Below are 111,094 nucleotides of genomic sequence, written 5' to 3'. Positions count from 1 at the left end.
GCCGCATGGGATCACCGCCTGCCAGATCGACATCGGGAACGCGGCGACCGCGATGACCGAGCGGATGGAGCAAGGTGCGCTCCAGCCGGACGGGTCGATCGCGGTCGAGCCGACGTTCGATCCGAAGATCGTCGCGGACTTCGTGGTGCAGGTGTCCAAGCTGCCGACGTCGGTCGCCGTACCGCACCTGATGGTGATGGCGGCGGGGATGCCGTACGCCGGTCGAGGCTAAGGCCGGAACTCGAGGTCCACGTCGGTCAGCGGGTACCACTGGCCGGAGGGCGGCTGGTCGAGCATCGGGTCCTTCCAGTGCAGCCGCACGCGGTCGGGCTGCGCTTCGATGATGGTCACCTCCTGCCAGTCGCCGTCGGTCCGGGCCCACCACGTCTCGATCAGGCTGGACAGTCCGATCTGCTCGAGTGTCTCGACGGCGGTGTCCCGATCGGTGACCGGACCGAGGGCGGCGCCGAAGACGGTGGTTGGAAGCGAGCCGCCAGTCACCGGTACGACGCGGCCGAGCAGCTCGCCGTCTTCGCGGTACACGTCCTCAGGCCCCGGGAAGCCGGGCCACATCTCCTCCAGCGCCGTGAGAATCCGGTGCGTGGTCTCGCCGATGAAGTGGATCCCGGCCAGCTCGGTTTCGCTGCCCGCATAGTCCGCCGGTACGACGGCCTCGCCGGCCACCCAGGTACGCCGTACCTGCTGACTGGCGGTGATGTCGGTGAGCGGGTCGCCGTCCACCAGCAGCAGGTCCGCGCGGGCGCCGACGGTCAGGCGGCCTCGGTCAGGCAGTCCGAACACCTCGGCGGGTGCGGAGGTCGCTGCGATGAGCGCCTCGGACGGTGCGAGGCCAGCCCGGACTAGGTGCCGGAGCTCTCGGTGCAGGGACGCTCCGAAGATCAGGCCGGGGTTGGGTGCGTCGGTACCGGCCAGCACTGGGGCACCCGCGCGGAGCAGTGCGAGGGTGTTGGCACGGGCCATGGAGTTGTCGGGTGCCTCGGGCGGCATCCAGCGGCGTGACTGGTTGTCCACGAGGCGCCGCCAGCGAGCCGGCATCCGCACGGCGAGCTCGGCCTCGCGCAGCAACGGCAAGCGGCCGTCGTCGTCGCCGGAGCGATCGCCGGACGCCTGGTCGGGCGTGAAGCCGTCGACGATGTCCAGGGTGGCGATCACCGCGACGCCTGCGGACGCGACCGTTGCTACCTGCGCTGGGGTCATCGCGTCCGATGGGGCGTGCGCGAGGACGTCTACGCCGCAACCGACCACCGTGACGGCGCCTGCGGCTGTGGAGACGTGGGCTACTACCTTCAGGTCGTTGGCGTGTGCACCTTCGACCAGTGCGCGGACTGTTGGCTCGTCCAGGGACGGGATGCTCATCCCCGCGCTGGCGCCGTCGTCGTAGATCAGCTTGAGGTGGTCGGCGCCCTCGGCGATCCGGTCTGCCACGAACTGCTTGGCCTCGGCGGGGTTGGCGACGTACGGGAAGGGAGCGAAGGCGAGTGTGGGGTGGCCGCCGGGGGCAGTAGCGCCGATGGAGGAGGTGCGGAAGTCGGCACCTGCGGCGCGTTCGGCAGCGATCAGGTCAGGTTGGCTGAACTGGTCGATGAGTGTGGTGACGCCGTACGTGGTGGCCAGGCGGGTGGCGCCGGGGACCAGATGGACGTGTGCGTCGATGAGGCCGGGGAGCAGGGTGCCCTCGTGAATGAGCTCGTCGCCCGGCTGAGCGATGTCGGGGCCGCCGATGGCGGTGATGCGGCCGTCCTCGACCCGCAAGCAGTCGGCGGGCAGGACGGCACCACGGTCGACAAGCCGGGTGCGCAGGAAGGTGATTGCCATGCTGTGGACGCTAAAGGCTGACGTAACGTCACCCTCCAGCGCTTTAAAATCGCAGTATGGAGCGCACGGTCAGTGAGGTCGCACGGCTCGCCGGAGTCTCGGTCCGGACGCTGCGGCACTACGACGCGATCGGACTGCTGCCGCCTGGGCACGTTGCGCCCAACGGATACCGGTACTACGGCCGCCAGGAGCTGCTGCGGTTGCAGCGCATCCTGCTGCTGCGGGAGCTCGACGTACCGCTGCCGTCGATCGGCCGGATCCTGGCCGAGCAGGACGACGAGCTGGCCGCACTGCGGGAGCACCGGGAGCAGCTGCTCGAGGAACGCCAGCGCCTCGACACTGTGATCGGTTCGGTCGACCGGACGCTCCAGGGGCTGTCCGGTGACGCGAGCGTTGGCGACGAGGAGTTCTTCGCCGGGCTGTCGGTCAAGCGGTCGGAGCTGCAGGACGATCTGACCGAGCGGTTCGGTCCAGGGGTCGGTGCCGCGTTCGAGAGCGCCGTCCGGGCGACGGACGGTTGGGATCGCGAGGACTACGAGCGGATGGGGGACGAGGGACGGCGGTTGCTGCTGCGGATGGCCGCGGCCCGCGCGCGTGGCGTCGTACCGGACTCTCCTGAGGCGATGGAGCTGACCGAGCTGCATTACCAGGGTGTGCTGGAGCTGTGGCCGGCGGATGCGACCGGGTACTACAACCTGGGGTGGGTGCTGCTGGACAACGAGGACCAGCGGGCGTTGATCGCTACGGTCGACCCCGAACTGCCGCCTTGGCTGTCGGCCGCCGTACAGGCTTACGCGATCCGCAGGCTTGGGTACCAAAAGGACGCTGCTCAAATCGACAAGAAAACTGTCGACGGCTCGGTCTAGGGTCAGTTCCGTGGATGAGCAGCGGGAGTCCTTGGTTCATGTGCGCGGGCTGAAGAAGTCGTACGGCGACTTCGAGGCGGTGCGCGGGATCGACCTGGACGTGTGGCGGGGCGAGGCCTTCGGCTTCCTGGGGCCGAACGGCGCCGGCAAGTCGTCGACGATGCGGATGATCGGCGCCGTCTCGCCGACCAGCGGCGGCACGCTGCGGATCCTCGGGATGGACCCGGCCACCGAGGGGCCGGCGATCCGCGCGCGGCTCGGCGTCTGCCCGCAGGACGACACCCTCGACACCGAGCTGTCCGTCCGGGAGAACCTGACGATCTACGGGCGGTACTTCGGGCTCAGCCGGGCCGAGTGCCGCGAGCGGGCCGACGAGCTGCTCGAGTTCGTCGCGCTGACCGAGAAGGCCAAGGTCAAGGTCGACGAGCTGTCCGGCGGGATGAAGCGGCGGCTGACGATCGCCCGGTCGCTGGTCAGCAAACCCGACCTGCTGCTGCTCGACGAGCCGACCACCGGCCTCGACCCGCAGGCCCGGCATCTGTTGTGGGACAAGCTGTTCCGGCTCAAGCAGGCCGGCGTCACGCTGATCATCACCACGCACTACATGGACGAGGCCGAGCAGTTGTGTGACCGGCTCGTCGTGATGGACGGTGGGCTGATCGCGGCCGAGGGTTCGCCGGCCGAGCTGATCCGGGACTACTCGACGCGTGAGGTGACCGAGCTGCGGTTCGGTCCCGAGGTGATGATGTCCGATCACGACGCGCTCGCCGGGAAGGTGTCCGACCTCGCGCAGCGGATCGAGGTGCTGCCGGATCGGCTCCTGCTCTACACCGACGACGGCGAGCGCGCGGTCGCCGCCGTACACGAGCGTGGGTTGAGCCCGGCCGCGGTGCTGGTACGGCGTTCGACGCTCGAGGACGTGTTCCTGCGCCTGACCGGCCGGACGTTGGTGGACTGATGTCGATCGCGCTGGAGAACGGCCGCCGTCAGTACGACTACTGGCTGACGGTCTACAAGCGGACCTGGAAGGGCACGCTGATCAGCAGCTTCCTGCTGCCGATGCTCTATCTGGCCGCGATGGGGATCGGGCTCGGCTCGTTCGTCGACAGCAAGGGCACGGATGCGCTCGGTGGCGTGAGCTATCTGCAGTTCATCGCGCCAGGTCTGCTGGCGTCGACCGCGTTGCAGATCGCGGTCGGCGAATCGACGTACCCGGTGCTGAGCGGTTTGAAGTGGCAGAAGTTCTACCACTCGATGATCGCGACCCCGCTGCGTCCGGCTGATGTGGTCTACGGGCAGCTGACGTTCATCGCCTTCCGGGTGGCGAGCACGTGTGTGGTGTTCCTGGGCGTGATCGCGGCGTTCGGTGGGCTGCACTCGCCGCTCGGCGTGCTCGCGCTGCCGGTCGTGGTGCTGGTCGGGATGGCGGCCGCGGGGCCGGTCGTCGCGTTCGCGAGCACGCTGGAGAACGACTCCGGGCTGGCGATGGTCTTCCGCTTCGGTGTCGTGCCGGCGTTCCTGTTCTCGGGTGCGTTCTTCCCGGTCTCGCAGTTGCCCAACTGGATCGAGTGGCTGGCCTATCTGAGCCCGCTGTGGCACGGCGTCCAGCTGTCGCGCGACCTCAGCCTCGGCACGATCCATCCGTGGCTCGTGGTGCTCAATCTCGCGTATCTGCTGGCCTGGTTCGGGGTCGGCACCTGGCTCGCCGTCCGCGGCTTCACGAGGAAGTTGATCGGCTGATGACGACCTTGACCGTCCGGGTCGTTCCGATCCCGCTCCGGCTCGGCGGCCGGCACATCGTCGAGCGGAACTTCCTGCTCTACAAGCGATCCTGGATCGTCTTCCTGTCCGGCTTCACCGAGCCCGTCTTCTACCTGCTGTCGATCGGCATCGGTGTCGCCCAGCTGGTCGGCGACTTCACGCTGGCCGACGGCACCAAGATCGGGTACGCCGCTTTCGTGGCGCCGGCGATGCTCGCCAGTTCCGCGATGAACGGGGCGATCTTCGACTCGACGTACAACATCTTCTTCCGGATGAAATACGCCAAGCTGTACGACTCGATGCTGGCCACGCCGATGCGGCCGTGGGACATCGCCACCGGTGAGGTGACCTGGGCGCTGCTGCGCGGTGCCTGCTACTCGGCGATGTTCGTGCTGGTCATGCTCGCGCTCGGCCTGGTCACGTCGTGGTGGGCGCTCGTCGCGCTGCCCGCGTCGATCCTGATCGGGTTCGCGTTCGCCGGTGCCGGGATGGCGCTGACCACGTTCATGCGCAGCTGGCAGGACTTCGAGTTCGTCCAGCTGGCGACGATCCCGATGTTCCTGTTCTCCGCCACCTTCTACCCGATCGAGACCTACCCCGGCGCCATCCGCTGGCTGGTCGAGATCACCCCGCTCTACCAAGGCGTCCACCTCGAACGAGCCCTCACCACCGGCACCGTCAGCTGGACCCTCCTCCTCAACGCCGCCTACCTCACCGCCATGGGCGCCGCCGGCATGTACATAGCCTCGCGCCGCCTTGGCCTCCTCCTGCTGAAGTAATGCAGTTGCCGCGGGTCGGACCACATGGTGTGGTTCGGCCATGGACTGGGCGAAGGACTTCTATTCCGAGACCGGTAGATGGTGGGCCAAAGCCGAGGCCCGGATCGGCGACCGCGACCATCACCGGGTGGCACACCTGCACGAGTACGCCGGGACGCAGGCGCAGCGCGTTCTCGAGCTCGGTCCTGGCTACGGCACGACCGCTGCGGTGACGGCCAATGCCGGTCACACGGTCACGGCTGTCGAGATCAGTGACCGTGCGGCCGTCGCGTCGACCTTCGCCGCCGAGGTGACCGGCGGGACGTTGACCGTCATCAACGACGACTTCTACGCCGTACAGCTGGAAGGTCAGTTCGATGTCGTCTCCTACTGGAACGGGTTCGGGATCGGCACGGACGCCGATCAGCGGCGCTTACTCACCCGGATCGCCGCGGAGTGGTTGCGTCCAGGGGGCGTTGCGTTGATCGACGTGAGCAACCCCTTCGTCTGGGCGAGCTGGCACGGCGACGAAGAGCACCTGATGCCCAACCCGGAGCAGGGCTACGAGCACGAGCTGTACGAGACCACGACCTTCGACCCGATCACCTCGATCGCGACCGACACCTGGTGGCGAGCCGACCAGCCGGAGACGAAGCACAGCCAGCAGTTGCGCTGCTACACGCCTGCAGACCTCTCGTTGCTGGTGGCCGGCACCGGTCTGAGCCTGACCACGGTCGTAGGCGACCCCGCCGACCTACTCAAGGACCAGCACGAGTACCTGGCCGTCCTCCACCACGAGGTCAGCGGCGCCAGTGACGGCCTGAGCTAGGAACCAACGGCCAGTTGCCGGGGGTGTGGACATCGGGTGGAGGGCTTGAACAAGTTATGACCTGTCCAAGGCCACCGGTTCCTGTTCAAGCCCTCGGGGAGGGTCGCGGTGGCTGAGGGCTTTGGCTGGCCAGGAACCCCGCCTTCCCGGATGTGCTCGTCCCATCCCGCCGCTCGGATTCGGCCGGCGGCGTGGGCGGTGGCTGGTCGCCGCTGCGGCCGGTTTGACTGAGACGGGTGGCTGGGGCGGTCTACGGCTGAGCCGGATGGTTCGGTTGGTTACCGCAGTTCCCCGTTGCCTGTGGCTGACGGGCTGTGGTTCCGCCGACGATCAGGAGGCTTGGTAGCTGACCCGTCGCGGTGGTTGCTGCCGGCAAAAGCAGTTGGCCGGGGGATGTCGTCGGCGAGTGGACCCTCTGTGCTGCCCGCGAGCGAAGCCACCGTGCTGTCGACGAGTGAACCCGTCCCGTGCTGCCCGAGCGAAGCCTCCGTGCCGGCCGCGAGTGAAGCCACCGTGCGAGTGTGAGGAGTGGGACGTCGAGTGCGAGGAGTAGGTCGCCGGAAATCGAGATCCGGCGGCACGGTCCTCACACTCGGGTGCTGATTGCACGGTGGCCCCACTCGCGGGGGCGGTGATTGGCGGACTGGGGAACCTGACCCCCCGAAAACGACCAGCAGAATTCCCCAGTCCCGATGCCCCGCGCCACCAGTGGTGGCCGGAGACAAGAAGTCGTGGCCGGAGACCTATGGCAACAGGTCCCCAGCCGTCACAAGGTGTCTCGCGCCACCACTGGTGGCGCGAGACCGACCACCCCCGCTTCGCTGGCCGGTACTTTTCTGGGGATAGCAACCGGAACTTACCGACTACCGTCACCGCCGGCCTCAGCCGTAGCCCGGAACCTCAGGCAACCGGAACCTCGGTCACCGGCCTCGCCATCCCCCTCAGTCAGGCACCTGCTCAGCCACCCGTCGCAGTAATACCGGCCGCAGCGGCGACCAGCCACCGCCGAACGCCGCCGGCCGAAACCGAGCGGTCGGATGGGACGAGCACATTCGGGAAGGCGGGGTCCTTGACCGGCCCCAGCGGAGATCCACAGGACCTACTGTCACCGGAGAGACAGCAGATCCCCGCAAACCAGCTCAACGTCAGCCAAACAGAAAGGCGCTCACGGGACGTCAGGGGATTGCTACGGAACGGAACGATCGGGTTTGGGGTGGCGTCGAACAGGGATGATGCGCCAGGTGAGGAATCCGATCGGGGCGTTGCGGCGTGGGCAGCAACTCAGGGCGCGGCTGAAGTTGCCGCGGGAGCGGTTGGTGGGTGGGCGGCGGCGGTGGATCCGGTCGTCGATGGATTGGTTGCTGGGGGAGTTCGGCGACGAGGTGATTCGCCGGCCGATCGTGTTGCCGGGTGACGTCATACCGGTCGGGTACGACGGGTCCGTGGCGGCTGCGGAGGATGTGTGTGGGCGGGTTGCGGAGCGGATGGGGTTGGCTTCGGGGCAGTGTGTGTTGAGTTTTGGGTTGGGGGAGGGGGCCCATCGGCATCGGATCGGGACCGTACGGGAGCCGGCCGGGCGATGGGTTCGGGCGACCACCGGCAACGAGATTCATCTGGCACCGAGCCTGGCGGCCGATCCGGTCGCGCTCACCGCGATTTACGCGCATGAGGTCGGTCATGAGTTGCTGCTCGGAACCGGGCGGATCAGTTTCGCGCACCGGCCTGATCATGAGTCGCTGACCGACCTGCTGACCGTGTTCCACGGACTCGGCATCTTCACGGCCAACGCGGCGTACGAGCGTCGCCCGCGTCCGAACGGCCGCGGGACGCAGCCGCTCGCGCGCGGCTACCTGCGCGAGACGGCGCTGGCCGAGGCGCTCGCGTACTACGCCTGGCTACGCGACGAACGCCATCCGGAGTGGGACCGGCATCTCGACCCGCCGGTCCGCCGCGTGATGCGCAATCACCTCAACGTGCTGTGCCGTTGACGACCTGCCGGAGCCACCACGTGGCACCACGCAGCATGGACTCCCGGTCCGGCCCGCTCAGGTTGGCCGCCAGATGCAAGGAGGTCGCTACCTGGTGCAGTGCACCGATCTGCTCGGCGAGCGCGAGCGCCCGGCTTAGGTCGGTCATCGGGGCGTAGTCCGTCCACTCCGCCAGATAGGCGTCCCGGACCTGCGGATCATGCGACAGTGGCGACTTTTCGTGGATGAACGTGACCATGTCGAGGAACGGATGCGAGACCGCCGCGTCTGTCCAGTCGAACGCCAGCACCTGGCCCTCGCGCACCGCGAGATTGCCCGGATGCAGATCGCCGTGCAGCAACGTCTCCGGGATGCCGATCGCGGCCAGTTCGGCGATCGCCGCCCGCAGTTCCGCACGCCGCGTCGGCAGCCCAGCCCGCTCGTCGGGTTCGAGCAGGGTGGTTGCCGGGTTGTCGCCGAGCAGATCGTCGAGCTCGGCAGCCAGTACGGCGAGTCGCCGGTCGACGCAGCTGATCTCGAGCAGGTGGTCGACGCGACCGACGTACGAGCGCTGCAGCCGAGCATGGCTCTGCACGGCATCGATCCAGGTGGCGATCTCCGGTTCGGCTTCCAGCGACGAGCCGAGGTCCGGCAGGAGCATCCAGACGCGGTTCTCGTCGATCGCGAGTGGGCGAGGGACAGGGCCTTCGAGCGAGGTGAGGAGCAGCGGCTCGTGGGCGAAGAGCAACGGCAGCTTCGCGGGCGGCAACGTGCTGGAGTGGGCGTGCGCCTTGAAGTACACGAGACCGTCCGCGGTCGGAACACGGAGGACGTTCGAGAGGCCCCAGACGCGGACCTGTACCGGGGGCCCGGTCCGCGAGATGTGCTCATCGATCCACGGCAGCGCCTCGGCGTACCAACCCGCCTCCGTCCACTCCGACGCAGGCGGGGCTGCCGGAGCGTCGGTTGGCATCACCACGTATGTCGTGTTGTCCGGATCGGCCCGCTGACAGCTGAGCACATAGGCGGCGACGCCGTGTTGTTCCTGCAAGGCTTGCAGGAACGGTTCGACGTCCGGGAACCAGAACTCCTCCGGGACATCGATTTCGAGCTGTACGAGCGCGGTGACCTTCATCGATGCAGAGTAGCCGTAGGGTGAGGTCGTGATCGATGCCAAGGACATCGCGCGGGCCGCGGATCTGTTGCACGACGTGGTCGCGCCGACGCCGTTGGAGTACTCGCGGTGGCTCAGTGAACTGGTCGGTGGGGACGTTTTCCTCAAATGCGAGAACCTGCAGCGCACCGGGTCCTTCAAGCTGCGCGGCGCCTACGTGCGGATGGCGCGGCTGTCGAAGGCCGAGCGGGCGCGTGGTGTGGTCGCCGCGAGCGCCGGCAACCATGCGCAGGGCGTCGCGCTGGCCGCGCAGCTGCTCGGGATCAAGGCGACCGTTTTCATGCCCCATGGGGCACCGATCCCGAAGGAGAAGGCGACCCGCGCGTACGGCGCGGAGATCCGGTTCACCGGGACGTCGATCGACGACTGCCTGCGCGAGGCGCTGAAGTTCGAGGCGGAGACCGGCGCGGTGCTGATCCATCCGTTCGATCACCTGGACATCGTCGCCGGTCAGGCGACCGCCGGGCTGGAGATCGTCGAGCAGTGCCCGCAGGTGCGGACAGTCGTCGTACCGACTGGTGGTGGCGGTTTGCTCGCCGGGATCGCGACCGCGATGCAGCGCGACGGCATGCCGATCTCGGTCGTCGGCGTGCAGGCGGCGGGCGCAGCGGCGTACCCGGCCTCGCTCGAAGCCGGCCTGCCGGTCCAGCTCGCGGGGATGAGCACGATGGCCGACGGCATCGCGGTCGGGCTGCCGGGCAAGGTGCCGTTCGAGGCAGTCCAGCAGTACGTCGGTGATGTCCGGACAGTCACCGAGAGCTCGTTGTCGAAGGCCCTGCTGCTGGTGCTGGAGCGGGCCAAACTCGTGGTTGAACCAGCCGGCGCCGCGGCGGTGGCCGCCATCCTCGACGACCCGAAGTCGTTCAAGCCGCCGGTCGTCGCGGTGCTGTCCGGTGGAAACATCGACCCGCTGCTGCTGATGCGGGTGATCCGCAACGGCATGGCCGCTGCCGGTCGATACCTGTCACTCCGGGTGCGCATCCCGGACACGCCCGGCGGCCTCGCCACGCTGCTGACCCAGCTCGCCCAGCTGGACGCGAACCTGATCGAGGTCGTGCACGAGCGGATCTCCGAGTCCCTGAGCCTGGACGAGGTCGAGGTCGCGCTGCAGCTCGAGCTGCGGGGTGAGGACCACCGCGAGCGGGTATTGGCCGGACTGACCGGCAACGGCTACACGTACACGCTGAACTGAGGGAGCCGAACGTGAAGAAGACCATCATCGCGGCGGTCGCGCTGGCACTCACCGCGACCGCTTGTACGCCGGGATCGAATGCCCCGAGTGGTGGCGCCAGCGCGCCGAGCTCGGTGCAGACGGACGCGGCCGCCCTCGGTCAGGTCGAGCTGACGGTCTGGGACCAGGAGGTCCGCGGCGGGCAGGCGGCCCAGATGGCCGCGCAGATCAAGGGGTTCGAGGCGAAGTACCCGAACATCAAGATCAAGCGGGTCTCCCGGTCGTTCGACGATCTGAAGACGACCCTGCGGCTGGCCCTGTCGGGCAACGACGCGCCCGACGTCGTACAGGCGAACAACGGCCGGTCGGACATGGGCGAGTTCGTGAAGGCCGGTCAGCTGGTGCCGCTCGACAAGTGGGCGGACGCTTACAAGTGGGGCGATCGCTACCCGGCTTCGGTGCTCCAGTACTCGCGGTACTCGGCGGACGGCAAGACGTTCGGCGAGGGGAACCTGTACGGCCTGCCGCAGGTCGGCGAGGTTGTCGGGCTCTACTACAACAAGACCAAGGTCCCGACGCCACCGGCAAACTGGGACGAGTTCGAGGCGGCGCTCGCCAAGGCGAAGGCGGCCGGTGACGTGCCGCTGCAGTTCGGCAATCTGGACAAGTGGCCGGCCATCCACGTGTTCGGCACCGTGCAGGATCAGTTCGTGCCGAAGGACCAGATCACCAAGCTGGCGTTCGGCCGGCCGGGTGCCTCGTGGAAGTCGCCGGAGAACCAGAAGGCCGCCGAGACGCTGGTGTCCTGGGTGGACAAGGGTTACTTCAACACCGGCTTCAACGGGCAGGGCTATGACCCGGCCTGGCAGGACTTCGGCAAGGGCAAGGGCACGTTCCTGATCGCCGGGACCTGGCTGCAGGCCGATCTGCAGAAGGCGCTCGGTGACAAGGTCGGGTTCATGCTCCCGCCGGGCCAGCCGGTCGTCACCGGTGGCACCGGGCTGCCGTTCGCGATCACGAACAAGGCCAAGAACCCGGACGCGGCCGCGGCGTACATCAACTACATCAGCAGCCCGGACGCGATGAAGGTGCTGACCTCGACCGGCAACCTGCCGATCGCCGACACCGCCACGCAGCAGGCGCCGGCCGGGCTCGCGGGTGACATCTTCAAGAGCTTCGGTACGGCGGTCTCCTCCGACGAGCTGGTTCCGTACCTGGACTACGCGACCCCGACCATGTACGACACGCTCGGCGCCTCGCTGCAGGACCTGCTGGCGAAGAAGGCGACCCCGGCGCAGTTCGCCGACAAGCTCGAAACCGACTACAGCAAGTTCGCGGGCAAGTGAGTTCACCACCTGGCGAGCCGCGCCGGATCGGGTATCTGTACATCCTGCCGGCGCTGCTCGTGTACGGCGCGTTCCTGCTCTACCCGTTGCTTCGCGCGGTCCACCTGTCGTTGTTCCAGTGGGACGGGATCACGCTCGGCAAGTTCGTTGGCCTGAGCAACTATGCCGAAGTGGTCCGGGATGCCGGACTGCGGGCGGCGTTCGGGCACGCGCTGGTGCTGATCGTCTTCTATTCCGTGCTTCCGGTGGTGATCGGGCTGGCGCTGGCGTCGGTGCTGCAGCGGGCGAAGGTTCGCGGGCTCGGGTTCTTCCGGACGATCGTGTTCCTGCCGCAGGTGATCGCGATGGTGGTGGTAGCGGTTGCCTGGCGCAACATCTACTCGCCTGACGGCCCACTGAACGACGTACTGGGTGGTTCGCGAGGTTGGTTGGGTGACTACACGTTCGCGTTGCCTGCGGTCGGTGTGATCGGGACGTGGTTCGAGACCGGGCTGGTGACAGTCCTGCTGCTGGCCGGGATGGCCCGGATCCCGGCCGAACGGTATGAGGCCGCCCGGCTGGACGGTGCGGGACCGGTTGCGGAGTTCTTCGCGGTCGTGCTGCCCGCGGTCCGCGGTGAGATCGCGGTCGCGGTGACGTTGACCGTGATCGCGGCGCTGCGCACGTTCGACCTGGTGTACGTGACCACGAGCGGAGGGCCTGGTACGTCGACCAGCGTGCCGTCGTACGAGGTGTATCACCGGGCCTTCGAGCTCGGGCAAGTCGGCTCGGCGGCGGCCATCGGAGTGTGTCTGACGGTGCTGATCTTCGTGATCACGCTCGGGGTCAACCGGATTGCGGAGCGGGCATGAGGGCGTCGCTGCCGGAGCGGATCGGCAACTACACGCTGCTGATCGTGTTCGGGCTGTTCGCGCTCGGGCCGATCGTCACGATCCTCGGCGCCGCGCTCGGCCCGGACGACGCGGGTGGTGGGACGAGCGGCTTCGCGAACTTCGGCAAGGCCTGGGAGATCGGCCACTTCGGCACCTACCTGCGGATGAGCGTCGCGGTGTCGGTGACCGTCGTGGTGGTCAGTGTGCTGTTCTCGATCCTGTCCGGCTACGCCTTCGGGACGATGCGGTTCCGGGGTGCGTCCGCGCTGTTCTACCTGTTCCTGATCGGGATCATGATGCCGACCGAGGCGATCGTCGTCCCGCTGTACTTCGATCTCCGCACGCTCGGCCTGACCGACACCTTCTGGGCGGTCGCGCTGCCTCAGATCGCGCAATCCGTTGCCTTCGGCACCTTCTGGATGCGGGCCTACTTCCGGTCCTCGTCGCGTTCGCTGGTCGAGGCCGCGCGCCTCGACGGCGCCGGCCACTGGCAGACGCTCTGGCTGATCCTCGTGCCACCGGCCAGGCCCGCGCTGGTCACACTGATCGTGCTGGTCTTCATGTGGACCTGGAACGAGTTCCTGATCCCGCTGGTGATGGTGACGAGCGAGTCTCTGCGGACGGCGCCGCTCGGGCTCGCCTTCTTCTCCGGCCAGTACACCTCAGGTTTCACCCTGCTCGCGGCCGGAGCAGTCATCGTCGGCACCCCCGTCGTACTGGTGTATGCGTTCCTGCAGCGGCACTTCATCGCCGGCATGCTTGAGGGTGCGGTCAGGGAGTGACCAGCGGGCGGACGTAGGTGAGCAGGCTGACCAAGGTCTTGCCGGGCTCCTCCCAGGGCGCGAGATGGGCGGAGTTCTCGAACCAGACAGCCTGCTTGTACGGCGCCTCGACCGTCGCCAGCCACTTCTCAACCGGCGCGGTCGGCGTGGTGTAGTCGTGCCGCCCGAAGAACATCACCAGCGGAATCGGGAAGTCGGTGATCGTCGTCAGATCGGTCGCGAGCATCTCGTCGATCACCCGGCCGAGCGTGAAGAGGTTGCCTGCTTCGAGGGTCTCGATGTCCTCGGCCGTGTACCTCCGGCGACAGCAACGGCGCATCGAAGAAGTAGCCGGTCTCGTGCCGGAAGGCGCTCAGCCCACCCCGGTACTGCGCCCACTGGCGAGCGATGATGATCCGCTCCCGGGTGAGCGGCTGATCGCCCGGGTACGGCGCGATTGACGCGAGCTGCTCGAGCGCCTCGGTGTGATTGTGCAGCTCGGCCTGGGCGACGGCGTACTCGTAGCAGTGCGTCTCGTTGGCCCGGGCGTCGATCACCTGGCCGATGCCGACGTACGCGTGGAAGAGATCAGGACGACGAACAGCAGCCTGTACGCCGATCAGCGTGCCCCAGCTGTGTCCGATCAGCACGAGTTTCTCGACGCCGTACCGGTCGCGGATCTGCTCGGCGAGCTCGATCGCGTCCTCGACGTACCGGGCGATCGTGAGGGTGTCGGAGATGGTCGCCGGGTCGACCGAGCGGAGCGTCCGGCCGGCGGCGCGCTGGTCGTAGGTGACGACCGTGAAGTACTCCTCGATCGGTCGCTGGAACTGCCAGGAGACCGGCGCGAGTGGCGTGGCCGGACCGCCGTGGATGAAGAGGATCACCGGATTCGACCGGTCCTGGCCGCGGGTGTAGACCCAGTGGTCGATGCCGCCGGCGGGCAGCTGGAAGTTCTCCTGGATGCCGTCCGGCGCAACGATGTGCTGCAGGTCGGCGATGATCTCGCGAGCTTCGTCGGTCACTCGCCGATGGTGTCAGTCCGAGGGGTCGCAGCTCTTGACGAGCGGGGCGTGCAGCCGGTCGGCGAGGACCTGACGCTGGGTCGGGAGCGCCTCGGCCTGGCGGCGGAGACCCTCCTTGGTCAGGCAGACGATCACGGCCCGGCGATCCGCCGTACAGACGTCGCGGGTGACGAGGCCGTCGTTCTCCAGGCGGGCGATCACGCGGGACAGCGCGCTCTGGCTGAGGTGCACCGACTTCGCGATGGTGGCGATCTTGGACGAGTGGTCCGGCAGCTCGGCGAGCCGCTCGAGCACCTCGTACTCACTCATCCCCAGCGAGTGACCGGCCTGCAGGGCCCGGTCGAGGGCGCAGGTGAGGTCGGCATGGCGGGCCAGCAGCTCGCGCCAAGCCCTGACATCGGCAGTGACATCGGCGCTGAGCTCACCAGTGTCAGCGCTGACCTTCGTGGGGGCCATGAGGCAGACCATAACATGCATGTGCAATCTATGCAAAGGAATTTAATGCCTAGACATTAGATGCATGTGCATGGAATAGTCTCCTCTCGTGACACAGACAACGCACACCACAACGCCAGAACGCATGACCTGGGACGCGCGCCTTTGGGGAGCGCTCCTCGTGGTCTGCGGCGTGATCTTCCTCGACGGCCTCGATGTGTCCATGGTCGGCATGTCCCTGCCGGCCATCCGCGCAGACCTGGGCGTCAGCCTCTCCTCGCTCCAGTGGGTCGTGACCGGCTACGTGCTCGGGTACGGCGGCCTGCTGCTTCTCGGCGGCCGGACCGCCGATCTGCTGGGCCGGCGCCGGGTCTTCCTGGTCGCCCTGGCCGTCTTCGCCGTGGTCTCGATGCTCAGCTCGCTGGCCACCAACCCGGACCTGCTCATCGCCGCGCGGTTCGTCAAGGGAGTCGCCGCCGCGTTCACCGCGCCGGCCGCGCTCTCCATCATCACCACCACTTTCCACGAGGGACCGGATCGCAACCGGGCCCTCTCGATCTTCACCACCTGCGCCGCCAGCGGCTTCTCGATGGGCCTCATCCTGGGGGGCGCGCTGACCGAGATCGGCTGGCGCTGGACCTTCCTGATGCCTGGCCCGGTCGCCCTGATCGTCCTGCTGTTCGCCATCAAGCTGATCCCGAACAGCCCGCGTGACAAGGTCGCCGGCGGGTACGACATCCCCGGCGCGGTCACCGTCACCGGCGGCATGCTGTCCCTGGTCTACGCCGTCGTCGGCGCCGAGCACGCCGGTTGGGCCTCGTTCCAGACGATCGGGACGTTCGTGCTGTCGGCTGTCCTGCTGGCTGCCTTCATCGTGATCGAGCTGCGCACCCGGAACCCGCTGGTCCGGCTCGGCATCCTGCGCGACGGTGCCCTCCGCCGCGCGAACCTGGCCGGTCTGACGGTCTTCGGCGCGTACGTCGCGTTCCAGTTCATCGGGACCTTGTACCTGCAGAACCTGCTCGGCTGGTCGTCGCTGCAGACCGCCCTGGCGTTCCTCCCGGCCGGCCTGCTGGTTGTGGGGCTGTCGCCGAACGCGGGCAAGATCGCGGACCGGATCGGTACCGACAAGATGATCATCGGAGCGATGATCCTGTTCGTCGCCGGTTACGCGCTCTCGCTGCGGATCGGGACCGAGTCGGCGTACTTCTCGACCGTGTTCCCGAGCATCATGCTGATCGGCGCCGGCTTCGCGATCGGGTTCCCGGCGCTGAACATCCAGGCTGTGTCCGGGGTGGAGGACGAGGAGCAGGGGCTCGCGTCCGGCATGTTCAACACGGCCAACCAGGTCGGTGGGGCCGTGGTCCTGGCCGCTGTGACCGCCGTGATCGGCAGCCAGGCGGCAGGCATGACCACGCCGGCCGGGGTGCTCGCGGCGTACAAGCCTGGTCTTGGGGTTGTCACCGGGGTGGCGGCTCTTGGTCTGCTGATCGCACTGACGGGGCTGCCGGACATGCGGCGGCGCCAGGCCCGGGACGCGGCCGAGGCCGCGGAACTGGCCGCCGTACAGAAGGAACTGGCGGAAGAGCAGATGACTCCGGCCGCCTGAGTCACATATGAGATCTGCGGGTCCCGGGCTACTCCGCCGGGACCCGCAGTCATTGTTCAGGGCCTGCCGCGGCGGCTCGGGGCTGGTCCGGGGCGATCCCTTATTGGTTTGCACTCGTCGGAGTGGTCGACTGGGCACATGAGCAATCAGAGCGGGTACGACGGGCGCGTCAAGGACATCCTGGATCGAGTGGCCAAGGGGCACCTGACGCCGGATGAGGCCACGACCTTGATCGCTGCGCTGCGGGCCGATGCGCCGGTTGCTGATGACACTCCGTCCGAGTCTGCCTGGTCCGACGCGGTGACAGCCCCGGTGCCTCCGGTCGCTCCGGTACCTCCGGTGTCTTCGGTGCAGGACTCGGTGGTGGACGAGGCGCCGGTCGAGGAAGAGATCGAGCACAGCACGGTGCCGATGCCTTCCGGTGTGCAGCGGGTGACGATCCGGGCGATCGGGCGGCGCGTCCGGCTGATCGGTGAGCCGGCGGTGAACGGCGTCGCGGTCGACGGTCCGCACGTGATCAAGAAGGACGGCGACACCCTCGCGATCAACAGCGAGGGCGACATGGGTGTCTCGATCGACGGGTTCAGCATGCTGCGCAACCCGACCGACCTGAAGGCGCACGTGAACGGTCTCGCCAAGGAGCTGCAGATCCGGGTCAACCCCAACCTGCAGGTCGAGGTCGAGGTGACCGGCGGCAGCGTCAACGCCGAGCGCGTGCCCGGTCTGACCCGCGTCCGCGTCACCGCCGGTACGGCGAAGGTGACCGACGTCGACGGGCCGATCGACGTACTGGTCCAGGCTGGCTCGGTCACCCTGGACGCACAGCTCACCAAGGGCCGCTCGCGGGTCCGCGTCGAGTCCGGCATGGCCACGGTCAACCTGCGCCGCGGCTCTGATGTCCACGTCCACACCGAAGCCCAGCTCGGCCGCGTCAACTGGACCGGCGCCGTCTCCGGCCAGTCCAAGGACGTAGAGATCGGCCGCGGCCGCGCCGGCCTCGATGTCGAGGTTCTAGTCGGCAGCGCCCAGATCAGCGCCGAGTAGCGCTCGCTGGGTCCGGAGCGGCGAGAGATAGAGGAATGCCGTTCCGGCCAGCGAAGCCAGGCCGGCGATCCACAGGGTGGGGCGGAGGCCGAAGGCTGTGCCTAGTACGCCGCCGAGCAGGCTGCCGATGGGGGCCGCGCCCCAGCTGAGGAAGCTCATGGTGGCGCTGACGCGGCCTTGGAGGTCGGGTGGGCAGACGCGCTGGCGGATGCTGCTGGCCAGGATGTAGCTGATGATGATGCTGAATCCGGCCAGCAGAGTGGCGCCGACGAACCACACCAAGCGCAGGCCCGGTCCGGTGAGGGCCTGCAGGGTGAAGGCGACGCCGATGCCGGTGGCTGACAGCAGCAGCATGCGGACATCGCCGTACCGGTTGCTGAGGCGTTCGGTGACCACAGAGGCGACGATGGCGCCGCCCAGACCGAGCATGCTGAGGACGCCGATCGTGCTGGGGCTCAGGTGCACCTCGCGGACCAGGAAGACGATCATCACCGCGTTGGCGGCGGACTGGAACAGCATGGTGTTGGCCGTGTTGAGAGCGATCGGCCGGAGCAGTTGGTGCTGGAAGACGTAGCGGAGGCCGTCGGCGATCTCGCGGCGCAGATTCGGGGTGTCTGCCGGGGCTGGGCGGGTTTCCGGCGTACGGATCGAGCGGAGCCAGAGGGCTGACCACAGGAAGCTCAGTGCGTCGATTCCGAGGGTCACGGCGGCGGACAGCCACTGCACGAGCACTCCACCTGCTCCGGCACCCACTACTGCGGCCACTGAGTGGTTGGCCGCGAGTTTGGCGTTCCCGGGGAGCAGCTGCTCCGGTGTGAGTAGCCGTGGCGGGTAGGACGTGTGTGCGACGTCGAAGAGCACGGTGAGTACGCCGGCCAGCCCGAGTACGACGTACAGCTGGGTGAGTGTCAGTACGCCGAACCACGCGGCGATCGGGATGGACGCGAACAGCACGGCCCGCCCCAGGTCAGCGGCCACGAGCACGGGTAGGCAGCGGACCCGGTCGACCCACGCTCCGGCGAACAGGCCGAGCAGGAGCCACGCTGCGGTCTCGCACGTGCGCAGGAGCGAGACCTGCAGGGTGGAGGCGTTCAGGGTGAGTACGGCGAGCAGTGGGATCGCGATCATGCTCAGCCGGGAACCCAGCTGGCTGAGCAGGTCCGCGGCCCAGAGCCGGCGGAAGTCGGGGTGGCTGAGGATGCTCCGATCGGCCTTCACGGGGCGACCGTAAACCCCGAGTTGAGCCATGTCGACTCAACTGTCAACAAAGTTGAGCCTGCTCGACTCAAGTTTGCGCTGAAGTGAAAAGATCGGCGCTATGCGACTTGCGTTTCGGGAGTACGGGCGGCCTGATGCTCCGGCCATGGTGTTGCTGCACGGGCTGACGTCGGACGGGTCTTCGTTCGACGGGGTGGCTGATGTGCTGGCCGAGCGGTGGCGGGTCCTGGTGCCGGATCAACGCGGGCATGGCGAGACGGGCCCAGCGGCCGAGTACTCGTTCGAGCTGCTGGCGGCTGACCTAGGGGAGTTCCTGGATGAGCAGGGGCTGACGGCACCGGTGCTGGTCGGCCACTCGATGGGCGCGGTCGCGGCGTACCTGCATGCGGCTCGACAGCCGGCGCGGGTCGGCGTACTGGTGCTGGCTGAGTCGCCACCGCCGTTTCCGCAGCAGCGTCCGATCCCGGAACGGCCGGGCGAGGTTCTGGGGTACGACTGGCGGGCGCGAGTGGACCTGATCGGACAGGTGAACTCGCCGGGAGCGGGGTGGTTCGGTGAGCTGGCGGTGGTGCGAGCGCCGACGCTGGTGATTGGGGGCGGGCCGACCAGTCCGTTCCCGCAGGAGCAGATGCGTGCCATGGCTGAGCAGGTGCCCAACGGTCGCTTCCACGAGCTCCCCGTCGGTCACGGCGTACACCGGGAGGCGCCGGAGGAATTTGTGGCGCTACTGACCGAGTTCGCTGGTGGCTTCGTTGCTGGCTTCGGTGGTGGCTTCGGTGGTGGCGAGGACGGTCAGGTCGCCGGTCGTGGTGATGTTGCTCGGGGCGAAGCCGGCTAGCTGGAGCATCCAGAGCAGTTCGTTGCGGAAGTACCAGCGCCCCTGGCCGGCCCGCACCTCGGTCCGGAGCAGTCGCGCATCCTCGTCGTACAGGTCGTAGCGTCGTTCTTCATGCCACGTCTGCTCGACGCGGTCCAGCGCCGTCCATCGCGCGGAGACCTCCAGATGGTTGCCGTCGGCAAGCTCACTCCGCGGACCGGTCTGCCAAGGAGTCGGGAAGTCGTCGGCGGGCGGTTCGGTGTAGTTGATCGGCACCGGGAACACGTTGGAGACAAGCACCCCGCCGGGCTCGAGCTGCGCGCGACACCGCCGCAAGGTTTCGAGCGCCTGCTGCCGATCCATCACCAGTACGAAGCTCCCGCACGGAATGTAGATCGTGCGGAACTTCCCCGGTACGGCGAGATCCTGCATCGCCTGCTCGTACAACGTCGGCTCGAGCCCGCGGTGTACCCCTTCACGCCGGCACATCGCCAGCATGTCGGCCGAGATGTCACACCCCTCGACCGCCAACCCCTCACCCAAGAACGTCAGCAACAACCGCCCGGCCCCGCACCCCAACTCCAACGCGCGCCCACCCTGCCCCCGGATCACGTCCCGGTAGAACGGCGCATCCCCCCGGGCATCCGTCACCGAACTAGCAGCCCACTGCTCCGCCGCCAGCCCCCGAAACAACTCACCCTCGTCATACCCACCCACCCCCGAAGTCTCCCCGCGCCCATCCCCACCCGCACCCCATTTACCCAATCGCGCACCCCACCTCGTGGGTCCACCCACCACCTCGTGGGTTCCCCCGCCGCATGCGATGGGGGAACCCATCAAATGCACCACGTCAGACCCCGGTACGGCGGGCGCGGCGACCCGGTTTGGTGGGCTGACCCATCCCATGGCGGGTGGGCCAACCCGCCCACGCCGCTAGCCCACCCACAACCCGATGGGCGGACCCATCAAATGGCGCTCGTCCGGCGCATGCTCGCGCAGTATTGAGTCGGCGCCGACGGGACGGCGTACTTCATGAACGGCGGATCCAGGCAGGCCGGCCACAAGTTGGGGGTGAGCACACCCGACGATGGGCGTGAACAGGTCATACCTTGTGCACGCCCACCGGTTCCTGTTCGGCATCCGCCCCGAGACCGGCGACCGGCGACCGGCTGGGTTCACCCACAACCTCATGGGTGAACCCACCAAACGCACCACGGCAGAGCCCGGTACGACGCCGCGCGGCGATCCCCTTTGCTGGGCGAGCCAGGCAAATGGTGGGTTGGCCAACCGCATGCGGTTGGCCCTCCCGCAACCCGATGGGTGGACCCCCCAAAGGGGGGAACCCATGAGATGGAGCTGGGCCAGACGGGGCGGGCGGGCTTTGGCTGGGGCGCGTTTGGTGACTCACGCGTCCGTACGGTTGTTCGAGGGGGAATGCGAAGCGCCCCGGTGGTTGTCCACCGGGGCGCTTCGGAAGTGGTGGGGTCAGCCGGTGAAGGGCTCGGCGGCGACGATCTGGACGGTGACGGGCTTGCCGTTGGGGGCCTCGTAGGTGGCCTTGTCGCCCTTCTTCTTGCCGAGGATGGCGGCGCCGAGGGGGGACTGCGGCGAGTAGACGTCGATGTCGACGGAGGCGTCCAGGGCGAGCAGTTCACGGGAGCCGAGCAGGAAGGTCTCGACCTCGTCGTCACCGGCGAAGGTGATGGAGACCTTCATGCCGGGCTCGACCTTGCCGCCCTTCTTCGGGGTCTCGCCGACCTGGGCGCGGCGGAGCATGTCCTCGAGCTGCCGGATCCGGGCCTCGATCTTGCCCTGCTCGTCCTTGGCGGCGTGGTAGCCGCCGTTCTCCTTCAGGTCGCCCTCGTCGCGGGCGTCGCTGATCCGCTGCGTGATCTCCGCGCGGGCCGGGCCCTTCAGCTGCTCGAGCTCGGCCTTCAGCTGGTCGTAGCCCTCCTGCGTCAGCCAGACAACGCTCGCCTCTTCGATTCTCTGCGTCATGGGCTGCTCCTTGAGGGTTGGATAGGTGGGCAGGAAATGCTGCTGGCCGCCGTCGACGACGGCGACCAATCCACCCAGCCTAGCAAGATCCGCCCCAGAACCCCACCGTTCCAACAGCTCCCAACCGCCAGGAGAGCGCTTTCCCGACGGTTTTCGACCACCGGATCCGCAAAGACCGGCAATCGGTTGCCGATTCAGGTTCCGCGTCAACCACAAACCGGCTCTGACCTGCGTTTTCGCCGATCAGTGCGGGCGGTGCGAATCGGCGGTCGTGCAGCCGACCAGGACCACCGAGGTGGCGCTTCGCTGGGTGGTCAGGGTGGCCGGCAGCGACTGGTTCCGGGGGGCGTCCGCGGGGACGGTCAGCGTCAGCTCGCCGACGATGGAGAAGTCGGCCGCCTTGGCCTGGACCCGGCAGGTGGCCTCGACGGACTTGGTGCGGTCGACCTGCACGGTGGCGGTCGCCTGGGTCTCCGAGACGATCTTGAACGCGAGGAGCCGCGAGGTCACCGGCGGGTTCGACCCGATCACGGCGGCCCACAGCAACCACCCCAGCCCGGCGACGGCGATGACTGCGACCAGGCCGATGATCAGCGGTCGCCGGGACCGTCCGTCGCGGCCGTAACGGGAGTCGAGGGCACTGCTGGCTGGCTCTGTCAACGGGGGTCCAGGGGGTTGGTTGTGGGTTTTGGGGTCCGGTGGAGGACCATTGTGTCTTGTGAGTGGAGAGTTGCGGTTGTTGCATGTGCATGCCCACCCGGACGACGAGTCGAGCAAGGGGGCCGCTTCGACGGCCAAGTACGTCGCCGAGGGCGTCGAGGTGCTGGTGGCCACGTGTACCGGTGGCGAGCGGGGTTCCATTCTGAACCCCAAGATGGATCGCCCCGAGGTGCTGGCGAACATCAGCGAGATCCGTCGCAAGGAGATGGACAGCGCGCGCGAGATCCTCGGCATCCGGCAGGAGTGGCTCGGCTGGGTCGACTCCGGCTATCCCGAGGGTGATCCGTTGCCGCCGCTGCCGGAAGGCTGCTTCGCGGCGCTGAAGGTCGAGGATGCGGCCGCACCGCTCGTGAAGCTGATCCGCGAGTTCCGTCCGCAGGTCGTCACGACGTACGACGAGAACGGCGGCTACCCGCATCCCGATCACGTCATGTGTCACCAGATCACCGTGGCCGCCTTCGAGGCCGCCGGTGACGACAACGCCTACCCGGAGCTCGGTGAGCCCTGGCAGCCGCTGAAGCTGTACTACCACCACACGTTCCACCGCGAGCGGATGAAGGCCCTGCACGACGCGATGATCGCGCGCGGGCTGAAGTCGCCGTACGAGGAGCGTCTGAAGGACTGGAAGGCGGACCCGGAGAACGAGCGCCGGATCACCACCCGGGTGGAGTGCGCCGAGTACTTCGAGACCCGGGACCGCGCGCTGCTGGCGCACGCGACGCAGATCGACCCCGAGGGCGCCTGGTTCGCCGTACCGCTCGAGGTTCACCAGGCGGCCTGGCCGACCGAGGACTACGAGTTGGCGCGGAGTCTGGTCGAGTCGGAGATCCCGGAGCACGACCTCTTCGCGGGGCTCCGCTGAGGGCGGGCGCGACCAATGAGAGAATGGTGGCGTGATAGCGATGACCTCCCTTGCGCCGGTCGAGATCGACCCGAACTCGGTGCGTCCCGGCTGGGTCGCGCTGCTGATCGTGCTCGCCATCGGTGCAGCCACGGTCCTGTTGTGGCGCAACATGGGCAAGCAGCTGAAGAAGATCGACTTCGTGGAAGAAGGCGCGGACGCCCCAGCAGCGTCTTCCGCCCCAGCGAGTCCCGCCAGTTCTGCGGACCCGGCCGCTGCCGAGCCGATCCCTACGGCGGGTACGACGCCGTCGACCCCGACGCAGAGTGAGCCCAAGTAACGCCAACAGCACGATTTGACCAGTACGGCGGCACCGTGATCACGAGATGGTGTCGGACTGGGCTGCCCACCAATGCGTGACCCTATAGTGGCGGCGTGCCCACCATTGCCGGGCGCGGGTCCCTGTGATGAGCACGACCCGTGCCACTCGCGCCGCCCGGCATCGCATGCCCGGACGCCTGGTCGTCGGCGGGCTGGCGGCCGTCGTGGTCGCCTCGATCGCCCTCGTGATCGCCCTGTTCGCCGCCGGCAGCGAGCCGCATGACACCGGCGGTATCGGCGGCCCGAGCCTGTTCGTCGCCTGGCTCCTCCCGCTGCTCCGGCTGATCGCGACCCTGGCCACCGTCGGCTGCGCCGGCGCGTTGCTCGCCGCGGTCGTCCTGCTCCGGATCGAAGGCGGCCTGCTCGGCACCCAGGGCCGCCGCGCGGTCCATGACGCCAGCAACTCGGCCGTCATCTGGGCCGCCTGTTCGTTCGCGGGCGCGGTCGTCACCGCCGCGGTCCTTCTCGACACCCCGGTCGACCTGCTGCGCCTCCGCCTCGACGACGCCCTCGCCGTACCCGAGGTCAAGGCACTCCTGATCACCGGCATCCTGGTCGTCGCCCTGGCCATCGGCATCCGCCGCGTGCAGACCTCCCAAGCCGCACTCCTCGGCGTCCTGGTCGCCATCGGCGCCCTGATCCCGAACGCCCTCACCGCCTTCCCGCGCAACGAGTCGTACGTCGTCCTCGCCGGCGCGGCCCTGGTCGTCCACGTCATCGCCGCCACCACCTGGATCGGCGGCCTGGCCGGCCTCGTCCGCTACGGCCGAGCCAGCCGCGGCGGCCTCCCCGTCGTCCTCGAGCGCTACAACGAGGTCGCCTACGTCTCCTCGATCGCCCTCGTCCTCAGCGGCCTGATCAGCGCCGCCGGCCGCCTGGCCGCCAAAGGCGGCGGCTGGGGCGGCGCCCTCGACGTCCTCACCTCCGACGCGTACGGCGTCCTCCTGATCGTCAAGGTCCTCGCCTTCGCCGTCCTGATCGCCGCCGCCCGCCTCAGCCGCCAACGAGCCACCGGCAACCTCCTCGACCGCAACATCCCCTTCTGGCAACTCGTCGGCTTCGAACTGGTCATCATGGCCCTGGCCCTAGGCCTCTCCGTAGCCCTCAGCCAGACCGCCTAACGTTGGGGGCATGAGCCCCGTCAATGAGCTTGGTCGGAGTACTAGTCCTTATCTGCGGCAGCATGCGGATAATCCGGTGGCTTGGCGGGAGTGGTCCGAGGGGGCGTTCGCGGAGGCTCGGGAGCGGGATGTGCCGGTGTTCTTGTCGGTGGGGTATTCGGCTTGTCACTGGTGTCATGTGATGGCTCATGAGTCGTTCGAGGATGCTGGTACGGCGGCGTACCTGAACGAGCATTTCGTGAGTATCAAGGTGGATCGCGAAGAGCGGCCGGATGTGGATGCGATCTACATGGCGGCGACGGTGGCGATGACGGGGCATGGTGGGTGGCCGATGTCGGTCTTTCTCACGCCGGAGGCGGAGCCGTTCTTCTGTGGGACGTATTTTCCGAAGGACGCGCGGCACGGGATGGCGTCGTTCCGGCAGGTGCTGGAGTCGCTGGTCGAGGCCTGGGAGTCGAAGCGGGACCAGATCGACGGGATCGGGCGCCGGGTGGTCGAGCAGTTGGGCGCGCGACAGCAGCCGGCCGGGGGAGAGCTCGACCTGGATAGGGCGGCGCAACTCCTGGCGACCGATTTCGATCCGGTGGATGCCGGGTTCGGGGGAGCGCCGAAGTTTCCGCCGTCGATGGTGCTCGACTTCCTGCTCAGGCACCACCGGCGGACCGGGTCGGCGGATGCGCTCAAGATGGCGGCCCAGACCTGTGAGCGGATGGCTCGGGGTGGGATGTACGACCAACTCGCCGGTGGATTCGCCCGGTACTCCGTCGATGGGCAGTGGGTCGTTCCGCATTTCGAGAAGATGTTGTACGACAACGCGTTGCTGCTCGATGTCTATACCCAGTGGTGGGCAATCACGGGGGAGGCGCTGGCGCGCCGGGTCGCCGAGGAGACGGCCGAGTTCCTCCTCACGGAACTCCGGACTCCGGAAGGCGGGTTCGCGTCGGCGCTCGACGCCGATACCGAGGGCGAAGAAGGCCGGTTCTATGTCTGGACCCCGGCCGAAATCCAGCAGGTACTGGACCCGGACGACGCCGCCTGGACCATCGACCTCTGCGACGTGACGGGCACTTTCGAGCATGGATCCTCGGTCCTGCAGCTCCGCCAGGACCCCGACGACGCCGAGCGCTGGCAGCGGATCCGCACCCAACTCCGGCAGGCCCGGAGCACCCGCACGTACCCGGGCCGTGACGACAAGGTGGTCGCCGCATGGAACGGCCTGGCGATCACCGCGCTCGTCCGGGCCGGCATCGTCTTCGACCAGCCCCAGTACGTCGATGCAGCCGCGGAAGCCGCCGAATTGATCCGGAAGGTTCACATCGACCAGGCCACCGGGCGCCTGCACCGGACCTCGCGGGACGGCACGGCCGGTACGGCGCATGGCGTGCTGGAGGACTACGCGGCGTACGCGCAGGGTTGTCTCACGTTGTTCGGTGTCAGCGGCAACATCGAGTGGTTCGAGACCGCGCAGGCCTTGCTGGACCGGGCTCTCGACCAGTTCGTTGCCGATGGCTCCTATTTTGACACGGCGGCGGATGCCGAGGAGCTGGTCTGGCGGCCGCAGGACCCGACGGACAACGCGAGTCCGTCCGGGGTGAGCCTGGCGGCGGAGGCGTTCACGACGCTGGCGAGCCTGACCGGATCAGTCCGGTATGAGACCGCGGCCGAGCAGGCACTGAGCGCCTCGGCAACTATCGCAGCGAGGGCGCCACGCTTCGCCGGCCGGGCCCTCGCGGTGGCCGAGACGATCGCAGCCGGACCGCTCGAGATCGCGATCGCGGGCCGTTCGCCGGAGCTGCTGAGGACCGCGTTCACGCACGCACCCTGGGGTACGGCGATCGTCCAGGGCGAGCCGGGTCTCGCCGTACCGCTGATGGCCGAGCGCTCGTTGGTTGATGACCGGCCGGTGGCATATGTGTGTCAGAAATTCACGTGTCAATTGCCCGTTTCAGACTCGGAAGTCTTGCGCGGGCAGCTGATCTGACCATCGTGGGCAATGCGGGTTTTCCCTGTCATTTCGGCACTATCGCTTGACTCCGGGCCTCCCGCAGACGAGAGTCCTCCCTCAGTCGGATGTAACAGAACTCGCATGTCCTGACACATAGTGTCACAAGTAGGCAGTGGCACTGATGCGCCAGAATCCGGCGTCCCCAACTGAATTTGGTCGTTGCGCCCAAACAGCGACCACACCGTGAGGAGATGTTGTCTTGAAACGACTGACATCAGCAGGGGCGGTGGCCATCGTCGCAGCAGCTGGACTGGCTGCAGGCTTCACCGGCACGCCCGCCGGTGCGGCAGGCCGTACGACACCGCTCCCGGCATCCGGCTTCGATCAGCCGGCCGCCGTACAGGCCGAGAACGCGCTGACCGCGCAGACGGCCGCAGCTCTTGGCCTGGCCAGTGGTGAGCAGCTCCAGGTGCGCGACGTGGTCAAGGACCCCGACGGCACCGAGTTCGTCCGCTACGACCGCACCTTCAACGGCCTCAAGGTCGTCGGCGGTGACCTGATCGTGAAGCGCAACGGCGAGTCCGTCGGGTCGGTGAAGTACAACTACAACGCCAAGGCCGTCGGTGTCGCGACCAAGCCGGCTCTGTCCCAGTCGGCCGCGCTCGCCAAGGGTGCCGAGGCAGCCAAGTTCAAGGCCACCGGCAACAAGGGGACGTTGGTCGTCTTCGTTACTCCGGGAAAGCCTGTGCTCGCCTACGAGGTCGTCACCACCGGCGTCAAGGCCGACCAGACCCCGTCCGTGCTGCACTCGTTCATCGACGCCAAGTCCGGAGCGGTGCTCGCTCAGGACGACGAGATCAAGACCGGCACCGGCAACTCGATGTACGCCGGCCAGGTCTCGATCGGCACCTCGGGCAGCGCGCCCAGCTTCTCGCTGACCGACACCAGCCGCGGCGGCAACTGGACCACGGACCTCAACGGTTCGACCTCCGGTAACGGCACCACGTTCACCGACGCCGACGACACCTGGGGTTCCGGTGCGGCGTCCGACCGCCAGACCGCCGGCGTCGACGCGCACTACGGTTCGCAGCTGACGTGGGACTACTACAAGAACGTCCACGGCCGCAACGGCATCTTCAACAACGGCCAGGGCGCTCGCTCCCGCGTGCACTACGGCAACGCGTACGTGAACGCGTTCTGGGACGGCACCCAGATGACGTACGGCGACGGCCAGGGCAACACCAAGCCGCTGACCGCCATCGACGTGGCCGGCCACGAGATGAGCCACGGTGTCACCGAGGCCACCGCGAACCTGAACTACTCCGGTGACGCGGGCGGCCTGAACGAGTCGACCTCGGACATCTTCGGCACGCTGGTCGAGTTCAACGCGAACAACTCCACCGATGTCGGCGACTACCTCATCGGCGAGAAGATCAACATCAACGGCAACGGTACGCCGCTGCGCTACATGGACAAGCCGAACAAGGACGGTCGTTCCTACGACTGCTGGAGCGGCTCGGTCGGCGGCGCTGACCCGCACTACTCCTCCGGCCCGCTGAACCACTGGTTCTACCTGGCCTCCGAGGGCACCGGCACCAAGACCATCAACGGTGTCACCTACACCAGCACCGCGTGTGACGGCGCCACCTTCGCCGGTGTCGGCCGCGACATCGTCGGCAAGGTCTGGTACCGCACGCTGAGCACCAAGCTCAGCTCGGGCAGCACCTACCTCGACGCCCGGGAAGGCGCCATCACCTCCGCCAAGGAGCTGTACGGCAACGACTCGGTCGAGTGCAAGGGCATCCAGGCCGCGTTCAGCGGTATCTCGGTCCCGGCCGGTTCCGCCGCCTGTGGCGGTACCACCGAGCCGCCGACCGGCGACAACCTGCTGAAGAACCCGGGCTTCGAGTCCGGTGCGGTCAACTGGACCGGTACGTCGGGTGTCGTCACCAACAGCACCTCTAAGCCGGCTCGCACCGGTAGCTACAAGGCGTGGCTGCAGGGCAACGGCAACACCAGCACCGAGAACACCGGCCAGTCGATCGCCATCCCGGCAACCGCCACCGCCGCTTCGCTCTCGTTCTGGCTGCGCATCGACACCGCGGAGACCACCTCTTCGACGGTGTACGACACGCTCAAGGTGCAGATCGTCGACGGCAGCACGACCACCACGCTGGCGACGTACTCGAACCTGAACAAGAACACGACGTACACCCAGAAGACGTTCAACGTCTCGGCGTACAAGGGCAAGACCGTCACGGTGAAGTTCGTCGGCGCGGAGGACTCCTCCCTGCAGACCAGCTTCGTCGTCGACGACACCTCCCTGGTCGCGGGTAGCTGAACTTAGCTACCTGGCGGGTCCGGCGGCCCTGAAAGGTCGCCGGACCCACCCTCCCCTGTGTCAAGGACGCGCAATTCCACCGCCCTGGTCGCTGCGCCCATTCAGCGACCACAATGTGAGGAGAGCTGTCTTGAAACGAGCAACTTCTGTCGGCGCCATCGCCGTCATCGCCGCGGCCGCCATGGTCGCCGCACCGGCCGGCGCGAATCTGGCCTCTGCCCCGCTGCCCGCGTCCGGCTTCAACCAGCCGGCCGCTGTCCAGGCCGAGCAGGCGCTCGCTGCGAACACCGCGGCCGCGCTCGGGCTGGGCAAGGGCGAGGTCCTGAAGGTCAAGGACGTCGTGAAGGATGCCGACGGCACCGAGTTCGTCCGCTACGACCGGACGTTCAACGGCCTGAAGGTTGTCGGCGGTGACCTGATCGTCAAGCGCGACAGCGCCGGTACGGTCAGCCAGATCACCTACAACCGCAACGCGAAGGCCGTCGGCCTGACCTCCACCAAGCCGACGCTGTCGCAGGCGGCCGCGCTGGCGAAGGGCGCCAAGACCGCCGGGTTCAAGGCCACCGCGAACAAGGGTGACCTGGTCATCTACGTGGCCGAGAGCAAGCCGGTGCTGGCCTACGAGGTCGTCACCAGCGGTGTGAAGGCCGACCAGACGCCGTCCGTGCTGCACTCGTTCTTCGACGCGAAGACCGGTGCGCTGCTGGACTCCGACGACGAGGTCAAGACCGGTACCGGTAACTCGATGTACGCCGGCCAGGTCTCGATCGGCACCGCTGCCGGCTTCCAGCTGAAGGACAACGCCCGCGGTGGCAACAACACCACCGACCTCAACGGCGGAACGTCCGGCACCGGAACGCTGTTCACGGATGCAGACGATGTCTGGGGCAACGGTCTGGCCTCCAACCGGCAGACCGCCGGTGTCGACGCCCACTACGGTGGCCAGCTGACGTGGGACTACTACAAGAACGTCCACGGCCGTAACGGCATCTTCAACAACGGAACCGGTGCTCGCTCGCGCGTCCACTACGGCAACGCGTACGTGAACGCGTTCTGGGACGGCTCGCAGATGACGTACGGCGACGGCCAGGGCAACACCAAGCCGCTGACCGCCATCGACGTCGCGGGTCACGAGATGAGCCACGGTGTCACCCAGGCCACGGCCGGGCTGGCGTACTCCGGCGACGCGGGCGGCCTGAACGAGGCCACCTCGGACATCTTCGGGACCATGGTCGAGTTCTACGCGAACAACGCCACCGACAAGGGTGACTACCTGATCGGCGAGAAGATCAACATCAACGGCAACGGCACGCCGCTGCGCTACATGGACAAGCCGTCGAAGGACGGACGCGGCAGCCAGGACTGCTGGACCACCGGCACCAAGAACCTGGACCCGCACTACTCGTCGGGCCCGCTGAACCACTGGTTCTACCTGGCCTCCGAGGGCACCGGCACCAAGACCATCAACGGTGTCAGCTACACCAGCACCTCCTGCAACGGTACGACGTTCGTCGGTGCGGGTCGTGACGTGGCTGCCAAGGTCTGGTACCGGACGCTGACCACCAAGCTCAGCTCGAACTCCAACTACGCGGCGGCCCGTAACGGTGCCATCACCTCCGCCAAGGAGCTGTACGGCGCGGGCTCGGCCCAGTGCCTCGCGGTGCAGCGCGCCTTCGCCGGCATCAACGCGCCGGCCGGTACCGCTGCTTGCTAGTAGCAACCAGTCCTGCGTTTAACTGATTCAGGCTGACACTCGAGGTCCGGGGGCGGGCCATGCCCGTGGCTCGCCCCCGGACCTTCTCTTGTAAGCAAGGAGAAAGTCCCCATGCGTAGATCCTTGTCTGCAGCAGCTCTCGGCGTCGCACTCGCCGCCGGAGCTCTTGTCGTCCCGTCCGCCACCGCCTCCGTGACAGTCGACTCGCCGGACATCTCGGTGACCAACACCAAGGCGCACCTGGACCAGTTCCAGACCATCGCCAACAACAACGGCGGCAACCGGTACACCGGTCGCACCGGCTACAAGGCCTCCGCCGACTGGGTGAAGGCCAAGCTCGACGCCGCCGGTTTCACCACCACCTTGCAGCAGTTCTCCACCTCGGCCGGTACGTCGTACAACGTGATCGCCGAATGGCCGTTCGGCGACGCCAACCACGTCGTGATGACCGGTTCGCACCTGGACAGCGTCAGCGCCGGTCCGGGCATCAACGACAACGGCTCGGGCAGTGCGGGTGTCCTGGAGACCGCGCTCACCTATGCCGCCAGCGGCCAGACTCCCAAGAACCGTCTGCGCTTCGGTTTTTGGGGTGCCGAGGAGCTCGGGCTTCTCGGGTCCAAGTACTACGTGAACAACCTCCCGGCCGCCGAGCGGGACAAGATCGAGCTGTACATGAACTTCGACATGATCGCGTCGCCCAACCCGGGCTACTTCATCTACGACGACAACGCGGCCGGCAACGGCGCGCGGGACGACCTGAAGGCGTACTTCACCAGCAAGAACGTGCAGACGGAGTACATCGACGTCCAGGGCCGGTCCGACCACGCGGCCTTCCGGTCGCTCGGCCTCCCGACCGCCGGCACCTTCTCCGGCGCCGAGGAGATCAAGTCGTCGGCCCAGGCCACCAAGTGGGGCGGCTCGGCGAATGTTGCCTTCGACAAGTGCTACCACCGCGCCTGTGACACCAACACGAACCTGGACCTGACGTCGCTCGACCGGCAGATCGATGCCATCGGCCACATGGTCTGGAACTACGCGCAGAAGGACTACGGCAGCGGACCGCCTCCGGGTGGGTCGAACCTGCTCGCCAACCCGGGCTTCGAGTCCGGTGCGGTGAACTGGACCGGTACGTCGGGGGTTGTCACCAACAGCACCTCGAAGCCGGCCCGGACCGGTAGCTGGAAGGCGTGGTTGCAGGGCAACGGCAACACCAGCACCGAGAACACCGGCCAGTCGGTGGCGATCCCGGCCGCGGCGACAGCGGCGACGCTGTCGTTCTGGATCCGGATCGACACCGCCGAGACCACCACGTCGACCGTGTACGACACGGTGAAGGTTCAGGTCGTCGACGGTGGCACGACCACCACGCTGGCGACGTACTCGAACCTGAACAAGAACACGACGTACACGGAGAAGACCTTCAACCTCCTTGCCTACAAGGGGAAGACGGTCACTGTGAAGTTCCTCGGCGCCGAGGACTCGTCACTGCAGACGAGCTTCGTGGTCGACGACGCCGCGGTCACCGTCCCCTAGAGCGGCTTGCAGAGATCCCCTGGCGGGGTCTTGGCCTCGGTGAGCAGCTTGCCCACCGGGGCCACCAGGGGCTTGAGCTTCGGGTCCTCGAGCCGGGCGACCTTGCCGTTGGCGGTCACCGCGATGATCATGTCGTCGGGGTGCCGCACGGACGGCTTGACCATCGTCAGGCTTGCCCAGTCGACCTGCTGCGCCGCTGCGGCCAGTGGCGTCAGCAGCGTCGGGTCGAGCTTGCACCGCACGGTTTCCTTGCCACGGGAACTCACCGTGGCAACACCGTCGGCCGCGACGAGGATCTGGTCGTCGAACCCGGCGAAACCGCCGGTCCGGCTCACCGTCATCGGCAAACCGACCCCGACCGGCGTCGACTCGGTCACCGTCGGCACGCTGGGTGTAGGTGTTGCCGATGGCTGACCACCGGCACTGGACTCGTCACCGCACCCGCTCAGAACCAGTCCAGCGAGGGCGGCGAGCGCTGTGTATCTCCCTAGGTTCTTCACACAACAGGGATACCCGATCGCACCCGATTCGTTGCAGCCGAGACAGGACTGAGATCAAATCCCACCTGTACCGCCGGCTGTGCTGCAGGAGGTTGGGCCCATCCGTGCGGCTCCGCTGTGGTGCGGGTGGCGTCGCCCGCCCGGCGTCGTGGGATGGCTCGCCGCGGGTGGCTGGCCTGCGGAATTTCGGGGGATATCCGTTCAGGGTGACCCTTCTCTGCCCGAATTTTGAGGGGAGAAGGGGCAACTTGCAGGGAGATCCCCTCGTTTTCTGCACCGCAACCGAAGCGCGGAAGCTCAGGTGGCGGGCACCCGGGGTGTCGACCTCGCCATCACCTCAGCCACGGGATTGGCCAGCCACCTGCCTGTTGGCGCCGGTTGTGGCGGCGGGCAACCGCTGCGTGCGCTGCCGGCCGCATCCGAGCGCTGCGGTTGCGTGGGTTTGCGGAGACGTACTGCCTCTGGGTGGCAGTAAGTCACCGCAAAGCTCGCGGTTGGACGGTTTTGGGCCGGAATGTCCGAATGCCGAGCCTCTTCAGTCCGGTCGCTGGACTGTCGGCGTACTTGCCCGCCGAGCACGTCCACCGGCAGGTCATGCGTCACTCGCCCGAGCCCGTCCCCGGGGCAGGCCACGGCACGCCCGCCCGGAGCCGCACCACACTGCCCCGAACTGCGTTCACGGGTGGGGCTTATACGACGGGGGAGACCAGGTCTACGAGGGCGCGGGTCAGCTGTACGCGCTGCTCGAAGAGTGCCGCTGTGATGGGGTCGGTCGGTTTGGTGATCTCCTCCAGCGGTAGCGCGGTGAACGTCGCTCTGGCGCACAGGGAGCCCAGGTAGCCGTAGAGCACCTGCTCCTCGGTCACCTGCATGCCCTCTTCGGCCAGGCCGCTCAGGAACGCCTTCAGGATCACCTTGTGGACCGCGGGCAGTGCGTCCGGCGAGAGCTCACCAGCGTGCGCCAGGCCGACTAACAGTTGCCCCAGGTCGAAGCCGACCGCTTGCGGGCAGTCAAAGCCCCAGTCGATCACCACGAACTCATCCGGCGACCCCTGCGGCACCAGGAGGTTCTGCGGACTCGCATCCCCATGCTGGTAGCACTGCGGCAACGCGTCGAGTGCATCGAGCACTGCAGGCAGCCGCGCGCTCAGTGCCAGCAGATCGTCCCGCAGTTTGTGATCGCCCAGGTTGCTGACCGCCTCCGCGAGCAGCGGGTGTTTCCAGGTCTCAGGATTGGCAAGAGCCGGTACGGCGCTCATCAGCACCCGTCCACCGGTGTAGTACCGCAGTGCGATGCCCGGCGTGGTCACCGTGCCGCGGGGGAGTAGCGGTTCGACCAGATGCGGCTGCCGGCGCGCTGACAGTCGACCGAGCAGGTACGCCGCTCGCTCGAACCGGCTGATCGGCCACGGGCCTGGCTCCGGGATGACGTTCTCCATCCACAGGGTGCCGCGGTCGTCGTCGTACAGGTCGACGCGGTAGAGCTTGGGAAGACGCATACCGTCCGGGAGCAACTTCGCCATGCCACTGCGGTGGACCGCGATCTCCAGCTCCCAGGGCAGGTTCTGGATGAACTCCTCCCGGAATCCGTCCGGCACCATCGCGATGTGCGCCCAGTGCCGTGCGGACTGCAGCTGCTTCACGAAACACGACCAGGCCACACCATCCGCCGTACCGAAGACGCGGTAGAGCCCCTCGGTGCTCGGTGTGCCGATCGGGTAGTCCACGACCTCGACCCGCACGGCATCGATGCGTGCGTTGGGTACTCCGGCGACGGTCCGGCCCAGTTCGGTCAGTTCGTCGGCGGTCAGTGCGTCCAGAATGCTCATGACTCAGAGTCGCGCCGGACCCTTCAGCCAGCCTTCAGATCAACGCGCTGTGTACGTCACGATGCTGACGGCGATGTAGTGGCAGGCGAACGCGGCCACCGTCAGGGCGTGGAAGATCTCGTGGAAGCCGAACCAGCGGGGCGACGGATTCGGGCGCTTGGTGCCGTAGATGACCGCGCCGACCGAGTAGAGCAGGCCGCCGACGGCGATCAGCGTGACCACTGCCGCGCCGCCCTGGTGGTAGATGTCGCCCATCCAGAACACCGCGACCCAGCCCATGGCCAGGTAGATCGGTGTGTAGAGCCAGCGGGGTGCGCCGACCCAGAAGACCCGGAACAGGATGCCCAGCGTCGCGCCGCCCCAGACCAGGCTGAGCATCAGGACGCGGTCCTTGCCGCTCAGCAGCAGCATGCCGAGCGGGGTGTAGGTGCCGGCGATCAGCAGGAAGATGTTGCTGTGGTCCAGCCGGCGCAGGATGGCCTCGCCGGTCGCACCCCAGTAGAAGCGGTGGTAGAGCGCGGAGATGCCGAACAGCAGCATCGCGCCGACCGTGTAGACCGCGGCGGCCCAGCGCGCGTTCGCGTGCGGCGCGAGGCAGATCAGCACGATGCCGCCAGCGGTCGCCAGCGGGAAGGTGCCGGCGTGCAGCCAGCCGCGCAGCTTCGGTTTGAGCCGGTCGGACAGACCGTGGCCGACTTCCTGGGGCTGGGCGCTGGAAGCGGTCATCGCCGTCCTTTCGTGATGCTGGGCGGTGGGTCGTAGAGCCTACCTACTCAACCGTAACCTACGGAACCGTAGGTTCAACCCTCCTGAAGGATGAAATGTAGGCGAAGTCACCACCACCATGCACCTTCTCCCGCGTCTACGATGCCGCGGACAAGTGAAAAGTTCGGAGTCCCTTTCCCAGCCTGATCTGGGCTAGCCTCATTGCTGAGGACTTGGAGGCGAAGACCTGCTCATGCAGACACCGGGCAAGCAGAAACTGCGCGACGCGCTCATGATGATCTATGAACGCCGCGTGCAGCGTTCGCTGCCGCCGGAACGGATTCCGCGGCACATCGGCGTCATCATCGACGGCAACCGGCGGTGGGCCCGCTCGGCCGGCAACCCGGTGTCGCACGGCCACGAGGCCGGGGCGAACAAGATCACCGAGTTCCTGCACTGGTGCGACGACGTCGGCGTCAAGGTCGTCACGGTCTGGATGCTGTCCACGGACAACCTGACCCGGCCGGCCGACGAGCTCGAGCCGCTGCTGCGGATCATCGAGCAGGCGGTCGACGAGCTGACCGCGATCGGCCGCTGGCGGATCCACCCGGTCGGCGCGCTGGATCTGCTGCCGAGTGCGACCGCCGAGACGCTCAAACGCGCCGAGACCGCCACCCAGGACGTCGACGGCATGCTCGTCAATGTCGCAGTCGGGTACGGCGGCCGCCGCGAGCTGGCCGACGCCGTCCGCTCGTTGTTGCTCGAGGAGGCCGCGCAGGGCATCTCGATCGAGGAGCTGGCCGAGCGGGTCGACGTCGAGCACATCGCCAGGCACCTCTACACGAAGGGCCAGCCGGATCCGGATCTGGTCATCCGCACGTCGGGCGAGCAGCGCCTGGGCGGCTTCCTGCTCTGGCAGAGCGCGCTGAGCGAGTTCTACTTCTGTGAAGCCCTCTGGCCGGACTTCCGGCACGTCGACTTCCTGCGTGCGGTCCGAAGTTATGCCCAGCGAGAGCGTCGCTTCGGCACCTGACACGCATCTCTCCGCCAATTTGGTCCGGACCAATTAATCTGTTGTCCGGACCAATTTCGCGCGCCTGAACGTCTGCCGTTCACGTGGTTTTCGCCTGCGCTGCGCAACATCCGGTCCATCGCCTGAGATCGGAGCCCCCGGATGACCACCGTTTCCCGCCGTACGGTGCTCGGCAGCGCTGTCGGAGCGGCAGTTCTGGCCACCCTTCCCCCGAGCCTGCAGGAGGCGCTGGCCGCACCGGCCCGGCCCGGCCGGCTCGAGGACATCGAGCACGTGGTGATCTTCATGCAGGAGAACCGCTCGTTCGACCACTACTTCGGGACCGCCGCGGGTGTCCGCGGTTTCGGTGACCGCGCCGCCGTCCGCGGCGTCAACGGCCTGCCGGTCGGCTTCCAGCCGGACCCGTCCCGCCCGGAGGGCTGGCTCGCGCCGTTCAGCATGAACGCCGCCCACACCAACGCCTACCGCCAGGGCGCGGCCGACTTCGGCTACACCACGTCGATGGGCGCCCGGGCCGAAGGCATCGCCGATGGCTACGTGACGCGCCGCAGCGGCGGCTGGATGGGTCAGGGCTTCTACGAGCCGGCCGACATGCCGTTCTACGACGCGCTGACCTCGACCTTCACCGTCTGCGACGCCTACCACTGCTCGATCGAGACCAGCACCAACCCGAACCGCGAGCACTTCATGACCGGCACCAGTGGTGGCACGGTCCGCGACCTGCCGGTCATCGACAACACCGAGATCACCGGCGGGTACGAGTGGACGACGTACGCCGAGCGTCTGGAAGCGGCCGGGATCACCTGGAAGACGTACCAGGCGCTGGACAACTTCGACGACAACGCACTGGCCTGGTTCACGCCGTTCGTGAACGCGAAGCCGGGCTCGTCACTGTACGAGCGCGGGATGCGAATGGTCGGCGACGGCAGTCAGCAGGGCGACCCGTTCGCTATGGGCGCTGCACTGGTCAAGGAGTTCGCTGCGGACGTTCAGGCCGACAAGCTGCCGCAGGTCTCTTGGCTGGTCGCTCCGGCTGCGCTGTCCGAGCACGCCGCCTACACACCGCCGAACGGTGAGCACCTGACCGCCCAGCTGCTGAGCGCACTGGCGGACAACCCGGCGGTCTGGGCGAAGACGGCGTTCATCCTGAACTACGACGAGCACGGCGGCTTCTTCGACCATGACCTCCCGCCGGTGCCGCCACTGGCCAACGGGCGCGGCAAGAGCACGGTCAGCACCGACGGCGAGCTGGTCGTCCAGGTCCGGAGCACGGGCGGTACGGCGTACCGGCTGGTGAATCAGCGTGGTCAGTACCGGGTGCAGGGCGCGTGGTCCGACACGCTGCCTGCTGGTGAGACCCGCGTGGCTGGTCCGACGCCGCTGGGTCTCGGGATCCGGGTACCGATGCTGGTGGTGTCGCCCTGGAGTCGCGGTGGCGCGGTCGACTCGACCGTCTACGACCACACCTCGGTCATCCAGTTCCTGGAGCGCCGGTTCGGAGTCCACGAGCCCAACATCAGTCCGTGGCGCCGGGCGATCACTGGCGACCTGGTGTCGGCGTTCGACTTCTCCGGCGAGGACCCGGCGTGGCCTGAGCTTCCGGACACCAGTGGGAACCGCAAGAAGAGCGATGACGCCGCTGGTCGGCCCGCGCCGACTGTGCCGAGCCCGCAGGTGCTTCCGCGGCAGAAGCGCGGTACCAAGACGCTGCGGCCGTTGCCGTACGCACTCAACCTCAGTAGCCGGATCCGTCGCGGCACTGTCGAGCTCGGGTTCAGCAACGACGGCACTCAGGCCGCAGTGCTCTCCGTCTACCCGGAGCCCGGTGTCGCGCCGCGCAACTACACCGTGGGTGCACGTGGTCGGCTGACCGACCAGTGGTCGTTCGGAGCGAGTGGTTTCGACCTGCGGGTGCATGGTCCCGCTGGAGCGCTCTGGCACCTGCGTGGTCGCGACGGCGACCTCAACGCTGAGGTGCTGGCCGCCCGGAGCGGAGTACTGCTGGTCAAGGTCGTCAACGGCACCCGGCGCTCACAGACCTTCCAGGTCGGCGATTTGGCTTATGGGCAAGGCATTCGCGAGGTGCGCGTGCCTGGCGGCCAGTTCCGCGAGGTGCTCGTGCGCATTGGCTCACACGGCTGGTACGACATCGCTGTCACCGCTGAAGGTGATCCGTACTTCCTGCGCCGCCGTGCGGGCCGACTGCCGTCGCTGCGCGCTGGAAAGACCGACCCTGCGCTCGGCCTGCCCGATCCGGTCTTCACCTGGATCACTCTGCCGGCTCCGGTCACGGGCGACCGGCTGAGCATCGTGCCGGGCCGCCCGACGCTGCTCACCGCCCACCTGGTCGCCGACGCGAAGGTGACCGGCCTGCACGCCATCCTCGACGTACCGACTGGCTGGAACGCGCAGGTGGCCGATGCGGCGCCTGCCACGCTGGCTGCCGGTCAGAAGGCCACTGCGACCTGGCTGGTGACCGCACCAGCCGGTACGACGGACAAGGAGCTGCGGCGGGTCCGCGTTCTGCTCCAAGGGCGCTCTGGTGATCGGTTGGCCGTCGCTGAGGCAGCTGCGATCCCACGGGTCGCACCGGTGCTGACGGCTGCGGTGGAGGTCGCCAAGGCGTCGACCACGATCGACGACCCGATCATCCTGCCGGGCAAGGCAACTGTGGTGACCGCCAAGCTGGCGGTGGCCGACGACCTCACCGCAGTGTCGGCCGAGCTGGTCGTACCGACCGGCTGGTCGGCCAAGCTGGTCGCGGCGGCGCCAGCGTCGGTCACGGCCGGACAGGTCGCGACCGCGTCCTGGGAGGTGACCACACCGGCCGGGCTGACGAACGACGACCCGCGGACGCTGAAGGCCGTCGTACGGGCGCAGGCGCATGGGCGTCAGCTCAGCGTCGAAGGGTCTGTCACGCCACTGGTCGCTCCGCTGATGACCGGGCACCTGCTGGACGAGGACTTCGAGTCGCTGGCCGACAAGCTGCAGCCGGCCGCGCAGCGCCCCGCACCGGCTGGTCTGCTCGGGTGGACGCCGACTCCGCCGACCGGGTGGTCGGTGGTGAACGCTCCGGCCATGCCGCAGGGGCCTAAGGACCTGCAGGGCTGGACGTTCATGACCAAGCGGATGCACAGCACCGGTGGTCAGGACCGCGACCTGTTCAAGCTGGGGCTCGGTGTGCTTGCGGTGGCGGACCCTGACGACTGGGACGACCTGGACGGCGCCTCCGGCCGTGGTGCGTTCGACTCCACGTTGGTGTCGCCTGCTGTGACGCTGCCCGCGGGTACGGCGAAGTTGTACCTGGTCTTCGACTCGCACTACCGCCAGGAGGCGCCGCAGAAGGTCGCGGTCACCGCCACCTTCGACACCGGCGCTCCGGTCGAGCTACTCCGCTACAGCAGCGACGCGACCGGCAATGACAACGCGGGTGGCGATGTGGAGAACAAGGAGATCCGGAAGGAGCTCGCCGTACCGGCTGGCGCCACCACGGTGACACTACGATTCCGGATCTACGACGCGCGGAACAACTGGTACTGGGCGGTCGACAACATCCGGCTGGACGGCCAACCGATCCGTTGAGCGGCCGCACCGGCGACACGTCGTACGGCGTCTGAGGTAGTAGGCGTACGTCGCTGTGCCGAGTGCGAGACCCCAGGCGATCCAGAGGATGCCAGGGGCGTTGAGCGCCCAGTTGTCGCCGTCCAGCGGCAGTTGGGCGTTCATCAGCCCGGCCGGGATCAGACAGACCGCCACCACGGCGGCCGGGATGATGGCCAGCCGTGGCGGAATCCGGCGGCCGGCCTTGAACCAGATCCAGCGCGGATAGACCTCACCCCAGCGGTGCACCAGACCGTGCGTGAGGACACTGCCACCAATCCCCATCACGGCCAGCCCGAGACCCAGCTCCAGCATGCCCGGGGTGTCGGTCATCATCTGGTGGAAGTCGGTGCTGATGCCGACCGGCCAGCCGAAGTACCAGGCGATCCGGGTGGCCTCGTACGGGAGGTTCGCGACGACTGCCACGGTGACGGCGATCCGTCCCCAGCGCAGCGCGGACTCCGGTGTGGTCCAGGCAGGCGCCGGACCGTCGCCGCGACCGCAGGAAACGCACGCGTCCCGGCTGCGGCGGTGGTAGGCGATCGCGGTCGCCGCCCAGAGCACCCCGCCGATGAACACGATGAGCAGGTTCACTCGGTGCCAGTACAGGATGTCGCCGACTCCGCCCTGTGCACCCGGGACACCGGTGAACGCGAAGACCACCAGGGCGGGGGAGAACGCGACCACTGCGATCAGCGTGTAGTCGGGGATCACCAGAGCGAGACCCACCGCGAGCACCGCGGCGATTGTCTGCAGCAACCACCCGCGCGGCCGGCTTCTGGTCATCACCACGGCCAGTGCGGCGCCGCCGAATCCCAGGGTGGCCATGGCTGGCCCGACAACGGCCACTGGAGCGCCTTCCAGTACCGAGGCGGTCGACCGGTCGTCCTCGACCGTTGCGAACGGGTAGTGGGCGCCTCCTAATGACCAGTAGAGGCCTGCAACGCCGTATACAAAGGACCACAGGGCTGTCGCGCAGCCCGCCGGTACCGGCCAGTTCTTCCGCATGACACGAGCCTCGGCCGCGGCCCGGCGTACCGGATCACCCCGTCGGGTGAACCGCCTCCCCCGGGTGGGGGGAAGGTGTAACACCCTGTTAACCCCGGGGACGGGCGTGTCGGGCTGCGGGGTTTGCGGGACCCTCCTACTCTGACATTGACGGTCGGAGGGGAAGCCGGCTGTTACGGGAGGTGCGATCAGCTTGAGAATCGTTCGCCAGCCGGATGCCCCTTGCAGGGGTAGAACGGAGTACCCGAGACGCTCTGTCTCGATCCGGCTGATCCCCGACTCCCGGTCCAACACCTAACACTGGTGGGCCGGGCGTGGTGCACGCCGCGGCCCGAGAGGACGTGCGACATGGCTGCCACCCACGCCAAGGCGTCAAGTACCTCATCCACACCGGACCAGCGCACTTTTGTGCTGGACACCTCGGTGCTTCTGTCGGACCCGCATGCGCTGCTGCGGTTCGACGAGCACGAGGTGGTCGTCCCGGTGGTCGTCGTCACCGAATTGGAGGCCAAACGGCATCATCCTGAACTCGGCTACTTCGCTCGCACCGCACTACGCCTGCTCGACGAGCTCAGGATTCAGCACGGACGTCTCGACGCACCCCTGCCAGTGGGGGAGAACGGTGGAAGCCTGCGGGTCGAACTGAACCACACCGACCCAGAGAGCCTGCCGGCCGGTTTCCGGCTCGGCGACAACGACAGCCGGATCCTGGCCGTGGCCTGTAACTTCAAGGCCGAGGGCCGCGACGTCACGCTGGTCTCCAAGGACCTGCCGATGCGGGTGAAGGCCTCGGCCTGCGGCCTGGTGGCCGAGGAGTACCGGGCCGAGATCACCTTCGAGTCCGGCTGGACCGGGATGGCCGAGCTCGAGGTCGAGACCGCGGTGGTCGACGACCTCTACGAGGAAGGCGTGCTGGAGCTTCAGCAGGCCGGCGAGTTCCCGACCCACACCGGGCTGGTGCTGCTGTCCGACCGGGGCAGTGCGCTCGGCCGGGTGATGCCGGACAAGCGGGTCCGGCTGGTCCGCGGCGACCGCGAGGCCTTCGGGATCCGCGGCCGGTCGGCCGAGCAGCGGGTCGCGCTCGACCTCCTGCTCGACCCGGACGTCGGGATCGTCTCGCTCGGCGGCCGAGCCGGTACGGGGAAGTCGGCGCTCGCGCTGTGCGCCGGCCTGGAGGCGGTGATGGAACGCCGCCAGCACAAGAAGGTGGTCGTGTTCCGGCCGCTCTTCGCGGTCGGCGGCCAGGAGCTCGGCTATCTGCCGGGCAGCGAGTCGGAGAAGATGGCGCCCTGGGCGCAGGCGGTCTTCGACACGCTGGGCGCGCTGGCCGGTGGCGACGTGATCGAAGAGGTGATGGATCGCGGCATGCTCGAGGTGCTGCCGCTGACCCACATCCGCGGCCGGTCGCTGCACGACGCGTTCGTGATCGTCGACGAGGCGCAGTCGCTGGAGCGCAACGTGCTCCTGACCGTGCTGTCCCGCGTCGGCGCGAACTCGCGGGTCGTGCTGACCCACGACGTGGCCCAGCGTGACAACCTCCGGGTCGGCCGGCACGACGGCGTGGTGGCGGTGGTCGAGCAACTCAAGGGCCACCCGCTCTTCGCGCACGTCACGCTGACCAGGTCGGAGCGTTCGCCGATCGCTGCGCTGGTCACCGAGATGCTCGACGACCTGCAGATCTGACTGACGCGTAAGGAGTAATGATGAGCTTTGCTCATCACTGTCTGTAAAGCACGCGTAAGACTTCGTCCGCCACGGCGCGGTCGCCCCTGCGGCGGCCGCGCCGTGGCTCGTGACCTGCTTGTGATCACGCTCGGTTTAGGCCAAAGTATGGTTCTGTTGCTGCCGACGGGGGTCGGGTTCTCGGAAGGAAAGATGAAAGCGAAGCGCTCCGTCGCGGCTCTCTCTGTGGCAGGGATCGCCGTGGTCACCGTGGTAACGGGTATCGACCTCTTCAGCTCCGCCGGAAGTAGTTCCGCGTCCGGTCGCGCCGAGCTCGCAGTCGTGAACAGCGAGAAGGGCCAGGCGGTGAAGCAGCCGAGCCAGAAGATCCTGACCCAGCAGGAACAGGCCGAAGAAGCGGTCCGGATCCGCAACCAGGTCGAGGCCCAGGCGCAGGAGATGCAGGCCTCCCAGGACGCCGCCTGGCGCCGCCGCGTCGCCAAGAACGCCGCCCTCGCGCGCTACCAGGCGCTGCAGAAGACCGACCGGAACTCCCGCGAGGAGCGTGCCAGCCGGGACGCCGAGCGGAAGAAGTTCGAGGGCACCCCCAAGCAGATCGCGATGAACCTGCTGCCCGACCACGGCTGGAGCCAGAGCCAGTTCAGCTGCCTGGAGAAGCTGTGGAACAAGGAGTCGCGCTGGAACCCCCGCGCCGACAACCCGAGCTCCTCGGCCTACGGCATCGCCCAGGCCCTCCCGGGTAACCGGATGGCCGCCTACGGCGCCGACTGGCGGACCAACCCGGTCGTCCAGATCAAGTGGGGCCTCGACTACATCGAGGACCGCTACGGCTCCCCGTGCTCCGCCTGGAGCCACTCCCAGGCCAAGGGCTGGTACTAACCCGCTCTGAGCTTGTAGACGGGCGCGTAGGAGCCGTCTGCACCTTTCAGTGTGGTGTTGCCCCCGGCTGTGGTCATCGGAACAGCAGCCGGTACGCCGAGGCGCGTGGCCGGGCCCTTGAGCGCCACACCCTGGATGACGATGTCGCCCTTCGGGGCACCGAGGACGGTCGCATAGAGGTCGTCGCCCTTCCGCGTGAACGTCACGATGTCGCCGGCCGCGGTCCTGGCTGACGACTGCGTCCAGGGCCGGGAACCGTCGTACGCCTCACGGTTGGTCTTCAGCCAGGCGCCGATGTCGGTGAGCCGGCTGAGCTGCTCCGGGACGATCTCACCGGCGCCGCCGCTCGGGCCGACGTTCAGCAGGAACGCGCCGTTGTTCGCGCTCGCCTTCGCCAGTTCGCCGATCAGCTCGGGCGACTTGGTGTAGTCCGCCTCCGTCTCCTCGCGGTTGTAGCCGAACGACCCGCCGATCCCGCGGTCCTGCTGCCAGAACTTGGTCTGGATCGAGTCGAAGCCGGCGTACTCGGGTGTTCTGAAGTCGCTGTGCGGGACCTCCCTCGGCGTGCTGATCCGGTCGGCCACGTCCGGGAGCTTCAGCAGTCCGCTCAGCAGCCGGTCGAAGACCCAGCGCATCGGCTTCGGGCTCATGAACTGCCGGCCGAACGACGCGGTGGTGAGGCGATCGTCGACGACACCTTCCGGCACGGTGTTGTAGTAGTCCGCGATCACCGAGTACATGCGCTTGCTGCCGGTCGGCCAGGAGATGTCGTTCCACAGGATGTCCGGCTTGTACTTCGCGATCAGCTCGCGCACCTGGGCGACGGCGTACTGGCGGTAGTCCTCGCCGTAGTGCAGGTAGGTGTAGTCGCCGAGCGTCTGCACGGTCTTCTTCTGGAACGTCCAGTCGACGCCGCCGGAGTAGTACACCCCGAACTTGAGCCCCTGCTTGCGAACCGCGGTGGCCAGCTCGCCCATCAGGTCACGCTTGGCGTGGAAGTCCGGTGCGTGCGGGTTGCGCACCTGCGTCGGCCACATCGAGTACCCGTCGGCGTACTTCGCGGTCACCACGATGTACGACGCTCCGGCCGCCTTGAACTGGCTCGCCCAGCGGTCCGGGTCCCAGTTGGCCAGTCCGGCGTCGAACTGCTTGGTGAAGTCGCTGTACGGCGCATTGCCGTAGTGCTCGCGGTGATACTTGGCAGTCGGGGACTCCGGGTCCTTCAGCGCGTTCGCGTAGTCCTCGGCGTACGGGTTGTGCGTCATCGCATCTCCGTACTCGGAGGCGAGCAGCTCCGGGAACGTCTTGCCCTTCGGCGCGAACCCGGGCACCGAATAGAGCCCCCAGTGGAGCATCACGCCGAACTTCGCGTCCTGGAACCACTTCGGCAGCGGGTGCTTGTTCAGCGACTCCAGCTCGGCCGTGTACGGGCCTGTGGTCGTCAGCTCCGCCTTGCGATCGTCCTGCCAGGTCCAGATCTTCGAGGACACCACGAACGCCAGCACCAGGACGATGACCAAGGCAACAAACCGCAGGAGGAACTTCCCGAGCCGCTTCATGCCGCCAACTCTGCCCCGACCACCCGGTACGGCGGATCCGTCGGCAGGACACGTTGCCGAGACTGCCGGTGGATCGCAATCTCCACCGAAAGTCTCTGCGGGGGATACGGTCGGTCGCGTGGAGAATACGTGGGTTGCCGCGCTGATCGCGCCGGGCTCGCGGGCCGCGCCCGGGTACGGGCGATTGACGCCGCGGGACCGGGTGGTCGATGTCGCGTGTGTGCTGATCGGGTTCCTGCTGAGTCTGTTCACGCTCCGGGGCACGGGCTGGGGCCCTGCTCCCACCGGCCCGCCGCCACGCTTCGGCTTGCTGCCGGGCTGGCTCGATCTGAGTCTCGCGATCGCCGGAGCGCTCGCGCTGCTACTGCGGCGGCGCTGGCCGGTAGCGCTGATGCTGCTGATGATTGTCGGCTCTACGGCGGTGCCGTCGATGGGCGGCTCGGCCGGGATCGCGTTGTTCAGCGTCGCCGTTCATCGCCGGCCCGCGGTCAGCCTGTCGCTCGGTGGGGTCGCGGTGGCGTCCTGTCTGGTGCAGTTCTGGCTCTACCCGGTGGCGAACGTCCCGAACGGCTACGCGATCGCGGTCACGCTGACCGGGCTCGCCTGTCTCGCGATCGTTGCCTGGGGCATCGTCGTACGGACGCGGCGCGAGTTGCTGGCTTCGCTGACGGAGCGGGCGGTTCGGGCCGAGAGCGAGCAGGCGTTGCGGGTCGAGCAGGGGCAGCGGCAGGAGCGGGAGCGGATCGCCCGGGAGATGCATGATGCGCTCGGGCATCGGTTGTCTTTGCTGACCGTGCATGCGGGTGCGTTGGAGTTCCGCCCGGACATGCCGACCGACGAGCTGTCGCGGGCGGCCGGCGTGATCCGGAGCAGCGCGCGCGATTGTGTCGAGGACCTGCGCGAGATCGTCGGCGTACTTCGGGCGCAGGACGTTTCGGAAGGTCCGCGCCGTGGGATCGCTGAGCTGGTGGATGAATCGCGGCAGGCTGGGATGGTGGTGGATCTGACCGTCGGCGTTGATCTGGCCGCCGTGCCGGAGGGGATCGGGCGGCATGCTTATCGGATCGTCCAGGAAGGGCTCACCAATGCGCGCAAGCATGCGCCGCACCAGGGCGTTCGGGTGACCCTCAGTGGTGGGCCGGGGGAGGGACTGCAGGTCGATCTGGCGAACCGTCTTGAGTCGGGTGCGGGCGATCCGGGATCGCAGGTCGGGCTGATCGGGCTTACCGAGCGCGCGACGCTGGCTGGTGGGCGGATCGAGTACGGGCCGACCGCCGACGGGGACTTCCGGTTGGCGGCCTGGCTCCCGTGGACCCTACGATGACGCCGTGAGTTCTCCCGTCCGGCTGCTCCTGGTGGACGACGACCCGCTCGTCCGCGCCGGTCTGTCCAGCATGCTCGGCGGAACCCCGTCGGTCCGGATCGTCGGCGAGGCAGCCAACGGCCGCGAGGCGGTCGAGGCCGTCCGCGACCTGCATCCGGACGTCGTCCTGATGGACATCGGCATGCCGGTCCTGGACGGCGTCGCCGCCACCGCCGCCATCCGTAGTGATCCCGCCGCGCCCGAGGTCCTCGTCCTCACCACCTTCGGCTCCGACGACCACCTCCTCGGCGCCCTCCGCGCCGGCGCCGCCGGCTACCTGCTGAAGGACGCCGCCCCCACCGAGATCCTCGACGCGATCCTCAAGGTCGCCGCCGGCGAATCGGTCCTCTCCCCGCAATCCACCCGCCAACTCATGACCCACGCCGCCCGCACCGACGCCGACACCCGCCGTACCGCCGCCCGCACCGCCCTGGCCCAACTCACCGACCGCGAACGAGACGTCGTACAAGCCATCGCCGAAGGCAAATCCAACGCCGAGATCGCCGATTCCCTCCACCTAGGCATAGCCACCATCAAAACCCACCTAGCCAACGCCCTAACCAAACTCCACCTGACCAACCGAGTCCAACTAGCCCTCCTGGCCCACGACGCGGACCCCCATCCCTAACGTCCGACGATCCGGAGACCCGGTGTGCGGTTCCTTCGGACGTTACGGAAGTGCCATCGCTAACGTCCGACGATGCGGAGACCCGGTGTGCGGTTCTTTCGGACGTTGTGATCAGCCGGGCCAGCCGGCGGAGCGGAGGAGGCGCGCAACCTGGGACATGTAGTGCGCGGGGGATACCCGGAGGCCGATGACTGGGATTCGGAGGACGCGGGAGTGGCCGATGGTGAGTTCGTTCTGACGGCTCGCGTCGGCCAGCGCCTGCGCTGCCTCCAGGTGGTGGACGCCCTCGATCTCGACCACTGCGTCGTACGGCGTCCAATGGTTGTCCAGGTACCAGGTGCCGTCCGGTCCGCGTCGGCGGGTCTGTCGATCCGGTTCCGGGAGACCGAACTCCCGGCAGAGGCGGGCGAAGTCGAGCTCGCCGATCGACTGGGCGCCCTTCGCGAGATCGGGCAGGATCGTCGCGATGAACCTGCGCCGCCGATCTCGCCGTACGGTGGCGAACGCCTCCGTGATCGCCTCGGCCGTGGTCAGACCCTGCTGGACGGACATCGCCAAGATCGTCGCCGCTTCCCGGTCCGAACGTGCCCACAGGGCCGCCCGCACCGCCGCGACCGGAGGCCGCGTGCGGGGGAGCCCGGTCTCGACCAGGTCGTCCGGCTTCCGGCGGCGAGTCTCGTGGACAACCACACCGCGTGCTCGGCGCGGGTGCCAGGACTTCGGCACGGAGACATGCAGTACGTCGTCGAATCCGCTCAAGCCTGCCGCGCTCAACGCTGTTGAGCCGTCGAGCGCGGCGCCGCCGCCGACCTCGAAGATCGCGGACCACCACACCGCCCGCGCGGTCAGTGGCCCGGTGTAGGTCGCAAGGGTCTGTGATCCGTGCCGGGCCCACCGCTCTCCGCGCAGCTCGGCGACGGTCTGCCACCGAGGCACGCCGATCGCGGCCAATTGGAGGCGCGAGACAACACCCTCCTGCGCCGAGGCGAGCTGTGCCACCCGAGGGCTCCACCATCGCCGCCGCGATCTCCATTCACACTCTCCGCACTGCCCACACCGCACCGCCCCAACACATCTCGTCATATCGCTCACCGCAAGAAGATGCTGTGAACGCTCCCCCCGTCGTGCGTGCCTTTTCCCATCTGTGGATAACCCTGTCGCCAACGTCCGATGATCCGGAGACCACGCCTGCGGGTCCTTCGGACGTTGCGGAGGAGCTGTCGCTAACGTCCGACGATCCGGAGACCACGCCTGCGGGTCTTTCGGACGTTCGGGATGATGTGGGGGTGGAGATTGCGCGGGCGGTTAGTGGGCGGGGGGAAGTGGTGCTGCGGCGGCGGGAGGAGGACGGGGCGCTGGAGTTGCGGGTCAATGGGGTTTTTGTGATGGATGACGTGGAGACGTCGAGTGAGGAGGCGCTGGCTTCGGTGGCGTTGGGGGCGGTACGGCGGCCGGAGCGGGTGCTGGTGGGTGGGCTGGGGCTCGGGTACACCGTGCGGGCGTTGTTGCGTGATGTTCGTCTCGGTGCGGTGGTGGTGGCGGAGATCGAGCCGGAGCTGGTGGGGTGGATGCGGGGTGCTCTGGTGCCGTCGGTGCTGGACGATCCGCGGGTTGCGGTCGAGGTCGGGGACGTGCGGGCGGTGATCGCGGCGGCTGGGATGGCGTCGTACGACGCGATTCTGCTGGATGTGGACAACGGGCCGGACTTCCTTGTGTACAACGAGAATTCGGCCATCTACGAGTCGTCGTTCCTGACGGTGTGCCGGGAGCGGTTGCGGGCGGGTGGGGTGTTGACGGTGTGGTCGTCGTCGGAGTCGCCCGCGCTGGCAGCGGCGGTGGAGGTGGTCTTCGGAGCGTGCCAGGTGACGCCGGTCCCGGTGCGGTTGCAGGGGCGGGAGGAGCTCTACTACGTCTACCAAGGGGCGACGTAGTCTGACTGGTATGGGTGAGAACGTGGAATACCGGATCGAGCACGACACCATGGGCGAGGTCAAGGTCCCCAAGGACGCGTTGTGGCGGGCACAGACCCAGCGCGCGGTGGAGAACTTCCCGATCTCCGGCCGGCCGCTGGCCCCGGAGCTGGTGCACGCGCTCGCGCAGATCAAGGCCTCGGCCGCCGTCGTGAACGCCGAGCTCGGCGTGCTGGACGCGGAGCGGGCCGCTGCGATCGTGGCCGCCGCCGACCAGGTCACCGCGGGGGAGTACGACGCGGAGTTCCCGATCGACGTGTTCCAGACCGGTTCCGGTACGTCGACCAACATGAACGTGAACGAGGTCCTGGCGACGCTGGCGACCCAGGCGGGTGTGGACGTGCACCCCAACGACCACGTCAACGCCTCGCAGTCGAGCAACGATACCTTCCCGTCGGCGATCCACGTGGCCGCGACGGCCGGCGTCGTCCACGAGCTGTTGCCGGCCCTCGACGTACTGGTGTCGTCGCTGTCTCGTAAGGGCACTGAGTTCGCCGAGGTCGTGAAGTCGGGGCGGACGCACCTGATGGACGCGACTCCGGTGACGCTCGGCCAGGAGTTCAACGGGTATGCGCAGCAGATCCGGCGGGGGAGCGATCGGGTACGGGCGTCGCTGTCGCGCGTCTCCGAACTCCCATTGGGTGGGACCGCGGTGGGCACCGGGATCAACACTCCGCCCGGGTTCGCAGCGGCCGTGATCGTGGAGCTGAATCGGCGGACCGGTCTCGAGCTGACCGAGGCCGAGGACCACTTCGAGGCTCAGGGTGCGCGGGACGGGCTGGTTGAGCTGTCCGGGCAGCTGAAGACGATCGCGGTCAGCCTGACCAAGATCTGCAACGACCTGCGCTGGATGGGTTCCGGGCCGCGCGCCGGGCTCGGCGAGATCTCGCTGCCGGACCTGCAGCCGGGGTCGAGCATCATGCCGGGCAAGGTGAACCCGGTGATCTGCGAGGCCACTCTGATGGTCGCCGCCCAGGTGATCGGCAACGACACCACGATCACCGTGGCCGGTGCCGGCGGCAACTTCGAGCTGAACGTGATGCTGCCGGTGATCGCGCGCAACCTGCTCGAGTCGATCACCCTGCTGAGCAACGCTTCCCGGCTGCTCGCCGAGCGCTGCGTCGACGGCATCACGGCGAACGTCGACCATGCTCGGGCGCTGGCGGAGTCGTCGCCGTCGATCGTGACGCCGCTGAACCGCTACATCGGCTACGAGAACGCGGCCGCCGTCGCGAAGAGCGCGCTGAAGCAGGGCAAGACGATCCGCGAGGTCGTCATCGAGAACGGCCATGTGGCGAAGGGCGATCTCACCGAAGAGCAGCTCGACGCGGCCCTCGACGTACTGTCGATGACCAGGCCGGCGCAGTCGTGACCTACTGGACACCCGGGACCACCATCGAGTGGGTCTACGCCAACGATCCCGACAAGCCCACCGTGCGTCCGATGACGGTCGTCCGCGATGACGCCGATGGCCTGGTCGCCTGGCTGGCCCCGCGGACCCCCATCCTCAAGACGGTCCTCGCCGACGGCCGGGAGCTCCGGCACGCCGGGCCTGTCGGCATGTTCACCGAACCCCGTGTCCTGAAGCTCGACATCTGGCACGGCACCGGCATCCTGAAGGTCGCACCGGCCGGGAAGCCTTGGTCCGTCTGGTACTTCTGGTCCGAGGACGGCACCTTCAACGGCTGGTACGTGAATCTCGAGGATCCGCACACCCGCGACTACGCAGCCCGCCGTACCACCACCCAGGACCACGTCCTCGACCTCTGGATCACCCCCGACCGGGCGATCCACTGGAAAGACGAGGACGAATTGGAAGGCGCCGTCACCGCCGGCCGCTTCACCCAGGCCCAAGCCGACGCCATCACCGCCACCGCCCACCAGGCCGTAGCCGAGATCCAAGCCTGGACCACCCCGTTCAGCGAAGACTGGCAATCCTGGACCGCACCAGCCGACTGGCCCCTCCCCCCAGCCCCCGCCTCCCCCCGACCCACCCTCTTCGCCGATGAACTAGCTAGCTGAAGCGGACCCCAGCCACTCACCAACCCCCAGAAACGACCCACCCGACCCCCACGCTGAGCGTGCGAGCCGGGTGCTCGAAGAAGTTGGTGAGTGGGGGCGGTCCGGGTCCTACCGAGGCCGAGTCGTGAGGGGGACCGGTTTGCGGGTATCGGTGAAGAAGTCGTTGCCTTTGTCGTCTACTACGACGAAGGCGGGGAAGTCTTCGACCTCGATCTTCCAGACGGCTTCCATGCCGAGTTCGGCGTACTCGATGACGTCGACCGACTTGATGCAGTCCTGGGCGAGGCGGGCGGCGGGGCCGCCGATCGAGCCCAGGTAGAAGCCGCCGTGGGCCTTGCAGGCGTTCGTGACCTGGGCCGAGCGGTTGCCTTTGGCAAGCATGATGAAGGAGCCGCCGGCGGCCTGGAACTGGTCGACGTACGCGTCCATCCGGCCGGCGGTGGTGGGGCCGAAGGAGCCGGAGGCGTAGCCCTCGGGGGTCTTCGCGGGGCCGGCGTAGTAGACGGCGTGGTCGCGCAGGTACTGCGGCATCGGCTCGCCGGCGTCCAGGCGCTCCTTGATCTTGGCGTGCGCGATGTCGCGGGCGACCACCAGCGGTCCGGACAGCGACAGCCGCGTCTTCACCGGCAGCTTCGACAGCTCGGCCCGGATCTCCGCCATCGGCCGGTTCAGATCGATCCGTACGACGTCGCTCTCGTCCGACAGGTGTTCGTCGGTCGTGTCCGGGAGGAAGCGGGCCGGGTCACGCTCGAGCTGCTCCAGGAACACGCCCTCCGGCGTGATCTTCGCCCGCGCCTGGCGGTCGGCCGAGCAGGAGACGGCGATCGCGACCGGGCAGGACGCGCCGTGCCGCGGCAGCCGGATCACCCGCACGTCGTGGCAGAAGTACTTGCCGCCGAACTGCGCGCCGATCCCGAAGTCCTGCGTGAGCTTGAAGACCTCCTCCTCCAGCTCCACGTCGCGGAACCCGTGCCCGACCGGCGACCCGGTCGTCGGCAACGCGTCCAGATAGTGCGCCGACGCGTACTTCGCGGTCTTCAGAGCGAACTCGGCCGACGTGCCGCCGACCACGATCGCCAGGTGGTACGGCGGACAGGCCGCCGTACCGAGGGAGCGGATCTTCTCGTCCAGGAACTTCATCATCCCGGCCGGGTTCAGCACGGCCTTCGTCTCCTGGAACAGGAACGACTTGTTCGCCGAGCCGCCGCCCTTGGCCATGAACAGGAACTTGTACGCCGGATCGCCGGCACCGGGAGTCGAGTAGAGCTCGATCTGCGCGGGCAGGTTGGAGCCGGTGTTCTTCTCGTCCCACATGTTCAGCGGGGCCATCTGCGAGTACCGCAGGTTCAGCTTGGTGTAGGCGTCGTACACGCCCCGGCTGATCCACTCCTCGTCGACCGCGCCGGTCAGCACGCCCTCGGACTTCTTGCCCATGACGATCGCCGTACCGGTGTCCTGGCACATCGGCAGCACGCCGCCGGCCGAGATGTTCGCGTTCTTCAGCAGGTCGAGCGCGACGAACCGGTCGTTCCCGGAGGCCTCGGGGTCGTCGATGATGCGGCGCAGCTGCGCGAGGTGCGCGGTCCGCAGGTAGTGCGAGATGTCGTGCATCGCTTCCGCGGTGAGCATCTGCAGGACGTCGGGCTCGACCTGCAGGAACGTGCGGTCGCCCGCCGTGAAGGTGCTGACACCTTCGGTCGTGAGCAGCCGGTACTCCGTGTCGTCAGGACCTAACGGGAGCAGATCGGAGTACGTGAAGTCGGCGGACACCGCTAGACCTCCATGGACAGTGGACTGGACTGATCAAGCTTAGTGCCCCGCGGGGCACAATCTCAGGGGTCGGATCAGGGGTCGTTAGGGGAGGTTTCGGAGGGTGGACGGACTCCGGCGAGCGTAAGGTTTTGATCGTGGCTCAGGATGAGGTTCCCCAGGACAATCGACCGCAGGATGCCGCGCCGGCACCGGTGGATCCGGCGCTGCGTCGACGGGTGTCGGACGCCGAACGCGAGCAGGTCGCCGACGTGCTGCGCGACGCCGCGGGCGAGGGCCGGCTGTCCTACACCGAGCTCGAGGAGCGCCTCGAGACGCTGTACACCTCCAAGACGTACGGCGAGCTCGTCCCGCTCACCGCCGACCTCCCCAACGACCTGCCGCAGCCCGCCGCGACCCCGCAGCAGCCGGGCGCCGTCGTACCGGCCGGGAACCCGATCCACGTCTTCCTGTCGGACACCAAACGTCTCGGCAACTGGCAGCCCCCGCAGCGCCAGGAGGTCAACGCCGTCCTCGGCGACGTCACCCTCGACTACACCGAGGCCCACCTCCCGTACGACGAGATCCACGTCGACGTGAAGTGCATCCTGGCCGACGTCAAGATCCGCGTCCCCGCCGACGCCGTCGTCATCCTCGACTCCAACCCCATCCTCGGCTCCGTCACCGACCAGGGCCCCACCCTGCTCCCCGCCCCCGACCCCAACACCCCGGCCCGCCCCAAAACCTTCCACATCCGCGGCACCGCCATCCTCGGCGAGATCAAGATCAAACGAGGCCCCCGCCTCAGCAGACGCCTCGGCCTCGCCTGATCCCACCTGTGGATAAACGAGGACGGAGAGTGACGGATTCGATATAGCATTCGTGCTATGTCCTGGGGTACCGTTGAACTCGAGCCCGAAGTGCGTGACTGGCTCGAAGCGCTGTCGGCCGCACTCTTCGCGCGCACCCAGGAGATCGCCCGCGCGCGAAGAGCGTATCGGCGGTGCGTCGAGCGGGCGCATGGAGTGCCGACGGAGGAGGAGTGACGTGACGGGTTGGGATGAGGTGCGTGGGCGGCGGCTGGGGGAGCCTGGGGCCGCTGAGGCGTATGACGCTGCGCGCCGGGCGTTCGAGCTGGGCGCGTCGGTGCGGGCGATGCGTGAGGATCGCGGCTGGACGCAGACCCGGCTTGCGGAGGCGGCGGGGATGACGCAGTCCGCGCTAGCCCGCTTCGAAGCCGGCGGGACGATTCCTACCCTCGCTCTGCTCGAGCGGATCGCGCGAGCTTTCGAGGCTCGCTTGGTCGTCCGCTTCGACGAGGGGACCTCGGCCGCCTAGGTGCGGCGTTCGGTGTGGAGGTGGGTCAGCCAGGTGGTGAAGGCGGCGAGGTCGTCCACGTGGTCGCGGGGGATGGTGAAGCTGTCGCCTTGGGTGAGGCGGATCGGGACGTGGTCCGAGGTGAAGGCCTTGACCGGGGGGCCGATGGTGGCGACGGCGGACCAGGGGGTGAAACCCTTGCCCAGGCGGATGCCCTCGGTGTCGACGACGAGGAGGGGCTTGCCGCGCAGGATGCGGACGACGCTCGAGACGGCGGTGCCGAGCAGGAGCAGGATGATCGCGGCGCGGACGTAGAACCAGACGCCGCGCGAGTCCCAGTCCGCGACGGTGCCAACCGATGGCACAACCACGACCAGCCAGGACAGCATCATCTGCCGACTGAGCAGAGCGCGCCGACGAGGCCTGAACACCACCCGCCCGATACGCCGGTACTCAGCGTCCCAAGCCTCGACGCCGAGCTCCCCCATCAGACTAGGCGGAATCGGCATGGACTTCTCCCATGACAGTCGCCATGTACGCCACCCCTCCCCAGGAAGGCTCAACTCTAGTGCAGGAAAGGCTCTAGCGGCCTGCGATGGCGAGCCAGCGACCGGCGGTCCGGTGGATCTGGATCGGATACGCAAAAGTCTGCGTCACCAACTCAGTGGTCAGTACGTCGGCCGCCCGGCCCGCAGCCACGACGCGACCCTCGCGCAGCAGCGCCGCGTGGGTTGTCGACGTCGGCAGCTCCTCCAGGTGATGCGTCACGAGAATCGACGCCAACTCCGGATGCGAAGCATGGACCTGATCCAGCGTCTCCAGCAGCTGCTCGCGAGCCGCGACATCGAGACCGGTCGTGGGCTCGTCCAGCAGCAGCAACCGCGGATCCGAGATCAGCGCCCGGGCGATCAGCGCCCGCCCACGTTCGCCCTGCGATAACGTGGTCCACGGCGAATCCGCCAGCGACTCGATCCCCAGCAGCACGATCAGCTCGCGAGCCCGGAAGACCTGGTCGGCGGTCGGTTCCCAGCGCGGCATCCGCTCGATGGTCCCGGTCAGACCGGTCAGCACGATATCCGTGATCGACAGCGGCGACCGCAACGGATGCCGCGGATTCACATGCCCGATCGACTCCCGCAGCGTCCGGATGTCGACCGTACCGAGTCGTCGTCCGAGGATCTCGACCGTCCCGCGGGTGGGGTGCGTCAGCGCGCCGCACAGGTTCAGCAGGGTGCTCTTGCCGGCGCCGTTCGGCCCGAGCAGCGCCCACCGCTCACCTTCGGCGACGGTCAGCGACACCTCACCGAGCAGCACCTTGCCGTCCCGGACGAAGTCGACGTCCTTCAGTTCGAGCACCCGTAAACCTCCTCGTACAGCGCCTTCAGCTCCACCGCGGTCGCCTCCCGCCCGGTCGCGTCCGTACGGCGTTGTACGTGGCGAGCGAACTCGACCTGCTGCTCGGCCGACAGCCGCACGCCGCACGAGGTCTCGAGCACATGCGCGATCCCGCCCTTGCCGGACTGGCTGTTCACCCGCACCACGGCCTCGTACCCGCGCCCGACATCGGCCGGGTCGATCGGCAGATACGGTACCTCCCACAGCCCGTCGCCCTGGACGGCGAACCCCTTCCGGATCGCGTCCTGGTGGGTGCCGGAGAACGCCGTGTAGACGAGCTCGCCGACATACGGATGCCGCGGGTGGATCGGCATCCGGGTGCAGTACTCGACCGTCTCCCGGATCTCGTCGATAGCCGAGAAGTCGATCATCGGGTCGACGCCCTGCGCGTGCAGGTTCAGGGCCAGCGTCGCGATGTCCACGTTGCCGGTGCGTTCGCCGTTGCCGAAGATGCAGCCCTCGACCCGCTGCGCGCCGGCCAGTACGGCGAGCTCCGCGCACGCGATCCCGGTCCCGCGGTCGTTGTGCGGGTGGACCGACAGGATGACGCCGTCGCGGCGGGGAAGGTTCTGGTGCATGTACTCGATCTGGTCGGCGTACACATTGGGTGTCGCCGCCTCGACCGTCACCGGCAGATTGAGGATCACCGGCCGCTCCGGACGAGCGTCCCAGGTCTTCGTGACCTGATCGGCGAGCTCCAGGATGTAGTCCGGCTCGGTCAGGTTGAACACCTCGGGCGAGAACTGGAACCGCACCGACTCCCCGCCCAGCCGCAGCACCTGCTCGGCACCGGCCTGGATCATCGCGGCCAGCTCGTTCCGGGACCGACGCAGTACGACGTCTCGCCAGGTCGGCGCGGTGGCGGCGTACATGTGGACGACGACGTCGCCGCGGATCCCCTGGATGGACTCGATCGTGCGCTCGATCAGGTCCGGCCGGGCCGGCGTGAAAACGACGATCGTGACGTCTTGCGGGATCAGATCGGTCGTCGCGAGCAGCCGGACGAAGTCGAAGTCGGTCTGTGAGGCGGACGGGTAGCCGACCTCGACCTCTTTGTAGCCGATGGCAACCATCAGCTCGAAGAAGCGGCGTTTGCGCTCGGGGTCCATCGGCTCGGCCAGTGCCTGGTTGCCGTCCCGGAGGTCGACCGGGACCCAGAGCGGGGCGGCGTCGATCCGCCGGTCCGGCCAGGTGCGGTCCGGCGCCGGGACCGGCACCCGGGCGTAGATGTCGCGGTAGCGGTGGCTCGGCATCGGGGAGGGCAGCTGTCGGTTCCAGTGCATCACCCGAGCACGCTAACCCGATCCAACTCCTCAGACAAGCTGATAACCTGATAAGTGATAGCTGCGACGTTGACGCCCCCTAGACTGAGCCGCATGATTCGCCGTCACCCCCTGGCCGAGCAGGCCGCCGAGGAGCTGCTGCGCCGGATCGGCAGCGGTGAATGGCCTCTGGGCGCCAAGCTGCCGGGCGAGACGACGCTGGCCACGCAGCTCGGCGTCGGGCGCTCGACGATCCGGGAGGCGGTCCGCGAGCTGGCCGGTCGCCGGGTGCTGGAGAGCCGGCAGGGTGCGGGCGTCTTCGTGATCGGCCACCAGGCCGCGGAGGACTGGGACCAGGTGCTCCGCCGGGCCGACATCACCGACGTACTGGAAGGGCGGATCGCGATCGAGACCGAGGCCGCCCGGCTCGCCGCGGAGCGCCGTACTCCGGCCGATCTGAAGAGCTTCCGCCACACGTTGAAGGACCGGCTCGACGCCTCGGTGAAATCACCCGACGACTGGTACGTCGAGGCCGACCTCGCCTTCCATCGGGCCTTGGTCACCGCGGCCCACAACACCGTGCTGTCCGAGCTGTTCGACGCGTTCGTGCCGCGGATCCGCACCACGATGCTCGACATGCTGAAGCTCGACGACCAGCATCGGCACCGCCACGACCAGGCCGCGCACGTCGCGATCGCGGACGCCGTACGGGATCGCGACCCGGAGCTCGCGGCCGCCCGCAGCCGCGAACACCTGACGGCCGTCCGCAGCAGCGTCGCCTAGCTGATGTAGCGGGTCTGGACCGAGCGCAGCCAGTGCGCGAACGCGTCGAGCTCCTCGACGTTATCGAGCGAGATGCGCAACGGCCTGGTACGCCGGTCGACCGGGCGAACCTGGATGGTCCGCGCACCGGTGAAGCCGGTCGGTTCGTCGATCTGTGCGATCCCGGACCAGGGCAGCCGCCGGCCGCGGGCGACGCCGTCCGCATCGATCGTTACGACCGGCTTGTTGGCGACCAGCTGGAAGATCGTCAGGCCGGTCCCGTAGACGAACGCGGCCAGTGCGGTCAGCCGCAGTACGCCGAGGGTCCCGGAGATGCCGTCGGTGCGCAGATGGTCGATGTTCGTCGCCGCGGAGGCGATCATCAGCAGGCCGAATGCGGTCAGCCGGAGGTACAGCCGGCCGCGGCGCGGTGGGAACACGACCTGGCCAGCCTCTTCCAGCTGAGTGTTCCAGGCGTCGGCTGGTGGCATCAGGCGCCCCAGGTCGCGGTGTGCTCGGCGACGGTCGGCGGGTCGGCGCCGTGCCGGGTGCAGGTGATCGCGGCGGCCTTGACGGCGTAGTCGACCACGCTCTCCAGGCTCTCCGAGGTCAACCCGGCCAACCGGGTCGCGCCGAGCAGGTTCTGGCCGTTCAGACCGGCGATCAGCGCGGCCATGAACGAGTCGCCCGCGCCCACCGTGTCGACGACCTCGATCCGCGGCGCGGCCACGTCGATCCGGCCGTACCGGCTGATCCCGAGCGCACCTGCACCGCCACGAGTGATCACCACGCACTGAGTCCGCGGCGCGCTCAGCAGCTCGACCGCGATCGACTCAGGCGACTGCCCGGGCTGCAGGAACTCGCAGTCCTCATCACTCAGCTTCACCAGATCCGATAGCGCGGCCAGCTCCCGTACGGCGGCCCAGGTGGCGACCGGATCCGGAGTGATCGTCGGCCGCGCGTTCGGGTCCAGGGTCACTGTGACCGGCTGACCCACCAGCGACTTCAGGAACTCGCGGATCGCCGTCGCGCCCGGCTCGAGCACGGTCGCGATCGACCCGGTGTGAACCGCGGGACAACCCCGCGACAGCGAGAGTGCCGGTGGCTCCCAGGCGATGTCGAACTGGTACGACGCGACTCCGGCCGCGTCGAGCGTCGCAGTCGCCGTACTGGTCCGGAAGCCCGGCTCGACCGATCCGGGTGACAGTTGGACGCCGTTCCCGAACAGGTGCGCTCCGAGCTGATCGCCGTACGGGTCGGTGCCGAACCGCGTCACGAGCTCGGTCGGTACGCCGAGCCTGGCCAGACCGACCGCGACATTCGCGGGGGAGCCGCCAGGCGTGGCCTTCGGCTTGTTGTTGCCGTTCCGCGTGGTCTTCGGCCCGCTGCTGACGATGTCCACGAGCGCCTCGCCGATGACGAGGGTAGGTGCGCTCATCTTGCGTGCTCGAAGTCGATGGCGGAGTAGGCGCGGAGCTTCTCCAGTTGGTGAACGCTCTCGATGCTGCGGATCGTGCCGCTGCGCGAGCGCATCACCAGCGAGTGCGTGCGGGCGGTCGAGCGGCCGTAACGGACACCGCGCAGCAGCTCACCGTCGGTGATTCCGGTGGCGACGAAGAAGCAGTCGTCACCGCTGACCAGATCGTCGGTGTCGAGGACCCGCTCGAGGTCGTGACCGGCGTCGATCGCCTTCTGGCGCTCGTCGTCATCGGTCGGCCAGAGCCGGCCCTGGATCTTGCCGCCCAGGCACTTCATCGCGCAGGCCGCGATGATGCCCTCCGGCGTCCCGCCGATGCCGAGCAGCATGTCCAGACCGGTGTCCGGTCGCGCCGCCTCGAGCGCACCGGCCACGTCGCCGTCGGTGATGAACTTGATCCGCGCACCGGTCGCCCGGATCTGCGTGGTCAGGTCGTCGTGCCGCGGCCGGTCCAGCAGTACGACGGTGACGTCGTCGACCGTCGAACCCTTCGCCTTCGCGACCCGGCGGATGTTCTCCGCGACCGGGAGCCGGATGTCGACCACGTCGGCCGCCTCCGGGCCGACGACGAGTTTCTCCATGTAGAACACCGCGGACGGGTCGTACATCGAGTTGCGGGGCGAGACCGCCATCACCGCGATACCGTTGTTCATCCCCTTCGCGACGAGCGTCGTACCGTCGACCGGGTCGACCGCGACATCGCACTCGGGACCGTCGCCGCCGCCGACGCGCTCGCCGTTGTAGAGCATCGGGGCGTTGTCCTTCTCGCCCTCGCCGATCACCACCACGCCGTTCATCCCGACCGTGCCGATCAGGGTGCGCATCGCGTTCACCGCGGCGCCGTCGGCCCCGTTCTTGTCGCCGCGACCGACCCAGCGACCGGCCGCCATCGCGGCCGCTTCGGTGACCCGGACCAGCTCGAGCGCGAGGTTGCGGTCAGGCGCATGCGCCTCGACCTCCAAATGGGCAGGCGGGGTAGAGGGGTCGGTCATGCCACGGATCGTAGCCAACGAGGTGATCGGACCTCTGATTCGCCCTCTTAGCCAGGATGCGACACTCGTGTCATGAGTGCGACTGGTCAGGGTGAGGCGGCGGCGCGGGAGAAGGCCCGGGCGCGCGCGGAGGCGATCGCCTATCGCGAGCAGAACGCGAAGGACCGGGCGAAGGCGCGGACGCTGCCCAACATGGTCTGGGCACTGCTGGCCTGCTTCATCGTGGTCGCGTTCCTGATGATCGTCACCTGGCGGCCGAACGAGGAGAAGGTCCGCGCGATCGAGTACAGCGCGCAACTCCAGGACGCCCGCAAGGTCGCGCCGTGGGTCCGCGGCCCGTCGCCGATGCCGGCCGGATGGGCGGCGACGAGCGTCGAGTTCCGCGCACCGGAGCAGGCGCCGATGACGTGGCACCTCGGCGTCGTCACGGATGCGAAGAAGTACGTGGGGATCGAGCAGTCCAACGTGGCGGGCACGAAGTTCCAGTCCGACGAGCTGGGCCGGACGTCCGACGACGGTACGGCGACAGTCGGCGGAGTCACGTGGCAGCGCAAGGTGCTGCTGGATCGCAAGGACGAGCAGGCCCTGGTGCTGGTCGGCTCCGGAGTCACCACGATCGTCACCGGGAACGCCGGGTACCCGGCCCTCGAAACGTTTGCTTCTTCGCTGCGCTGACACGGTACTGACCAGTTTCCGGACGCCCGTTGACAGGGTCGTTCGGGCCAGGGTTCCATCGAGGTTTCGGCTAGCCACTCGGGGACAGCGAGAAGGAGCCTAGGCGTGTCTCTTGAGTCCCCGCCTACTGCGCTGCACTCGGCACGGCACCTCGCCGCACTGGAGGCAAGACCACGATGGAAAAGCATCGAGGCCTCCCCTCCAGCGCACCGATGCACCGCACCGAGCACATGCTCGCTACGGCGCGGACTCAAGAGACACGCCCTGGTCGTGTCCGCCGTTCCCCGGTTGCGGAGTTGATCCGCCCATGTTCGTCACGGGGGTACTGCTGGCCGCCGAGAGTTCCCCGCACCTCGGCGTACCGTGGCAGTTGCTGGCCTACCACGGGGAGACTCTGCTCGGTTCGACGCTGGAGACCGCGCGGGAGTGCGGGTTCGACCAGCTGATCGTGACGCTGGGGAGTGCGTCCGAGCAGGTCCGGGACCGGGTCGACCTCGACGGGGTCCGGGTTGTCGATTCGCCGCACGCCGACACCGGCAGTTCGTCGATCGTCCCCGCTCTGGATGCAGTCGATCGCCGTACCGACGGGATCGTCGTCCTGGTCGGCGACCAGCCCGGCATCACCTCGGCCGCCGTCTGGTCCCTGGTCGCCGAGGTGGCCGGCCCCGCCACGCCACTCGGCATCAGCCAGTACGACGACGGCCCCGGGCACCCGGTCTGGTGCGCCCGCGAAGTCTTCGGCGACCTCGGGCAGCTCCGCTCCGACGACGACCTCTGGCAGCTCACCGGACAGCACCCGATCACCCAGGTAGATGCCATCGGCAACATTCCGCCCCGGATCCGCACCTGGGACGACTACCGCCGTACAGTCTCCGGCCACACCCCCTTCGCCCCCGCCGCCTTCGACGGCCCACCCCCGCACACCCCCCTCCCCACCCACCCCCGCCGCCGACGCCGCTCCCCCCACTGAAGGCGGACCGCCCCCACTGTCCAATGTGCGAAAGGCGGCCGGGCTCACGCTCAGGGGCGGCTGCGGAAGGGCCATTTGGTGGGGTTGGTGAGTGGGGGCGGTCCGCATCGCCGGAGGTAACTCGGTCAAGCGGTGGTCAGGCGGAGGCCGATCACGCCGGCGACGATGAGGGCTATGCAGGCCAGGCGGGCGGGGGTTGGTTGCTCGTTGAAGAAGAGGATGCTGAGGATGACTACGCCCAGGGAGCCGAGGCCGGTCCAGATGGCGTAGGCGGTGCCGATCGGGAGGCGGTCGAGGGTTCGGCCGAGCAGGTAGACCGAGGTGATGCCGAAGACGAGGACGCCGAGGGTCGGCCAGAGGCGGGTGAAACCTTCGCTGGGTTTCATGCTCAGGGCGAAGGCGATCTCGAAGGCGGCGGCCGCGAGGAGTACGAGCCACGCCATCAGGCCGCCAGGGCTCCGCGCAGGTGGCGCTGGGTGACGGTCGCGACGCGGGCGCCGAGGGCGTGTGCGGTGCGCAGGTCGGTGGCCGGCGGTGCCTTCTCCGCGGACAGGTCCGCGTCGGACTGCGCCATCGCGCCGAGCCAGCTGCCGAGGCGGTTCAGGTCCTCGACGCTGGCGGTGCTCTCGGCCCAGCCGGGGTAGATGTCCAGGCCGACCCAGATCATCCCGTGCTGCGCCGCGAACACCGCGAGGTCGACCAGGCTGTTCAGCTTGTCGCCGGACATCGCCTTCGAGTTGGTGAACCCGGCGGCGATCTTGTCCCGCCAGCCGAGGTTCGCGCTCCAGACCCGAACGCTCGCCTCGGCGAACGTCTTGAAGACCGCGCTCGGACTCCCCATGTACGTCGGTGCTCCGAACACGATCGCGTCCGCCGCGGCGAGCATGGCCCAGACGTCGTCGGTCAGCTCGTCGAGCGCGACGAGTTCGGCGGTCGTGCCCGGCACCGACAGCGCGCCGGCGGCGACGGCCTCGGCCTGCTTCGCGGTGTGCCCGTACCCCGAGTGGTACGCGATCGCGATCCGGGCGGTCGCGGTGCTCATGGTTTCCTCCAGAGGCTCTAGCGGACTACAGTCCGTCTTATGGACGACAGTAACGGACCGCAGTCCGGTTTACAACGGGAGCTGCCGGTCGTGGGCAGCCCACGTCCCGAACGCGCCGATGCCCGGCGCAACCGGCTCCGTGTCCTGGAGGCGGCGGAGCGGCTGTTCACCGAGCACGGCGTGAAGAACGTCTCGGTCGACGCGATCGCCGCCGAGGCAGGTGTCGGCAAAGGCACGGTCTTCCGTCGGTTCGGCGACCGTGCCGGTCTGGCGGTCGCGCTGCTGGACGAGCGCGAACAGGAGCTCCAAGCGAAGATCCTGACCGGCCCACCACCGCTAGGCCCGGGCGCTCCGGCGGTCGACCGGGTGGCCGCGTTCCTGACGGCGTACCTGGATCTCCTCGACCGTCACGTCGAGCTCTTCATGGACAGCGAGAACGCCTCCGACGGCGCCCGCTACCGCATCGGCTCCTACAACCTCTGGCACCGCCACCTGGCCCACCTGGTCGAACAGTCCCGCCCCGACCTCGACGCCGACCACACAGCCCACGTCCTCCTGGCCCCCCTGGCAGCCGACCTCCACCAGTCCCTCCGCACCCGAGGCTTCGACCTCCCCCGCCTGAAGACCGGACTGGAAGCGATAGCTAGAGCTTTGCTGACAGTCTGATCTCGGGTAGGTCGCCCAGTGACGAGTGTGTCCGGTCGGCGGTCTCGGTGAAGCCATAGCGCGCGTAGAACCGGCGGCCTCGGGTGTTGCCTTCCAGAACCCACAGCCAGACGGCTACACATCCCGTACGGCGTAGGTCGGCCAATGCCGCGTCCGTCAATGCGCGTCCGGCGCCGGTGCCCCAATGGTCCGGGTGCACGAAGAGCGCGTACAGCTCACCCGTGTTCGCCGGTGCCTGGGGATCTCGCTCGGGCCCGACCCCGGCGTACCCGATGACTTGCCCGTCGACGACCGCTACGTGGATCCGCGACCTGCCAGCGGCGATGCTCTTCGCCCAGGAGGCGGCGATCGCCTGCGCGTCCATGGCGTCCAGAAAGTCCTGCGGGACCAGGCCGGCGAACGCCGTCCGCCAGCTGGCCACTCGAGCTTCAGCCGCGCCCAGCAGATCGCCGGGCTCGGCTACTCGCACCTGCACTGGCTCAGTTGGTCTTCTCGGCCGTGGCTTCCTGGGCTTTGGCGAGGCGCTCGCGGGCGCCTTCGAGCCAGGACTGGCAAGTGGTGGCGAGGGACTCGCCGCGCTCCCAGAGGGCGAGGGACTCTTCGAGGGTGGTGCCGCCGGCTTCGAGTTTGCGGACGACCTCGACGAGCTCCTCGCGGGCCGCCTCGTAGGACATCTCAGGTCGCTCCGTGCTCGTCACTTCTTCTCCTCGGGCTGGACTTCCACGGCGAATCGGCCGTCGGTGACTCGTGCTTGCAGGACGTCGCCGGCCGCCACCTGCGCCAGCTCGCGGACGGCGGTGCCGTCGGCCAACTGGAGGACGGAGTAGCCGCGCTCGAGGGTCGCCTTGGGGGACAGGGCTCGGACGCTGGCCAGACGGTGGGTGATGTCGTCGGCGGCGCGATCCAGACGGTGGGTCAGTGTCCGGCGGCTGCGGTCGAGCAGGGCGTTGATCTCGTCGGAACGTCGCTCGATACCGGAGACCGGCGCGGCCAGGGCCGGCCGGCTGCGGATCGCGGCCAGCGCGTGCGCCTCGCGATCCAGCCACGTCCTGATCGCGCGCAGGCCGCGATCGCGCAGCAGGCGGACGCCGTCGAGCTCCTCGCGCACATCCGGCACGATCCGCTTCGCGGCGTCCGTCGGGGTCGAGGCGCGCAGATCCGCGACCAGGTCGAGCAGTGGGGAATCCGGCTCGTGGCCGATCGCACTCACGATCGGGGTCTTCGCCTGCGAGACCGCGCGGATCAGCCCCTCGTCCGAGAACGGCAGCAGATCCTCCAGCGATCCGCCGCCGCGCGCGATCACGATCACCTCGACCGACTCGTCGGCGTCCAGCTTCCGCAGCGCGAGCATCACCTCGCCGGCCGCGGCCGGCCCTTGCACCGACGCATACTCGACCCGGAACGCGACCGCCGGCCAACGCCGCTTCGCGTTCTCCAGTACGTCGCGCTCGGCCGCCGAATCGCGCCCGCAGATCAGGCCGATCGTGTGCGGCAGGAACGGCAACCGCTTCTTGCGATGCGCCGCGAACAGCCCCTCGGCCGCGAGTAGCTGCTTGAGCCGCTCGATCCGCGCCAGCAACTCACCGATGCCGACATGCCGGATCTCGCTGACCGCCAGCGCGAGTGTCCCGCGGCGGGCGAAGAAGTTCGGCTTGGCGTTGACGACGACCCGCGACCCGTCCGTCACCGGCGGATCGACCGCCTCGAACACCCGGCGGTTACACGTGAACCGCAACGAGATGTCGGCGTCGGTATCGCGCAGCGTGCCGAACACGGTGGTCGTCCCGCGCCCGATCGACACATCCGTCAACTGTCCTTCGACCCACACCGCACCCAACTGATTGATCCAGCTGGCAATGCCGTTCGCAATCGTGCGAACGGCTGCAGGCGCATCCGGCGAGGTCTCCAAAGCCACCCCCAGACCCTACGGCCCCGCACCGACAAAACCCCGCACGCCCTCCTGGCCCGGGCGTCGGCCGATGATGGACCCATGCGTGAACTCACCTACTTCATCGCCTCCAGCCTCGACGGGTACGTCGCCGATCCGAGTGGCGGTGATCCGACCGACTTCAGCCCGGGCGGGTTCTTCCTGTCCCAGGGTGACCATTCGGTCCCGCTGCTGACGGCGTACCCCGAGACTGTGCCGGGCGCGATCCGGGAGGCGCTCGGGCTCGATGCCGCGAACCGCGTCTTCGACACGGTCCTGATGGGACGCCGGACCTGGGAGCTGGGCGTCGAGCACGGCAACACCAACGCCTACCCGCGGCTCCGGAACCTCGTCTTCACCCGCACGCTCGGGGCGAGCCCGGACCCGACGGTCGAGTTCGTCGCGACCGATGCGGTCGAGCGGGTCCGTGAGCTCAAGCACGAGGACGGCCTCGGCATCTGGCTGTGTGGTGGCGGCGGTCTGGCCGAGGCGCTGTGGCCGGAGATCGACCGCCTGGTGATCAAGATCAACCCGGTCGTGATCGGCGCGGGCATCAAGTTGTTCAGCACAGACACGTTCTCCGTCCGCCGCCTCGAGCTCACCGACCACCAGGTCTACGAGAGCGGCGTCGCCGTCCTCACCTACCGCAAGGCCTGATCGCATGCGTCCCCTCCTCCTGCTGGATGTCGACGGTCCGCTGAACCCGTTCCGTGCCGAGGCAATACCGCCGGGGTACGTGCGCCACGAGATCGTGGAGGGCGAGAAGACCTGGGTCGTGCGGCTCAACCCGCAGCATGGCGTGGAGCTGAACGCGCTCGCCGACACGTTCGACCTGGTGTGGGCGACCAGCTGGGAGCACGGTGCCAACCGCCTCCTCGGCCCGTTGCTGGGCCTACCCGAGCTCCCCGTAATCACCTGGCCGCCGCGCGAATCCGTCTCCCTGGTACGACGCGGCTCGTGGAAGACGCCGTACCTCGCTGAATGGGCAGCGGCCCGACCGTTCGCCTGGGTCGACGACGAGGTCAACCGCCACGACCGCTTCTACCTCGACACCGCACATCACGCGCCCCACCTCGTCCATCGCGTCGAGCCGAACCAAGGCCTCACCACCCCCGACTTCGCCCTACTCCGAACCTGGGCCCACTCCCTCCCCTCGCCCTAACCCCGGTCTTTCAGTAAGGCATTGATTCGTGGCGGGGGCTGGGGTGGGAGTTGCGGCTGGTTGTTGGGGCGTGAGGGATCGGCCGGTTTGCCGGCTGTTCCGTTGTCCTTTGGTTGGGCGGGTTGGGTGTGTTTCGGGGTTCAGGTGTGTAGCGGGTGCGGGATCTGGGCGAGTCGCTGGAACGCGGTGGCCAGGTCGCGGGCCCATTTCCAGTGCTCGGCCAGCCGCAGCTTGGTGCGGCGTTGGCCGCGCGTGATGCGCGCGGCTGTGTGCAGGAGCCGGTAGCGAAGCGCTTTGGGTTCGCAGCGGGCCAGGTCGCCGTCGAGGAGCAGGTGCTGGGTCCAGGCGATCAGATCGATGCCGGTGAGCGCGAGTTCTAGCCAGGCTGCGTTGAGCGCGAACAGCCGGGAGGGGAACCGGCCGATGCCGGTGTCTTTAGCTTGCCGGATCCGGTCCTCGACGCGTGCGTGGGCGCGGTGTCTGGCCTCGAGATGGGCGAGTTGACCGGCCGGGGTGTCGGTGGCGAAGGCCTGGTAACGCAGCCCGTCGCGTTGGTCGAACAGCGACAGTTGGGCGCCGGGATGAGGCCGTTCGCGGCGCACGATCACCCGCATCCGGTCCGGCCACCCCGCTGCGGTCAACCCGTTCAGGAAGCCGGTGATCTCGGCGACGTCGGCGCCGTCACGCACCGATCCGTCGGCTTCGATCGCCGGTGTCCACGCCGCTTTGGGCAGTGCGTCGATCGCGGCCTGGACCGCAGGCGTCATGGTGAACCCGACCGAGAACTCCACGTCCAGGTTCTGGTCGCGCAGTCCGCGCAGATACCTCAGCCAATCCCTGGTGGCACCGGCTCCATCGGCACGGATCAGGATCGGGCAGCCATATCGCTCAGCGTCGGGGATCTGGGCCAACGCGAGATCGGTCACCGTGATGTGATCGGCCGCGGTGTTACTGCCCGCGTTGCCCGGGCGCAACAATCCCGCGAGTGCTTCACCGGTGTTGTCGAGAAACGCCAGCAACGGGTGATACCCGAACCCGCCCTTGAACGTGGCAGCGGCCGATTCTTTCTCGCTGTGACACGTCACCAGCGACGCGTCGACATCGATCACCAGACCGGGCAGTACCCGTCCACCCGCCGTCGCGGCCGGCAGCTCCCGGCCGAGTTCGGCCCGGGCCAGCCAGGCACGCTCGCGAGCGACCGCACGCGCCTGCCGCAACCGGCCCAGCACCCCTGCGTCGATACTGTCCAGGACCCGCCACGCGGTGGCGGTCGAGGCCACCGGACCGAACAGATCAGGCTGGTCCCGCAGCACGGCCAGGTCCGAGATCGCTACGCCGCCATCAGCCAGCATCACCGCGACATCGACCAGCACCCGGCCCGGATCATGCCGCGAACGGCGCTGCCGCAACCCACCCAGCGCCTCACCGAACACCTCGGACAGCCCCGTCACATCGGCCAGATCCGCGAGCAGCCGCGACCCTGCGTGCGACGCGACACCCCGCCCATCGGCCGTCACGCAGACCACCGGACGCGTCGTTGTATTCTGCACCTACGAAGTGCCTTCCCGCTCGGACAATTCTGGGACCTTAGACAAGTCCAGAATCCCTTGCAGGCAAGGCACTTCTCTACATCTGCGACGCGTGTCGAACCCCGCGATCACATCGTTACTGCAACCCCAGGGCTAACCCCCACCCCCACCCCCACCCAAAGACACGCCAAGCCACCTTTGTGCGCGAAGGTCATCTTTGAGCACCCACCAGTCACTTGGGCAGCGGAAAAGTGGTTGGTAGATGCCCAAAGACGCGACCCCCGCCCAAAGTCGCGACCCCCGCCCAAAGACGCGACCCCCGCCCAAAGACGCGACCCGCGCCCAAAGACACGCCAACCCACCTTTGTGCGCGAAGGCCATCTTTGAGCACCCACCAGTCACTTGGGCAGCGGAAAAGTGGTTGGTAGATACCCAAAGTCGCGACCCGCGCCCAAAGACGCGACCCGCGCCCAAAGACACGCCAACCCACCTTTGTGCGCGAAGGCCATCTTTGAGCACCCACCAGTCACTTGGGCAGCGGAAAAGTGGTTGGTAGATGCCCAAAGTCGCGACCCGCGCCCAAAGTCGCGACCCCCGCCCAAAGTCGCGACCCCCGCCCAAAGTCGCGGCAGTCGCCCAAAGACACGCCAACCCACCTTTGTGCGCGAAGGCCATCTTTGAGCACCCACCAGTCACTTGGGCAGCGGAAAAGTGGTTGGTAGATGCCCAAAGACGCGACCCGCGCCCAAAGACACGACCCGCGCCCAAAGACACGGCGGCCCACCTTTGGGCGGGGAGGGCGTCTTTGGGTGCGCACCAGTCGTTTGCCGGTGCGGAGGATGGTTGGTGGGTGCACAAAGATGCAAGGCGTGCACAAAGACACGGCGGCCCACCTTTGGGTGTCGGTGGGGGGAAAATCCTTTGCGGGTAAGGGGGATGGGGGGCATTCTTGGGGGGAAGAACACCTCCCGGGGGAGCCGTCCGGACAGGGCGGACGGCTCCTCGACGTGTTTGCTGTTGCTGTTGGCAACTACTAGCCAGGGTGGCGCAGGTGGTCAGCGCGCACCCCTCATAAGGGTGAGGTCGCCGGTTCGAGTCCGGCTCCTGGTACCGAAGACCCCTGCAGGCTTCATGCTGTGGACGTGAACGAGGGATATGTGCGGTGGTATGCGCCGCTGGCCGTGACGTGCATCGTGTTGTCGTTCCAGCCGATCCTGCCGGCCGAGAGGTACGGCAGCATCTGGGAGATGACCGGCCGTGGCGGCTCGGGGAGTCCGGCGGCGATCGGCGCGGTCCTGATGGCCGGACTGATCGCGCTGCTCGCCCATGCGAGCTTCCGCCCGCCCACGAGACTGCGCGTCCCGGCCGGGATCGCCGTACTGTCGGGCCTGATCGCCGTGATGCTGATCACAAGGCCCGGGGTCGGTAAGCCGCGTCCAGAGCTCACTTCGTTCGGCGATGCCGCGCTCGCAGTCGCGATCTGCACCTGCGTGCTGGCTTTTTTCCACCTGCGACGGCTGATGAGGCCCCGGGGGCGGGCCCGTACGATGGGGGTGTGACTGCCCAGCCTGAAGACACTGGTACGACGACCGCCGTGCGGACGAAGCGGGTGCTGCTCGCTGCTCCTCGGGGGTACTGCGCCGGCGTGGACCGGGCGGTCGTGGCGGTCGAGAAGGCTCTCGATCTGTACGGCGCCCCGGTCTACGTGCGCAAGGAGATCGTCCACAACAAGTATGTCGTGGAGACACTGACGAACCGCGGCGCGATCTTCGTCGACGAGACCGACGAGGTCCCCGAGGGCGAGACCGTGATTTTCTCCGCGCACGGCGTCTCGCCGGTGGTGCACGCCGAGGCGGCGGCCCGGCAACTGAAGACGATCGACGCGACCTGCCCGCTGGTGACGAAGGTGCACCACGAGGCGAAGCGGTTCGCCGCGACCGATTTCGACATCCTGCTGATCGGGCACGAGGGTCACGAGGAGGTCGTCGGGACCAGCGGCGAGGCGCCGGAGCACACCACGATCGTGGACGGACCGGACGACGTACCCAATGTCACTGTCCGGGACCCGGAGAAGGTCGTCTGGCTGTCCCAGACGACGCTGTCGGTCGACGAGACGATGGAGACCGTACGGCGGCTGCGCGAGAAGTTCCCGCTGCTCCAGGACCCGCCGAGCGACGACATCTGCTACGCCACCCAGAACCGCCAGGTCGCGGTGAAGAAGATGGCTCCCGAGGTCGACCTGATGCTCGTGGTCGGCTCGACGAACTCCTCGAACTCGGTCCGCCTGGTCGAGGTCGCGATCGAGTACGGCGCCAAGGACGGCCACCTGGTCGACTACGCCGCCGAGATCGACGAGAAGTGGCTCGACGGGGTCGAGTCGGTCGGGCTGAGCAGCGGCGCGAGCGTGCCGGAGATCCTGGTCCGCGACGTCCTGCGCTGGCTGGCCGAGCGCGGCTACGCCGATGTCCAGGAGGTCACGACCGCCGAGGAGAGCCTCACCTTCGCGCTGCCGCGCGACCTGCGGGCGGATCTGAAAGCGGCCGGACGGCCGACCACTGGCACCTCCGACCACGCCTGGACGCTCTAGCAGCGCTAGTTGATGACGACCGGGATGCTCGCCGTGGCGTCCACCTTCACGCCGCAGAACCGGGTCCGGTAGGTGTACGTGTAGGTCCCGGGCCGCGGGTAGGTGTGGGATTCCGCGATCGGTTTCCCGCTCCCCTTGAACGGTGTCTTCGCCTTCACACACTCCGAGCCGTTGCTGAACGAGCTGAAGATGTCGCTGTCGTCCCCCCAGCTGTACGCCGTGCCCTGCCCGAGCGCTACCAGGTGGTTGTCGGGCACCTCCAGGCCACCGTCCGCGATCGGGCGCAGCACGGTGCCGCTCATCGAGATGTTCATCGTCACCGTCCGGCCGGTGACGTACGGCTCCAGCGTGACCTTGACGCCGTACGGCGACGGCGTGGTCGGTGTCGACGACGGCGTGCTGCCGGATGGCGGTCCGACCACCGGCGGCTGGCTGTCGATCTCGCTCAGGTTGCCCGAGATGGCGACCACGGCGGCCACGGCGGCGGTGGCCAGTACGGCGACCCCGGCCGCGCGCCGGCGGCGTACCTTCCGGACCCGGGCGAAGACGGCCTGACTCGGGACGGCGGTCGGCGGCGGCGGATCGGCGACGAGGCGCTGCATGCGCGCGTGCAGATCGTCAGTCATGGTCGACCTCCTTCCGTTCCGGTTGGGTGATGCCTACAACGAGCTGGTGTTCCCGGAGTTTCGCCAGGCCGCGGGACACGTTGGACTTCACCGTGCCGATCGAGCACCCCATGATGGTGGCGATCTCGGCCTCGGGGAGGTCTTCGAAGTACCGCAGCACCAAGGTTGCCCTGGTCCGGCGGGGAAGCGTAGCCAATGCCCGCAACAGCAGGTCGCGATCGTCGACGACGCCGTACTGGGAGTCGCCGGCCGGCTCCGGGAGCACCTCGGTGGGGGTCTCGCCCTTCCACTTGCGGCGCCACCACTGGGTGCTGGTGTTCACCATGGCGGTCCGGGTGTAGCTCTCCAGGGCGTTCGCGCTGCGCAGCGAGTTGCGGTGGAACCACACCTTGGTCAGCGCGGTCTGGACGAGATCCTCGGCCAGATGCCACTCGCCGGTGAGCAGATACCCGAAGCGCTGCAGAGCCGTGAACCGTCCGTCCACGAACTCCGCGAACTCCTGGTCGCGTTCAGCGCTCATCAGCCGACCACCAGATTCACCGACTTCTTGCTCGTCACGAGCTCCCCGTTCGCGTCGCAGAACTTCACCGCGAAAGTGACGGTATAGGTTCCGGCCTTCGGATAGGCATGCGGGTCCAGGTGGTAGGTCCCCGCGCCGGTGAACTGCTTCGTCGATCCCGTGCAGTCGATCATGCCGTTGTCTCCGCCGTCCGGTTCGCCCTGACCCCAGTCCGCGGTGAAGCCGGTGGACAGGTCGAAGAACGACGTGGTCGGCAGATACTCCCCTTCAGCCCTCGGCACCAGCACAGTCCCGCGCACGGTGACCGCGATCTTCCCGACCTGTCCGGTGACGGTCGGCGCCAGCTCGATACTCACGGTCCCGACCGGAAGCTTCTCCGCCGTCGGCGGTCCGAGCACTGGCGGCCGGCTGTTGCTGTCGCCGAGGTTGCCGACGATGCCGAGCACGGCCGCGACAGCCGCAGTGGCCAGTACGGCGCCTCCCGCGGCCCGGCGCCGCCGTACCTTCCGGATCCGGGCGAAGACCGCCTGGCTCGGGATCTGGCTCGGCGGCGGTGGGTCGGCGACCACGCCTTTGAACAGCGTCTGCAGGTCGTTCATGATTCGATCACCTTCATTGCGGTGGGCAGCCGTTCGGGTGCCGAGATGCCGGCGACGAGTCGGTGCTCGCGGAGTTTGGCGAGCCCCCTGGAGACGTTGGACTTCACGGTGCCGACCGAGCACCCCATGATCTGCGCGATCTCCGCCTCCGGGAGATCCTCGAAGTACCGCAGGACCAGCGTCGCCCTGGTACGGCGCGGCAGCGTGGACAGCGCCCGGAGCAACAGGTCCCGGTCGTCGACGACGCCGTACTCGGACTCACCGGCGGGCTCGGGCAGGATCTCGGTCGGAGTCTCGCCCTTCCACTTGCGGCGCCACCACTGGGTGCTGGTGTTCACCATCGCCGTCCGGGTGTAGCTCTCCAGAGCGTTGCCGCTGCGCAGCGAATGGCGGTTGAACCACACCTTGGTCAATGCCGTCTGCACCAGATCCTCGGCCAGATGCCACTCACCGGTCAGCAGATACCCGAAGCGCTGCAGAGCCGTGAAGCGTCCGTCCACGAACTCCGCGAACTCCTGGTCCCGTCCTGGGTCCATCCCCGTAACCCACCTCTCATCTCGTTCCTCCATCGTGATGAGGTGGCGGTGCCGAAAGGTTGAGTCGTGATCCGGGTGAGTCCAGACCGACATCTGAGTTCACCCGGTACGACGTTCCTCCCGTGCTTCAGCCCTGCTTCAGCGTGAAGCGGTAGTCGTGGGTGCTGGTGTCGTCGGACCAGATGACGACGGCCTTGTCCTGGCCGGGCTCGACCGCCTGGTCGTAGTCGAAGCACAGCTGCCCCGGAGTCCGGATCTCCGGCTCGGCCGGATCCGCGTAGCCGTAGCTGAGCGGGTCGTCGCAGGGCTGGTCGCTGTTCACGCTGACCGTGGAACCGGTCGGCTTGAAGGTGTAGATGTCGACCCGCCCCGGGACGTCGATCCGCCCGGTGACCGCTCCGCCGGCCGGAACCGTCAGCTTCCGGACCTTGAGCGTGACGACCCGGAACTGAAACTTCCCGGTCGCCGGCTGACCGTTCGCCTGCAGCGCGACCGACACCTTCACCGTTCCCGTCTTCGCGACCCCGAACTGATGCGGTCCCGGCAGCAGGGCCGGTACCCGGTTGGTTGCCTCGGCCAACGACACGGTCACGCCGTCGGTCGCGTCGACGATCTCGAACTGCGTACTGCCGGCCAGGTCCACCTGGAACGACATCTCCTGATCGGCCTTGTCGATCGACCCGGAGACCAGCTGGCCGTCCTTGATCACCCCACCGGCCGCCGGCCCCGGCGTCTGCGTCGGGGCCGGCGTCGTGCTCGGGGTGTTCGCGACGGGCGGCTGCGCGGCCGCGGCGTCGATCGCGAATCCGCTCCGACCGGTCAGCCCGACATCGAGCTGGCAGTCCGTCATCGTCCGCGGGTCGCGGACCCCCGCCGCACTGCAGACGATCGCGGCCTGCTCCTGCTGCCACTGCGGCAGGTCGGCGGTCCGGATCGGCTTGTCCGGGTAGGACTTGTCGGTGAAGGTCGCCGTACTCTGCGAGGGCGCATAGGTGAACAGCGAGCCGGCCTGGCTGATCCGCACCTTGTCGGTCGCCGCTCCCTTGCCCGGAGCACCATCGTTGGCTTCGGCACCGTCGAAGTTGCCCAGCAACCCGGTGAACGTTCCTTTCCGCGCCGCCGCAGGCTTGACGCCCATCCGCAGCCCCATCCCCGGTACGCCGACGAAATCGATGTCGGCCGCCGACCTGTCCGGCCACGTCACCCGGTACGAATCCTGCCCCGGCACCGTCGCCGAATCCCGCCGGACCACGCTCGCCGGCAGTTTGCCCGGTTTCCCGTTCACCAGTACGGCGATCCGCGGCGTACCACTGTCGAACTCGATCCGGTCCGCGCCGACCCGGACCGCGATCGCCGACGTGATCGCGACCTGCCGTCCGGGCACGTCCGGGTACGGCGCCTGCCGGACCTGGATCTCGAGATCCGTACCGGACTTCGCGCCGACGAACTCACCCACCGCCTGGAAGTCGTACCGCTGCCCGTCGAAGGAGACCAGATGCGGATCGCTGAACCAGCGCGCGATCGCATCGAGCACGTCACCGTCGTCATCGTCGCCGGTCTCGCCCTTGTCCGGCTCCGGTTTCGGATGGCAGCCCTCGATGGCCGCCGCGACCGAGCCGGTCACCGGGGGGATCTGCAGACCGGAGTAACTGGTCCGCGACCCGGTGTCGTGCTGGGACGCACGGAAGGCGTTCTCGTACAGCGTCGCCTTCGACTCCGCGACCGACGCCTGCCCACCGGGCGTACTGCCGGCGTACTGGCAGGGTGAGTCGTCCCGCGTTCCTTTCAGCCAGTCGGCGGCGTGCACCAGTTCGTGGTAGAGGTTGGCGCAGTTGTCGATCTGGATGTCCGGATCGTCCTTGAGTGCTGTCTTGTCGTTCGGGTTCCAGCCGACTTTGGCGCCGGTCGGCGGCGTGGTGCCGTCCTCGCGCGGCCGCTTCGGCGGGTCCGGATCAGTCCGGTCTCCTTCGGACTGGTCGGTCGGGTAGAGACCGAACGTGCCGTCCTTCTGTGCCTTGTCGATGGCGTCCAGGATGTTCGCCGGATCACCACCGGGCTGGTTGAACTTGTCGAGGCAGCCGCTGGCCGCGGCCCCGAAATCGCCGTCGGCGCTGGCTGGGGCCGGTCTGAGGCTCTGACCGCCGGCCGCGACCAGGAGCCCGATCAGCAGGGCACCTGCGACCACCCGACGCTTGCGGCGCCGCACCAGCAGGAAGAGCAGCAGTACGACGGCCAGTGCGACCGGTACCGCGATCCACCACAGCAGGTGCGACACGTTGGCCACGGTGGAGGACTGACCGATCCGGAACGAGACATCTGCCCGTGCGGACAGACCTGCGCAGTCGTTCTTGCTCGCTGCGGGCACCTGGTAGAGGGCATGCACCTGATAGACCCCTGCCTTGCCGGCGTCCCAGTCCGTGGTGAGCGCCGTACCGGAAGGCAGCAGGCCGACCGTTGACAGCGTTGTGCCCTCGATAGTGAAGTCCACCTGCTGTCCGGGCGCGACCGGGTGCTCCTGGTGGCTCAGGAAGGCTGCGAAACCAGACCGGTACGACGTGGGCCGGGCGGTCCACGTGGTTGTCGCACCGTCCCGGTTTACCGCGGTAAACGACAGGGCGCCGTCTCCGCTGCTCACGAGGTTGCAGGTGCTCGTCGTACGGTTCGTGACCTGGAAGTGCAGCCGGACTGGTTCGCCGACCGCGTACACCGCCTTGTCGGCCTGGCCGGTGAGCTCCAGACCGGTCGGAGCGGCCTGAGCGGCCGGTGCGATGGCACCTGCCGCTGCGGCCGCGAGAATGAGTCCAGCGATCCGTCGGATCGACATCGTCAGCAGCTCTTCGCGTGCCAGGCGTCGAGCGCGTCCAGGTCGGCTTTCATCTCCGGAGTGCTCAGGCGCTTGACCACCTCGCTGCCGGGGTGCCGCAGTGCGGAGACGACGAACGCCATCGCCTCGCCGGGCTTCTTGATCTCGGCGGGGATCTCGGCCATCCACGTGTTCATCCGGGCCACCGCGGCCTGCGGGTCATCCGGCTGGGAGCCGTCCCGCACGCTCTTGACCAGGTCCACGACGAACTGCTCGTCGTCACAGACCTGTCCACCACCGCCACCGGCCGGCGCACTGGGCTCCTCGCTCGGCTCTCCGGCCGGGGGAGTTGTCTGCGTCTGGGTGGGCGCAGGAGCCGGGGCGGCGCTGTCGTCCGAGCTCTTGCAGCCGGCCAGGCCGAGGACCGAGACGGCGGCCAGGACTGCGGCGGCAGAGGTGAGGCGGTTCATGGTGGGACACCTTTCAAGTTGTCTGTACCTGCACCACGCTCCCCTTCGGGCATATCAAATGCGTTTCGTGCCCACTTCACGCCGCTGGTGACTACCATCGCTGACGTGTACTGCCGCGTGCTGGGACCCGTCGAGGTCGAGATCGACGGGCGCACCGTCGAGGTCGCCGGTGCGGTCCCGAGGCGGTTGCTCACAGCACTCACCACCAGCAATCGCCCGCTGCCGGACGACGAGCTCGCCGAGCTGGTCTGGGGTGTCGAGCCGCCGGCCGACATCGCCAGTGCGCTCCGGGTGGTGGTCTCCCGGCTGCGGACCGCTCTGGGACCGGGGGGTCGGGACCACGTCGTCCGCACTGAGCACGGCTACCACCTGGTGCTGCCGACCGACTCGTTCGACCACGTGCGCTTCGTTGCCATGGTCAACGACGCAGCCGCGGCTCTGAGCGCAGGCCAGGCCACAGTCGCCGTACGGCGGTATCAGGCGGCCCTTGAGTTGTGGCGGGGCCGGCCGTGGTTCGAGCTGGACGGGTCGCCGGCGATCTCCGGCCTCCAGGCTCGGCTGGACGAGCTGCACGCAGTAGCGGTGGAGGAGTCGGCCGCAGCCCAGCTGACGGCCGGTGCGACCACCGCCGCGGTCGGTGCGCTCCGAGAGGCCGTTGCCGCGACCCCCTATCGCGAGCGGCGCTGGGAGCTGTTGGCCACAGCCCTGTACCGGAGCGGCCGGCAAGCGGACGCGCTGGCTGAGCTGCGCACTATCCGCGAGTTGCTGGCCGACGAGCTCGGTATCGACCCCGGACCGGTACTGCGCGACCTGGAACGCCGCATGCTCGGTCAGGACCCGACCCTGCTGCCCACGCCGACGGCGTACCGGGCAGATGTTGCCTCCAGCACGTTCGTCGGCCGCACTGCGGAGCTGGCTCAGCTGACTGCGCTGTTGCCCGCCGGAGGGTTCGCGCTGGTCACGGGGGAGCCCGGGATCGGGAAGTCGACTTTGCTCTCGGAGGTCGGCCGCGCCGCGACACGCGTGGTGGAGGTGCGGGTCGTCGAGGGGACGCAGCCGTTCTGGACCTGGCGGGAGGTGGTTCGGCAGCTCGACGGTTCGGTCGCCGACCTGCTGCCGGAACAGCTCGCCGGTACGCCGTTGGCCGTGGAACGCCGATTCGCCCTCTTCGACCGGTTCGCCGAGTACCTCGGCTCCGTGGGCGGCCTGACGATCCTGATCGACGACGCCCAGTGGATGGACGGCGTCTCGCTCGCACTCCTGCTGCACCTGGTCCGCCGCCGGCTCACCGGGCGCGTGACGATCGTGATCGCGGCCCGCACCGCCGAGTTCGCCGAGCGCGAGGGCGCGGCCGAGATCCAGCAGCTGATCGGCCGGTACGGCATCCAACTCGCCCTGACCGGCCTGCCCCCTGACGCGGTTGCCGAGCTGCTGCACTCGGCCGCTCCGGAGATCGTTGCCTCGGTCATCGAACGGACCGGCGGGAACCCGTTGTTCGTCGAGGAGCTCAGAGTGGCCGAGGGTGTGCCGGAGGTGATTCGGGACGCGGTTCGGCAGCACCTGCACTCGCTTCCCGAGGACTGCCGCCGGACGCTGAGTGCCGCCGCGGTCGTGGGGCGAGTGATCGACGTACCGACGACGAGCGCGCTCACCGGTCGTCCGGCGGCCGACGTACTCGGTCAGCTCGACGATGCGCTCGGGTGCGAGGTGCTCGTCAGGGCCGGTGCGCGTTTCGAGTTCCGGCACGATCTGCTCCGCGAGGTGCTGGCCGACGACCTCTCATTGGTCGAGCGGGCGGCGTTGCATCTGCGGATCGCGCAGTACCGGGAAGCCGTCGCACCGGATCGCGTCTCCGACATCGCGCGGCACCGGCTGGCGGCCCTGCCCTTGGGCGACCCCATGGCCGCGATCGCCGCTGCTGAGGCTGCGGCGGTGGCCGCTGTGCAGAGTCTGGCGGCCGAGGACGCGGCGTCCTGGTACGAGCGGGCCATCGCACTGGCTGAGCCGACGGCGGCCGATCGCGGCCGGTTGCTGCTCGGTGCGGGGCGGGCCTGGTTCTTGGGTGGTCAGCGGGATCGGGCGATCGAGCGCTGTGTCGAGGCCGCGCAGCTCGCCCAGCGCGCCGGTGACGCAGAGCGGCTGGCACGTGCCGCGCTGGCCCTGCCAGAGGCACCGGATGTCCGCTGGCTGCCTTTGGTGCGGTCCTGGTGCGAGGTGGCATTGGCTGGGCTGCCTGACACTGACAGTTCGTTGCGTGCGCAGGTCCAAGCCCAGCTGGCGCTGAGCCAGGTCAACAGCCCGGATGCGGCCAAGCCGCTCGAGTTGAGTGCGCAAGCGCTGGCTATGGCGGAGCGAGTGGCCGATGACGACGCGCTGCGGCTCGCACTACGCGCCCGCCAGATCGCATGCTCCGCTCCTGAAGGCGCGAGGGAGCGGTGGACGCTGGGAGATCGCATGGTTGCTCTTGGCCGGCGCACCGCTGACCTGGACGGTACGGCGTGGGGACGCCTCTGGCGGTTGGACGCCATGGTGCAGCTCGGCCGGACTGGGCAGGCCTGGACCGAGCTGGACGAGTTGGCGAAGGTCCTGGCGCGACTTGGCGATGTGGGCCTCGAGTGGAATGTCACGCGAGCCCGGGCGGCCCTGACCATCGCCTCCGGTCGTTTCGACGAAGGCCGCGAGCTGGGCGAGCGAGTCCGAGCCACTGTTCCGTCGGGTGAGGTCGCTCCGGCGGGGCGGTGGTTGCAGCACCCGATGCAGCTCAGCACGCTCACCGGCGACGCCTTCGAACTCGACTTCGACGCGGTGGTGCCCCCGGGCATGAACCACCCGATGGCCGCAGCATCCCTATTCATCCACCTCGCGCCCTGGGACCTCGCCCACGGCCGCCCGGCCGAGGCCGAGCGCCGCTACCGGGAGCTCCCGGCCAACGGCACGGTGGAGTCCCCGATCTTCCTGCGGCTGCTGTTCGAGGCGGTCCGAGGTGGCGTCGCGGCGGAGCTTGGTGACGAGGACGGTTGCCGGCATGCGTACGCCGTACTGGAGCCGTATGCCGACTTGCACGTGACGACTGGTGCTGGGATCGCGTTGGTGCTCGGGTCGGTGCAGCACTATCTCGGTGTGACGGCTCCCGATGCGGAGCGCGCGGCTGAGCATCTGCGGGCGGCGGTCCGCGCGAACGAGCTGGCTGGGTTCGAGCCGTTCGCTGCGCGGAGCCGTTACCACCTGGCCCGGTTACAGCCCTCGGCCGAGCTGATCGCCGCGGCCCGGGAGACGGCCGTACGGCTGGGGATGCGGCCACTGCTGGCCGCGCTGGATGCGCTCTAGCGCTGGGCCTCGAGCAGCATGTAGTCGACGACGAACTCGGGCATCCACTCGGTGAGCAGCGCGATCACGTCCGCCCGCGCCGCGTCGTACAGGCCGGCTTGTCGAAGCAGTGGGCCGGTCTGCACGCCCATCGGGTGCAGGTCGAGGTGCGTGGTCCAGTACTCGGCTGGTGAGCCGATCGGGAAGGTCAATTGGTGCCGGGTCGCGGTCACTGTGAAGCCGTGCGGGCCGAGCAAGTCGGTGACTGCGACCGGGTCGTGCCAGACCTGCGCCTGAGGGGTGGCGGACGCGCCGGCAGTGGCCTTGGCGACAGCCCGGCCCAGGCGTCCGAGCATCTCCTCGAACGGGCCTCCTGGCGACCAGGCGGTCAGCAGGATGCGGCCGTCGGCCGCGGTCACCCGGGCCAGCTCATCGGCAGCGGCTCGCGGGTCCGGGGCCATGATCACGGCGAAGTTCGACAGGACTACGTCGGCGGAGCCGTCGGGCAACGGGAGGTCCGCCGCGGTCCCTTCCAGCACGGTGATCTCGAGACCCTTGGCTGTGGCCGTCCGTGCGGTGACGTCACGCAGGCGGGCGGCCGGATCGACAGCCGTGACGCGGACCCCTTGCTCGGCGGCCAGCAGTGCGACGCTGCCGGTCCCGCAGCCGACGTCGACGACGTGCTCAGACAGCGCACCCACACCTGCCGCAGTCACGAGAACCTGAGCGGCCTGCGCCAGATCCTTCGCGGTCCATTCGTACTCGCCGATTCCCCAGTCGAGCTCCACGGTCTCTCCTTCGTCCCCGACCACCGTGTGCGGTCAACGCTCCAAAGGTAGGAATCTGCCCTTTCAGAGCCGTATCAGTCACACGGTGGCGTCGTACTGCTCCTGGGCGTCGTTGATCGCGTTGATGTGCTGCTCGGCCCACTCGCTGACAGCGGTCAGCGGGTCGATCAGGGAGCGGCCCATCGGGGTCAGGGCGTAGACCACGCGCGGCGGGACCTCGGCGAAGACCTCGCGGGTGACCAGGCCGTCGCGCTCCAGCCGGCGCAGAGTCTGGGTCAGGACCTTCGGTGCGACGCGGCCGATGCCGTCGCGCAGCTCTGTGAAGCGCAGCGGCCCGTGCTGCAGCAGCAGCACCGCCAGAGCGGTCCACTTGTCGCCGATGCGGTCCAGAACCACTCGGGTCCCGCACTGCGGGTCGAAGAGATCGCCCCGCTCGTATTTTCCATTAGTAACCACAAGGTACTTATAGCACGTTGAAGTAGCCAGTAACCAATCGATACCATTGGGGACAAGTTGAGTTTTCATTCATTCTGAAGGGGTTAGCTATGAAGATCGCGGTCTATGGCGCGAGTGGCATGGTCGGTAGCCGGATCGTCGCCGAGGCGGTCGGCCGCGGGCACGAGGTCACCGGTGTGACCCGCTCCGGTGGCGACTTCCCGGCCGGTGTCCAGGCTGTTCAGGCCAGCGCGAACGACGTCGCCTCGGTCAAGGAGATCGTCGGCGACGCGGATGTGGTGGCCGTGGCGCTCGGCCCGAGCCGGACCGGTGGCGACCCCCAGGACTACGTCGACGCGGTCGACAACCTGCTCGCGGCTGCTCGCGGTACGGAGACGCGGCTGCTCTTCGTCGGCGGCACCGGCGGTCTGACCATTGGCGGACAGCGTGTGGTCGACGGGCCCGACTTCCCGGCCGAGTACAAGCCGGAGGCGCTCGTCGTCGCCAATGTCCTGGATACTCTGCGGGCCACCGACGAGACCGTCGACTGGACGATGCTGCACCCGGCGTACGTGATCCAGCCCGGCGAGCGCACCGGCACTTTCCGGCTCGGCCAGGACGAGCCGGTCGGTTCCGAGATCTCGGCCGAGGACTACGCGGTCGCACTGATCGACGAGGTCGAGAAGCCGGCCAACCGCCGTCAGCGTTTCACCGTCGGCTACTGACTCAGCGGCTTCCCCAGGTACCCGCGGGCGATCATCGTCACCCATTCGTAGACGGCGTCCTCCGCGGGTGCCAGCGGTCCGGGACGGAAGTGCGGCGACTCGGCGCCACGCTGCACCGACTCGCACGCGGCCCAGTCCTCGCGATTCGTGACGTCCCAGAACTCCACCGCGTACGACGGGTCCTGCACCTCGGCCGGGAAGTACCAGGAGCACTCGATCGCGGTCAGGCCCGGCGAGCGCGGTTCCATCCGGTGCGTCATCACGTAGTCGGGATGCAGGGAGATGAGCAGGTTCGGGAACAGTCCGAGGTAGTTCACCCGGCGCGGATCCACACCGGGCAGCGGGACGCCGTACGAGCGGCCGTCGAGCGACATGGTCTCGGCCTCCGGGCGCAGGTCCATCAGGCCGCCGACCCAGGCGCCGGGCAGGTTCCAGTTGTCGCCGGAGGTCGGCGGGGAGACCTTGCACAGCTCGGGATGGATCAGCGGGCAGTGGTAGCACTCGTGGTAGTTCTCCACGACTGTCTTCCAGTTCGACGCGACGTCGTACTGGTGTCTGGCCTTCAGAACCAGACCCTCCGGTGCATAAGGCGCGACGAGGTCGGTGAGCCCGCCGACGTGCTCCGCGAACGCGGTCGCCGTACCGGTCGCGTTCACGAACAGCCAGCCCTGCCAGACCTCCGAGGGCAGTTCGACCAGCCCGTACGGCGTTGTGTCGAACGACTCGCCCATCCGGGGCGCGGCCTTGACCGCACCGGTCAGCTCGTACGACCAGCCGTGGTACGGGCAGACCACGGCTCGGCGGTCACTCGACTCACCTCGCTGCAGCAGCTCATGGCCGCGATGCCGGCAGGTGTTCGCGAAGGCCCGCGGTTGATCGCCAAACGTCAGTAGGACGTTCACGTCGCCGACTGTCAGCTGCTGGTGCGTGGTGGTGGACAGCTCGGCTACGCGGCCGAGGCAGGTCCAGCTACCGGCGAAGAAGTGCCGGCGTTCCCAAGCCAGGACAGCAGGATCGGTGTAGGCGGCCTGCGGCAGCATGACCGACTCGCCGTGCGGACGCAGCGAGGCTTCCAGAGCGCGGGGATCGACGGGCGCGTTCACCATCTCTCCACTATCGGCGCTGGACCTCTTCGGCGTACAGGTCGAGCATGTCCTGCCAGTCGTCACCAGTGGCGGTGAGGTCGAGGCGGGTGCCGCCGCTGACCGGAGTGAACGTGACGGTCACGTGGTCGGCGGTCTGCGGGTCCCGGTCGGGGTGCCAGGTGAAGCTGACCGACTTGGCCGGGTCCCAGTCGGAGACTGTTCCGCGCCAGGCGCCGGCGGCAGTTCTGAGTCTGCCGCCGACCGCACCCTCGAAGTGCAGGAACTGCGCGAAAGCGGTGGATGCCCGCTCGGGGTCGACCGGTACATCCACCGTCCGCTTCTGCATGTGTTCAGTGGATCAGCTTCAGTTGAAGGGATCCAGCGTCAGGTACGCCTGGGCCGGGTTGCCGTCGTGGACGAGGGCCTCGTGCGCGCCGACGTCGTCGAAGGCGAAGCCGTACGCCTTGCCGTCCACCATCTGCTCGTGCACCTTCTTCGAGTACTGGTTGGTGATGCCGTCCTTGTAGAAGTTGGCGTTGTTCGGGTCCGGCTGGTTCGGGTTCACCAGCAGGGTCGACCGGTTGTAGCCGGCGCAGAGGGTCCGCGAGATCGGGCCGCGGACCAGGTCGTTCGGTGCGTCGAGCAGCTTGAAGCAACCGAAGATGCTGGCCGAGTCAGGCTTCTGGAACGACGTGACGGTCTGGCCCGCGCTGTTGGTGAAGTTCATCGTGTTGCCGGACACGCGGCCGAAGTACTTGGTGTTCGGCTGGTCGGTGAACGGTGTCACGGTGAGCGTCTGCGAGCTGTACTTCGACCAGACCCGGTTGACGTAGTCGTCCATCGCGTTCGCGGGCAGTCCGCCGGTTTCCACGCCGTACAAGGGAGACAGGGCGCGTAGGGTGCCACCGTTGGGCGCTGTCTGGATCAGGCCGCCCCAGCCGCCGGACTGGCCGCGGAGTGAGTTGAAGAAGGCGTTGTAGCCGCCAGGCTTCAGATGCCCGGTGCTCTTGGTGGTGCCACCTGTGGGCTGCACGCCGACGGCGTACGGGACCGAGAACATGTCGACCTGGGTGCTGTTGATCCACAGGCCGGAGTCGTTCAGTGTGTATTCCGACCAGCTGAACAGGATGTTGCGGTTCGGGTCGGACGGATTCTGTACGGCGGGTTGCACCAGGCCGCCGGTGGTCAGTTTGAACACCAATTTCTGCCCGTAAGAGAAATACACGCGCCCGGAGAACTTGGGCATCCGTATCGTGAGGGACTGTCCGTTGGCGGGGCCTGCGATGGACGCGTCGGGTGCTGGGGTCGGTGGGTTGCCGCCGGCCGGCCAGGCGTGGAAATTGCCGGCCGCATCGGCCCAGCCCTGCTGGCCGGTGGCCAGGTTGGTGCCCAGGTTGTAGATGTACAGGGCGTCGCCACGGCCCGACTTGTTGCTGATCTGCAGCGGAATGGTGGCCGGAACGGCCGCTGCCGGCGTGCTGCTGCCGGCGGTGAGCAGACCGGCCGCGGTCACCAGAGCCGCGACGATCGCCGGGAGATGGAGTCTTTTGCGCACAAGTTCCTCCTCAGATCTGTCCCAGGGTGAGAAGGCGATGCACACGGGCGGCGAGGGACGGGAGGGCGCCGTCCGTGCTCAATCACGAGTCCTGCTTGAGAGCGCTCTCATAGTCCCGTGAATTCACCCCATGCTGTCAACAGCTCACTGTTGTCGGATCCCCGCCAACTTGATCCAATAGCTATGTGTGATCCGCCGAACACTCTGCGTCGTTCCCGGGCCTCCGCCATCCGCCGCTCCCCGACATGCGATGTCGCCGCGGGCAGGAGATCATCGGGCCTTGGGTCGACCAGATCTTTCAGTGAGGAAGGAAAGTAATGGCAGGCACGATCTGGATTCCGGGCGCCGAACGGATCACACCGTCGTCGCCCGGTGGCACCATCACCTCGAAAGCACCGCCCCGCGTGGTCTGGCACACCACCGAGGCCGACCCCGGTACGTCGTCCGTCTGGACCGCGATGATCCGGGTCCTGAAGAACAAGTCCGCCGAACCGCAGGTGCTCTACGACCCGCTGACCGATCGGCTGGGCCAGTTCCTGCCGCTGAACGTCGGGGGCCGGGCGCTGCGCAACGACGGCTCGACCCTGACGAACCGGGTCGGCCAGGCCTGTATCCAGATCGAGGTGATCGGCCGCTCCGCCACGCCGTTCACGGGGTACTGGAGACCGGGAAAGAACTTCCGCGCGTTCATGGCCGCAGTGCGGTCCTGGGGAATCAAGGACGTCTGGCCCGCCGGGCCGCCCCCGAAATTCATCGCCAGCCCGCCCCACAACGTGCCCGAGTCACCTCGCAGCCGGACCATCTGGCTGAACCGGGGCGGCCACTACGGTCATAGTCACATTCCCGGGAACGACCACGGGGATCCAGGGGGCATCAGCACCACCGCATTGTTCGCCGCCGGCGGCACACCATCGAAGGAGTTGTTCACTGTGGGGCAGTACGAAGAGTTGCTGAAAGAGATCAAGATCCAGGGCGACGCGACCCGCAAGGAGATCCGCCGGCAGGCGATCTGGGGCGAGCGGTACGAGGCCCAGACCGTCGACGAGCGGCTGCGGGCCGACCAGGCCTTCGACAGCGCGTACGACGCGGCGCGGGAGGCCGGCAAGACCGAGATCGAGGCGCTGAACGCCGGCCAGGCGGCCGCGGCCAGCACGCTGCGGCCGCTCGTCACCGACCTGACGAACATGGCGGTCCGGAACGAGCAGAACAAGTGAGTCACCGCGATCTGCGGGGGCACACCGTGTAGGTGTACGGAAACTGTCGGTGGCGTCCGGCACCATCTGTGACATGAGTGGCGCGACGGTATTACTGGTGCTGTTGTTCCTGGTGGTGGGTCTGCTGCTGGGAGCGGGGTTCGGAGTGCTCTGGGCGCGCGGTCGCGATGGTGCCGCGCTCGCCCGGATCACTGCCGAGCGGGACGCGGCCGAGGATCGCGTCGTCGACCTGACCCAGGAGCGGACGGCCGTCGGCCAGCAGATGGGCGGCCAGGCCGTGGTCAAGGAGGCGCTCGACCGGCTGCACGCCCAGCTGAATCAGTTGGAGCGCGGCCGGGCCGCCTGGCAGAGCGAGCTGCACCAACAGGTCAACGAGGTTCGGATCAGCGGCGAGGCACTGCGCCGGGAGACGGCGTCCTTGTCGACCGCACTCCGAAAACCCCAGGTCCGCGGGCGTTGGGGTGAGCTGCACCTGCGGCGGACGGTCGAGCTCGCGGGGATGGTCGCGCACTGCGACTTCACCGAGCAGACCACGACGTCCGGTTCCGGTGAGGACGGGCTGCTCCGGCCCGACCTCGTCGTGCGGCTGGCCGAGGGCAAGAATCTGGTCGTCGACTCCAAGGTGCCGCTTTCGGCGTTCCTGGAGGCGGCCGAGTCCGACGACCCGGATTTTCAGGAGGACAGGTTGCGGGCGCATGCCCGGCATCTGCGTGTCCACGTCGACCAACTGGCCGCGAAGGCTTACTGGACGCGGTTGTCGCCGTCGCCGGAGTTCGTGATCCTGTTCGTGCCGGGGGAGTCGTTCCTGTCGGCCGCGCTCGACGTCGAGCCTTCCCTGCTGGAGTATGCGGCCGAGCGCCGGGTGATCCTGGCGACGCCGACCACGTTGATCGCGACGCTGCGGGCCGCGGCGTACGCGTGGAACCAGTCGGCGCTGACCGAGTCGGCGCAGCAGGTCTTCGAGCTCGGCCGCGAGCTGTATGACCGGTTGAGCGTGATGGGCGACCATCTCGGCCGGGTCGGGCGTTCGTTGACCTCGGCGGTCGAGGCGTACAACGGGACGGTCGGGTCGTTCGAGCGGCGGGTCTTCATCACCGCGCGCAAGCTCCGCGACCTGCACGTCACCGAGGCCGAGCTCACCGCGATGGAGTCCATCGAGGCGTCGGTCCGGCCGTTGACGGCACCGGAGTTCCTTGTTGCCGATGACCAGGAGCCGATCCGTCGCTGGCCGGTGTCCGAAGCACCGCATCACCCGCCGCTGGCCCCGCCTCAGGCCGGCTGACCCGTTGGCAAACGACAACCGGCCGACCCCTTTGTGGGAGCCGGCCGGTTGTGTAGCTCCTTGAATCAGGGCTGCTTGCAGTCCATCGCGAGGAAGGAGTAGCCCTTCGCCGCCAGCAGGGTGAGTGCCTTGTCGAGCGCGGCCACGGTCTGCGTGCGGTCGCCACCACCGTCGTGCATCAGGATGATGTTGTGGTTGCGGGCGTTGTTCATGATGTTCTGGACGATCGCGTTGACACCCGGCCGGGCCCAGTCGCGCGGGTCGACGTCCCAGAGCACCTGGACCATCCCGGCGTCCTTGATGTCCTTGCGGACCTTCGGGTTGCTCGCGCCGTACGGCGGCCGGAAGCAGGTCGACTTCGGTCCGTCGAAGATCTGGCGGTGCCGCTCGGCGTCCGAGATCGCGGTCAGCTGCGGGTGCGAGATCGAGTGGCTGCCGATAGCGTTGCCTGAGGCAAGTACTTGCTCACGCAGCCCCGGGTGGGCGGCCTGCATGTTCCCGAGCTCGAAGAACGTCGCGTGCGCGTTGTGCTTGGCGAGTGTCTCGAGCACCTTCGGCGTCCAGTACGGATCGGGTCCGTCGTCGAAGCTGAAGAACAGGACCTTCTTGTTCTTGCCCTTGACCAGGCTCGCGGTCGGGTCGGCGGCCGGATTGCGCGGGGTCGACGGCGGCGCGTTGTTGCTCGGTGTGTCGGTCGGCTCGCCCGACGGCGTCGTCGACGGCGTCCCGGCCGACGGCGGCGGTGCCGGCTGCGAGCTGGCGGCGGTCGGATGTGGCTGGCGTTCGTGTCCCAGCGCCAGGACCAGCAACGCACCGGCGACGACGACCAGCGCCACCCCGGTCGCGATGAATGCGGCGAACTTTCGGGACATGATGCTCCCTCTCTAGCAGGCGGATGATCCCCAGCTCCCCCTCAGGAGCCTCACACTCAGAAGACGCGTCAGCCCCTTGTGTGGTTGGCATCTTCGTGTTGCGGTGAGGTCTCAGCGCCTTCACGTTCTCTGTAATCGGCTGCTGGTGTGACCTCGGTCGCACGCGGTGTCGCCACTGTCGCGGGGGTACCGCGGTGATACAGCCTGCCCTCAAGGGCCTTGACACTCGCGACCAGTACGAAGCTCATGCTGACCAGCAAGGCCCACGCGCCGAACTTCGCCGGGTGCACGAGTCGCCACACGTCCACCTGGTCCGGGTAGTTCCAGGCATCCAGGAACGTGCCGAAGTTCTCGGCGATCCACAGGAAGAAGCCGATCAGCCCGAACGACACCGCGAGCGGCATCCGGTACCGCCGTACGCCGACTGTGTAGAAGACCCAGGTCCTGCGCAGAACCCAGAGCAGTGCGACGGCGATCGGGATCCGCAGGTCGGGGATCCAGCGATGGGTGAAGAAGTTCGCATAGATCAGTACGGCGAGGATCGTGGTCGCGACCGGGCGGTAGCCGCTCACCCGTAGATCGAACCGCCGCCAGGCCTGGCAGATGTAGCTGCCGACCGCGGCGTACATGAAGCCGGCGAACAGCGGTACACCGCCGAACTTGGTGACCGCGTCACCCGGGTACTGCCAGGAGCCGATCCGGACCTTGAAGATCTCCAGCCCGAGGCCGACCAGGTGGAACCCGAAGATCACCGCGACCTCGCGCCAGGTCTCCAGCCGCACCGCCCAGAACAGCAGCGTCAGGGCGAGGCAGTAGATCAGCAGCGCGTCGTACCGGGCGATCGGGAGGTCGACGTACTTGGAGATCGCGAGGCCGGCGAAGAGGAACGCCGGGAACAGGCAGGAGACCAGTTCGAGCAGGCCGAACCGCAGGAACTGGAGGCAACCGAACACGAAGCGTGAACGATTCGGGACGAGCTTTCGCCAACTGGTCACAGAGTGGAGACGTTACTTGCTCTTGCCTGGTTCGGACGGATAGATCATCCGGAAGGGAAGGGGCGAGGGGGAAGGAAGGGGATTGGGATGGAGCCGAAGGTGGTCTACGAGACGGACCGTTTGCTCGTGCGTGACTGGGCGGCCGCCGACGGTGACCGGGTGTTCGACATCTACCGGCGCTGGGAGGTCGCGCGCTGGCTCGGCGCGGACCCCAAGGTGATGACGGACCGCGACAGCGCGAACCGGGTGATCGACCGCTGGAACGAGCGGAACCAGGATCCGACGTACGGGATCTGGGCCGTGTACGAGCGCGCGACCGAGACCGTCGCGGGGACCGTGCTGCTCGTCCCGCTGCCGGATCCCTCGGACGGTACGGCCGGACGCGGCGAGGTCGAGGTGGGCTGGCACTTCCACCCCGACGCCTGGGGCCGCGGGCTGGCGACCGAAGCCGCGCGCGGCGCGATCGGGCACGGTTTCAAGGCCGGGCTGTCGCAGATCTACGCGGTCGTGCGCCCGGACAACGGCGCCTCCCTCGCCGTCTGCCGCCGGCTCGGGATGCGTTCACTGGGCCGTACTTCGCGCTGGTACGACGCCGAGCTGGAGTCGTTCCTGATCTGAATTGGGGTCATCACGCCCGACCCGCGTAGTCTTGACGCCCGTGGCACTCACCATCGGAATCGTCGGGCTCCCCAATGCGGGCAAGTCCACGCTCTTCAACGCGCTGACCAAGAACAACGTGCTCGCGGCGAACTACCCGTTCGCGACGATCGAGCCGAACGTCGGGGTCGTCGGCGTACCGGACCCGCGGCTGGACAAGCTCGCGGCGCTCTACAACTCCGCCAAGGTGATCCCGGCCACGGTGCAGTTCGTCGACATCGCCGGCATCGTCCGCGGCGCGTCGGAGGGTGAGGGCCTGGGCAACAAGTTCCTCAGCCACATCCGCGAGTCCGACGCGATCTGCCAGGTCACCCGGGTCTTCCGCGACGACGACGTCACCCACGTCGACGGCAAGGTCTCGCCGGCCGACGACATCTCCACCATCCAGACCGAGCTGATCCTCGCCGACCTGCAGACCGTCGAGAAGGCGATCCCGCGGCTGGAGAAGGAGACCCGCCTCAAGAAGGAGGCGGCCATCACCCTCGAGGCCGTCCGCGAGGCCCAGAAGCACCTCGAGGCCGGTACGCCGATCATCGCCACCACCGTCGATCGCGACGCGATCCGCGAGCTGATGCTGATGACCGCCAAGCCCTACCTGTTCGTCTTCAACTGCGACGCCGACGAACTGTCCGACGAGCCGCTGAAGCAGCAGATGCGCGACCTGGTCGCCCCCGCCGAGGCGATCTTCCTCGACGCCAAGTTCGAGGCCGAGCTGGTCGAGCTCGGCGACGAGGCCGAAGCCCTCGAGATGCTCAAGGAGATGGGCATCGACGAACCAGGCCTCGACGTCCTGGCCCGCGTCGGCTTCGACACCCTCGGCCTCCAGACCTACCTCACCGCCGGCCCCAAAGAAGCCCGCGCCTGGACCATCAAGGTAGGAGCCACCGCCCCCGAAGCCGCCGGCGTCATCCACACCGACTTCCAGCGCGGCTTCATCAAGGCCGAGATCGTCTCCTACCAGGACCTCCTCGACGCCGGCACCCTCGTAGCCACCCGCGCCGTAGGCAAGGTCCGCATGGAAGGCAAGGACTACATCATGCAAGACGGCGACGTAGTCGAATTCCGCTTCAACGTCTAACCCCCTCCGGCGTCCAAACGACACCGCCTCCGGCGGCGACTGTTCCATTGGCGCCTCCGGCGCAAGCACGCAACGCAGCCCCCGCCGAAGACCGGCGGAGCGCCGCCGGTCGCTGCCTGCGCACGACCTGAACGCCGACCGTCTCTGCGACTCGGGCCTGCTCGGTCTGTAGCTACCGACCTAGGTCGCTCCTGCCTTAATGACTGACACAGTCGTCATTAAGAGATATAGTGACGCACAGAGTCGGCATTAAGTGATGAGGTATCCCATGGCCAGTCGCTCCGAGCCTGCCAGGACTCGGCTCAGTGCCGAGCGTATTGGTGCGCACCTGACCACTTGGCGCAAGCTCCAGAGTCTGACGGCTGAGCAAGTCGCGGACCGAGCGGGGATCTCGAGAGATACCCTGCGTCGGCTGGAGAAGGGCGAGACCACTGTGGGGATCGCCGTGTTCCTCAATGTTGCTCGCGTCCTGGGAACCCTCGATCGCGTTGTCGAGGCCTTGGACCCCTATGAGACGGATGTGGGCCGCGCCCGCGCCGACACGGTCCTCCCGAAAAGGGTCAGGCCTTGAGCGACTCGGTCCTCGTGAGCGTCGAACTGGATGGCCGGACAGTCGAGGTCGGGACCGCATACTTCACGTACAGGCAAGGCGTGACCTCGACCTCATTTCGCTACGCCGAGGAGTACTTGGCGCGGCCGGGCGCCTACGCGATCGATCCCGCGATGCCGCTCCTGAAGGGCAACTACGCGCCGGCTGGATTGCCAGGTGCTTTCGCTGATTGCTCGCCTGACAGATGGGGCAAGAACCTTATCTCGAAGGCGATTCGTGCCCAAGCGCTGCGCGAAGCGCGAACGGTTCCTTCGGTGGGGGACGTCGACTACCTCTTGGGAGTCAGCGACCTGACGCGCCAAGGTGCTTTGCGCTTCCGTCAGGAAGCTGATGGCGATTTCCTCCATCAGGGTCTCAACGTCCCCAAGCTCATCGAGCTACCGAGACTGCTTCGAGCGGCAGATGTCGTGGCTCAAGACGCCGACGACCTGTCTGCCGTCAAAGATCTTCTCGATGCCGGATCCGGCTCGCTGGGAGGTGCGCGTCCGAAGGCTTCGGTCCGCGATGACAGGCGACTGCTCATTGCCAAGTTTCCTCACCACAGCGATGAGTGGGATGTGATGGGGTGGGAGAAGACTGCCCTGGACCTGGCTGAGCGTGCCGGAATCGACACCCCACATCGCGAGACAGCCGTGATCGACGGCAGAACAGTCCTTCTCCTGGAGCGCTTCGACAGAGACCAAGGGCGTCGCGTTGGATACATGAGTGCCATGACGATGGTCGAAGGACGGGACGGTAGCCCGGGTGACTATCTTGAGGTAGCTGAGACCCTGACCGAGTTCAGCTCGCGAACCAGTGAAGACCTGCACCAGCTATGGCGTCGGATCGTCTTCTCGATCGCGATTCACAACACCGACGATCATCTGCGCAACCACGGCTTCTTGCGGGACGGAGCGTCCGGTTGGCGCATCTCCCCGATCTTCGACGTGAATCCAAATCCGGACGGGGCCGCGCAACGAGTCACCGGGATCGGTGGAGCGCATCGGCGAGAGGACGAGCTCGACGGTCTCATAACCTACGCCGGATCGTTTCGTGTCACCACCGCTGATGCCCGGCAGATCATCCGTGACGTGCTCGACGCCACCGCTGACTGGCAACGTGTTGCTACCGGCAACGGAATAGCGAAGAGCCAGCTGCCTCGTTTCCACGACGCCTTCGAAGGCGTCAGAAAGCCACTGGGTGAGCTCATCCACTGAGCCCGGCACAGCCACCACACTCGAGGCCGCACCGGGCCGGCTGGTGTGCGCTCCGTCTATGAGGGCGGATCGCCGGCCCATCACAACTGGCTCCTTTCGCCGGTTGCCCGCCTTGGGTCATGGGTGGCGGGCGATTGTGATGGCGTGGGCGTTCGGTTGGTATGGCGGACCTGTGGCACTGATCAACTGGGCTCTGGGCGTTCGGTCGACGCTTGATTCAGCGTGGCGGATGGTCCGGGCAGGGGCTTGGTCAGTGGGGGCGGTCCGGGGTTGGGCGGGAGTTGGCCGGCTCAGGGGGTGACCCGCGTGAGCGAGGTCGGGAGCTTGGGGCGTGGCAGGGTGGGGGGATGGTTGCTGTGGTTCAGGTCAATCTTGTCGTGGGGGATCTCGAGCGGAGCCGTGCTTTTTATGCGGTGCTCGGGGTGACGTTCAGTGCTCGGAATCGGCAGGGGCAGGGGGCTGCTGAGGCTTGGGTGTCGACGAATACCGGTGTCACCATCGTGTTGCATTCGACTGCGTTTGCCGCTTGGTGGGACGAATCCGGGCCGCAACCGTCGGCAGGTGGCCCGCAGGTGGACTTCGAGGTGGAATCGGCGCAGCGGCTCGACGAGATCGTTGCCGAACTCGGGACTATGGGGGCGACGGTCGTCAAGGCGCCCGCGGAGATGCCGTGGGGGCAGCGGTTCGGGATCGTGCTTGATCCGGACGGTCATCGGGTCGGACTGAAGGCGGCTGCGCGATGAGGCGTCACGGTGGTCGGCTTCATAGGTCGAGCTTTGCGTCGGAGCGTCCGTCGTGCTGACGCCGATCCTTGCGACGGCATCAGCTGGTTCGACGCCGATCCGAGTCTCTACACCTCAGCTCCGGTGGGTGAGGTCACGGTCGGCTTCTCCGAGTTCATGAGCGCTATCGAAGAGTTCCACCAGAACCTGATGACTGCCATGCAAGCCCGAATCGCCGAGGTCGCTGCCGGCCCGCCGCCTGGTGTGGACATCGACTTTCCCTATCTGCACACCGAACAGGCCGACCGGGCCACCTGGCTGTCGCGCGCGCTGGCCGGTGCTCCAACCACGAACTGGGACATGGTCCGCGCGGGCGCGAACCTCATTCCTCGTCGTACTCGGACTCGTCCTTGAGGTTGGCGATGAAGGTCGCGAAGTCGGGCGCCAGCTTGGTGATTCTGTAGTCCACTTCCTGATCGATATGGACGACGCTTGGTTCGCCCGGGGTGCGGTAGTCGAGGGCGATCATGTCGTGCCCGGCCGACGGGCAGTTTGCGAAGTACACGCCGATATCGGGGTAGCCCCATTCGCTCTGCCAGAACTGGCTGTTGGTGTTCCCGCAGAGGCTGTAGTCGTGCGTCCGGCCGATGGCGTAGATCCCGCGACCATCGCGTCATCGGGCGGCGGCTCGAACGGCTCGCCCTTGAACAGTCCAGCGATCTCCAGCATCCCCAGAGGCTAACGGGTTGACAGGGCGCCGAGAATCGAGCCGTGACGTCGATTCCTTTCTTCCGCTACCACCCGGACCCGTTCGCCACCGGCTCCGCCGAGGCGAGTGACGCTGCCTGTGTCGTTTGCATCGAACGCACAGGCTTCCGGTACGTCGGCCCCGTTGTAGGCGGCAAGGCGGGTGACGTGTGCCTCGGCTGCATCGCCAGCGGTGCAGTGGGCGCGTTGACCGATCTCTGGGGCATACCGGACGGCGTACCCCTCGCCGTACTGGAAGAGCTCGAGCAACGCACCCCCAGCTACTACGCCTGGCAAGACACCCGCTGGCTCTTCCACTGCAACGACGGTGCCGCCTACCTGGGCCGAATCGGCTGGACCCAGCTCCAGCACGACCCCGCCGCCCTCGAGTCCCTCTATCAGGAGGCCCGCGAGTTCGGCGTTGACGAGGCCCAAGCCCACGATCGGCTCACCAACCTGACGCCCGACGGCGACCTCACCGCCTACCTCTTCGAATGCCTCCACTGCGCCACCCACCTCGCCTACTCCGACGCCAACTGAAGGTTGTGGAGTGGGCGGTACGGCGCGGATGGAACTTCTGGTTGCTGCCGGGCCGAACCGTTGGAGCGTGGTCGGTACGCATCGCCCGGCGCTACAGATTTGCCGACTGGTGCAGGTTTTTGAGGGACTGGGCGGCGTTGGCTACTGCGGTTGTCAGGGCGGGTGGGGAGAGGGCTATGGCGGCGCCGGCTTGGGATAGGACGGCGGCGGTGGCTTCGGTGGGGTTTTCGAGGTCGGTGTGGAGGATCCACCAGCCGTTGGTGGTGGGGAGGGGTGGGGCGGTGGGGTGGAAGCGGCGGAGGGCTTCTTCGCGGACTTGGAGGACTACGGGGTAGGAGGGGCGGGTGGCGCGGAAGGCTTGTTGGGACTGGGACCAGTGGGTGGCGAGGTCGAAGCCGGGTGGGCGGGTGAAGGTGTCGGGGGTCAGGGTGGCTGAGGTCAGGCGGCTGAGGCGGTAGGTGCGGAGGCGGCCGTCGGTGCGGGCGGCGATCAGGTACCAGGTGCGGTTCTTGGCGACGAGGCCTAGTGGGGAGATGGTGAAGGGCTCGTCGGCGTGGGTGGATGCGATGTCGTAGGTGATGGACAGGTTGCGTTCCTGCCAGACGGCTTCGCGGCAGAGGTCGAGCCAGCGCGGGGTTTCGCGGCGGTCGTCCCAGCCGGCGTGGTCGATGAGGAGGCGTTGGCGGGCGTACTCGGCGTCGCGGCGGGAGGCGTCGGGGAGGGTGGCGATCAGTTTGAGGACGGCCTGGTCGGACGAGGCGTCGAGGCCGAGGTCGGCGAGGACGTGGGCGGTGGCGCCGACGAAGACGGACATCACTTCGGACGGTGTGAGCCCGGTGAGCCGGCTGCGGTAGTCGGGGAGCAGGGACCAGCCGCCGCCGCGGCCGCGGGTGGCGTAGACGGGGACTCCGGCGAGGCTGAGGGCGTCGAGGTCGCGCTGGACGGTGCGGTGCGAGACGTCGAGGGCGGCGGCCAGGTCGGCGACTGTGCAGCGGCCGCGGGTCTGCAGCTGGAGGAGGAGCCGGAGGAGCCGTTCCGCGCGCATGGGTCGAACTATGCCAGCTAAATAAGACATCAGTTGGGATGTTTTGTCCCTACGGTCGCGGGATGACTGTTGTCGAAGTGGATGAGCTCGCCATGTCCTACCGCGCTCCGGTGCGCAAAGGCGGCCTGCGGGCGGCGCTGGGTTCGCTGGTACGCCGCGAGTACAAGACCGTGCAAGCCCTCGATCAGGTGTCCTTCACGATCGAGAAAGGTGAGGTGGTCGGCTTCATCGGGCCGAACGGAGCCGGCAAGACGACCACCATGAAAATCCTGTCCGGCATCCTGCACCCGTCCGCCGGCCGGGTCACCGTCCTCGGCGACACCCCGTGGCAGCGGCGGTCCACATTCCTGAAACGGATCGCATTTGTGCGCGGCAGCCAGCCGGTTGGCGGTTCGCAGGAGCTGACGGTGATGGACAGCCTCGAGTACCAACGGCTCCTGTACGACGTCGCGCGCCCCGACTTCCGCCGTACCCTCGACGAGCTCCAGGAGCTCCTAGACCTGCAACTGGATCGTCAACTCCGCGCGCTCAGCCTCGGCGAACGGATGCGGGTCGGGCTCGCGATGGCGCTGATCTACCGGCCCGAGGTGCTGTTCCTCGACGAGCCGTCGATCGGTCTCGACGTGACCGCGGGCAGCCAGATTCGCGAGTTCGTCGCCGATTACGTGCGGACGACCGGCGCCACCGTGCTGCTGACCAGCCACTACATGGCCGACGTCGCGTCCCTTTGCCCGCGGCTGATCCTGATCGACCAGGGCAAGATCGGGTACGACGGTCCGCTCGCCGAACTGTCCGCCCGGCTCTCGCCGTACAAGCTGATCCGCATCACCACGCGGGACGGCGTACAGGACCTGCGCGTGCGCCGGGACGAGGTCGCGCAGACCACGGCCAGGCTTCTCCAGAACGGTGATGTCATCGACCTGGCCGTCGAGGAACCGCCGCTGGAGAAGGTCATCGACCAGGCCTACCGGGAAGGCGTGTGATGAGAACGCTGACCCTGCTCACGTTTCGCATCCGGCAACAGGTGCTGGAGTGGTCCGGCGCCTGGTGGTTCCTGCTCACGCTCGTCGTCCAGGCCGTCATCGCCCCGCTGATCGGCCTGTTCATCTGGTCCGCGGTCTACCCGGATGATCCGTCCATCAAGACGTACTACGTCGCGATCATCCTCGTCACGCTGATGACCGAGTCGTTCGAGCAGCACACCTTCTCCAACCGCGTGTACGACGGAACGCTCAGCCACGAACTGCTTCGTCCGCAACCGGTTGTCCTCGGCATCATCGGCGAGAACCTCGCGATCCGCGGCTGGCTGACGTTGCTCGGGGCACCGATCGTGCTGGTGACCGCGCTCGCCCTGCACACCACCTTCTCCTGGCGATCCGTGCTGCTGGCGATCCCGGGGATCGCGTTGGCCGCCGTACTGATCTTCCTCTTCACGTTCCTGCTCTCGCTGACCGCGTTCTGGACCGACCGCGTGCACTCGGTCGTTGCCTTCGGCAGCCAACTCGGTTTCCTGCTCGGCGGTACGGCGGCTCCGATCGCGCTGCTGCCCGACGGCTGGGCCCGGGTCGCCGAGGCGCTGCCCTTCTACGGCATGCACGGGCTGCCGGCGGAGATCGCGGCGGGAAGCCGGTACGACGGTTCGCTCGGCTATCAACTTGGTTGGGTGGTGGTTCTGGTGGTGGCGGTCGCGGCAGTTTGGCGAGCCGGCGTCCGGCGGTACACGGCGGTGGGATCGTGAAGCTGCTGCGCCTGCTGGGAGCGGGCTTCTCGATGTCACTGCGCCGGAGCGTGGCGTTCCGGATCAACCTGGTCTTCGACGTGATCCTCGCGTTCACAGGCCTCGGTACGACGATCGCCGCCGTCCTGATCGTGTTCACCCGCACCGAGACCATCGGCGGCTGGTCGAAGGCGGAGTTCCTGGTGCTGATCGGGACCTACGAACTGATCACCGGCCTCCGGGCCGCGTTCATCGATCCGAACCTCTCGTGGTTCCCGGACAACGGGATTCGCAACGGCAAGCTGGACTCGTACCTGCTGCAGCCCGCACCGAGTCTGTTCCTCGCGAGCCTGTCGCTGTCGTCGCCGCTGGCCCTGATCGAGTGTGCACTCGGCGCGGTGGTGCTCGGCTGGGGCATCGGTACGGCGCCGGCGAACCCGACCGCGGACGGCGTGCTGAGCTGGCTGGTGCTCACCGCGGCTGCGCTCGTGGTCACGTGGGCGCTGAGTGTGCTACTGGCCTGCCTGGCGTTCTGGGCTCCGAAGCTGCAGCTCGACGTGTTCTACCACTCTGCGTGGCAGCTCGGCCGCTATCCGACGGATGTATTCGCCAAGCCGATTCGGTTCGCACTGACATATGTGTTCCCACTGGCGCTGATCGCTGCGGTGCCGTCGTCGGCGTTGCTCAACGGCGCCGGACTGGCACAACTAACCGGTTGGTTGCTTATCGCGGTGGTCGCGGCCGGGCTGGCCGGCCTCGCCTGGCGCGCCGGGCTCCGGCGATATACAGGTGCGACCTCGTAACGCAGCGGCTAGCCTCGCGCTCATGGCCGACGACTTGTTCGCGGTCCCCCGGCTGGCAGCGGTGTACGACGCCCTGGAGCCGGCGGTCCGCGACGACCTGGAACCGTACGCGGCGATGGTGACCGAGTTCGGCGCCGAGCGCGTCCTGGACGTCGGCTGCGGAACCGGCGAGCTCGCCTGCCTGCTGGCCGGGCGAGGCATCGACGTGATCGGCGTCGACCCAGCAGCGGCCTCACTAGAGGTTGCCAAGGGCAAGGAGTTCGCGGATCGGGTGCGCTGGATCCACGGTGACGCGACCACGCTGCCTCCACTACAGGTCGACCTGGCCGTGATGACCGGGAACGTGGCGCAGGTCTTCCGCACCGACGATGAGTGGTCGGCAACAGTGGCCGGTATCCGGGCGACGTTGAAGCCAGGCGGCCGCTTCGTCTTCGAGACCCGGGACCCGGCAAACCGGGCCTGGGAGCAATGGGCGGAGTGGACCCGTGAGACGACCTACCGGGAGATCGTGCTCCCGAGCGGCGAGACAGTGGCGAACTGGGGCGAGCTGACCCGGGTCGAGTTGCCGTACGTGAGCTTCCGCGGCACATACACCTTCAGCTCCGACGGCGCCGTACTCACCTCGGACTCGACGCTGTGGTTCCGCGAGCGGGACGAAGTGTCGCTGGACGGCTTCGTGGTCGATGAAGTGCGGGACGCGCCGGACCGGCCGGGCGCGGAGTTCGTGTTTGTCGCTAGACGGCAGTGAGTAGGGCGGCCAGCGTGTGATGGGCGGTGCGAGACATGACGGGGTTCGTCTCGACGTAGTACCAGAGACAACCGATCGCTTGGGCAAACGCCCAGCCCATCCCGCGCCGCCACTCCGCGTCGTCGCTGGCGAGCGCCGTACGGAATGCTTCTCGTGCGACCGGATCCAGCAGATTCCAGGCGGGCTGCAAGTCCATCGCCGGGTCGGAGACGGTGAACGTACCGACGTCGATCACGCCGGCCAGCCGGCCGTCCGCGGCCAGCAGGTTCCCCGGCATCAGGTCGCGATGCGTCCAGACGTCGGCCTCGGTCCGCGGCGTCTCTCGCAGCGAGGCCCATAGCCGGGCGAGCGCCTCGACGTCGATCAGATCGCGACTACGCTCCAGCCCATCGGCGACGGACTCGTCCTGGGAGGCGAGCAGCCCACCGCGCCAAGCGCCGGTGAACACCCGCCCCTCCGTTGGTTCGGCACGGAGCGCCAGCACGAACCGCGCCAGGTCCGCAGCGAAAGACATCGACCCGGCAACATCCGCGTCGTACGCCGTCGTCCCGTCCAGCCAGGTGTAGACGGCCCACGGCAGCGGGTAGCCGTCGCCCGGCTCGCCGAGCGCGATCGGCAGGGGAGTCGGGTACGGCGAGATCGCGTGCAACCGGCGAGCCGCCTCCGCCTCGTCCTCGAGCTCCCGGCGAACCCGCGTGGGCCCGCCGGGCTGGAGCGGGAACCGCGCGACGTACCGATCGCCGATCCGGAACAGCGCGTTCACCGTCCCATGCGACGGAACCGCGCGCACGCCGTACTCGGACCACTCCGGGAACTGCGCCCGGATCAACCGCTCAACGAGCGGGACGGTGACCTCCAGTTGGCCGGCGTGCATCAGGTGGTGGCCAGCGGGCGAGCACGCTCGGTGGCGAGGCGGACGGCGAACACGGCGAGCGCCGTACCGGTCAGGTAGCGGTGGATCCGCATCCAGGTCGGGCGCCGGGTCAGGAACACCGCGATCGAGCCGGCGGTGATGATGAAGACCGCGTTCATCGCGACGCCGACCACGAGCTGCGTCAGGCCCAGGATCAGGCTCTGCAGACCGAGGTGGCCGCGACCCGGATCCAGGAACTGCGGGAGCAGCGAGATGTAGAGGATCGCGATCTTCGGGTTCAGCAGACAGGTCAGCAGACCCATGCCGAAGAGCTTGCGGGGGCTGTCCGGTTCCAGCTCCTGGGTAGCGAAGACCGAGCTGCCGCCCGGGCGGAGCGCGTTCCAGGCGAGCCAGAGCAGGTAGGCGGCACCGGCGAACTTCAGCACGATGTAGATCTCCGGGACCAGCGCGAACAGCGTCGCGAGCCCGGCGCTTGCCGCCAGCAAGTACACCAGGAATCCGACTCCGACCCCGGCCAACGACGTCAGCCCGGCCCGGCGGCCCTGGGCGATCGACCGCGAGACCAGATAGATCATGTTCGGCCCCGGCATCACCACCAGCCCGAGCTCCACCAGCGCGATTCCCAGCAACGCCTCACCACTCACCGGCATACCGGCTCCTCTCTCGGATAACGTCCGAAAGACACGCCGACCACGTACCTCAGGTCTTCGGACGTTGTGGAATTTATCAGCGGGCGGGGCGGGGGTGGCGGGGATTTTCGCCTGCTGGGATACCTTGCGGGGATGGGTGAGCAGGAGTGCATGCGGTGCGGGAAACCGGTCGAGGGGAGCCGGGACGACTACGAGATCTTCGAGCGCATGCACTGGGACTGCTTCCATTTCGCGTACGAGCACGATCTGAACGGGCCCGTCGCGGAGGATGCCGATTGCGTCAGCCGGGATGTCCGGTGACCGCCTGACGGTATTCCGGTCGCTCACGGTCCGCAGACTCGGATAACGTGGCCCCGTAACGCCTGACGGTTTGAAGGAGACGGTTATGAGCGAAGGCACCAGCAAGCCGGCGGACGATCTGCAGAAGAAGTTCCGGGAAGCGTTGGAGAAGAAGAACGCCAACCATGCGGCACACCCCGGGTCGGGGAACCGCAAGGAGGGCGTCGGCGAGGCCCACAACGACAAGCAGAAGCGCCAGTTCCGGCGCAAGTCCGGCAGCTGAGATCCGCCAACTGTCCATCCATCCGAAGGAGCCCCGGGTTGCCGCCCGGGGCTCGACCCTTTTCCGGGGCCTGTTCACGGCCCGGTACGGCGGCCTGGTGGCGCTGCGGATCGCTATCCTCGGCGGGTGAGTGTCCCGCTGCATTACGTGGTCAAGACCCGGCTGATCGAGTTGGTCGAGGAGCTGGGGGAGGGTGCCGGCCTGCCCCCGGAGCGGGTGCTGGCCAAGGACTTCGGGGTGTCGCGGTGGACGATGCGGCAGGCGATCCGGGAGCTGATCGCGGACGGACGGCTCCGGGCCCGGCAAGGGCAGGGCACGTTCGTCGCGACGCCGAAGATCATCCAGCCGCTGGCGCTGGTGAGCTACACCGAGGCCCTGCGGGCGCAGGGTCACACCCCGGCGCGTGAGGTGGTCAAGTTCGACGAGATCCCGGCGGACGACGTACTGGCCGAGCAGCTGGCGGTCGCTCCGGGGGATTCGGTGTTCGAGCTGGAGCGGGTCCTGTCCGCGGACGGGCAGCCGATCGGGCTCGAGACGACGTACCTGTCGGTGGCGCGTTTCCCGACCTTGCGTGACGTCCTCGATCCGACCGGCTCGCTGTACCGCTGCCTGACCGATCAGCTCGGCGTGGTCTTCGGCGAAGGCGAGGAGCTGGTCGAGACGGTGATCGCGAGCCCGCGCGAAGCCGACCTGCTCAAGGCGACCCAGCAGCTGCCGATGCTCCTCCTGCACCGCCAGACCCGCGACACCGACGGTCACACCATCGAGGTCGTTCGCTCCCTCTACCGAGGCGACCGCGTCGGCTTCCGCGCCACCCTCCGCCCGTAACCCCGACGCCGCGATCGACCGCTTTGCGCGGATCTACTGTCGCTCCGTGGCAGTAGGTCCCCGCAGACCTCGCCGTTTGGGGCGGTTCAGGGGGTTTGAACAGGAATCGGTGGCCTTGGACAGGTCATAACTTGTTCAAGCCCTCCACCCGGTGTCCAAACCCCCGGCAGTTGGCGCCACCCGCTGGCGGGGTGGGGGGAAGTGTTTGGTTGGGGTTCACCGGGTGGTTGCTTGCGACGTACGCTCCCTTCATTGGTCCGGACCAATCTGGATGCAGGTCGAGACGAGGGAGACGCTGGTGCGAGTGGTTGTGGTGGGTGGCGGTGTGCTGGGGACGATGCATGCGCGCGAGGCGGTACGGCGGGGGCACGAGGTGCTGCAGATCGAGCGGGAGGCCGAGGCTCGGGGTGCGAGTGTGCGGAACTTCGGGCTCGTCTGGGTCAGCGGCCGGTCCGACGGTGCCGAGATCAAGTGCGCGCAGCGGGCTCGTGACCTGTGGGCCGGGGTCTCGGGGATCAGCTTCCGGCCGAGCGGTTCGCTCACGGTCTGCCGGACGGAGGAGGAGCTGGCCGTCGCCAAGGAGGCTGCGGCTCGGCCCGACGCGGCGGAGCGTGGCTTTCAGGTGCTGGACGCGGAGCAGACCCGCGACCGCAACCCCGCGTTGCGCGGCGCCTTGTTGGGTGCGTTGTGGTGTGAGCGCGATGCGATCGTCGAGCCCCGCGAGGTGCTCCCGGCGCTCCGCCAAGAGCTCGAGAAGTCCGGGCGCTACCAGTTCCTCGGTGGGAGAGAGGTGCGGACCGTCGACAGTGGCGAGATCACCGACGACCACCACGAGACGCACAGCGCCGACCTGATCTTCCTCTGCACCGGCGCCTGGCACAGCGGCCTGATCCGCGAGCTCACCGAAGACCTTCCGGTACGGCGCGTCCGGCTGCAGATGATGCAGACCGAACCGCTCGGCGTGCAACTGACCACGGCGGTCGCGGATGCGGACAGCTTCCGGTACTACCCGGCGTACGGCGGTTCCGCGGTCGAGGCTTTGGAGCCGCAGGCAACTATCGCGCAGCAGCACGCGATGCAGCTCCTGATGGTCCAGCGCACGCACGGCGGTCTGACCATCGGCGACACCCACGAATACGCCGAGCCGTTCAACTTCGACGTTCAGTCCGACCCGTACGAGTATCTGACCCAGACCGTCGAGGACATCCTCGGCCGCCCGATGCCGAAGATCACCCGGCGCTGGGCCGGCGTCTACTCCCAGGCGACCGATCCGAGCGGCGACGGCATCGTCGTACGGCGGGAGGTCGCGTCCGGCGTCCACCTCGTCACCGGTCCCGGTGGCCGCGGCATGACCATGTCCCCGGCGATCGCCGAGATGAGCTTCGAGGAGATCGACCGATGATCCAGCTGGCAGTTCTCGACATGGCCGGTACGACGGTCGCCGACGACGGACTGGTGGAGCGTGCCTTCACCGCCGCGATCGGTGCCCAGGGCATCGAATCCGGCAGCCCGGAGTACGACCGGATGCTCGACCACGTCCGCGCCACCATGGGCGAGTCGAAGATCACCGTCTTCCGCGCGCTGCTCACGGACGAGGAAGCGGCCCAGCAGGCGAACAAGGCCTTCGAGACCGCGTACGGCGCTCTCGTCGACGACGGTCACTGCGCGCCGATCGAGGGTGCGGAAGACGCGATCCGGCAGCTGCGGGACGCGGGGATCAAGGTCTGCCTGACCACCGGGTTCGCCCAGACCACGCAGCAACGCATCCTGTCCGCCCTCGGCTGGCGTGAGCTGGCCGACCTGACTCTGTGCCCGGCCCAGGCCGGCCGCGGCCGACCGTATCCGGACATGGTTCTGAAAGCCGTCCTGGATCTGAAAGCTGACGCGGTGGCGAACGTCGCCGTGGTCGGCGACACCGCGTATGACATGACGACGGGGATCGCGGCCGGTGCCGGGATCGTCGCCGGCGTCCTCACCGGTGCCCATGGCAAGGATCAGTTCCAGGCCGCGGGTGCGACGCACGTTCTTCCGTCGGTCCGGGATCTACCGGGCCTACTCCTCTCCTGAAGGTCGGAACAGTGAAGCTCAAGACCCTGCTCGCCGCTGCTCTCATCACTGCTGTTGCCGCCGGATGCGGTGGCACCGGCGCTGCCTCAACTCAAGGTGCCAAGACCGTCACCGTCTACACCGCCGACGGCCTGGCCGATTGGTACAAGACCCGCTTCGAGGCGTTCACCGCGAAGACCGGGATCAAGGTCCAGACCGTCGAGGCCGGGTCCGGCGAGGTCGTCTCCCGGCTGGCCAAGGAGAAGTCGAATCCGCAGGCCGATGTCGTGGTCACCCTGCCGCCGTTCATCCAGAAGGCGTCCAAGGACGGCCTGCTGCAGAAGTACGCCGTACCGGGGAGTGAGCAGGTCAAGAGCGTCAAGGCCGACGACTACGTCGCGGTCGCGGACAACTACCTGTGCTTCATCGCCAACAAGCAGGCCGGTACGCCGAAGACGTTCGACGAGCTGCTGGATCCGAAGTTCAAGGGCAAGCTGCAGTACTCGACTCCGGGGCAGGCGGGCGATGGAACCGCTGTCCTGCTTCTGCTGCAGCACGTGCTCGGCAAGCAGGGCGCATTCGACTACCTGCACAAGCTCGAGGCCAACAACGTCGGCCCGTCCGCGTCGACCGGCAAGCTGCAGCCGAAGGTCAGCAAGGGCGAGCTGTTGGTTGCCAACGGCGACGTTCAGATGAACCTCGCGTCGATCTCTGTCGACAAATCAGCATTCGGCATCTTCTTCCCGGCCGGCCCGGACGGCAAGAAGGTCACGCTGTCGCTGCCGTACGTGATGGGCCTGGCGACCGGTGCGCCGAACTCTGATGGGGGCAAGCAGTTGATGGAATACCTTCTGACCTCGGAAGCCCAGCAGACGCTGGCCAGTGACGCCTTCGGTCTGCCGGCCCGGTCGGATGTGAAGCCGACCGACGCCAACTTCCAGGCTGTGCAGCAGTCGATGACCGGCGTCGAGGCGTGGTCGCCGGACTGGACCGCCGTACTGACGGACCTTGATGCGGATGTCTCCGCCTACACGAAGGCTGTTCAGGGATGACTGTCCAGCTGGACGACGTCTCGGTGCACTTCGGCCGGACGCTTGCGCTGGAAGGGCTGAGTCTGACAGTGGCGGCCGGTGAAACGGTCGCCCTGCTCGGGCCGTCCGGCTCGGGGAAGTCGACCGCGTTGAAGGCCGTGGCTGGGTTCGTCCGGCCGAGCAGTGGGCGGATTCGGCTTGCTGGGCAGGACGTCACGGATCTCCCGCCGGCGAAGCGGGGGATCGGGGTGGTCGTTCAGCAGTACGCGCTGTTTCCGCACTTAAGAGTTGCGGACAACGTGGCCTTCGGGCTGCGGGCCGCCCGGAAGCCGAAGGCCGAGGTGGCGAAGCGGGTGGCGGACATGCTCGCGATGGTCGGCATGACGTCGTACGCGAAGAGGTTCCCGCGCGAGCTGTCCGGTGGGCAGCAGCAGCGGGTCGCGATCGCGCGGGCGCTGGCGATCCAGCCGAAGGTGCTGCTGCTCGACGAACCGTTGGCCGCGCTGGACGCACAGTTGCGCGCCGACATGCTCGGCGAACTACAGAAGCTCCGGCGCGAGGTGCCGGACGTGGCGATCGTCTATGTCACGCACGACCAGTCCGAGGCGCTCGCGCTCGCGGACCGGATCGCGGTGATGCGGGACGCCCGCCTGGTCGACATCGCCCCGGCCGCCGAGCTCTACGCCACCCCGCCGACCGCCTTCACCGCATCGTTCCTCGGTGGTGCAAACCTGTTGCCAGTGGAAACGTCCGGCGAGGATGTGAAAGTGGCCGGCCATGTGTTGCCGGGCGTGCGGTCGACACCGGGCAAGGAGCTGCTCTGTATTCGCCCCCATGCGATCCGGCTCGGTGCTGAAGGCGTTCCGGTACGTGTCATCGCGACCCAATGGCGCGGCTCGTCCAACCAGCTGACGTGTACGGTCGACGGTCTGCCCGACGTGTCCGTGCGGATCGATCTGCCGGCTGACCGCCAGGTCCCGGCGCTCGGTGCGCACGTGTCGATGGTGCTGCCGGCCGAGGCCTGCAGCCTGGTCCCCGCGGACCGCCGCTGATGGCCGTCGAAACCCTCAGTACGACGATTGTCGTCAGCAACCAGCCGCGGGGCGAACGCCGGTGGTTGTGGCTGATCCCTCCGGTGCTGCTGATCGCCGTACTCGTTGTCTACCCACTGGTGCTGGTCGCGGTTGAGTCGGCGCCGGCTTGGGGCGACGTACTCGGGTCGGTCGAGTTCCGCGATGCGCTGGTGCGGACCGTGCAGGTCGCCGTCTGCTCCACGATCGGCTGCCTCTTGGTCGGGACGTTCCTCGCCGTGGTGATCAGCTTCGTACCGTTCCGCGGGGCGCGGCTCGTCGCCAGCCTGGTGGACACGATGCTCGCGCTCCCGTCGTTCCTGGTCGCGCTGTCCTTCACCTTCATCTACGGTACGGCGGGGATCCTGCGGACCGGTGGATTCCTCACCACCCCGTGGGCCGTCGTACTGGCCGAGATCACCTTCTACACGCCGTTCGTGATGCGGCCGTTGCTGGCGGCAATGAGTCGGTTGCCGCGGGCCCAGTTGGATGTGGCCGCGAGCCTGGGCGCCGGGCCCTGGCGGGTACTGCGCCAGGTCGTGCTGCCCGAGGTTCGTCCGGCGATGGTTGCCGGTGGCAGCTTGACGCTGTTGCTCACCCTGAACGAGTTCGGCATCGTGCTGTTCCTCGGTGCGAAAGGCACGACCACGTTGCCGATGCTCGTGCACACCAAGGGCATCGTGATGTTCGACTATCCGGCCGCGTGCGCGATCGCCGTCGTACAGATCGTTCTGTCCCTTGGCCTGTATGCAGTCCTGCGCAAGGCTCTCGGAGGTCGTCGTGCTCGTCTGGACTAAGCCCGGCAAGGCACTCACGTGGATCGCATTCGCGGTTGTGTTCGGTGTCCTCGTGCTGGCGCCGTTCGTGGTGGTGATCGCTGCCGCCTTCGCGGGCACGTGGAACGGCGTACTGCCGTCGAACCCGACGGCCAGTCACCTGCAAGAAGCGCTGTCCGGTGACGAGCTCGCGTCGCTGTCCGTCAGCCTGCAGACCGCGTTCCTCGGCGGACTCCTCGCCGTGGTGGTCGGCACCTGGGGCGCACTCGCAGCTCACGGCGCACCCGGCCCGCTAGCGCGAGTAGCGGATGCGTTGCATCACCTGCCGATCGCCGTGCCGTCGGTGGTCGTCGGCCTCGGGCTGCTCGTCGCGTTCTCCCGCGAGCCGATCCTGCTCAACGGCACCAAGTGGATCGTGGTGATCGCGCACCTCGTCCTGATGGTTGCCTTCAGCTACGGAACGGTCGCCGCCGCCTTGCAGCGCGTCGATCCCTCGTACGCCGATGTCGCCGCCTCGCTCGGCGCCGCCCCGGCGCGGGTGTTGTGGCAGGTCCGTCTCCCGATGCTCCGCCCCGCCATCGCCTCCGCCGCCGGACTCTCGGTCGCGCTGTCGATGGGCGAGGTCGGCGCCACGGTCATGGTCTACCCAGCCTCCTGGCGCACCGTCCCGGTCAGCATCTTCGCCCTCTCCGACCGCGGCCAGACCTTCACCGCCGCAGCCGAAGCCCTCGTCCTCCTCGTCGCCACCGTCCTGGTCGTCTTCACCCTCGACCGGCTACGGGGTCGAGCGGTAGAGCACTAACCCCGCCTTGAGCACCGTTCGACCATGTGGAGTCCGCCGGAATGGTTGATGCGTGCTCAAGGCCGCTGGGGGCGCGCGCTTTGAGCACCGTTCAGTCACGTGGGGGCTGTTGGAATGGTTGAGGGGTGCTCAAGGCGTGGGGAGGAGTAGAGCAGTGAGGCGTTCGATCTCGGGGTCCCAGCCGAGCTGGTGGTTGGCGGCGTCCTCGGCGGTGGCGAAGCCGGTGTGGCTGAGAACCATCAGGGTGCCGTCGGCAACCTCGGACAGGTCGACCTGCACGCGGGTCGGCTCGTCCGGGGCCGAGTCCCAGGTCCAGCTGAAGACCAGGCGGTGCGGCGGCTCGACCTCCAGGTAGTTGCCGCGCACAACATGTGGACCCATCTCGACGACGTACTCGCCACCGACCTGCACGTCGGCCTGCACCTTCAGCTCCAGCTGAGGATTGGGGCAGTACCACTGCATCAACAGCTCGGCCCGGGTCCAGGCGTCGTACACCCTGCCGATCGTCGCCGACAGCACCCTTTCGATCCGGATCTCAGTCTCCATCATTGTCCCCTCGCAAGAGTTCTTCCAGTCGATCGACTGTGCTGTTCCAGTACGCCGTCAGGTCGTCGAGCCAGCGCTCCATCTCGGAGAGCGCCTCGGGCCGCAGCGTGCAGACCATCGTCCGCCCGACCCGCCGCCGGCTCACCAGGCCGGCCTCGACGAGCACCCCGACGTGCTTGGTCATCGCCGGCGGCGTGATCCGGTGCGGCTCGGCCAACTCGCCCATGGTCGCGTCGCCGCGGCTCAGCCGCCCGACGATCGCCAGCCGGGTCGGATCCGCGAGCGCTCCGAAGGTCGTTGTCAGCACTCCGACACTTCACCAAATGGTGAAGTGTTCTGTCAAGACCGTAGGCTTGTTCAGGTGACGCAGCCATTTCTTCTGCCCAAGGGATCTGCCCGCCAGCAGGGGTTCGCCGAGCTCGCCGCTCAGGGCCCGATCAGCCGCCTGACCCTGTTCACCGGCGTACCGGTCGTCCTCGTGACCGGGTACGCCGAGACGCGGGCCCTGCTCGCGCATCCGGACGTGATCCGGTCGAGCATGGAGGGTCCGCATCGTGACTTCCTGACCGAGGAGCAGGTGCGGTGGACCGACCGGCACATGCTGCTGATGAACCCGCCGGACCACACCCGGCTGCGCAAGCTTGTCACCGCGGCGTTCACCCGGCGCCGCATCGACGAACTGGAGCCACGGATCCGCGAGATCGCGGGCGAGTTGCTGGACGGGATCGAGGCCGTCGGTGATGGCGCGGACCTGGTCGACCTGTTCAGCTACCCGCTGCCGGTCACGGTGATCTGCGAGCTGGTCGGCATCCCGGTCGAGCACCGCGAGTCGTTCCGGACCTGGTCCTCGGTGGCGGTCAACGCGCCGATGCACACTCCGGACGAGTACATCGAGGCCAGCGGGCAGATCGTCGCGCTCATCCAGGAGCAGATCGCGATCAAGACCAAGGAGCCGGCCGACGACCTTCTGTCGGCTCTGGTTGCGGTCCGGGAGGACGGCGACCGGCTGAGCGAGGAAGAGCTCACCTCGATGATCTTCCTGCTCATGTCGGCCGGTCACGAGACCACGGTCAACCTGATCACCAACGGCACCTACGCCCTGCTCGAGCACCCCGACCAGCTCGCGCTGCTGCGCTCGGAGCCGGAGCGGCTGCCTGCGGTAGTGGAAGAGACACTCCGGTACGACGGCCCGCTGCAGGTGACCGTCCCGTACTTCGTCGGTGCGCCGATCGAGATCGCCGGTGAGCGGCTCGAGGCGGGGGAGGTGCTCGTGTTCGCGCTGCTGCCGGCCAACCGCGACGGCCGCAAGGTCGACCGGCCGGACGAGTTCGACATCACCCGGCCCGACTCCGCGCACCTCGCCTTCGGTCACGGCATCCACCACTGCCTCGGCGCTCCGCTGGCCCGGCTGGAGGGCCGGATCGCGCTGGAGATGCTCTTCGACCGCTTCCCGAACCTCCGGCTGGCCGACCCGGACGAGGAGCCGGATCGCCCGCCGGGCTTCCTGCTCAACGGCATCCGGACACTGCCCGTTCTGTTGTGACCACCGGCAGTGGCTGCGGTTGAACAGCGTATGAACCGACGTCGAATGACAGCGGTGGGATTGTGGGTCCCTTGCCCAGACCTGGCATCCTGGGCCGGGTGACCGACATCCTGGAACTGGCGAGGCATCTGCTGGGCGTGGCCATGGCTTCGCACTGGCTGCTGCTGATCCTCTTCCTGGCCGCCGCGATCGACGCCGTCTTCCCGATCGTTCCGAGCGAGGGAATGGTCGTCACGGCCGGCATGGCCGCGGCCGCCGGCCACCAGAACCTGCTGCTCGTGATCGTGGTCGCGATGGTCGGTTCGGTCATCGGCGAGAGCGCCTGTTACTTCCTGGGCCGCGGTTCCGGCCCCCGGCTGCACCGCTGGATGAAGCGGCAGGAGCGGCGGCAGCAGCTCTACGACAAGGTCTCCGGCGCGCTGCACAGCCGCGGCGGCCTGATCCTGATGACGGTCCGCTACATCCCCGGTGCCCGGATGGTCGCCACCCTGACCGCCGGCGCGACGCGGTACTCGTTCAAGAAGTTCGTCGTCTTCACCTTCGCCGGCGTCACGATCGCCTATACGTACGTCGCTCTGCTCGGCTACCTCGGCGGTGACGCGTTCGAGCACGACTCGCTCAAGGCGCTCGCCTTCAGCCTCGGGCTCGCCTTCGTGATCGGGCTGGTGATCGAGACGTCCCGCCGGGTCAGCAACCGGCGTCGCGCCGCCAAGCTCGCCGCGAGCTGACTTCCACGCTACGCTACTTTCATAAACTTCTGAAAGTTGTGTAGACCTGGGGGTCTCGCATGGAGCAGGTGCACTTCACCCAAGAGAAAGAAACCATGCTCGGCACGCTCTACGGCCGGGCCCTGGACGCCCGGCGGGCCGATCCGATCCTGGGCGACACCGCGGCCGACGAGGCCGTGCGGCGCATCGACTACGACTTCAGCCGGCTCGGCCTGGGCCAGGACGGCGCCACCTCGGTGGCGATCCGGGCGCTGACCATCGACAACCTGGCCAAGGCCTGGCTGGTCGACCACCCGGATGCCTGCGTCCTGCACCTCGGCTGTGGCATGGACACGCGGGTCTCGAGGCTCGACCCGCCGCCCACGGTTGCCTGGTACGACGTGGACTATCCCGAAGTGATCGCCCTGCGGGAGCGGCTCTATCCGGCCCGCCCGAGCTACACGATGATCGGCTCGTCGGTCACCGACTTCGACTGGTTGGACCAGGTTCCCGCCGACCGCCCGACGCTCGTCGTCGCCGAAGGTCTCACCATGTACCTGATGCCCGAGGCCGGCGGAGAGCTGGTACGACGCCTGGCCGAGCGGTTCCCGTCCGGCCGGCTCGTCTGCGACATCTTCAGCAACTTCGGGGTCAAGGCCCAGGCGATCAATCTGGTGGTCCGTCGGACGAACGCGAAACTCCACTGGGGCATCGACGACCCCCGCGAACTGGAGCGCTATGGCCTGCGCCTCGTCTCCAGTCTGGACGCTATGCAGTGGGCTTCGCCGGACGTGATCGCCCGGCTGCCTCTCGGGGCCCGGCTGGCGTTCCGCTTCGTCGGAGTCATTCCTCCGGTACGGCGGATGAGCCGGATCTGCGAATGGGACTTCTGAATATCACAGCGGATTAACGATCGCCGGGTGGGTTTTCGCAGCACTGCGTGTCCCGTCCCAACCTCTGCTGCCCGGCATGCGTCAGTAGAGGTGTGGTGAGGCCTGCAGTGAATCTCGTTGCCGCCGCTGTGGTCGTGGCGGCGGTGGTGGTCGGGTGTGCGGACGTTGCCCCCAACGGGCAACCAGCCCCGAGCCAATCAGGCACGACTCCCAGCGCTACGCCGACGCAGACTCCTTCGCGAACGCCATCGGCAACGCCTTCGCCGACCCCAACGCCTTCGCAGACCCCGACTCCCACTCCGACGCCATCTGGTCCGCCCGGGATCGCCGCGGCTCCGGTGACGCGGTCCTTCCCGGCGAAGCTGTCCAACGGCAAGCCGCCGCTGTTCCTGGTCGTCTCCTTCGACGGTGCCGGGGATCTCGCGCTCTGGCACCACTGGCGGACGGTGGCCAAGCAGGTCGACGCCCGGATGACGTTCTTCCTCTCCGGCCCTTACCTGTATCCCGCGGATCACCGCACCGACTACAAGCCGCCCTTCCACAATCCCGGTGCGTCCGACATCGGCTGGAGCACCCCGTCCAACGTCGCGGCGCGGACGACGATCCTCCGCGAGGCGATCGCCGAGGGCCACGAGATCGGCACCCACGTCAACGGTCACTTCTGCGGTCCGAAGGGCGTTGGCGACTGGACCACTGCTCAGTGGACCGACGAGCTGAA

At 67.9% G+C, this 111,094-nt stretch carries 116 protein-coding genes and 1 tRNA gene (2 of these 117 cut by a window edge); 70 read left to right on the top strand and 47 right to left on the bottom strand.

Translation table 11 applies throughout. From position 1 onward, the window contains the following. Positions 1-232 carry the final stretch of an SDR family oxidoreductase gene (locus tag OG474_RS07705; RefSeq protein WP_405061522.1) on the top strand. The gene continues 494 nt to the left of window position 1, outside the view, so the window shows 232 of its 726 coding nt (coding positions 495-726); its start codon lies off the left edge, out of view; it ends in the stop codon at positions 230-232. Here OG474_RS07705 and OG474_RS07700 read toward each other — a convergent pair. Then, the gene (locus tag OG474_RS07700; protein WP_405061521.1) at positions 229-1,836 is read right to left on the bottom strand and encodes an amidohydrolase family protein; all 1,608 of its coding nucleotides are present in this window, start codon (positions 1,834-1,836) and stop codon (positions 229-231) included. The two genes, OG474_RS07705 and OG474_RS07700, sit on opposite strands and share 4 nt — an antisense overlap. A gap of 56 nt (positions 1,837-1,892) precedes the next feature. Between OG474_RS07700 and OG474_RS07695 the strand changes: the two genes are divergently transcribed. From OG474_RS07695 to OG474_RS07670, 6 genes are all read left to right on the top strand, one after another. Next, positions 1,893-2,702: a MerR family transcriptional regulator gene (locus OG474_RS07695; protein WP_405061520.1), complete on the top strand. Its 810-nt coding sequence runs from the start codon at positions 1,893-1,895 to the stop codon at positions 2,700-2,702. A 10-nt stretch (positions 2,703-2,712) separates the two neighbouring features. Further along, positions 2,713-3,660, top strand: coding sequence for an ABC transporter ATP-binding protein (locus tag OG474_RS07690; RefSeq protein WP_405061519.1), 948 nt, complete (start codon positions 2,713-2,715; stop codon positions 3,658-3,660). Then, positions 3,660-4,442, top strand: a complete 783-nt coding sequence (locus OG474_RS07685; RefSeq protein WP_405061518.1) for an ABC transporter permease — start codon at positions 3,660-3,662, stop codon at positions 4,440-4,442. The genes OG474_RS07690 and OG474_RS07685 overlap by 1 nt, the downstream gene beginning before the upstream one ends. Further along, on the top strand, positions 4,442-5,242 hold the full coding sequence (locus OG474_RS07680) for an ABC transporter permease (protein WP_405061517.1): 801 nt from the start codon (positions 4,442-4,444) through the stop codon (positions 5,240-5,242). Before OG474_RS07685 ends, OG474_RS07680 begins: the two co-directional genes overlap by 1 nt. 40 nt (positions 5,243-5,282) lie before the next feature. Continuing rightward, positions 5,283-6,050 carry a class I SAM-dependent methyltransferase gene (locus OG474_RS07675; RefSeq protein ID WP_405061516.1) on the top strand — a complete coding sequence of 256 codons (768 nt, stop codon included), beginning with the start codon at positions 5,283-5,285 and terminating at the stop codon, positions 6,048-6,050. Positions 6,051-7,291: 1,241 nt separating this feature from the next. Next, positions 7,292-8,038 carry a hypothetical protein gene (locus OG474_RS07670; RefSeq protein ID WP_405061515.1) on the top strand — a complete coding sequence of 249 codons (747 nt, stop codon included), beginning with the start codon at positions 7,292-7,294 and terminating at the stop codon, positions 8,036-8,038. On the opposite strand, the gene OG474_RS07665 is transcribed toward OG474_RS07670, so the two are convergent. Next, entirely contained in the window at positions 8,019-9,152 is a 1,134-nt protein-coding gene (locus tag OG474_RS07665; RefSeq protein ID WP_405061514.1) for a phosphotransferase family protein, read from the bottom strand. The two genes, OG474_RS07670 and OG474_RS07665, sit on opposite strands and share 20 nt — an antisense overlap. 28 nt (positions 9,153-9,180) lie before the next feature. Between OG474_RS07665 and ilvA the strand changes: the two genes are divergently transcribed. The 4 genes from ilvA to OG474_RS07645 are packed head-to-tail and all read left to right on the top strand — an operon-like array spanning position 9,181 to position 13,362. Then, on the top strand, positions 9,181-10,383 hold the full coding sequence (gene ilvA, locus OG474_RS07660) for a threonine ammonia-lyase (protein WP_405061513.1): 1,203 nt from the start codon (positions 9,181-9,183) through the stop codon (positions 10,381-10,383). A gap of 11 nt (positions 10,384-10,394) precedes the next feature. Then, complete coding sequence (locus OG474_RS07655) at positions 10,395-11,708, top strand: extracellular solute-binding protein (RefSeq protein ID WP_405061512.1); 1,314 nt, start codon at positions 10,395-10,397, stop codon at positions 11,706-11,708. Continuing rightward, on the top strand, positions 11,705-12,559 hold the full coding sequence (locus OG474_RS07650) for a carbohydrate ABC transporter permease (RefSeq protein ID WP_405061511.1): 855 nt from the start codon (positions 11,705-11,707) through the stop codon (positions 12,557-12,559). Before OG474_RS07655 ends, OG474_RS07650 begins: the two co-directional genes overlap by 4 nt. Next, positions 12,556-13,362 carry a carbohydrate ABC transporter permease gene (locus OG474_RS07645; RefSeq protein ID WP_405061510.1) on the top strand — a complete coding sequence of 269 codons (807 nt, stop codon included), beginning with the start codon at positions 12,556-12,558 and terminating at the stop codon, positions 13,360-13,362. The genes OG474_RS07650 and OG474_RS07645 overlap by 4 nt, the downstream gene beginning before the upstream one ends. Here the strand turns inward: OG474_RS07645 and OG474_RS07640 are convergent. From OG474_RS07640 to OG474_RS07630, 3 genes are read right to left on the bottom strand one after another with little or no spacing between them, the layout of a single operon-like run. After that, positions 13,352-13,540 (bottom strand): hypothetical protein, encoded by a 189-nt coding sequence (locus OG474_RS07640; protein WP_405061509.1) that lies wholly within the window; start codon positions 13,538-13,540, stop codon positions 13,352-13,354. The two genes, OG474_RS07645 and OG474_RS07640, sit on opposite strands and share 11 nt — an antisense overlap. Beyond that, positions 13,491-14,366, bottom strand: coding sequence for an alpha/beta fold hydrolase (locus OG474_RS07635; protein WP_405061508.1), 876 nt, complete (start codon positions 14,364-14,366; stop codon positions 13,491-13,493). The genes OG474_RS07640 and OG474_RS07635 overlap by 50 nt, the downstream gene beginning before the upstream one ends. A gap of 12 nt (positions 14,367-14,378) precedes the next feature. After that, positions 14,379-14,822, bottom strand: coding sequence for a MarR family winged helix-turn-helix transcriptional regulator (locus OG474_RS07630; protein ID WP_405061507.1), 444 nt, complete (start codon positions 14,820-14,822; stop codon positions 14,379-14,381). 88 nt (positions 14,823-14,910) lie between these two features. On the opposite strand from OG474_RS07630, the gene OG474_RS07625 reads away from it, so the two are divergent. Both OG474_RS07625 and OG474_RS07620 read left to right on the top strand, forming a co-directional pair. Beyond that, positions 14,911-16,410, top strand: coding sequence for an MFS transporter (locus OG474_RS07625; protein WP_405061506.1), 1,500 nt, complete (start codon positions 14,911-14,913; stop codon positions 16,408-16,410). Positions 16,411-16,548: 138 nt separating this feature from the next. Beyond that, complete coding sequence (locus OG474_RS07620; RefSeq protein WP_405061505.1) at positions 16,549-17,454, top strand: hypothetical protein; 906 nt, start codon at positions 16,549-16,551, stop codon at positions 17,452-17,454. Here the strand turns inward: OG474_RS07620 and OG474_RS07615 are convergent. Continuing rightward, positions 17,422-18,672, bottom strand: coding sequence for an MFS transporter (locus tag OG474_RS07615; protein ID WP_405061504.1), 1,251 nt, complete (start codon positions 18,670-18,672; stop codon positions 17,422-17,424). The two genes, OG474_RS07620 and OG474_RS07615, sit on opposite strands and share 33 nt — an antisense overlap. A 100-nt stretch (positions 18,673-18,772) precedes the next feature. Here OG474_RS07615 and OG474_RS07610 point away from each other — a divergent pair, with 100 nt between their 5' ends. Continuing rightward, positions 18,773-19,510 carry an alpha/beta fold hydrolase gene (locus OG474_RS07610; RefSeq protein ID WP_405061503.1) on the top strand — a complete coding sequence of 246 codons (738 nt, stop codon included), beginning with the start codon at positions 18,773-18,775 and terminating at the stop codon, positions 19,508-19,510. Here OG474_RS07610 and OG474_RS07605 read toward each other — a convergent pair. The 3 genes from OG474_RS07605 to OG474_RS07595 all read right to left on the bottom strand — a co-directional run bounded on the left by OG474_RS07605 (position 19,397) and on the right by OG474_RS07595 (position 22,147). Further along, positions 19,397-20,206: a class I SAM-dependent methyltransferase gene (locus OG474_RS07605; RefSeq protein ID WP_405061502.1), complete on the bottom strand. Its 810-nt coding sequence runs from the start codon at positions 20,204-20,206 to the stop codon at positions 19,397-19,399. The genes OG474_RS07610 and OG474_RS07605 overlap by 114 nt on opposite strands. Before the next feature lie 768 nt (positions 20,207-20,974). Then, entirely contained in the window at positions 20,975-21,487 is a 513-nt protein-coding gene (greA, locus tag OG474_RS07600; RefSeq protein WP_344151456.1) for a transcription elongation factor GreA, read from the bottom strand. Between the two features lie 243 nt (positions 21,488-21,730). Next, a complete protein-coding gene (locus tag OG474_RS07595; RefSeq protein ID WP_405061501.1) occupies positions 21,731-22,147 on the bottom strand; it encodes a DUF4307 domain-containing protein in 417 nt (138 codons plus the stop codon). 58 nt (positions 22,148-22,205) lie between these two features. On the opposite strand from OG474_RS07595, the gene mca reads away from it, so the two are divergent. The 7 genes from mca to OG474_RS07560 all read left to right on the top strand — a co-directional run bounded on the left by mca (position 22,206) and on the right by OG474_RS07560 (position 32,083). Then, positions 22,206-23,069 carry a mycothiol conjugate amidase Mca gene (mca, locus tag OG474_RS07590; protein ID WP_405061500.1) on the top strand — a complete coding sequence of 288 codons (864 nt, stop codon included), beginning with the start codon at positions 22,206-22,208 and terminating at the stop codon, positions 23,067-23,069. 40 nt (positions 23,070-23,109) lie between these two features. Next, the gene (locus OG474_RS07585) at positions 23,110-23,388 is read left to right on the top strand and encodes a hypothetical protein (RefSeq protein ID WP_405061499.1); all 279 of its coding nucleotides are present in this window, start codon (positions 23,110-23,112) and stop codon (positions 23,386-23,388) included. Positions 23,389-23,515: 127 nt separating this feature from the next. Then, positions 23,516-24,550 carry a CopD family protein gene (locus OG474_RS07580; protein ID WP_405061498.1) on the top strand — a complete coding sequence of 345 codons (1,035 nt, stop codon included), beginning with the start codon at positions 23,516-23,518 and terminating at the stop codon, positions 24,548-24,550. Between the two features lie 10 nt (positions 24,551-24,560). Further along, positions 24,561-26,531 carry a thioredoxin domain-containing protein gene (locus OG474_RS07575; protein ID WP_405061497.1) on the top strand — a complete coding sequence of 657 codons (1,971 nt, stop codon included), beginning with the start codon at positions 24,561-24,563 and terminating at the stop codon, positions 26,529-26,531. A gap of 223 nt (positions 26,532-26,754) precedes the next feature. Further along, the gene (locus tag OG474_RS07570) at positions 26,755-28,836 is read left to right on the top strand and encodes a M4 family metallopeptidase (protein WP_405061496.1); all 2,082 of its coding nucleotides are present in this window, start codon (positions 26,755-26,757) and stop codon (positions 28,834-28,836) included. A gap of 130 nt (positions 28,837-28,966) precedes the next feature. Continuing rightward, a complete protein-coding gene (locus OG474_RS07565; protein WP_405061495.1) occupies positions 28,967-30,550 on the top strand; it encodes a M4 family metallopeptidase in 1,584 nt (527 codons plus the stop codon). A gap of 111 nt (positions 30,551-30,661) precedes the next feature. Further along, positions 30,662-32,083 carry a M28 family metallopeptidase gene (locus OG474_RS07560; protein WP_405061494.1) on the top strand — a complete coding sequence of 474 codons (1,422 nt, stop codon included), beginning with the start codon at positions 30,662-30,664 and terminating at the stop codon, positions 32,081-32,083. On the opposite strand, the gene OG474_RS07555 is transcribed toward OG474_RS07560, so the two are convergent. The 3 genes from OG474_RS07555 to OG474_RS07545 all read right to left on the bottom strand — a co-directional run bounded on the left by OG474_RS07555 (position 32,080) and on the right by OG474_RS07545 (position 35,138). Beyond that, positions 32,080-32,460 carry a hypothetical protein gene (locus OG474_RS07555; protein WP_405061493.1) on the bottom strand — a complete coding sequence of 127 codons (381 nt, stop codon included), beginning with the start codon at positions 32,458-32,460 and terminating at the stop codon, positions 32,080-32,082. The two genes, OG474_RS07560 and OG474_RS07555, sit on opposite strands and share 4 nt — an antisense overlap. An 812-nt stretch (positions 32,461-33,272) precedes the next feature. Further along, the gene (locus tag OG474_RS07550) at positions 33,273-34,412 is read right to left on the bottom strand and encodes a phosphotransferase (protein WP_405061492.1); all 1,140 of its coding nucleotides are present in this window, start codon (positions 34,410-34,412) and stop codon (positions 33,273-33,275) included. Between the two features lie 39 nt (positions 34,413-34,451). Beyond that, positions 34,452-35,138: a hemolysin III family protein gene (locus OG474_RS07545; RefSeq protein ID WP_405061491.1), complete on the bottom strand. Its 687-nt coding sequence runs from the start codon at positions 35,136-35,138 to the stop codon at positions 34,452-34,454. A gap of 232 nt (positions 35,139-35,370) precedes the next feature. Between OG474_RS07545 and OG474_RS07540 the strand changes: the two genes are divergently transcribed. Beyond that, the gene (locus tag OG474_RS07540; protein ID WP_405061490.1) at positions 35,371-36,150 is read left to right on the top strand and encodes an isoprenyl transferase; all 780 of its coding nucleotides are present in this window, start codon (positions 35,371-35,373) and stop codon (positions 36,148-36,150) included. Positions 36,151-36,291: 141 nt separating this feature from the next. Then, a complete protein-coding gene (locus OG474_RS07535; protein WP_405061489.1) occupies positions 36,292-39,732 on the top strand; it encodes a phosphocholine-specific phospholipase C in 3,441 nt (1,146 codons plus the stop codon). Here OG474_RS07535 and OG474_RS07530 read toward each other — a convergent pair. Then, positions 39,649-40,758, bottom strand: coding sequence for an NYN domain-containing protein (locus OG474_RS07530; protein WP_405061488.1), 1,110 nt, complete (start codon positions 40,756-40,758; stop codon positions 39,649-39,651). The two genes, OG474_RS07535 and OG474_RS07530, sit on opposite strands and share 84 nt — an antisense overlap. 348 nt (positions 40,759-41,106) lie before the next feature. Here OG474_RS07530 and OG474_RS07525 point away from each other — a divergent pair, with 348 nt between their 5' ends. Both OG474_RS07525 and OG474_RS07520 read left to right on the top strand, forming a co-directional pair. Then, complete coding sequence (locus tag OG474_RS07525) at positions 41,107-42,441, top strand: PhoH family protein (protein WP_405061487.1); 1,335 nt, start codon at positions 41,107-41,109, stop codon at positions 42,439-42,441. A 192-nt stretch (positions 42,442-42,633) separates the two neighbouring features. Further along, positions 42,634-43,320 (top strand): transglycosylase SLT domain-containing protein, encoded by a 687-nt coding sequence (locus tag OG474_RS07520; protein WP_405061486.1) that lies wholly within the window; start codon positions 42,634-42,636, stop codon positions 43,318-43,320. Here OG474_RS07520 and OG474_RS07515 read toward each other — a convergent pair. Next, positions 43,317-44,879, bottom strand: a complete 1,563-nt coding sequence (locus OG474_RS07515) for an alpha-L-fucosidase (RefSeq protein ID WP_405061485.1) — start codon at positions 44,877-44,879, stop codon at positions 43,317-43,319. The two genes, OG474_RS07520 and OG474_RS07515, sit on opposite strands and share 4 nt — an antisense overlap. 118 nt (positions 44,880-44,997) lie before the next feature. Between OG474_RS07515 and OG474_RS07510 the strand changes: the two genes are divergently transcribed. Continuing rightward, a complete protein-coding gene (locus tag OG474_RS07510; RefSeq protein ID WP_405061484.1) occupies positions 44,998-46,203 on the top strand; it encodes a sensor histidine kinase in 1,206 nt (401 codons plus the stop codon). 4 nt (positions 46,204-46,207) lie between these two features. Continuing rightward, positions 46,208-46,870 carry a response regulator gene (locus tag OG474_RS07505; protein WP_405061483.1) on the top strand — a complete coding sequence of 221 codons (663 nt, stop codon included), beginning with the start codon at positions 46,208-46,210 and terminating at the stop codon, positions 46,868-46,870. Positions 46,871-46,981: 111 nt separating this feature from the next. On the opposite strand, the gene OG474_RS07500 is transcribed toward OG474_RS07505, so the two are convergent. Beyond that, positions 46,982-47,869, bottom strand: coding sequence for a hypothetical protein (locus OG474_RS07500; RefSeq protein WP_405061482.1), 888 nt, complete (start codon positions 47,867-47,869; stop codon positions 46,982-46,984). 386 nt (positions 47,870-48,255) lie between these two features. Between OG474_RS07500 and OG474_RS07495 the strand changes: the two genes are divergently transcribed. From OG474_RS07495 to OG474_RS07485, 3 genes are read left to right on the top strand one after another with little or no spacing between them, the layout of a single operon-like run. Next, complete coding sequence (locus tag OG474_RS07495) at positions 48,256-48,801, top strand: spermidine synthase (protein ID WP_405061481.1); 546 nt, start codon at positions 48,256-48,258, stop codon at positions 48,799-48,801. A gap of 10 nt (positions 48,802-48,811) precedes the next feature. After that, a complete protein-coding gene (locus OG474_RS07490) occupies positions 48,812-50,212 on the top strand; it encodes a class II fumarate hydratase (RefSeq protein WP_405061480.1) in 1,401 nt (466 codons plus the stop codon). Further along, a complete protein-coding gene (locus OG474_RS07485) occupies positions 50,209-50,862 on the top strand; it encodes a DUF402 domain-containing protein (protein WP_405061479.1) in 654 nt (217 codons plus the stop codon). The genes OG474_RS07490 and OG474_RS07485 overlap by 4 nt, the downstream gene beginning before the upstream one ends. Before the next feature lie 108 nt (positions 50,863-50,970). On the opposite strand, the gene OG474_RS07480 is transcribed toward OG474_RS07485, so the two are convergent. Then, positions 50,971-52,632, bottom strand: coding sequence for a fumarate hydratase (locus OG474_RS07480; protein WP_405061478.1), 1,662 nt, complete (start codon positions 52,630-52,632; stop codon positions 50,971-50,973). Between the two features lie 137 nt (positions 52,633-52,769). Here OG474_RS07480 and OG474_RS07475 point away from each other — a divergent pair, with 137 nt between their 5' ends. Genes OG474_RS07475 through OG474_RS07465 form a run of 3 tightly spaced genes read left to right on the top strand, consistent with a single transcriptional unit; the run spans position 52,770 to position 53,949 of the window. Continuing rightward, on the top strand, positions 52,770-53,441 hold the full coding sequence (locus OG474_RS07475) for a DUF1707 domain-containing protein (protein ID WP_405061477.1): 672 nt from the start codon (positions 52,770-52,772) through the stop codon (positions 53,439-53,441). A 57-nt stretch (positions 53,442-53,498) separates the two neighbouring features. After that, positions 53,499-53,657 (top strand): hypothetical protein, encoded by a 159-nt coding sequence (locus OG474_RS07470; RefSeq protein WP_405061476.1) that lies wholly within the window; start codon positions 53,499-53,501, stop codon positions 53,655-53,657. 1 nt (position 53,658) lies between these two features. Beyond that, positions 53,659-53,949, top strand: coding sequence for a helix-turn-helix domain-containing protein (locus tag OG474_RS07465; protein WP_405061475.1), 291 nt, complete (start codon positions 53,659-53,661; stop codon positions 53,947-53,949). Here the strand turns inward: OG474_RS07465 and OG474_RS07460 are convergent. The 3 genes from OG474_RS07460 to OG474_RS07450 form a co-directional block, all read right to left on the bottom strand. Beyond that, the gene (locus tag OG474_RS07460; RefSeq protein WP_405061474.1) at positions 53,946-54,437 is read right to left on the bottom strand and encodes a hypothetical protein; all 492 of its coding nucleotides are present in this window, start codon (positions 54,435-54,437) and stop codon (positions 53,946-53,948) included. The two genes, OG474_RS07465 and OG474_RS07460, sit on opposite strands and share 4 nt — an antisense overlap. Before the next feature lie 73 nt (positions 54,438-54,510). Further along, positions 54,511-55,284 carry an ABC transporter ATP-binding protein gene (locus tag OG474_RS07455; RefSeq protein ID WP_405061473.1) on the bottom strand — a complete coding sequence of 258 codons (774 nt, stop codon included), beginning with the start codon at positions 55,282-55,284 and terminating at the stop codon, positions 54,511-54,513. Next, positions 55,272-56,606 carry a 2-isopropylmalate synthase gene (locus tag OG474_RS07450; RefSeq protein WP_405064550.1) on the bottom strand — a complete coding sequence of 445 codons (1,335 nt, stop codon included), beginning with the start codon at positions 56,604-56,606 and terminating at the stop codon, positions 55,272-55,274. The genes OG474_RS07455 and OG474_RS07450 overlap by 13 nt, the downstream gene beginning before the upstream one ends. A 93-nt stretch (positions 56,607-56,699) precedes the next feature. On the opposite strand from OG474_RS07450, the gene OG474_RS07445 reads away from it, so the two are divergent. After that, positions 56,700-57,368, top strand: coding sequence for a FadR/GntR family transcriptional regulator (locus OG474_RS07445; RefSeq protein WP_405061472.1), 669 nt, complete (start codon positions 56,700-56,702; stop codon positions 57,366-57,368). Here OG474_RS07445 and OG474_RS07440 read toward each other — a convergent pair. The 3 genes from OG474_RS07440 to glpX are packed head-to-tail and all read right to left on the bottom strand — an operon-like array spanning position 57,365 to position 59,816. Then, on the bottom strand, positions 57,365-57,838 hold the full coding sequence (locus OG474_RS07440; protein WP_405061471.1) for a hypothetical protein: 474 nt from the start codon (positions 57,836-57,838) through the stop codon (positions 57,365-57,367). The two genes, OG474_RS07445 and OG474_RS07440, sit on opposite strands and share 4 nt — an antisense overlap. Beyond that, positions 57,838-58,785, bottom strand: coding sequence for a carbohydrate kinase (locus OG474_RS07435; protein ID WP_405061470.1), 948 nt, complete (start codon positions 58,783-58,785; stop codon positions 57,838-57,840). Before OG474_RS07435 ends, OG474_RS07440 begins: the two co-directional genes overlap by 1 nt. Next, positions 58,782-59,816, bottom strand: a complete 1,035-nt coding sequence (glpX, locus tag OG474_RS07430) for a class II fructose-bisphosphatase (RefSeq protein ID WP_405061469.1) — start codon at positions 59,814-59,816, stop codon at positions 58,782-58,784. Before glpX ends, OG474_RS07435 begins: the two co-directional genes overlap by 4 nt. A 72-nt stretch (positions 59,817-59,888) precedes the next feature. On the opposite strand from glpX, the gene OG474_RS07425 reads away from it, so the two are divergent. Next, positions 59,889-60,491 (top strand): DUF4245 domain-containing protein, encoded by a 603-nt coding sequence (locus tag OG474_RS07425; protein WP_405061468.1) that lies wholly within the window; start codon positions 59,889-59,891, stop codon positions 60,489-60,491. Positions 60,492-60,798: 307 nt separating this feature from the next. Further along, entirely contained in the window at positions 60,799-61,461 is a 663-nt protein-coding gene (locus OG474_RS07420; protein WP_405061467.1) for an NTP transferase domain-containing protein, read from the top strand. 125 nt (positions 61,462-61,586) lie between these two features. Here the strand turns inward: OG474_RS07420 and OG474_RS07415 are convergent, their stop codons facing one another. Both OG474_RS07415 and OG474_RS07410 read right to left on the bottom strand, forming a co-directional pair. Beyond that, positions 61,587-61,904 carry a DMT family transporter gene (locus OG474_RS07415; protein WP_405061466.1) on the bottom strand — a complete coding sequence of 106 codons (318 nt, stop codon included), beginning with the start codon at positions 61,902-61,904 and terminating at the stop codon, positions 61,587-61,589. Further along, complete coding sequence (locus OG474_RS07410; protein WP_405061465.1) at positions 61,904-62,503, bottom strand: flavodoxin family protein; 600 nt, start codon at positions 62,501-62,503, stop codon at positions 61,904-61,906. The genes OG474_RS07415 and OG474_RS07410 overlap by 1 nt, the downstream gene beginning before the upstream one ends. 39 nt (positions 62,504-62,542) lie before the next feature. On the opposite strand from OG474_RS07410, the gene OG474_RS07405 reads away from it, so the two are divergent. Further along, positions 62,543-63,169, top strand: coding sequence for a TetR/AcrR family transcriptional regulator (locus tag OG474_RS07405; protein WP_405061464.1), 627 nt, complete (start codon positions 62,543-62,545; stop codon positions 63,167-63,169). Here the strand turns inward: OG474_RS07405 and OG474_RS07400 are convergent. The 3 genes from OG474_RS07400 to xseA are packed head-to-tail and all read right to left on the bottom strand — an operon-like array spanning position 63,147 to position 65,084. Continuing rightward, the gene (locus tag OG474_RS07400; protein WP_405061463.1) at positions 63,147-63,638 is read right to left on the bottom strand and encodes a GNAT family N-acetyltransferase; all 492 of its coding nucleotides are present in this window, start codon (positions 63,636-63,638) and stop codon (positions 63,147-63,149) included. The genes OG474_RS07405 and OG474_RS07400 overlap by 23 nt on opposite strands. Before the next feature lie 10 nt (positions 63,639-63,648). After that, positions 63,649-63,867 carry an exodeoxyribonuclease VII small subunit gene (locus tag OG474_RS07395; protein ID WP_405061461.1) on the bottom strand — a complete coding sequence of 73 codons (219 nt, stop codon included), beginning with the start codon at positions 63,865-63,867 and terminating at the stop codon, positions 63,649-63,651. Next, positions 63,864-65,084 carry an exodeoxyribonuclease VII large subunit gene (gene xseA, locus OG474_RS07390; RefSeq protein WP_405061460.1) on the bottom strand — a complete coding sequence of 407 codons (1,221 nt, stop codon included), beginning with the start codon at positions 65,082-65,084 and terminating at the stop codon, positions 63,864-63,866. The genes OG474_RS07395 and xseA overlap by 4 nt, the downstream gene beginning before the upstream one ends. A gap of 75 nt (positions 65,085-65,159) precedes the next feature. On the opposite strand from xseA, the gene OG474_RS07385 reads away from it, so the two are divergent. Together OG474_RS07385 and OG474_RS07380 are read left to right on the top strand one after the other, a co-directional pair. After that, the gene (locus tag OG474_RS07385) at positions 65,160-65,753 is read left to right on the top strand and encodes a dihydrofolate reductase family protein (RefSeq protein WP_405061459.1); all 594 of its coding nucleotides are present in this window, start codon (positions 65,160-65,162) and stop codon (positions 65,751-65,753) included. Between the two features lie 4 nt (positions 65,754-65,757). Beyond that, the gene (locus OG474_RS07380) at positions 65,758-66,258 is read left to right on the top strand and encodes an HAD domain-containing protein (RefSeq protein WP_405061458.1); all 501 of its coding nucleotides are present in this window, start codon (positions 65,758-65,760) and stop codon (positions 66,256-66,258) included. 140 nt (positions 66,259-66,398) lie between these two features. Here the strand turns inward: OG474_RS07380 and OG474_RS07375 are convergent, their stop codons facing one another. Then, entirely contained in the window at positions 66,399-67,808 is a 1,410-nt protein-coding gene (locus OG474_RS07375; RefSeq protein WP_405061457.1) for an IS1380 family transposase, read from the bottom strand. 1,015 nt (positions 67,809-68,823) lie between these two features. On the opposite strand from OG474_RS07375, the gene OG474_RS07370 reads away from it, so the two are divergent. The 3 genes from OG474_RS07370 (at position 68,824) to OG474_RS07360 (ending at position 70,374) form a co-directional block, all read left to right on the top strand. After that, positions 68,824-68,897, top strand: a tRNA-Met gene (locus OG474_RS07370). Positions 68,898-68,923: 26 nt separating this feature from the next. Further along, positions 68,924-69,346 (top strand): hypothetical protein, encoded by a 423-nt coding sequence (locus tag OG474_RS07365; RefSeq protein WP_405061456.1) that lies wholly within the window; start codon positions 68,924-68,926, stop codon positions 69,344-69,346. Next, positions 69,343-70,374, top strand: coding sequence for a 4-hydroxy-3-methylbut-2-enyl diphosphate reductase (locus OG474_RS07360; RefSeq protein ID WP_405061455.1), 1,032 nt, complete (start codon positions 69,343-69,345; stop codon positions 70,372-70,374). The genes OG474_RS07365 and OG474_RS07360 overlap by 4 nt, the downstream gene beginning before the upstream one ends. A gap of 5 nt (positions 70,375-70,379) precedes the next feature. Here the strand turns inward: OG474_RS07360 and OG474_RS07355 are convergent, their stop codons facing one another. From OG474_RS07355 to OG474_RS07330, 6 genes are all read right to left on the bottom strand, one after another. Continuing rightward, complete coding sequence (locus OG474_RS07355; protein ID WP_405061454.1) at positions 70,380-71,000, bottom strand: hypothetical protein; 621 nt, start codon at positions 70,998-71,000, stop codon at positions 70,380-70,382. Beyond that, a complete protein-coding gene (locus OG474_RS07350; protein WP_405061453.1) occupies positions 70,993-71,520 on the bottom strand; it encodes a SigE family RNA polymerase sigma factor in 528 nt (175 codons plus the stop codon). The genes OG474_RS07355 and OG474_RS07350 overlap by 8 nt, the downstream gene beginning before the upstream one ends. Beyond that, on the bottom strand, positions 71,520-72,119 hold the full coding sequence (locus tag OG474_RS07345) for a hypothetical protein (RefSeq protein ID WP_405061452.1): 600 nt from the start codon (positions 72,117-72,119) through the stop codon (positions 71,520-71,522). Before OG474_RS07345 ends, OG474_RS07350 begins: the two co-directional genes overlap by 1 nt. Further along, positions 72,116-72,655, bottom strand: a complete 540-nt coding sequence (locus OG474_RS07340; protein WP_405061451.1) for a SigE family RNA polymerase sigma factor — start codon at positions 72,653-72,655, stop codon at positions 72,116-72,118. Before OG474_RS07340 ends, OG474_RS07345 begins: the two co-directional genes overlap by 4 nt. 127 nt (positions 72,656-72,782) lie before the next feature. Next, positions 72,783-75,479, bottom strand: a complete 2,697-nt coding sequence (locus OG474_RS07335; protein ID WP_405061450.1) for a VWD domain-containing protein — start codon at positions 75,477-75,479, stop codon at positions 72,783-72,785. Between the two features lie 2 nt (positions 75,480-75,481). Next, complete coding sequence (locus tag OG474_RS07330; protein ID WP_405061449.1) at positions 75,482-75,928, bottom strand: hypothetical protein; 447 nt, start codon at positions 75,926-75,928, stop codon at positions 75,482-75,484. 87 nt (positions 75,929-76,015) lie between these two features. Between OG474_RS07330 and OG474_RS07325 the strand changes: the two genes are divergently transcribed. Next, positions 76,016-79,255: a BTAD domain-containing putative transcriptional regulator gene (locus OG474_RS07325; RefSeq protein WP_405061448.1), complete on the top strand. Its 3,240-nt coding sequence runs from the start codon at positions 76,016-76,018 to the stop codon at positions 79,253-79,255. On the opposite strand, the gene OG474_RS07320 is transcribed toward OG474_RS07325, so the two are convergent. After that, positions 79,252-80,022, bottom strand: coding sequence for a class I SAM-dependent methyltransferase (locus OG474_RS07320; RefSeq protein ID WP_405061447.1), 771 nt, complete (start codon positions 80,020-80,022; stop codon positions 79,252-79,254). The two genes, OG474_RS07325 and OG474_RS07320, sit on opposite strands and share 4 nt — an antisense overlap. Positions 80,023-80,100: 78 nt before the next feature. Beyond that, positions 80,101-80,478 (bottom strand): winged helix-turn-helix transcriptional regulator, encoded by a 378-nt coding sequence (locus OG474_RS07315; protein ID WP_405061446.1) that lies wholly within the window; start codon positions 80,476-80,478, stop codon positions 80,101-80,103. 89 nt (positions 80,479-80,567) lie between these two features. Between OG474_RS07315 and OG474_RS07310 the strand changes: the two genes are divergently transcribed. Further along, entirely contained in the window at positions 80,568-81,182 is a 615-nt protein-coding gene (locus OG474_RS07310; RefSeq protein ID WP_405061445.1) for an NAD(P)-dependent oxidoreductase, read from the top strand. Here OG474_RS07310 and OG474_RS07305 read toward each other — a convergent pair. Genes OG474_RS07305 through OG474_RS07295 form a run of 3 tightly spaced genes read right to left on the bottom strand, consistent with a single transcriptional unit; the run spans position 81,176 to position 83,822 of the window. Beyond that, complete coding sequence (locus OG474_RS07305; RefSeq protein WP_405061444.1) at positions 81,176-82,288, bottom strand: SRPBCC family protein; 1,113 nt, start codon at positions 82,286-82,288, stop codon at positions 81,176-81,178. The two genes, OG474_RS07310 and OG474_RS07305, sit on opposite strands and share 7 nt — an antisense overlap. 7 nt (positions 82,289-82,295) lie before the next feature. Next, positions 82,296-82,613, bottom strand: a complete 318-nt coding sequence (locus tag OG474_RS07300; RefSeq protein WP_405061443.1) for an SRPBCC domain-containing protein — start codon at positions 82,611-82,613, stop codon at positions 82,296-82,298. 18 nt (positions 82,614-82,631) lie between these two features. Then, positions 82,632-83,822: a glycoside hydrolase family 64 protein gene (locus OG474_RS07295; protein WP_405061442.1), complete on the bottom strand. Its 1,191-nt coding sequence runs from the start codon at positions 83,820-83,822 to the stop codon at positions 82,632-82,634. A 317-nt stretch (positions 83,823-84,139) separates the two neighbouring features. Here OG474_RS07295 and OG474_RS07290 point away from each other — a divergent pair, with 317 nt between their 5' ends. Both OG474_RS07290 and OG474_RS07285 read left to right on the top strand, forming a co-directional pair. Then, entirely contained in the window at positions 84,140-85,036 is an 897-nt protein-coding gene (locus OG474_RS07290) for a hypothetical protein (RefSeq protein WP_405061441.1), read from the top strand. A 73-nt stretch (positions 85,037-85,109) separates the two neighbouring features. Continuing rightward, entirely contained in the window at positions 85,110-86,318 is a 1,209-nt protein-coding gene (locus OG474_RS07285) for a DNA recombination protein RmuC (RefSeq protein ID WP_405061440.1), read from the top strand. A gap of 65 nt (positions 86,319-86,383) precedes the next feature. On the opposite strand, the gene OG474_RS07280 is transcribed toward OG474_RS07285, so the two are convergent. Both OG474_RS07280 and OG474_RS07275 read right to left on the bottom strand, forming a co-directional pair. Beyond that, on the bottom strand, positions 86,384-87,190 hold the full coding sequence (locus OG474_RS07280) for a polysaccharide deacetylase family protein (protein ID WP_405061439.1): 807 nt from the start codon (positions 87,188-87,190) through the stop codon (positions 86,384-86,386). 68 nt (positions 87,191-87,258) lie between these two features. Beyond that, the gene (locus tag OG474_RS07275; RefSeq protein ID WP_405061438.1) at positions 87,259-88,185 is read right to left on the bottom strand and encodes a DUF817 domain-containing protein; all 927 of its coding nucleotides are present in this window, start codon (positions 88,183-88,185) and stop codon (positions 87,259-87,261) included. 87 nt (positions 88,186-88,272) lie between these two features. Between OG474_RS07275 and OG474_RS07270 the strand changes: the two genes are divergently transcribed. The 6 genes from OG474_RS07270 to OG474_RS07245 all read left to right on the top strand — a co-directional run bounded on the left by OG474_RS07270 (position 88,273) and on the right by OG474_RS07245 (position 92,862). After that, positions 88,273-88,803, top strand: coding sequence for a GNAT family N-acetyltransferase (locus OG474_RS07270; RefSeq protein WP_405061437.1), 531 nt, complete (start codon positions 88,273-88,275; stop codon positions 88,801-88,803). 40 nt (positions 88,804-88,843) lie between these two features. Next, complete coding sequence (ychF, locus tag OG474_RS07265; RefSeq protein ID WP_405061436.1) at positions 88,844-89,920, top strand: redox-regulated ATPase YchF; 1,077 nt, start codon at positions 88,844-88,846, stop codon at positions 89,918-89,920. A 256-nt stretch (positions 89,921-90,176) separates the two neighbouring features. After that, complete coding sequence (locus OG474_RS07260) at positions 90,177-90,491, top strand: helix-turn-helix domain-containing protein (RefSeq protein WP_405061435.1); 315 nt, start codon at positions 90,177-90,179, stop codon at positions 90,489-90,491. Then, the gene (locus OG474_RS07255; RefSeq protein WP_405061434.1) at positions 90,488-91,726 is read left to right on the top strand and encodes a type II toxin-antitoxin system HipA family toxin; all 1,239 of its coding nucleotides are present in this window, start codon (positions 90,488-90,490) and stop codon (positions 91,724-91,726) included. The genes OG474_RS07260 and OG474_RS07255 overlap by 4 nt, the downstream gene beginning before the upstream one ends. A 347-nt stretch (positions 91,727-92,073) precedes the next feature. Further along, complete coding sequence (locus OG474_RS07250; protein WP_405061433.1) at positions 92,074-92,469, top strand: VOC family protein; 396 nt, start codon at positions 92,074-92,076, stop codon at positions 92,467-92,469. Positions 92,470-92,502: 33 nt separating this feature from the next. Beyond that, positions 92,503-92,862 carry a DUF5984 family protein gene (locus OG474_RS07245; protein ID WP_405061432.1) on the top strand — a complete coding sequence of 120 codons (360 nt, stop codon included), beginning with the start codon at positions 92,503-92,505 and terminating at the stop codon, positions 92,860-92,862. On the opposite strand, the gene OG474_RS07240 is transcribed toward OG474_RS07245, so the two are convergent. After that, on the bottom strand, positions 92,831-93,097 hold the full coding sequence (locus OG474_RS07240; RefSeq protein ID WP_405064549.1) for an SMI1/KNR4 family protein: 267 nt from the start codon (positions 93,095-93,097) through the stop codon (positions 92,831-92,833). The genes OG474_RS07245 and OG474_RS07240 overlap by 32 nt on opposite strands. A 122-nt stretch (positions 93,098-93,219) precedes the next feature. On the opposite strand from OG474_RS07240, the gene OG474_RS07235 reads away from it, so the two are divergent. Next, a complete protein-coding gene (locus tag OG474_RS07235; protein WP_405061431.1) occupies positions 93,220-93,735 on the top strand; it encodes a CbrC family protein in 516 nt (171 codons plus the stop codon). 91 nt (positions 93,736-93,826) lie between these two features. Here OG474_RS07235 and OG474_RS07230 read toward each other — a convergent pair whose 3' ends face one another. Further along, positions 93,827-94,780: a helix-turn-helix transcriptional regulator gene (locus OG474_RS07230; protein WP_405061430.1), complete on the bottom strand. Its 954-nt coding sequence runs from the start codon at positions 94,778-94,780 to the stop codon at positions 93,827-93,829. Positions 94,781-94,842: 62 nt separating this feature from the next. Between OG474_RS07230 and OG474_RS07225 the strand changes: the two genes are divergently transcribed. Genes OG474_RS07225 through OG474_RS07210 form a run of 4 tightly spaced genes read left to right on the top strand, consistent with a single transcriptional unit; the run spans position 94,843 to position 98,048 of the window. Further along, positions 94,843-95,763, top strand: a complete 921-nt coding sequence (locus OG474_RS07225; protein WP_405061429.1) for an ATP-binding cassette domain-containing protein — start codon at positions 94,843-94,845, stop codon at positions 95,761-95,763. Continuing rightward, on the top strand, positions 95,763-96,518 hold the full coding sequence (locus OG474_RS07220; RefSeq protein WP_405061428.1) for an ABC-2 family transporter protein: 756 nt from the start codon (positions 95,763-95,765) through the stop codon (positions 96,516-96,518). Before OG474_RS07225 ends, OG474_RS07220 begins: the two co-directional genes overlap by 1 nt. Beyond that, a complete protein-coding gene (locus OG474_RS07215) occupies positions 96,515-97,300 on the top strand; it encodes an ABC transporter permease (RefSeq protein ID WP_405061427.1) in 786 nt (261 codons plus the stop codon). Before OG474_RS07220 ends, OG474_RS07215 begins: the two co-directional genes overlap by 4 nt. Positions 97,301-97,322: 22 nt before the next feature. After that, on the top strand, positions 97,323-98,048 hold the full coding sequence (locus tag OG474_RS07210) for a class I SAM-dependent methyltransferase (protein WP_405061426.1): 726 nt from the start codon (positions 97,323-97,325) through the stop codon (positions 98,046-98,048). On the opposite strand, the gene OG474_RS07205 is transcribed toward OG474_RS07210, so the two are convergent. Together OG474_RS07205 and OG474_RS07200 are read right to left on the bottom strand one after the other, a co-directional pair. Beyond that, positions 98,035-98,922 (bottom strand): aminoglycoside phosphotransferase family protein, encoded by an 888-nt coding sequence (locus OG474_RS07205; RefSeq protein WP_405061425.1) that lies wholly within the window; start codon positions 98,920-98,922, stop codon positions 98,035-98,037. The genes OG474_RS07210 and OG474_RS07205 overlap by 14 nt on opposite strands. Further along, positions 98,922-99,572 (bottom strand): LysE family translocator, encoded by a 651-nt coding sequence (locus OG474_RS07200; RefSeq protein ID WP_405061424.1) that lies wholly within the window; start codon positions 99,570-99,572, stop codon positions 98,922-98,924. The genes OG474_RS07205 and OG474_RS07200 overlap by 1 nt, the downstream gene beginning before the upstream one ends. Before the next feature lie 132 nt (positions 99,573-99,704). Between OG474_RS07200 and OG474_RS07195 the strand changes: the two genes are divergently transcribed. From OG474_RS07195 to OG474_RS07155, 9 genes are all read left to right on the top strand, one after another. Further along, positions 99,705-99,872 carry a hypothetical protein gene (locus tag OG474_RS07195; protein WP_405061423.1) on the top strand — a complete coding sequence of 56 codons (168 nt, stop codon included), beginning with the start codon at positions 99,705-99,707 and terminating at the stop codon, positions 99,870-99,872. A gap of 85 nt (positions 99,873-99,957) precedes the next feature. Then, entirely contained in the window at positions 99,958-100,134 is a 177-nt protein-coding gene (locus tag OG474_RS07190) for a DUF5302 domain-containing protein (RefSeq protein WP_405061422.1), read from the top strand. Between the two features lie 126 nt (positions 100,135-100,260). After that, positions 100,261-100,962, top strand: coding sequence for a GntR family transcriptional regulator (locus OG474_RS07185; protein WP_405061421.1), 702 nt, complete (start codon positions 100,261-100,263; stop codon positions 100,960-100,962). 298 nt (positions 100,963-101,260) lie between these two features. Beyond that, positions 101,261-102,364, top strand: a complete 1,104-nt coding sequence (locus tag OG474_RS07180) for a TIGR03364 family FAD-dependent oxidoreductase (protein WP_405061420.1) — start codon at positions 101,261-101,263, stop codon at positions 102,362-102,364. Further along, positions 102,361-103,029 carry a phosphonatase-like hydrolase gene (locus OG474_RS07175; protein WP_405061419.1) on the top strand — a complete coding sequence of 223 codons (669 nt, stop codon included), beginning with the start codon at positions 102,361-102,363 and terminating at the stop codon, positions 103,027-103,029. Before OG474_RS07180 ends, OG474_RS07175 begins: the two co-directional genes overlap by 4 nt. 11 nt (positions 103,030-103,040) lie before the next feature. Beyond that, positions 103,041-104,060 carry a 2-aminoethylphosphonate ABC transporter substrate-binding protein gene (locus OG474_RS07170; RefSeq protein WP_405061418.1) on the top strand — a complete coding sequence of 340 codons (1,020 nt, stop codon included), beginning with the start codon at positions 103,041-103,043 and terminating at the stop codon, positions 104,058-104,060. After that, entirely contained in the window at positions 104,057-105,091 is a 1,035-nt protein-coding gene (locus tag OG474_RS07165; protein WP_405061417.1) for an ABC transporter ATP-binding protein, read from the top strand. The genes OG474_RS07170 and OG474_RS07165 overlap by 4 nt, the downstream gene beginning before the upstream one ends. Next, positions 105,091-105,906, top strand: coding sequence for a 2-aminoethylphosphonate ABC transporter permease subunit (locus OG474_RS07160; RefSeq protein ID WP_405061415.1), 816 nt, complete (start codon positions 105,091-105,093; stop codon positions 105,904-105,906). Before OG474_RS07165 ends, OG474_RS07160 begins: the two co-directional genes overlap by 1 nt. Then, entirely contained in the window at positions 105,890-106,687 is a 798-nt protein-coding gene (locus tag OG474_RS07155) for an ABC transporter permease (RefSeq protein WP_405061413.1), read from the top strand. The genes OG474_RS07160 and OG474_RS07155 overlap by 17 nt, the downstream gene beginning before the upstream one ends. Before the next feature lie 129 nt (positions 106,688-106,816). Here OG474_RS07155 and OG474_RS07150 read toward each other — a convergent pair whose 3' ends face one another. Further along, positions 106,817-107,233, bottom strand: a complete 417-nt coding sequence (locus tag OG474_RS07150) for an SRPBCC domain-containing protein (RefSeq protein WP_405061412.1) — start codon at positions 107,231-107,233, stop codon at positions 106,817-106,819. Beyond that, the gene (locus tag OG474_RS07145; RefSeq protein ID WP_405061411.1) at positions 107,223-107,540 is read right to left on the bottom strand and encodes an ArsR/SmtB family transcription factor; all 318 of its coding nucleotides are present in this window, start codon (positions 107,538-107,540) and stop codon (positions 107,223-107,225) included. Before OG474_RS07145 ends, OG474_RS07150 begins: the two co-directional genes overlap by 11 nt. Before the next feature lie 54 nt (positions 107,541-107,594). Here OG474_RS07145 and OG474_RS07140 point away from each other — a divergent pair, with 54 nt between their 5' ends. The 4 genes from OG474_RS07140 to OG474_RS07125 all read left to right on the top strand — a co-directional run. After that, a complete protein-coding gene (locus tag OG474_RS07140) occupies positions 107,595-108,776 on the top strand; it encodes a cytochrome P450 (protein WP_405061410.1) in 1,182 nt (393 codons plus the stop codon). A gap of 98 nt (positions 108,777-108,874) precedes the next feature. Next, positions 108,875-109,504: a DedA family protein gene (locus OG474_RS07135; protein WP_405061409.1), complete on the top strand. Its 630-nt coding sequence runs from the start codon at positions 108,875-108,877 to the stop codon at positions 109,502-109,504. A gap of 59 nt (positions 109,505-109,563) precedes the next feature. Beyond that, complete coding sequence (locus tag OG474_RS07130) at positions 109,564-110,376, top strand: class I SAM-dependent methyltransferase (protein ID WP_405061408.1); 813 nt, start codon at positions 109,564-109,566, stop codon at positions 110,374-110,376. Positions 110,377-110,714: 338 nt separating this feature from the next. After that, positions 110,715-111,094 carry the start of a hypothetical protein gene (locus OG474_RS07125; protein ID WP_405061407.1) on the top strand. Its footprint extends 553 nt past the window's final position, so 380 of the gene's 933 nt are visible here — the first part of the coding sequence; it begins with the start codon at positions 110,715-110,717; the stop codon falls past the right edge of the window.

Origin of the sequence: Kribbella sp. NBC_01505 (assembly GCF_045040285.1) — a bacterium.
Taxonomy (GTDB): domain Bacteria; phylum Actinomycetota; class Actinomycetes; order Propionibacteriales; family Kribbellaceae; genus Kribbella.
This window is presented reverse-complemented; position numbering and strand designations above follow the sequence as displayed.

What these genes read in the sequence shown, in the direction of transcription:
- OG474_RS07700 (WP_405061521.1), bottom strand. Translation starts at nt 1,836, where the DNA reads ATGGCAATCACCTTCCTGCGCACCCGGCTTGTCGACCGTGGTGCCGTC.
- OG474_RS07695 (WP_405061520.1), top strand. Translation starts at nt 1,893, where the DNA reads ATGGAGCGCACGGTCAGTGAGGTCGCACGGCTCGCCGGAGTCTCGGTC.
- OG474_RS07685 (WP_405061518.1), top strand. Translation starts at nt 3,660, where the DNA reads ATGTCGATCGCGCTGGAGAACGGCCGCCGTCAGTACGACTACTGGCTG.
- OG474_RS07680 (WP_405061517.1), top strand. Translation starts at nt 4,442, where the DNA reads ATGACGACCTTGACCGTCCGGGTCGTTCCGATCCCGCTCCGGCTCGGC.
- OG474_RS07675 (WP_405061516.1), top strand. Translation starts at nt 5,283, where the DNA reads ATGGACTGGGCGAAGGACTTCTATTCCGAGACCGGTAGATGGTGGGCC.
- OG474_RS07665 (WP_405061514.1), bottom strand. Translation starts at nt 9,152, where the DNA reads ATGAAGGTCACCGCGCTCGTACAGCTCGAAATCGATGTCCCGGAGGAG.
- OG474_RS07645 (WP_405061510.1), top strand. Translation starts at nt 12,556, where the DNA reads ATGAGGGCGTCGCTGCCGGAGCGGATCGGCAACTACACGCTGCTGATC.
- OG474_RS07630 (WP_405061507.1), bottom strand. Translation starts at nt 14,822, where the DNA reads ATGGCCCCCACGAAGGTCAGCGCTGACACTGGTGAGCTCAGCGCCGAT.
- OG474_RS07620 (WP_405061505.1), top strand. Translation starts at nt 16,549, where the DNA reads ATGAGCAATCAGAGCGGGTACGACGGGCGCGTCAAGGACATCCTGGAT.
- OG474_RS07610 (WP_405061503.1), top strand. Translation starts at nt 18,773, where the DNA reads ATGCGACTTGCGTTTCGGGAGTACGGGCGGCCTGATGCTCCGGCCATG.
- greA (WP_344151456.1), bottom strand. Translation starts at nt 21,487, where the DNA reads ATGACGCAGAGAATCGAAGAGGCGAGCGTTGTCTGGCTGACGCAGGAG.
- OG474_RS07585 (WP_405061499.1), top strand. Translation starts at nt 23,110, where the DNA reads ATGACCTCCCTTGCGCCGGTCGAGATCGACCCGAACTCGGTGCGTCCC.
- OG474_RS07580 (WP_405061498.1), top strand. Translation starts at nt 23,516, where the DNA reads ATGAGCACGACCCGTGCCACTCGCGCCGCCCGGCATCGCATGCCCGGA.
- OG474_RS07575 (WP_405061497.1), top strand. Translation starts at nt 24,561, where the DNA reads ATGAGCCCCGTCAATGAGCTTGGTCGGAGTACTAGTCCTTATCTGCGG.
- OG474_RS07560 (WP_405061494.1), top strand. Translation starts at nt 30,662, where the DNA reads ATGCGTAGATCCTTGTCTGCAGCAGCTCTCGGCGTCGCACTCGCCGCC.
- OG474_RS07550 (WP_405061492.1), bottom strand. Translation starts at nt 34,412, where the DNA reads ATGAGCATTCTGGACGCACTGACCGCCGACGAACTGACCGAACTGGGC.
- OG474_RS07545 (WP_405061491.1), bottom strand. Translation starts at nt 35,138, where the DNA reads ATGACCGCTTCCAGCGCCCAGCCCCAGGAAGTCGGCCACGGTCTGTCC.
- OG474_RS07540 (WP_405061490.1), top strand. Translation starts at nt 35,371, where the DNA reads ATGCAGACACCGGGCAAGCAGAAACTGCGCGACGCGCTCATGATGATC.
- OG474_RS07535 (WP_405061489.1), top strand. Translation starts at nt 36,292, where the DNA reads ATGACCACCGTTTCCCGCCGTACGGTGCTCGGCAGCGCTGTCGGAGCG.
- OG474_RS07530 (WP_405061488.1), bottom strand. Translation starts at nt 40,758, where the DNA reads ATGCGGAAGAACTGGCCGGTACCGGCGGGCTGCGCGACAGCCCTGTGG.
- OG474_RS07525 (WP_405061487.1), top strand. Translation starts at nt 41,107, where the DNA reads ATGGCTGCCACCCACGCCAAGGCGTCAAGTACCTCATCCACACCGGAC.
- OG474_RS07520 (WP_405061486.1), top strand. Translation starts at nt 42,634, where the DNA reads ATGAAAGCGAAGCGCTCCGTCGCGGCTCTCTCTGTGGCAGGGATCGCC.
- OG474_RS07515 (WP_405061485.1), bottom strand. Translation starts at nt 44,879, where the DNA reads ATGAAGCGGCTCGGGAAGTTCCTCCTGCGGTTTGTTGCCTTGGTCATC.
- OG474_RS07495 (WP_405061481.1), top strand. Translation starts at nt 48,256, where the DNA reads ATGGATGACGTGGAGACGTCGAGTGAGGAGGCGCTGGCTTCGGTGGCG.
- OG474_RS07490 (WP_405061480.1), top strand. Translation starts at nt 48,812, where the DNA reads ATGGGTGAGAACGTGGAATACCGGATCGAGCACGACACCATGGGCGAG.
- OG474_RS07470 (WP_405061476.1), top strand. Translation starts at nt 53,499, where the DNA reads ATGTCCTGGGGTACCGTTGAACTCGAGCCCGAAGTGCGTGACTGGCTC.
- OG474_RS07460 (WP_405061474.1), bottom strand. Translation starts at nt 54,437, where the DNA reads ATGCCGATTCCGCCTAGTCTGATGGGGGAGCTCGGCGTCGAGGCTTGG.
- OG474_RS07450 (WP_405064550.1), bottom strand. Translation starts at nt 56,606, where the DNA reads ATGCACTGGAACCGACAGCTGCCCTCCCCGATGCCGAGCCACCGCTAC.
- OG474_RS07445 (WP_405061472.1), top strand. Translation starts at nt 56,700, where the DNA reads ATGATTCGCCGTCACCCCCTGGCCGAGCAGGCCGCCGAGGAGCTGCTG.
- OG474_RS07440 (WP_405061471.1), bottom strand. Translation starts at nt 57,838, where the DNA reads ATGCCACCAGCCGACGCCTGGAACACTCAGCTGGAAGAGGCTGGCCAG.
- OG474_RS07435 (WP_405061470.1), bottom strand. Translation starts at nt 58,785, where the DNA reads ATGAGCGCACCTACCCTCGTCATCGGCGAGGCGCTCGTGGACATCGTC.
- glpX (WP_405061469.1), bottom strand. Translation starts at nt 59,816, where the DNA reads ATGACCGACCCCTCTACCCCGCCTGCCCATTTGGAGGTCGAGGCGCAT.
- OG474_RS07425 (WP_405061468.1), top strand. Translation starts at nt 59,889, where the DNA reads ATGAGTGCGACTGGTCAGGGTGAGGCGGCGGCGCGGGAGAAGGCCCGG.
- OG474_RS07420 (WP_405061467.1), top strand. Translation starts at nt 60,799, where the DNA reads ATGTTCGTCACGGGGGTACTGCTGGCCGCCGAGAGTTCCCCGCACCTC.
- OG474_RS07415 (WP_405061466.1), bottom strand. Translation starts at nt 61,904, where the DNA reads ATGGCGTGGCTCGTACTCCTCGCGGCCGCCGCCTTCGAGATCGCCTTC.
- OG474_RS07410 (WP_405061465.1), bottom strand. Translation starts at nt 62,503, where the DNA reads ATGAGCACCGCGACCGCCCGGATCGCGATCGCGTACCACTCGGGGTAC.
- OG474_RS07405 (WP_405061464.1), top strand. Translation starts at nt 62,543, where the DNA reads ATGGACGACAGTAACGGACCGCAGTCCGGTTTACAACGGGAGCTGCCG.
- OG474_RS07385 (WP_405061459.1), top strand. Translation starts at nt 65,160, where the DNA reads ATGCGTGAACTCACCTACTTCATCGCCTCCAGCCTCGACGGGTACGTC.
- OG474_RS07380 (WP_405061458.1), top strand. Translation starts at nt 65,758, where the DNA reads ATGCGTCCCCTCCTCCTGCTGGATGTCGACGGTCCGCTGAACCCGTTC.
- OG474_RS07355 (WP_405061454.1), bottom strand. Translation starts at nt 71,000, where the DNA reads ATGACTGACGATCTGCACGCGCGCATGCAGCGCCTCGTCGCCGATCCG.
- OG474_RS07350 (WP_405061453.1), bottom strand. Translation starts at nt 71,520, where the DNA reads ATGAGCGCTGAACGCGACCAGGAGTTCGCGGAGTTCGTGGACGGACGG.
- OG474_RS07345 (WP_405061452.1), bottom strand. Translation starts at nt 72,119, where the DNA reads ATGAACGACCTGCAGACGCTGTTCAAAGGCGTGGTCGCCGACCCACCG.
- OG474_RS07340 (WP_405061451.1), bottom strand. Translation starts at nt 72,655, where the DNA reads ATGGACCCAGGACGGGACCAGGAGTTCGCGGAGTTCGTGGACGGACGC.
- OG474_RS07335 (WP_405061450.1), bottom strand. Translation starts at nt 75,479, where the DNA reads ATGTCGATCCGACGGATCGCTGGACTCATTCTCGCGGCCGCAGCGGCA.
- OG474_RS07330 (WP_405061449.1), bottom strand. Translation starts at nt 75,928, where the DNA reads ATGAACCGCCTCACCTCTGCCGCCGCAGTCCTGGCCGCCGTCTCGGTC.
- OG474_RS07310 (WP_405061445.1), top strand. Translation starts at nt 80,568, where the DNA reads ATGAAGATCGCGGTCTATGGCGCGAGTGGCATGGTCGGTAGCCGGATC.
- OG474_RS07305 (WP_405061444.1), bottom strand. Translation starts at nt 82,288, where the DNA reads ATGGTGAACGCGCCCGTCGATCCCCGCGCTCTGGAAGCCTCGCTGCGT.
- OG474_RS07300 (WP_405061443.1), bottom strand. Translation starts at nt 82,613, where the DNA reads ATGCAGAAGCGGACGGTGGATGTACCGGTCGACCCCGAGCGGGCATCC.
- OG474_RS07290 (WP_405061441.1), top strand. Translation starts at nt 84,140, where the DNA reads ATGGCAGGCACGATCTGGATTCCGGGCGCCGAACGGATCACACCGTCG.
- OG474_RS07285 (WP_405061440.1), top strand. Translation starts at nt 85,110, where the DNA reads ATGAGTGGCGCGACGGTATTACTGGTGCTGTTGTTCCTGGTGGTGGGT.
- OG474_RS07280 (WP_405061439.1), bottom strand. Translation starts at nt 87,190, where the DNA reads ATGTCCCGAAAGTTCGCCGCATTCATCGCGACCGGGGTGGCGCTGGTC.
- OG474_RS07270 (WP_405061437.1), top strand. Translation starts at nt 88,273, where the DNA reads ATGGAGCCGAAGGTGGTCTACGAGACGGACCGTTTGCTCGTGCGTGAC.
- OG474_RS07260 (WP_405061435.1), top strand. Translation starts at nt 90,177, where the DNA reads ATGAGGTATCCCATGGCCAGTCGCTCCGAGCCTGCCAGGACTCGGCTC.
- OG474_RS07250 (WP_405061433.1), top strand. Translation starts at nt 92,074, where the DNA reads ATGGTTGCTGTGGTTCAGGTCAATCTTGTCGTGGGGGATCTCGAGCGG.
- OG474_RS07230 (WP_405061430.1), bottom strand. Translation starts at nt 94,780, where the DNA reads ATGCGCGCGGAACGGCTCCTCCGGCTCCTCCTCCAGCTGCAGACCCGC.
- OG474_RS07225 (WP_405061429.1), top strand. Translation starts at nt 94,843, where the DNA reads ATGACTGTTGTCGAAGTGGATGAGCTCGCCATGTCCTACCGCGCTCCG.
- OG474_RS07220 (WP_405061428.1), top strand. Translation starts at nt 95,763, where the DNA reads ATGAGAACGCTGACCCTGCTCACGTTTCGCATCCGGCAACAGGTGCTG.
- OG474_RS07210 (WP_405061426.1), top strand. Translation starts at nt 97,323, where the DNA reads ATGGCCGACGACTTGTTCGCGGTCCCCCGGCTGGCAGCGGTGTACGAC.
- OG474_RS07205 (WP_405061425.1), bottom strand. Translation starts at nt 98,922, where the DNA reads ATGCACGCCGGCCAACTGGAGGTCACCGTCCCGCTCGTTGAGCGGTTG.
- OG474_RS07200 (WP_405061424.1), bottom strand. Translation starts at nt 99,572, where the DNA reads ATGCCGGTGAGTGGTGAGGCGTTGCTGGGAATCGCGCTGGTGGAGCTC.
- OG474_RS07195 (WP_405061423.1), top strand. Translation starts at nt 99,705, where the DNA reads ATGGGTGAGCAGGAGTGCATGCGGTGCGGGAAACCGGTCGAGGGGAGC.
- OG474_RS07190 (WP_405061422.1), top strand. Translation starts at nt 99,958, where the DNA reads ATGAGCGAAGGCACCAGCAAGCCGGCGGACGATCTGCAGAAGAAGTTC.
- OG474_RS07175 (WP_405061419.1), top strand. Translation starts at nt 102,361, where the DNA reads ATGATCCAGCTGGCAGTTCTCGACATGGCCGGTACGACGGTCGCCGAC.
- OG474_RS07165 (WP_405061417.1), top strand. Translation starts at nt 104,057, where the DNA reads ATGACTGTCCAGCTGGACGACGTCTCGGTGCACTTCGGCCGGACGCTT.
- OG474_RS07160 (WP_405061415.1), top strand. Translation starts at nt 105,091, where the DNA reads ATGGCCGTCGAAACCCTCAGTACGACGATTGTCGTCAGCAACCAGCCG.
- OG474_RS07150 (WP_405061412.1), bottom strand. Translation starts at nt 107,233, where the DNA reads ATGGAGACTGAGATCCGGATCGAAAGGGTGCTGTCGGCGACGATCGGC.
- OG474_RS07130 (WP_405061408.1), top strand. Translation starts at nt 109,564, where the DNA reads ATGGAGCAGGTGCACTTCACCCAAGAGAAAGAAACCATGCTCGGCACG.